The sequence below is a fragment of the Streptomyces sp. NPDC047117 genome (assembly GCF_040643545.1).
GTDB lineage: Bacteria > Actinomycetota > Actinomycetes > Streptomycetales > Streptomycetaceae > Streptomyces.
In genome coordinates, this window is the sequence record NZ_JBEYUN010000021.1 from 1 (window position 1) to 114,281 (window position 114,281).

Sequence of the window (114,281 nt, forward strand, 5' to 3'; positions counted from 1 at the left end):
AGGTCATCGACCCGATGACCTATGTCGCCAAGGGCGCCGGCGCGAGCCTGTCCAAGATCGGCGACATCGCCAAGAGCATCAAGGGCATCGGCAAGATCGACGTACCGGCCCTCCCCGCGGACGCCATCAAGCTCCCCGAGGGCTCGCTCAAGCTCCCCGACGGCACCGTGCGCCTCCCCGAGGGCGCGGCCGTACCCGAAGGCGCGACCAGGCTGCCCGACGGCAACGTCAGACTCCCCGACGACGTCCCGGCACTCCCCGAGAACGCCACCAAACTGCCCACCAACCCGGGCGAGCCGGCCCGGTACTTCGACGGCCAGGGCAACTACCTCGACGAACACGGCAACACGCTCACCGACGCGCCCGCCGACACCGTCGACAGGGCCGCCCACCCCACCACCGGCGCCGACACCCCCCGGGTGGATTCGCCGGCCCACGCCCAGCAGCCGTCGCTGGTCGGCGCGGGCGTGCACGCCGCCGACAACGCCGGCCACGTCCGGCTGGGCGACAGCCTGGACACCACCCTCGGCGACACCGGCCGCATCGGCGACGACGTGACCACGCCGGGCGCCCACACAGGCGACGGCGTGCCCGGCAACCATGCCCCCGGCGGCCTGGCCGACCACCTCCCCGGCGGCCACGCCGACGACCTCGGACGCGGCCCCTCCGCGAGCCACGAACGGCCCGCGGGAGGACACGGCGACGGCCCCACGGGCGGCGAGCACACTCCGGGCGGCGGGGACCACACACCGGGTGGCGGCGACCACACGCCCGGCGGTGGGGACCACACCCCGGGCGGCGTCGGCGACGACCTGCCCGGCGGTTCGGGGTCCGACCTGCCGCCCCCGCCGCACGGCGGTGACCTCGGCGGACTCGGCCCCGCCATGCCCGAGGGCCCTCGCGGCAACCTCCCCGACGGCTCCTGGGCCGGCGAGAACGGCCTGCGCCTGGACCGGGAGGCGAACGCCGCCGCCGACGACTTCATGCGCCGGTCCGCCGAGGCGGAGCCGCGGATCACCGACTCGATGCAGGGCATCGCGGGCAAGGTCGACGACGGCAAGCTGATCGGCCTGGAGTACCGCCTCAAAGGGGAGGACTCCCTCAAGCGCAAGCTCGCCACGGACATGCTCGAGGACATCGGCGTGGACCACGGCCGGGTGCTCGGCGACATCAAGGACTCCATCCGCTACACGATGGAGGTACCGGGCAACAACTACACCCACGGTGTGCAGCAGGCGATCCACGACCTCCAGGCGAAGGGGTTCGAGAACGTCACGTTCAAGAACACCTGGGACTCGGCCGGCTACAAGGGCATCAACTCGACCTGGCGCGACCCGGTCAGCGGCCAGGTATTCGAGCTGCAGTTCCACACGGCGGACAGCTTCGCGGCCAAGATGGACGGCCACGCGCTGTACGAGAAGGAGCGCCTGCCCGGCGTCACCCCGGAAGAGCTCGCACTGATCAAGGCCGAGCAGACCGACCTGTTCGGCAGGGTTCCCGTACCGCACGACGCCGGCGCCATCAGGCTCGGCAGCCACACGCCCGACGACCTGGCCACCACCCTCGGCAAGGACACCGACTCCCTCACCGACGACCTCGGAAGGACGAGCGACGACGCCGGAGGCTTGGCGGACGACGCGGGGGACCTGGGGGACGATGCGGCGGACGGTGCGGACGAAGCCCGCGGTGGCGACGGGCCGGACGCCGGCGATACGGACCTGCCTCGCGAGGGCGGTCCGGGCGGCCCCGGCGGTGCCTACTGGGTGACGGAGCCCTCGGAATTCGCGGGCCGCGTCTACGACGAGATTCGCGCGACACCGAACCGGGTGGACCTGCCCAGCATTTCGCGGCACACCGGCGTCGACGAGTCTGTGCTGCGGCAGGTGAAGACGCACCTGTTCCGGGCGCAGCACGATGTGACCGTCGGACCCAACGATGTCCGCCACGGCCTTTTCGAGCCGGCCGACGATATCGCCGAGCTCTGGCCCAAGGCGCAGCGAGGGGACCTTTCGGAAGCCGAAATGCTGCGCTTCCGTTCTCTGATGGCGCACGAGTACGTGGAAAGCCGGCTCATGCAGTCGGGAATGCCGTACACGCAGCCGCACCCGCACATGTGGGAAGTGGACCCGAACGACGGCAAGTACTATCGGAAGTGGCCCGAGACACCTCGGGACGCCGGGGCGCACGAGCTGGCACCGAATGAGCGGAAGGGCGGCTTCAAGCACTGGAGCTCGCTGGGGCTCAAGGAACCCGACGTCGTGCTCCGCGAAGACATGTCCAACATCGACGACGTAGTGAAGGCTGTCGCACAGGAGCTGCGTTCGAAGGGGCTGAACCTGAAGTGACCGCACAGGAACCACGCGTCGTCCTCGACCGGATTCGCGGCGTCACCTGGGACGACGACTTCAGCGTGTCGCTCGGGCACGCCCGTTCTCGGGCCCTGCTGATGCGCGAGTACCTGCGCCGCGCCGCGCTCTGGGCCCGGGCGTACGGCGCCGAGGACGCGTGGCCGTTCTTCGACGTCGCGGAGTACGTGGATCCGTCCGTCCAACTGGATGCCGATATCTCGGCCGAACTCGACGAATACATCCGGCTGCACGTCGGCACGCCCTCCATCCAGAAGACGTGCCGGGGTGCCGTGCACTGGGCGGCGGTGCGCGCGGAGACCAAGGCGGAGCTGCCGGACCTGCCCGACATGTACGAGCCGCTGCTGCTGATGTTCGAACGCGGCGGTGGTTACGCCATCGAGCAGTTCATCGATCTGCAAGGGGTGGCGATTCCGCGGGGGAGCCTGGAGAACAACATCTCCGCCACTCCGTTCCTCACCCTCGCGCCCGCCACGCTCGACGCTCTCGACGGCCGGGGACGGATCACGTACTACGCGAAGATCAGTGAGGGCTTTCCGCGGAGCAGTCCCCGGGGCATCGTCCGGCGCCGCGTCATCGGCAATGGGGACGAGACGCACGACGAGGCCTTCACCCGCAATCTCCGCTGGGAGCCGACGGAGTACCTGCGCCTTTACGAGCTGGGGCACAACGACATCGACCACGTGGAGATCTCCGAGGCCGAGGCCGCGGCGTTCATCGAGACGATGACGGAAAGGCTCACCGGAATCAGCTGATGAGTGGGCGTCTCCCGCGGGGTGTGCTGGAGCGGCTCCGGACCGTCGACTGGTACGGCGACTGGGACAAGGCCAACAGCCACCGGCGGTCGCGTGCGCTGCTCATGCGGGAGTACCTGCGCCGTGCCGCCCTCTGGGCGCGCGCGTACGGTGCCGAGACCGAGTGGCCGTTCTTCGACGTCACGGAGTACGCCGCCCCTGGCTTCGAGCCCGACCCCGGGCTCGCGGCCGAGTTGGAGGAGTACGTGTCGAAGCTCGGCGCCCCGTCCACCCGGCGGGTGTGCCGGGGCGCCGTGCGCTGGGCCGCTCTCCGTGAGGGAGCGGCAGAGCCGAGTGCGCCGGCTGACCCGTACGCGCCCCTGCTGCTGATGTTCGAGCGGGGTGGCGGGTATTCCATCGAGGAGTTCATCGACCTGTACGGCGTGATGATTCCGCACGGGAACCTCGAATCGAATCTGGACGCCGAGCCGTTTCTCTCGCTCGCCCCCAGTACGCTCGATGCTCTTGATTCCGGGTCAGAAGGCCGGATCTCGTATTACGCGAAGATCGGTGAGGGGTATCTGCGCAGCAGCCCGAAGGGGATTCTGCGGCGCCGGTTGGTCGGCAGGGAGTCCGAAACGTGCGACGAGGCGTTCACCCGCAATCTCCGCTGGGAACCGACCGAATACCTTAGGCCCTACAAGCTCTACGCATCGGGGCACAGCGACATCGGCCTCGTCCAGATCACCGAGGTCGAAGCCGCTGCTTTTATCGAATCGGTGATGGGGAAACCGGCAGGAATCCGGCCCCCGGGCTGACCAGGAAGGGCTGACCAGGAAGGCGTTCACGTGCCGCGTATCGACATCGACGACCCCGAGGTGGAAGCGGGCTATGTGCTCCTGTACCGGGGAGAGCCGTTCACCGGCGAGGTCGAGGAGTGGATGGGCGGGGTCGTCATCAGCCGCGATTCCTACGTGGACGGGGTGCTGCACGGGGACTGTCGTGAGTGGTACCAGGACGGCACGCTCCATTCCGAGGGCACTGCCCGTACGGGCAGTCCTGCCGGGGTGTCGAGGACGTGGCACCCGAACGGGCACGCTCGCCTCGGAGCACGTGTTCTCCGATGACGGGCTGACGTTGCTGGAAGAGCGTCGGTGGGATGCGCAGGGGCAGTCCGTGAAGGACTGGCGCGAGGGGCGCGGGGGTGGGTGCGTGGGCTAGGCGGTGGCCAGGGGCGGTGTTGGTGTGGTGGATTCCCGTACCAGGGCGTACAGGGCTGCGCTGGCGAGCATGAGGGCGCCGTCCAGGTAGATCGCCGGTACCCAGGTGCGGTACGCGTCGAAGAGGGCGCCGCCGAGTGCTGGGCTGACCACCGCGCCGATCTCGCTGACGAGGTTGAACAGGCCGAAGGCGGCGCCGCGTTCTGCCGGGTCGACCACGTCGTTGAGGAGCGCGTGGACCATCGGCTGGAGCGCGTTGAAGACCAGGCTGGTGACGAAGAGCAGTACGGACATCAGGACCAGGGACGGCTTGCCGGCCAGCTGCAGGTAGGCGCCGAAGACCACGACCAGCAGCCCCTGCACGACGACGGAGGCCACGATCATCGGGCGGCGGCCCCAGCCGCGGCGCTTGGCGATGTCCGAGAGCCAGCCGCCGGCCGGGAAGCCGAGGATGCCGGCGCCCGCGTTGAAGGTGGCCACCAGCGCCGCCTTGGCGAAGGAGCTCGTCGCCGCGTCGGCAACGATCGACACCGACCAGAAGCTGAAGAACCACAGATTCCACATCACCGCGATGAACGCGAAGCACAGGAGCAGCACATTGCGGTTGCGGGCGACGGAGCCCATGCGGGTGCCGCGGCGCGCGAAGACCGCGCCGATGAGGAGGAACGCGAGGGCGCACTCGGCGACCGCCACGCCCCAGGCGGGCAGGCCGATCCCGTCGGCGATCAGGTAGACCGCCACCACGGCGGCGCACAGCACCACGGAGATGCCGATGAGCCGCAGGGCCGGCCCGCCGGCCTTCAGCGGACCGCCGAGCCGCCGCAGGTAGCCGGTCATGGCCAGCCCGAAGACCAGCGTTGCCGCGCCCAGCACGATGAAGGGCATGCGCCACGCGCCCGCCGTCCCGAACGTGCCGGCACCCCAGTCGATCAGGTGGGGCGCGCCGATCGTGGCGACGGTCAGGCCGAGCGCCAGCCCCGTGATCGCCACTCCCATGCCGAGACCCGCCTTCTCGGGCGGCGAGTGCCGGGCGATCAGCGTCCGGTCGTTGGAGTAGAAGACGCCCTCGCCGAGCCCGGTCAGCACCCGCAGCACGACGAACGCCAGCAGCCCGCCGACGAAGCCGCTGGCGAGGGTGGTGACGCCCGCCCAGAGCAGGGAGATGGCGATCATCGACCGGTGTCCGAAGCGGTCGCCCAGGTAGCCGCCGGGGAACTGCGTGAGCATGTACCCGGCGAAGAAGAGGCTGCCGATCAGGCCGCCGAGCGCGTGCGGATGGGTGGCGGAGCCGAGCATCCCGTGGTCGTTCTCGATCAGCCAGGTCACGACGGGTCCGGTGATCGAGCGGTCGGCGTACGAGAAGAGCCAGCCGCCTAGCAGCATCGCCCACAGGGTGTGGTGCGGTTGCCATCGGCCGCGCCCGGTCGGCGGTGCGTCGGCGGACCGGGTGGCCGGAGCGGGGGAGAAGCGCGGCATCGGTGATCCCTTCACGGCCAGTACGTACGGCAGGAGCATCGGCAGAGGCGTCGGCAGGGGCATGACAGCTTGCACGGTGCGCGGGGTGCGCACCAGGGGCAGGACGGAACGGGCCCCGGTGGGGCGGCGGCCTGCTGCCCGGCGGCCGGGCCCGTTCCGGTGTCAGAGGGCGAGCCGCAGGCAGGGGGTGCGGGCGCGGGAGACGCAGATGAGCATGGTGTCGCCTGCCGATCGTTCCGCGTCCGTGAGGAGTTGGTCGCGGTGGTCGGGGGTGCCGGAGAGGACCTCGGTCTCGCAGGTGCCGCAGGTGCCGGCGCGGCAGGACGAGAGCACCTGTACACCGGCGTCCTCCAGCGCCTCCAGGACCGAGCGGCCGGGCGGTACGCGTACGGTGCGGCCCGAGTCGGCCAGTTCGACGTCGAAGGCCGTGTTGTCTCCGGCCGTGTCGTCTCCGGCCGCGTCGTCCCCGACGGAGCCGGCCGCGGCCGGTGGCGGGCGGAAGCGTTCCACGTGCAGTGCGCCGTCGGGCAGGCCCGCCGCGCGGCACTGCTCCTCGGCCGCGGCGAGCAGCGCTTCGGGGCCGCACGCGTACACCTGGGTGGCGGCCGCGTCGGCATCGCGGAGGAAGCCCGCCAGGTCCAGCAGCCCGAACTCGTCCTCGGGGCGCAGCGTGACGCGCTCCCCGTATGCGGCGAGTTGGTCGGCGTACGCCATGGAGGCGCGGGTGCGGCCCCCGTAGAGCAGCCGCCAGTCCGCCCCGGAGGCCCGCGCGTCGGCGACCATCGGGAGCAGCGGGGTGATGCCGATGCCGCCGGCCAGGAAGAGGCAGCGGGCGGCAGGGGCGGCCGGGGGCGCGAAGGGAAAGTGGTTGCGGGGCGCCGAGACCGTGACCTTGTCGCCGGCCGCGAGCCGGTCGTGCACGTACGACGAGCCGCCGGTGCCCGCGGTCTCGCGCAGCACCGCGACCCGCCACTCGGTCCGTTCGGCGGGATCGCCGCACAGCGAGTACGGGCGTACGAGGCCGGGCGCGAGGTGCAGGTCCAGGTGCGCGCCGGGGGACCAGGCGGGCAGCGAGCCGCCGTCCGGGAGGCGCAGCGACAGCTCGCACACGCCCTCGGCGACGGCCTGCTTGCGGACGACGAGCAGGTCGAGGGTGTCGAGCCTGCCGAGGGAGCTGAGGGGGGCGAGGAGGGCGTCACTCATCGGGCCGCCACCGCTTCCGGGGCGCCCGGCGTGCCGACCGCCGGAGTGCCCGGCGCCCCGGCCGGCGGCGCGGCCGCGTCCGGCCTCTCCGACCGGGCGATCATCCGCTCCAGGATGCGCCGCGCCGCCAGGCCACCCGTGTCGATGCCGACGCTCAGCTCCTGGACGCGGCGGCCCTCTTCCTCGGCCGTGACCCGCTCCAGGATGTCCAGCGCCGTCACGTCCTGAAGGACGACGGTGCGGTTGAACTCGTGCAGGAAGTCGCTGACCTTCTCGTCCTCGCGGGCGAAGTCCCGGGCCACCAGCCAGAAGTCGTACGTGGTGGTCTCGGTGGACGGCGTGATGGCGTACGCGATCTCGGTGTGGAACGCGTCCGGGTCGCTGCCGTCCGCGCCCGGTACCGAGCCGACCGGCGCGATCCGGCTGTGCAGCAGGTACAGGCAGGGCGCGTGGTACTCGATGTCCTGCCAGCGGCTGACCCGCCCTTGCAGGCCGGTGGAGTCGGCGTAGAAGGGCGGGCACTCGGCGTCGTCCATGTGCCGGCTGACCCGCACGATGCCGCGCTCCTCGTCGGCCTCGGTGATGATCGGGGTGGCGGCGACCTCCGGCGTGCCGATGTACCCGGCGTGCAGGAACGTCTCGTGCGAGAGGTCCAGCAGGTTGTCGACGAGCAGCCCGTATCGGGCCCGGAGCGGCTCCATGCCGCGGACGACCGTCCAGCCGGGATCGGCGAGCCAGGGGGCGCGGGGTACGGCGGACACGTCGGCGCGCGCCGGGTCGCCGATCCACACCCAGATGAATCCGTCCAGCTCGGCGAGCGGGTACGAGGCGACGCGCGCGGTGCGCGGCACTCGTGTCTGACCCGGTACGGAGACGCAGGTGCCGGCCCGGTCGTAGGTGAAGCCGTGGTAGCCGCAGACCAGCCGGCCGTCCTCCAGCGTGCCTTCGGAGAGCGGGTAGCGGCGGTGGACGCAGCGGTCGGCGAGCGCGGCGGCTTGCCCGTCCGGCGTGCGGTAGAGCGCCAGCGGCTCCCCGCAGACCGTACGGGCGAGCACCTCCTCGCCGCCGACCTCGCTGCCGTACGCGGCGACGTACCACTGGTCGCGGGCGAATGCGGTGGGAACGGGCATGGCGCGGCCTCCTCGACGCACAGGGGACCCGGGCGGCCCCCGGGGTCCACCAGACTCTGCGGCGTGCCTCAGGAGCGGACAAGGGCCCCTTCCAGCAGCTGGAAACATGCGTGCACGGGGGTTGCGCACCGCGCTTCGGTGCGCAAGGGGCCCCGAGTGCGCGGAGGTTCCCGGTGCGCAAGGGGGCCCAGGTACCCGGGCGCGAGGGGCGCCGAGCGTGCTGGGGCTCCCGGCCGCGAGAGGGGCAGTAGGCGGTCAGAGAGCCGGCGGCAGGCTGCGCGCGATGCCCTGCGCCGCGACGCGTACCGCCGGTGCCAGCAGTGCCGCGCGGCCCTCGCGTACCGGGACGACGACCGAGAGCGCGGCGACCGCCCGTCCGTCCGGGCCGCGGACGGGCGCCGCCACGGACACCGCGTCCATCGTGATCTGCCGCTCGCTGACCGCCACCCCGGAGGTGCGTACGTCGGCCAGTACCGACCGCAGCAGCGCCGGGTCGCCGATCGTGCGCTCGGTGAAGCGGCGCAGCGGGGCGGCGCACACCTGCGCGACCACGGAGGGCGGTGCGTACGCCAGCAGCGCGAGCCCCACGCCGGTGGCGTGCAGCGGCCAGCGCGCGCCGACCCGGGTGCGCACTCCGACCGCGGACCGCCCGGAGATCAGCTCGATGTACACGGTCTCCAGGCCGTCCCGCACGGCGAGCTGGACGTTCTCGTGCGTCGCCTCGTAGAGGTCCTCCATGAAGGGCAGCGCGGCCTGACGCAGTCCCACGCCGCGCCGCGCCAGTACGGCGATCTCCCACAGCCGCAGCCCGATCTCGTACCGGCCGTCCGCGCGGCGCTCCAGGGCGCCCCACTCCGTCAGCTTGCCGGCGAACCGGTGTGCGGTGGCGAGCGGCAGGCCGGCCCGCCGGGCCAGCGCGGTCAGGGTCAGGCTGCGGTGCGCGTCGTCGAAGGCGCCGAGCAGTGCGAGCACCCGGTCGGCCGCCGACCGCTCGGGGCCGCGGCGCGCGTCGGGTCCATCGGGCCCGTCGCGTCCGGCCTGCGGGTCGCGCAGGGCCATGGCGCCCCCACCTCCGGTCGGTCCGTCCGTGCCGCGGCGAGCCTAGTTGAGGGCCGGACCAGTGCCCAGGGCTCGCGTATCGGCCGGTCGGCCCGCCCCCTCAGCCGGATCCGCCCCCCCCGGGCACCGCCGGTGAGGTGGGCCGCTCACCCTCGGGGCCACCGGTGAGGTGCCGTCCGGGTGCCGGGCGGGCTCTGAGAGAGTGGGGGCATGAGCACTGCGCATACCGGTACGGGCCAGGCGCCCGGTCGTTCGGGCCACGCGCCCGGTCACGTCGTCGTGGTCGGCGGCGGCATCGCGGGCCTCGCGGCCGCGCACCGCGCGCTCGACGGCGGCGCGCGGGTGACCGTACTGGAGGCGTCCGGACGGCTCGGCGGCAAGCTGAAGGCCGGCGCGGTCGCGGGCGTACCGGTCGACCTCGGCGCCGAGTCGATGCTCGCCAGGCGCCCGGAGGCGGTCGAGCTCGCGCGCGCCGTCGGCCTCGGCGACCGGCTGCAGCCGCCGTCCACCGCCACCGCCTCCCTCTGGACCCGCGGCGCGCTGCGCCCGATGCCCAAGGGCCACGTCATGGGCGTCCCCGGAGGCCCGGCGCCGCTCGCCGCCTCCGGAGTGCTCTCCGAGGCCGGCCTCGCGCGCATCGAGGAGGACGCGGAACTGCCGCGCACCGAGGTCGGCGAGGACGTCGCGGTCGGCGCGTACGTCGCCGAGCGGCTGGGCCGCGAGGTCGTCGACCGGCTCATCGAACCGCTGCTCGGCGGGGTGTACGCGGGCGACGCGTACCGCATCTCCATGAAGGCCGCAGTCCCGCAGCTCTTCGAAGCCGCGCGGAAACACCGCTCCCTGACCGAGGGGGTACGGGCCATCCAGGCGCGCACGGCCGCCACCGTGCACCAGACCGGGCCCGCGGCGGCCGGGCCGGTCTTCATGGGCATCGACGGGGGCATCGGAACGCTGCCGGGCGCGGTCGCCGACGCGGTGCGCGCCAAGGGCGGCGAGATCGTCCTGAACGCGGCCGTGGACGAGGTACGGCGTGCGGGCGAGGCCGCGTGGGAGATCCGCACGGGCGGCCGGGTCCTGACGGCCGACGCCGTCGTGCTGGCCTGCCCCGCGCCCGCCGCGGCCCGCCTCCTCCGCCACGAGAGCCCCGTCGCCGCCACCGAGCTGGACGGCGTCGAGTACGCCTCCATGGCCCTGATGACCATGGCCTTCCGCCGTGCCGACGTCGAGGGCCGGCTCACCGGCAGCGGCTTCCTCGTGCCGCCGGTCGACGGGCACAAGATCAAGGCCGCCACCTTCGCGAGCAACAAGTGGGGCTGGGTCGACGCCGCCGATCCGGACCTCTTCGTGCTGCGTACCTCCATCGGGCGCTACGGGGACACCGCCGACCTGGCGCGCGAGGACGCCGAGCTGGTGGACCTCTCGCTGCGCGACCTGGGGGAGGCCGTGGGGCTGGCCGCCCGGCCCGTCGACACCACGGTCACCCGATGGGACGGCGGCCTGCCGCAGTACCCCGTGGGCCACCTGGAGCGGGTGGCGCGCATCGACGAGGCCGTGGAACGGCTCCCCGGCCTCCGGGTGTGCGGCGCGCTCTACGAGGGCGTGGGCATCCCGGCCTGCGTCGCGAGCGCCACGAAGGCCGCCGACGCCGTACTGGCCACCCTGGCGCCGGGCACCCCGGCGAGCGAGTGAGAATGGACGCATGACTGACGCCACCCCTGGGCCCGCGCCCGAGAAGACCCCGAACGCCGGCAAGAAGGCGAAGGACCTCAACGAGGTCATCCGCTACACGCTCTGGTCGGTGTTCAAGCTGCGTGCCGCCCTCCCCGAGGACCGCAGCGGCTACGCCGAGGAGGTCGACGAGCTGATCGAGCAGCTCGCCGCCAAGGACGTCGTGGTCCGCGGCACGTACGACGTGTCCGGCCTGCGCGCCGACGCCGACGTGATGATCTGGTGGCACTCGGAGAGCTCGGACGCGCTCCAGGAGGCGTACAACCTCTTCCGCCGCACGAAGCTCGGCCGCGCCCTGGAGCCGGTCTGGTCGAACATGGCGCTGCACCGCCCCGCCGAGTTCAACAAGTCGCACATCCCGGCCTTCCTGGCCGACGAGGAGGCGCGCAACTACGTCAGCGTGTACCCGTTCGTGCGCTCGTACGACTGGTACCTGCTGCCCGACGAGGACCGCCGCCGCATGCTCGCGGACCACGGCAAGATGGCCCGCGGCTTCCCGGACGTGCGCGCCAACACCGTGCCGTCCTTCTCGCTCGGCGACTACGAGTGGATCCTCGCCTTCGAGGCCGACGAGCTGTACCGCATCGTCGACCTCATGCGTCACCTGCGCGGCTCCGAGGCGCGGATGCACGTCCGCGAGGAGGTCCCGTTCTACACCGGCCGCCGCAAGCCGGTCGCGGAGCTGGTGGCCGGGCTGGCCTGACGGCCATCGGCCCCGCAGCCGGCTCAGCCCCTCAGTACGGCTGCCGGCCGGGGCCCTTCAGTAGAGCTGCCGGCCGGGCTCTCACTGCCCGCTCCTACTTCTCACCGGGCTCGGGCTCCGCGTGCGGCTTGCAGAACGCGTCGCGCGCCGGGACCCGCCCGGTGAGCAGGTAGTCCTCGGTGTACTTGTTCACGCAGTCGTTCTTGCTGAAGGCGATGCCGTGCTGACCGGCGTCGCGCTCGGTGACCAGCCGCGACCCGGCCAGCCGCCGCTTCAGCTCCAGCGCGCCCGAGTACGGCGTGGCACCGTCCCGCTCCGCCGCCAGCAGCAGTACGGGGGGCAGCGCCCCGGGGGCCGTACGGACGTCCAGCGGACGCTGCCCCATCTCGTGCGGGGACCGCGGCCAGAAGGCGCAGGGCAGGTTCATCCACGCGTTGTCCCAGGTCTCGAACGGCGCGACCTGGGCCACCATCGTGTTGTCGCGGTCCCATGTGGACCAGTTCCGCGGCCAGACCGCGTCGTTGCACTCCACGGCCGTGTAGACCGCGTCGCCGTTCTCGTCCGCCACCGCGTCCGCCGGGTCCGGCGCCGCCTGCGCGATCAGGGGCTTCGGGTCGCCCTTGAGGTAGCGGGACAGCGCGGCGGCCCGGATGGGCCAGTAGTGGTCGCTGTAGCCGGCCGTCAGGAACGCGGCCTGCAGTTCCGCCGGACCGACCTTGCCGCCCGCCGGCTTGCGCCGCAGCTGCGCGGCCGCGCGGTAGTACGACCGGCCGACCGCCTCCGCCGTCTTCCCCAGGCCGTAGGTCTTGTGGTGCTTGGCGACCCAGCCGCGCCAGTCCTTCCAGCGCCCCTCGAAGGCGATGTTCTGCTGGAGGTTGTTGCGGTACCAGACCTGGTCCGGGTCCGGGTTCACCACGCTGTCGAAGACCATGCGGCGCACGTGCCCCGGGAAGAGCGTCGCGTAGACGGCCCCGAGGTACGTGCCGTACGACGCACCCATGAAGGTGAGCTTCTTCTCGCCCAGCGCGGCCCGCAGCATCTCGAGGTCACGTGCGTTGTTCAGCGTGTTGTAGTGCTTCAGCGCCGCCCCGGACCGGCGTGCGCAGCCCTCGGCGTACGCCTGCGCCTCCTTGATCTTCTTCTGCTTGAAGCGCTCCGAGGGGCGCACGGGGCTGTCCGAAGGGGCCTTCCCGGCGGCCTTCTTCGGGTCCTCGCAGGACAGCGGTGCCGACCGGGCGACGCCGCGCGGCGCGTAGCCCACAAAGTCGTACGCACGTGCCGTACGGCGCCACTCGGGCAGCTCGGCGTACATGGGGAAGGGCATCGCATTGCCCCCGGGGCCGCCGGGGTTGTAGAGGAGGGCGCCCTGCCGCTCCTTCTTGGGGCCGGTGGCATGCCGCCTGCTGACGGTCAGGTCGATCTTCTTGCCCTCGGGGTGCGCGTAGTCCAGCGGCACGCGGACCTTGCCGCACTCCACGCCGGACGGCAGGTGCTCCGCGGCGGGGCAGCGCCCCCAGGAGATCTTCGCGGGCGCGGGCGCGGGGGCGGACGGGAGAGCGGACGTGGACGGGAACGCGGGTGAGGGGGCGGCTGCGGGTGCGGGGAGCCCGGCCGCCGGTGCGGCCGCCAGAGTGCCCAGAACCAGTGACCCGATGGTGCCGAACAACGCTACTGCCTTCACAAGCCGTCCCTTCGTGGGTCACCGTGCCGCCTCCGGCCGGGCGTCATCGGGTGTGACAAAAGGGATACTTGAGCGGCAATTTGATGATGTAAAGCACCGGGCGCCGGTGTCGGAAGGGATGCCCCGGAAGAGACCTTGAAGGGGCGCGCGGCGGATACCCGAAGACCCCCGCACGCCCCTGGACGGGACCGGCCGTCTCACCCATTCGCCGCCGAATGCGCCGCGCCGCTGTCGTCTTTAGGCCCGCCCCGGCCGCCCTGCCCCTCGCGGGCCTGCTCCTCTCGGGGCGGGCGCTCCTCCCGGCCTTCCTGGCCCCGCTGCCGGTTCTCCTGGCCTTGTCCTCGCCCCTCCTGGCCCTGCCCTCCGCCCTGGCCCTGTCCGCCGCGGCCGGGGGAGCCCGGCGCGGGTGTGGAGGCCGCCGGCGGCAGGGAGAAGGCCGCGGACGGGGTGGCGGGCTCGGGCGGCGCGGGTGCCGCGGGCGCGGCCGGGGACGGCGGTGCGGGCGGGGGCGTGGCCGGCGGCGTCGGCGAGCCGGTCGCCTGGGTGTCCCGGGCGATGCCGTCGAAATCCACGTCGCCGGTGCGTTCCAGCACGGTGATGTGGTCGAGCACGGTCGTATTGGCATCGTCCGCCAGCCCGCGTACCAGCGAATTGCGCGTCGTCGCGCGGACCTGCGCGACAACCGTGAAGACCCTGCCGTGTGCCAGCCGGAGGATGTTGGCGAACTTCCGGTCGTACTCGCTGCCGCGCGCCGCCTCCAGCTCCGAGAGCCAGCCCTGTTGCTGGGCGTTGGGCTGGTTGGGCAGGTCGACGCCGAGCTGTGACGCCACCCTCAGCACGTGGCGGTCGAGGGCCGCGTGGCCGCTCACGAGGTGATCGCCCGCGGTCCGTACGGCCTTCGTGGTGCCGCGTTCCCGCGCCTGCTGCCCGGCCGGCAGCTCCCAGAGTCCGGCCAGCCGGACCTTGTTGACGAAGTCGCGGTCGAGGGCGGAGAGCGGGCCGAAACGGGTGGCCACGGTGCCCGCGTTGATGTCGGTGCCGGCTGCCGAGAGCCCGGCGAAGGACAGGATGGGGAAGAGCAGTGCGGCTGCCGTCGCGACGAGTGCGGCGACGACGAGTCCGGTTCCGGTGACGGATCGCATGGTGCCTCCTGGTGCGCTCCCGCACGCTAATCCGCGCGCCCCGGCCCGCACCCTTGTTCCCCGAACCGCGACTCAACAGCCGCCCCTCGTTGGTACGTTGACGACTTTGCAAGCGGGTGGGCGACTCGCCTCCTGGGCCTTCTGGTCCTCCTGGGTCTTCTGGACCCCCCTGCGCTTCTGAGGCCGCGCTCTACGGGCCCCCTTCGGGGCGCTGCGGACGTCCCGCCCCGAAGGGTCAGTTGCTGGAGCCTCCGCAGGAGGAGTGGCCGCCGGAGCTGTGGCCGCCCGAGGAGTGGCCGCCCCCGCAGGAGGGGCCGCCGGTGCCTGAGGCGGAGCCGCCGCAGGAGGCGTTGCCGCAGCCCGTTCCGCCGCCGGAGGAGCCGCACCACAGGCCGCCGGTGTCACCGGCGCCGCTCCAGCCCGTTCCCGGCGACGACCCGTTGGCGGACATCGCGTTGGCCGCTGCGGGTCTGCGCGCCGCCCGCTGCGCCTCCAGCAGGTGCTCTCGCAGCGCCCGGTCGGTCAGCAGAGCCGCGCCCCCGACGGCCACGGCGAGCGCGGCGGGCAGGCCCGCCGGGCCGGCGGCGGCCGCCTTGTTGGCCGTACGGAAGCGCTTCAGGGCGCGCTTGCCGTCCTTCGTGATGCGACGGCGTACGGCATTCCGGCACAGCGTGCCGATGAAGATCCCCGCGAACACAGCGGGCGTCACCTTGAGTACGAACGGCATGTTCTGCGGGTACTGCGGAGCGCCGTCGTCCAGCGCACCCGTCACCGACTGGAAGATGCCGAGGAAGAAGACGCACATGCACGCGCCGATCTGCAGCCGGGCCAGCTGCCGCCACGGCCGGCCGGCCTCCGGGCGGCGCAGCAGGCCGCGGTCCGCCAGCCGGTCGCCGATCTGCTGGACGGCCCCGCTGCGCATGACTGTCGGGCGCAACCGCGCCAGGGCGCCGCCAGGCGTCCGCGCGAGCCCTTCCAGCACCGCGGACTCGACCGGGTCGTGGGAGACGGCGGGACGGCGCGCGGAGACCGTTCCCGGGCCGCCGATCGCCAGCCGGCCGTCGCTGTGCATCCCGGCGATCGCCGCGTCGGCGACCCGGCCGGGGCCGCCGGCGAGGAAAGCGTTCTCCCAGAGGTCGTGCGAGGGCACGTCGACGAGCACCGCCCGGGGGGACGGCGCGGCGCGGCGGGTGTGGACCGTACCGGCGATCAGCACCACCGAGGACGCGGCGACGGCCAGGTACACCAACTGCGCGAAGGACAACGTGATTACCTCCCACTCCGGGGTCTGTCGACATACTCCACCCGCGAGGCACCTTCCGGCACGTTCAGGGTCCCGCTCCGGCCGCCGCCCGCCGTGCCGTTCCCGCCTGCCGTGCCGTCCCCGGCCGGCCGCTCGTCCCCGAGTCGGGGCAGCAGGCCGGTCAGCGTGCGGGCCAGCCGGGTCAGCCGTGCCGCGGGACGGTCCGACGGCGGGGTGGGGCCCGCACGGTCGCGCCACCACTGTGTCAGCTGCCGCCGCGCCGTGGGATGCGCCGGGAGGCCGAGGGCGAGCAGATGGCCGGCGAAGTCCAGCGCGTCGCGCCGGTAGCCGCCGCGCATCGGCCGGCCCTGCGCGTAGTCCAGGAAGGCGGTGCGGTAGTCCGCTCCCAGTATGCCGGGCAGCTCCGGAGCGACCGCGGCGATCACGTCCGCCCGCTTGGCGGCCAGCGCGCGCCGCTGCACGGACAGCCGCTCGGCGTCGAACCCCGCCGGGTCGGCGCCGTCCGCCACCAGCGCGGCCAGCAGCTCCTCCTGTGCCGCGGCCAGCCGCCGCCGCGCCGCCTCGGTCCCTCGGGAGGCGAACGCGTCCCGGCCGGACGCCTTCCGGTCGGCCGCGTCCTGCTCGGACGCGCTTCGGGCGGCGGCGCCGTGGTCCGATGCGCTTCGGGTGGACGTGGTCCCCTCCGATACGCGCTGGTCGAGGGCGGAGTCGGGCGCGTTCTCCTCCCGTACGTGCCGGGCGCGAGTGTTCCGGCCGCCGGGCCGGCTGCCGGGCCGGGGGTCAGGCAGTCGCTCGGTCATGGGCACCGGCCTCCTTCACGACGCTTCGTACGGCAGCCAGCTCGGCGGCGAGTTCCGCCACGGGCGGGAAGTTCTCGTCGCGTTCGAGGAGCACGCCCTGTGGGGTGACGCGGGCGCACAGCTCGGCCAGCACGTCCAGGACGGGCTGCGTCACGGGGTGCGCGTGGCTGTCGTGCCACACCCCGTCCCGCTCGAAACCGCCCGCGACGTGGACGTACGCGATCGCCTCCACGGGCAGCGCGTCCAGGGCCGCCGCCGGGTCCTCGCCCCGGTTCACGTGGTTGGTGTGCAGGTTCGCCACGTCGATGAGGAGCCGCACACCGGTCCGCTCGACCAGTTCGGCGAGGAACTGCCCCTCGGTCAGCTCCTCGCCGGGCCAGTTGATCAGTGCCGCGATGTTCTCCACGGCGAGCGGGGCCGGCAGCGCCTCCTGTGCGATGCGTACGTTCTCGCACAGCACGTCGAGCGCGTCGTACGTACGGGGCACGGGCAGCAGGTGCCCCGCCTCCATGCGCGGCCCGCCGGTCAGCTCGCCGCCGGCCCGCACGAAGGCGATGTGCTCGGTGACGAGGGGCGCGGCGAGCGCTTCGGCGCGCTCGGCCAGCGCGGCCAGCCGGCCGGCGTCCGGCCGCTCGGCGCCGCCCAGCCCGAGGGAGACGCCGTGCGGGACCACGGTGGTGCCGCGGGCCCGCAGGGCTTCGAGGGCGGGCGGGAGGTGGCCCGGGCAGATGTTCTCCGCGACGACCTCGACCCAGTCGATCCCGGGCAGTGCGGCGATCCCGTCGGCGATCTCGGGCCGCCACCCGATGCCGGTGCCGAGCCGGTATCCGGGTTCCGGTCCGGTGCGCCGCTCCCGGCGGCTCTCCGCGTGCCCGGTTCGCCCTGGCTGCTCCATCGCTCCCCCTCCGCTCCGACTCCCGGGTGCTTCCGTACTCATCACCCCTCTGAGGAGGACGAACCGTCGGTCCGCCGAGTTCAGAGCCGGATCTGAGCTTTTCCCCGCCTTTGCACGCCGTACGAATACGCGCGTGGCGCGGCGTGTGTGTGCCCGCCTCTCGCGGCACACGTATACCTGCCTCCTGCGGCACACGAAGGCGCGTCGTCCGCGGGGCACGGAGGCTCGCTTTCCGCGGCGTCCGGAGACGTGTGCCTTGAGGCGCCCGGAGACGTGTGCCCTGTGGCGTCCGGAGACGTCTCGCTCACGGCGTACGGACGTACGGCTCGCCTCCCGTCAGCGGGTGGTCTCCACGGCCACCGCGGCGCCGAGTCCGAAGAGGACCGTCCCGGTGAGCTGTTCGAGGCGGCGGCGGACCCGCGGGCGGCGGAAGACGGCCCGCGCGCGGTGGACGGCGAGCGTGACCGCGCCGAGCCAGACCACGCCCAGGACGGCATGGACGGCGACCAGCAGCAGGGTGGTCGCCACGACCGGCGCTCCGTGCGGGATGAACTGCGGCAGCAGCGACATGTACACCACGCCGACCTTCGGGTTCAGCACGTTCGTCAGCAGGCCGGTGCGGAAAGCGCGCCACGGGGTCTGCGGCCCGGCGGCCTCGGTCCCGTCCTGCACGGTCCCCGCGGCGCCCTCCCCGGAGGACGTCCGGGCCGAGCGTCGCGCGCTGCGCAGCGCCTGGAAGCCGAGCCACATCAGGTACGCGGCCCCCGCGATCCGCAGCGCGTCGTACGCGACCCGGGACGCCGACAGCATCGCCGTGAGCCCGACCGCGCCCGCGAGTCCCCACACGAAGCAGCCGGCCGCTATGCCGAGGGCGCTGCACAGTGCGGCGCGCCGCCCCGAGCCGAGTGCCGTACGCAGCACGATCGCGAAGTCCGGGCCGGGGGAGACGGTCAGCAGCGCGGCGACGACCGTGAAGCCGAGGAGTGAGGTGAGCACGTAAGAGACGGTACGTGGCCCGTGGTGCCCGCCTGCCGCGGGGCGCCCGCCCCGAAGAGGCAGCGGTCGCCGCCCACCGCACGGCGGCTCACCGCCAGGTGAACTCCGGCTGGGCCACCGTGTCGACCCGCGTCGCGCGCCCGAGGAGGGCCACTTCGCGGAACTGCCACAGCAGTGCGCCGGTCGGCGCGTGGATCACCATCCCCGCACGCAACGGCATCTGCAGCAGCGGCCCGCCGTCCGGAGCCGTCGCCCACCGCGGCAGGTCCGGCTTCATCAGCCGCCGCAGCAGTACGTGGTGCAGCGACTGCACCTCCTTCAGGTCGGGGCGCGGCTGCACAGGGCCCCGGGGGACGACGACCAGCGGCGTGATCACGAAGCCGGACTCGGTACGGAAGTCGTCCAGCAGTCCGGCGACCTCCTCCGGGCCGGCCTCTACGCCGGTCTCCTCGGCCAGTTCCCGGAGCGCCGCCTCCTGTGCCGACTCGGCCTCGTCCAGGCGGCCGCCCGGGAGCGCCCACTGCCCGGCGTTGCGGCCGCGCGGCGCTCGCTTGATCACCAGGACGTGCGGCTCGTCGCGGAACGGGACCACGGTGAGGCATACGGCGGCGCTCCGCACGCCTTCCGGTACGGGTACCTCGCGTCGCTCGAACGCCGCCAGATTGGTGCGCAGCGCGGCTTCGAGCCGGGACGGATCCGCGAGGTCCGCTTCCTTCAACGTCGACATCGGCATCATCACGATGTACCACGCGCGGACGCCCGTTCCCACCCCTCTGCGGACGTTGCCGGCCCCCCTTCTGCGTAGCTTCACTCGCTCTTGCCCACGCCGTACGCGGCTGGTCCCATGGGTGAGGGGCGGGTCCCGCAGGGCGGCGGTCTCCCGCCGGAGGCGAGTCCCGCAAGGGGTGATGTCCGTGAAGCCGACACCGGACGACCCCGAACGGCACTTCCGGCCACGCGCCCCGGACCGGCTCTTCCTGCCGCGCGACCCCGACCGGCTGTTCCTCCCGCCGGACGACGACCTCGCGCCGAACCGCCCGGGGGAGACGCTGCGCACCTTCCTCGCCGAACACCCGCTCGACGGGCCTGCCCTCCTTGGGGCCAGGCTCCTCGGCCGCCGCCCCGTGCAGGACGACTGGCGGCGCCGGCTCGCCGCGGAGAGCGCCGTGGGTGCGGAGCTGGAGCGGCTGGGCCGCGGCGGCTGGCACGTACTGCACTCCCTGCCGCTGCCGCCCGGGAGCGAGATCAGCCACCTCCTCATCGGGCCGGGCGGCGTCTTCTGCCTCGCCACGGAGGCGGTGCGCGGCGCGCGGGTACGGGCCGACGCCACCGACGTGCGCCCGGGGTACGGGCGACGCCCGCAGCCGTACGTGCGCCGAACCCGGCAGCGTGCCGTGCGCGCGACGTACGCGCTGACCCGTGGCTGCGGCTTCCCCGTGCCCGTCCACCCCGTACTCGTGCTCGTCGGCCCTCGCTACATCGAACAGCTGCCGGAGGAGCGGGAGACGGGCGCGCACTGCGAGCCGGAGGTGCGCCTGGTGGCCGGCGCGCAGGCGGTCGTGGCCCTCGGCACGCTCGGCGGCGTACTGGCCCCGGCGGTCGTCGACCGCATCCACACCGTCGCCCGCAACCGCCGCACGTGGAACGGCCTCTGAGCGCCCAGCGGGCCACCTCTGGACGACCGCCGGACGCAGCGCTCGACGGTTCCGCGGCTGCCCACCTCGGTCCCGCCCCGGCGCCGGGTGCTACCGCAGCGCCGGCCGGCCGGCGATCATCCTGCTACCGAAGCGCCGGATGATCCGCGACCACCGTGCAGGAGCCCGGGGCGATCTCTGTGAAGCCCGCGTCGCGGACGACGGGAAGGTCGCTGCGGGTCAGCTCCGCCCAGTGGTCCGGGGCCGCCGTACGGACGGCCAGCGGGAAGCCGGCCGTGCGCCAGGCCGTCCGCTCGGCCTCGGGCAGCGCCCACCACGCGAGCTGCGCGCCGTGTCCCGCCTGGGCCATCGCCTTGCCCGCCGACATCTCCAGATCCGGGCTCAGCCACAGCACCGGGCCGTCCGGATCGGGCGCGGCCGGCGGCTCCGGATCGTCCAGCTCGGTCCCCGAGACCTGGAGCTTGGCCAGCTCCTTGGGCCAGCCGTCCAGCGGCACCGGCGGGAAGACCCGCACCTCGGCGGAGCCGCCGTCGACCGTGATGCCCGGCAGCGCCGCGGCGCGGCGCCACTCGGCGCCCCGTGCCCGCCGCACGACCTTGCGGATCCGCGCGTCCTGCCAGTCCCGCACGGCCGCGGCCCACTCGCCCTCGCCGAGCGAGCGCTCGTCCGAGAGCAGCACGAGAACCGCACGCGCGGCCGTCTCCAGCGCGTCCGTACGCGCCGGCGGTGCGGCCTTCTCCAGGCGGACGACCAGCGGCAGCACGAACTGCGGTGCCGCGTCGCGGTCGGTCTCCGCGCGGCGCGGAGCGGCGGACGGCGGCGGCCCGCTGTCCGCCGCGGCCGGTGTGCCCGGGGCGTCGGCGCTGCTCACGGTGGTGTCGGTGCTGCTCAGGGGAGTCTCGGTGTTGCTCACGGATTCAGTCTGCCAGCCGCCACCGACATTCCCCCGGCGAGGCGGCCGGAGCCCGCCGCCCGCCCGGCCGCTGTTGGCGGAGGGGAACGTTCCGGGCGATCATCCTCCTCATGCAGAGCGAACTCTTCTCGTCCGAGCATTTGGTCACGCAGGCCAGTGCCCCCGGTATGACGCTGCAGAACGCCAAGTCCATCAAGTACGCGGTGGACGGCGAGTGCTACGCGCGCCAGGGCTCCATGGTCGCCTTCCGCGGCAACCTCCAGTTCGAGAAGCAGGGCCAGGGGGTGGGCAAGTTCCTCAAGCGTGCGGTCACCGGCGAGGGGCTGGCCCTGATGGCCGTGCGCGGTCAGGGGGAGGTGTGGTTCGCGCACGAGGCGCAGAACTGCTTCATCGTGGACCTCGCCCCCGGCGACAGCATCACGCTCAACGGGCGCAACATCCTGTGCTTCGACTCCACGCTGTCCTACGAGATAAAGGTCGTGAAGGGCGCCGGCATGACCGGCGGCGGGCTCTTCAACTCCGTGTTCACCGGCCACGGCCAGCTCGGCGTGATGTGCGAGGGCAACCCGATCGTCATCCCCGTCAGCCCGCAGTTGCCGGTCCACGTCGACACGGACGCGGTGGTCGGCTGGAGCGCCGCCCTGACGACCTCGCTGCACCGCTCGCAGAGCGTCGGGTCGATGATCCGCGGCGGCTCGGGGGAGGCCGTACAGCTGCGTCTCGACGGCGAGGGCTTCGTGATCGTGCGCCCGAGCGAGGCCAAGCCCGCAGCGGCCTCGAACGGCTGAGGAACGAGCGCCGGCACGGAGGCGGATCCGCATGAAGCTGCACAAGGTGGGGCGGCGGTACGGGCTGCGCGGCCCCTGGGTGCTGCGCGACGTCGACCTCGAAGTGCCGCGCGCCGCGCTGCTGCGCTTCGAGGGCACGAACGGCAGCGGCAAGTCGACGCTGCTGCGCCTGTTCGCCGGCATCGACGTGCCCAGTACGGGCCGTGTCACGGGACGCCCGCGCACCGCGTACGTACCGGAGCGCTTCCCCGCCGCGCTGCCCTTCACCGCCCTCGGATACCTCAGCCACCTCGGGCGCGTCCACGGGCTGCACGGTGCCGAGCCGGCCCGCCGGGCCACGGAGTGGCTGGAGCGCTTCGGGGCGGCCGGCCACGCCCGTACGCCGCTCGCGGAGCTCTCCAAGGGCACCAGCCAGAAGGTCGCCGTGGCCCAGGCGCTGCTCGCCGAGCCCGAACTGCTCGTCCTGGACGAGGCGTGGACCGGCCTGGACCGCACGGCGCGCGGCATGCTCGACCGCGCGGTGGCCGAGCGCGTCGCGGCAGGTGGGACCGTCGTCTTCGTCGATCACGACCCGGCGCGCCTGGCCGGTGCAGCGGACGCGTCCTATCGGGTCGTGGACGCGCGCCTGCGGCCCCAGGAGACGGCCACGCGCACGGTGGGCGCCGCGCCGGGTCCGCGTGTGACCGTCGTGGCGCAGGGACCGCCCGGCGCCGTACCGCCCGAGAGCCTCCCGGGGACGCCCGTCACCGCACCCGGCCCGGACGGCACGACCCGGTTCACCGTGCATGCCGCGCACTCCGACACGCTGCTGCAGGCCCTGCTGACGGCCCGCCCGCCCTGGCACATCCACGCCGTGACCCCCGAAGAAGCCCGTACCGACCGGACCGCACCGAGGCCTGAATCCCCGTGATCCCGCTGCTCCGCTACCACTTCGCGCTGCTCATCGGTTCGCACCGCTGGCTGCCGCCCGCCGTCCTGTACGCCGCGTACGTGGCGATCGGCATCCGGGCCGGCGACCCGGTGCTCGACGGGTTCGGGTACGTCGCGGCACCTCTGCTGCCCGTGGCCGCGTGGCTGGTGCGGGCCGGCGTGACCGCCGAGCCGCCCGCCGCCCGGGCCTGTGCCGCGGCGGCCGTCGGCCCCGGCCGCGCGCACCTGGCGGCGGTGTCCGTCGCCGCGCTGGCCGCGGCGGCGCTCGGGGCGCTCGGTACGGCCTTCACCGCGCTGGTCTCCGATCCGCACAGCGCCGACCACCGCGTCGCCGTACCGATGGGTCCCGCGACCCTCGCCGGGGCGCTCACGGCCCTGTGCTGCGTCCTGTTGGGCACGGCCGTCGGGGCGCTGGCCAACCGGCCGGTGGTGCGCAGCCCCGGCTGGGCGATCCCCACGGGCGCGCTGGCCGCCCTGCTGTTGCTCGTCGCCGCGGGATCGCCCGCGAACGCCGCGGTCAGCGGCCTGGTGACCGGCTCGCCGCGCGGCACGGTCACGGTGCCCTGGCTGCCGCTGGGCATCGCCGCACTGATCGCGGCGGCGGCCGTGGCCGGGGCCTGCGCCCTCAGCTCCCGGCGCACCTGAGCCGCGCCTGAGCCGCGCCGGGAGGGCCGGGCACAGGGCTTAGGCTCGGGACCATGCCGACCGACAGCCAGCGCCCGGGCCCCGAAGACGCACCGTCCGCGGGCCCCGGCGAGGAGACCCCCGATGCGTCTCGGGCGGAGACGTCCGGTGCTTCCCGAAAGAAGGCACCCGCCGCGGCCCATGAGGAGGCACCCGCCGCCTCCCATGAAGAGGCACCTGCCGCGGCCCACGAGGAGCCGTTCGCTGAGTGCGTTCTGTGCCGGGCGCCCACCGAGTACCCGGAGTCCACGCGGGGCATCGTCCTGTGCCCGCGCTGCGAGTGGCAGGAGGCCCAGCGCACCGCCTGCTCGGGCTAGCGGACAGGCGGTACGCGGGTCACTCCGGGCGCACGGTGGCCGGGGCCGGAGCGGCCCCGTCAGCGCGTCAGAACGGCCCCGTCACCGCGAACGTCGTCCCCGGCGTGTAGCAGTTCACGTACATCGTGCGCCCGTCCGGCGCGAAGGTGACGCCGGCGAACTCGCCCCACTCCGGCTTCTCGGGCGTCCCGATGTTCTGCCGGCCGCGCGCCATCGGGTACACCGAGCCCTTCCTCGTCACGCCGAAGACGTGCTGGGCGCCCTCGCCGTCCTCGCACACCATCAGGCCGCCGCTGGGCGCGAGGCAGATGTTGTCCGGGGACTCGCCGGGCAGTTGAAGGTCCGCGTCGGGCCCGAAGACGACCACCAGCGTCAGCCGCCGCGCCTTCGGGTCGTACCGCCACACCTGCCCGTAGTGGTCGGCGGCCGAGCCCTCGTCGCGGTGCGCGAAGCTGGACACGAAGTACACGCTGGAGCCGCCCCAGTAACAGCCCTCCAGCTTCTGGGCGTGCGTGATGCCCTTGCGCCCGAAGTCCTGGAAGCGGATGGCGGTCTGCTTGGCCAGCGGGTCCGGGACGTCCACCCACTCGATGCGGTCGAACGTCGCGCCCGTCTCCTGGATGGCGGAGAGGTCCTTCACCCCCGGAACGCGCATGGCCTGCAGCCGGCCGCCCGCGCGCAGTGAACCGATGCCGCCCATCGGCTTGTTCGGGTGGAAGCGGTAGAAGAGCCCGAACGGCTTCTCGAAGGCGTCCTCGGTCTCGTAGACCGTGCCGTCCCGCGGATCGATGGCTATCGCCTCGTGCTGGAAGCGGCCCATGTCCTCAAGAGGCACGGCCCCGGTGCGGCGCGGGTCGTACGGGTCGACCTCGAAGATGAAGCCGTGGTCCTTGGTGTATCCCTCCTCGCCCGCCTTGTACTCGGTCTCCTCGCAGGTCAGCCAGGTCTTCCACGGGGTGGGCCCGCCCGCGCAGTTGGTGGAGGTGCCGGCGATGGCGACCCGTTCGGAGACCACCTCGTTGTGCGCGTCGACCTCGATGGCGGTGCAGCCGCCCTCGCCCATGGGGTCGTACGTGATGCCGTCCACGGTGGGCACGGCGGCACGCGACTTGCGGCGGTTCTCGTGGTTCCGCACGAGGTGCGTGTGGCCGCGGCGGCCGCGGAAGGCGGCCATGCCGTCGCAGTTGCTCGGCACCTTGCCCTCTCCGGAGAGCAGCGGGTCGCCCTCCCGTGAGAGCACCTTGTAGCGGAAGCCCTTGGGGAGGTCGAGCAGGCCGTTCGGGTCGGGTACCAGCGGTCCGTAACCGCCGCGGCCCATGCCCTGGGCGCTGGCGGTGCCGGCGAAGATCTCCGGGACGGCGCCGGAGAAGACGATCCCCGCTCCCACCGCGCCGGTTCTTGCGAGCATCTGACGTCGTGTTGCGGACATGAGGCAACTCCCTGCTGGCGGACAGGTGATGACCGCATGTGTGTACCACGCCACACGTCCGCCGGGAACCACGCGCGTAGAAGTGCCCTGGGGAGCCCTGACCGGGCCTCCGGCGCCCTCGCGGGGGCGCCGGGCCCTACTTCTCCGTCAGCTGCTTGGCGTCCCGCGCCAGCGCCGTCAGACGCGATATCGCGCGGAAGTACTTCTTGCGGTAGCCGCCCTTGAGCATCTCCTCGCTGAACAGCTCGTCGAACGGCTTGCCGGACGCCAGCACCGGGACCTCCCGGTCGTAGAGCCGGTCGGCCAGCACGACCAGCCGCAGCGCCGTGGACTGGTCCGGCACCGCCTGCACGTCCGTGAGGCAGACCGCCCGGATGCCGTCGCACATGGCGCCGTACCGGCTCGGATGCACCTTCGAGAGGTGGTCCAGCAGTGCGGGGAAGTCGTCGAGCGAGGCGCCGGGCGTCGCATACGCGACACGGGTGACGGTCTGGTCGTCGAACGGCGCGGGCGCCTCGGGTAGTCCGCGGTGACGGTAGTCCTGGCCATCGATGCGCAGCGGGCGGAAGTGCGCGCTCAGCCCCTGGATCTCGCGCAGGAAGTCGGCGGCGGCGAAGCGGCCCTCACCGAGCTTGCCGGGCAGGGTGTTCGAGGTGGCGGCCAGCGCCACGCCGTGCTCGACCAGCTTGGCGAGCAGGGAGGAGACCAGCACCGTGTCGCCCGGGTCGTCCAGTTCGAACTCGTCGATGCACAGCAGGCGGTGCCCGCTGAGGGTGCGGACCGTCTCCTGGAAGCCGAGCGCGCCGACCAGGTTGGTCAGCTCCACGAAGGTGCCGAACGCCTTGAGCTCCGGTGGGGCCGCCGTCGCGTGCCACAGGGAGGCCAGCAGGTGGGTCTTGCCGACGCCGTAGCCGCCGTCCAGGTAGACGCCGCGCGGCCCCTTGGGCGCCTCGGGCTTCTTCGAGAACCAGCGCCGCTTGCCCCCCGAAGGGCTCGCGGCGCCCCCGATGCTCGCCGCGAAGGAGCTGAGCACCTGTACCGCCTCGGCCTGGCTGGGCTGTGCCGGGTCCGGGATGTACGTCTCGAAGCGCGCGCTCTGGAAGCGCGGCGGCGGCACCATCTCCGCGACCAGCCGGTCGGCGGGGACGTGCGGGGCGCGCGCGGTGAGCGCGGCCGGAGCCGCGTCGTCCGAAGGGCCGGCGGCGGCCTGGCCGGTTATCGGAGCGGGCTGCGAGGGCGACGAGGGGTTCGAAGGTGACACAACGCTCCAGGGTAGTCGCTGCGGGGCAGCGACCGGGCCGCTGAGCGAGACATGTCACACGGCCTTCTCCGTGCCACACTGCGGCCTATGCGACGTCTGTTCCCTTCTTCAGCCCAGCCCGCGCCGTCCGGAAATGTTTCGCCCGAAGGAGCTGCCCGAGCGGTGGTGTCATCGCCGCCTGCGGGGTACCGGGAGTGGATGGACGACCGGGAATGGACGCTGGACGAGCTGGCGGAGGCCTACGCGTATCCGGAGGAGACGCGGGCGGGGGCGCAGGGCTCGGCGGCACACGGATGGCTGCGCGCCAACATGGTGTCCTCCGTGGACGGCGCCGCGCACCACGAAGGCCGCTCCCAGCCGCTCTCCAGCGACGCCGACATGCGCATCTTCGGAGTGCTGCGAGGACTGGCCGACGCGGTGGTGGTCGGCGCGGAGACGGTGCGCCAGGAGGGGTATCGGCCGGCGAAGGCGCGGGAGGCCTTCGCGGCGCGCCGGGCCGCGGCCGGACAGGGGCCGGCCCCGGCGATCGCCGTGGTGACCGCGAGCCTGGACCTGGACTTCTCGCTGCCGCTCTTCACGCAGTCGCTGGCGCCCACGGTGCTGCTGACCGGTGCCGGCGCCGACGCCGACCGGGTGCGGGAGGCGCGCGCCGCCGGCGCGGAGGTGATCTTCGTCGGGGAGGGCGCGGCGGTGGACCCCGCGCGGGTGACCGGCGCGCTCGCGGACCGGGGGCTCACCCGGCTGCTCACGGAGGGCGGGCCGCGGCTGCTCGGCCAGTTCGCCGCGGCGGGCGCGCTGGACGAGCTGTGTCTGTCGCTGGCGCCGCTGGTGGTGGCGGGGGACGCGCCGCGGATCATGAACGCGCCCGGCCTGGCGGTACCCGAACGGTTCCGGCTGGCTTCCGTGCTGGAGGAGGCCGGCTTCCTGTTCACTCGCTACCGCCGGCCGTGAACCGTTTCACCCGGCGTCCTCGGCGATCGGCGGAATTTCCCGTTCCGCTTAGCTTCCATTGGGCACACTAAAGGACAAAGGTCCCGCCCCGTGGCGGGGCAGGATGGTTTCTGTCGGGCCGTTCCCCGGGGCGGCCCATGAAGCGGAGAAGAAGGGCACGCGTCGTGTTCACGAGCGTATTGATGATCGAGAAGCCTCTGGCGCCCGCGGACGTGGAGTTCGTGACCACGCTGCACGGCGACGACGAGGTCTCCTTCGTCGTCCTCATGCAGCCGCGCGGCGAGCAGGACGTCTTGCTGCGGGCCATCGACGACGTCGCCCTCGGCGAGTTCGACGAGGCGGTGCGGGAGGGTGACGAGCCCGAGGGCGAGGAGGCGGAGCCGCCCGCTGAGCGGGCCTTGTCGTACACCCTGCAGCAGCTGCGGAACGCGGGCGCTGAGGCCATTGGGCAGGTGGTCGAGGACCACCCGCTGGACCTGCTGCGGTCGGTCGTCGACCAGACGGGGGCCGACGAGGTGATCGTGCTGACCGCGCCGCACTTCGTGGAGGAGTTCTTCCACCGTGACTGGGCCTCGCGGGCTCGGCACAAGGTCGGGGTGCCTGTGCTGAAGCTGTTTTCCCATGCGGGGGAGCCGGCGGGGGAGCGGGATTCGCCGGCCGGGGGCTGACGCCCTGTGACGCCGGTGGGCGCGTGGTGCCCGCCGTTGCCGGGCGCGGCGCCGTTTCGCCTGCGGCGGGCCGGGCCGCTGCGCGGGGCTTGACGCCACGGTGCCGCTGCGCGGGGCTTGACGCCACGGTGCCGCTGCGCGGGGCTTGACGTCACGGTGCCGCTGCGCGGGGCTTGACGTCACGGTGCCGCTGCGCGGCAGGGGGTCCGGACTGCTTCGCTTTACGTCCGGACCCCCTACCGCTCCGGCCCGTCCCCTCCCGTCGGTGGGGGTGGGAAGACAAGCGCCATCGGGGTGCTGTTCGTTGTCAGGTGTGCGTTGGTGCTTTGAGTCGGCCGTCCTGGACCGTCACTACCGTGTCCGCCGAATTCAGGTGTGTGGGGTCGTGGGTGACCAGGACCGTGGCTGTGGCGCGTTCGTGGGTGAGGGTGGTCAGCAGTTCCAGTACGGCTGCGCCGCGTTCCCGGTCCAGGGCGCTGGTGGGCTCGTCCACCAGGAGGACCGACGGGTCGTTCATGAGGGCCCTCGCGATGTTGACGCGTTGGCGTTGGCCGCCCGAGAGCTGGTGGGGGCGGCGGTCGGCGTGGTCCGCCAGGCCCACCGCGGCCAGCAGCTCACGCGCTCGTGACACCGCCCTGCGGGGTGACCGGCCGGCCACGTGGGCCATTGCCTGGAGCTGTTCGGCCGCGGTCAGTGAGGGCAGCAGGTTGGGCTGCTGGAAGACCGTGCCGATCTTGTCGCGGCGGAGTGCGGTCAGCCGGGCGCGGCTCATCCCGGTGGTGGCCACGCCGTCGATGGTGACGGTGCCGCGGTCCGGGGTGATCAGGGTGGCGGCCACCGCCAGCAGGCTGGACTTGCCGGACCCCGAAGGGCCGATGACGGCGGTCGTCGAGCCGGCCGGTACGTGGAGGGACACCGCGTCCAGTGCGGTCAGCCGGGCGTCGCCGTCGGGGTAGGTGAGGGTGACGTCGGTCAGGGTGAGGGTCATCGGGCGCTCCACGGGGTGTTCGGGGCGGTGCGGGGGCCGGAGTGAGGGTGGAGCGTCACCGGGCGCTCCCGAGGGCCGTCAGAGGGTCCACGGAGGTGATGCGGCGGACAGCCAGGGCCGCGCCGGCCGCGCCCAGCGTGATCATGACCAGTGCCGGTACGAGCACGGTGGCCGGTTCCAGGACGAAGGGCACGGTGCCGCCGACCGCCGCGCCCACTCCGGCGGCGAGTGCGGTGCCCAGCCCCGTACCGAGGGCCAGCAGGACGATTGCCTGTCCGAGCGCGTCCTTGAGGAGGTAACGGGTCGAGGCGCCGAGCGCCTTCAGTACGGCGACGTCGCCGCTGCGCTGGATCGTCCACACGGTGAAGAACGCGCCGATGACCAGCGCCGAGATGGCGAAGAGGAAGCCGCGCATCAGTTGGAGCGAGCCGTTCTCGGCGGTGTAGGAGCCGATGGCCCGGAGGGAGTCGGCGGTGCTCACCGTGCTGGTGCCGAGGTGCCGGTCGGCCGCCGTCAGGTCGGCGGCGTCCCGGGTGGTCAGGGCGAGGACGGTCGAGCCTCCTGCGTTGCCGCTCACCCGCTGCCAGTCGGTGAGGGAGAGCCATGCGACGGGGGTGTGGCTGTACATCGCTTCGCCCGCCACGGCGGCCACCTGCAGCCGCTGTCCGGCCAGGGTGAACCGGTCGCCCTTCTGTACGCCCAGTTCCTCCGCGGCCTGGTGGGAGAGCACTGCCTTGCCGGAGGCGACCTGCTGTGCCTCAGGGGTGGACCGGGGGTGGATTCCGAAGGCGGACAGTGCGGCGCTTCGTGTGCCGGACTCGGCCTTCGTGGTGGCGATGCCCAGCGGATCGGCCCGCTCCACCCCGGGTACGGCGGCCCAGCGCTCGGCGGTCTTCGTGCTGATGTGCGAGTCGGTGAACGACACGTCGTCGTCCCCGGCGGGGGCGGAGAAGACGAGATGGTCGGCGGGCAGGTGGGTGATGGCCGAGGTGTTCTCCCGGCCGAGGCCGGCCGTCAGGCCGGACAGCAGTCCCACCAGCACGGTGATCAGCACGATGACGGTCCCCATCAGGGCGAACCGGCCCTTGGCGAACCTCAGGTCTCTCCAGGCGACGAACACGGCCCTCGGACGTCCTTTGCGTACGGTGCCGGGCCCGGTGCCCGGCGGCTGCCCCCAATCTCGCCGGGGCGGGGTGCGCCGGGCATCGCGCCGCGGAGGGCTTCCCGCGGATCGAAAGAGAGCGGGATCGGTCAATCTTTCGGTTGATGCCGGAAGGGTGGGCTCCGCCTAGCCTTGAGGAGCGCCCTGCCTCGAGGAGGCGGACCGGCGCCCCGTAGGAGCGCGCCCGTACGAGTACGTGAAGACCGGAATGAGCACGTGAACCCGCACTCCCTCACCCCCGTCCTCCGTGTGCTGCGTCTCTGCCTGCACCTGATGGTCGCCGCGCTGCTGGCGCTCGCCGCGGGCCGCGCGGCCGCCGCGCACGCGCCCGACGCGGCGGCCGTCATCGGGGCGGCGGTCGTGCTGGCCCTCGTGTACGCGCTCGGGCCCGTCCTCCCGAAGGTCTCCGCCGCGCCCGCTGCCGCCGCCCTCTGGCTCGCCGCCGTACTGGCCGTCTGGGCGACCCTGGTCCTGCTCACCCCGGACGGCGTGTGGCTCGCCTTCCCGCTCTTCTTCGTGCAGCTCCACCTGCTGCCCCTGAAGTGGGCACTGCCGGTCGTCGCGGTCACCACCGCCGTGGCCGTCGGGGGCTTCGGGTGGCACGCCGGCACGCTCACCGTCGGCACGGTCATCGGGCCCGCCCTCGGCGCGGCCGTCGCGGTCGCCGTCGTCCTCGGCTACCAGGCGCTGTACCGGGAGAGCGAGCAGCGGCGCCGCCTCATCGAGGAGCTGACCGAGGCCCGCAACGACCTGGCCGCCGCCGAACGCACCGCGGGGGTCCTGGCCGAGCGCGAACGGCTCGCGCGCGAGATCCACGACACCCTCGCCCAGGGCCTGTCCAGCATCCAGCTGCTCCTGCGCGCCGCGGAACGCTCCCTGCCCGAACGCCCCGGGGACGCCCTCGGCCACGTACGGCACGCCCGCGAGGCCGCTGTCGACAACCTCGCGGAGGCCCGCCGCTTCGTCCGAGCCCTGAGCCCGCCCGGCCTGGAACACGGCTCGCTGCCCGCCGCCCTGGAGCGGCTGTGCGACACCACCGCACGCGCCTCCGGACTGGCCGTGCACTGCCATGTGTCCGGTACGCCCACGGGCCTGCCCACCGCCCAGGAGGTCGCCCTGCTCCGCATCGCCCAGTCGGCGCTGGCCAACACGGTGCGGCACGCCGCGGCACAACGGGCGGAGCTGACGCTCAGCTACATGGACACCGAGGTCGCCCTCGACGTTGTGGACGACGGCACCGGCTTCCTGCCCGATACGGTCCCGGCCCCCGGTACGGACACCGAGGGCGCCGGCTTCGGCCTCGCCGCGATGCGCGCCCGTGCGCGGGCCCTGCACGGCACCTTCGTGGTCGAATCGGCGCCGGGGGAGGGCACGGCCGTCGCGGTCACCCTGCCCCTCGCGCACCCGCCCGGCGCCGCCCCGCCGGAACCGCCCACTGCCCCGACCGACCCCTCCGAACAGGCCCGCACGTGACCGACACCCCGCGCACCGGCAGCCCCGCCGCCCCGGAAGGCGGCCGTATCCGCCTCCTCCTGGCCGACGACCACCCCGTGGTGCGCGCCGGGCTGCGGGCCGTACTGGAGACGGAACCGGACTTCGAGGTGGTCGCCGACGTTCCCACCGCCGAGGAGTCCGTGGCGCTCGCGGCCACGCTCGGCGTCGACGTGGTCCTCATGGACCTCCAGTTCGCGGGCGAGATGCGCGGCCCGCAGGCCACCGCTGAGATCACCGCCCAGGAGGGCGCGCCCCGGGTCCTGGTGCTCACCACGTACGACACGGACGCCGACATCCTCGCCGCCATCGAGGCGGGCGCCACCGGCTACCTCCTCAAGGACGCGCCGCCCGAGGAACTGGCCGCCGCGGTCCGTACGGCGGCGGCGGGGAAGTCCGCGCTCGCGCCGGCCGTCGCGCTGCGTCTCATGGACCGCATGCGCACCCCAGCGGCCGCGCTCTCGCGCCGCGAGACGGAGGTGCTGCAGCTGGTCGCCGACGGCCTGTCCAACGCGCGGATCAGCAAGCGGCTCTTTCTCAGCCAGGCGACCGTGAAGTCCCACCTCGTGCACATTTACACCAAGCTCGGGGTCGACTCCCGCACGTCCGCGGTGGCGGCGGCGACGGCGCAGGGGCTCATCCGGCGCTGATCCGCGCCGCGTGGCGGGGGCCGACCGGCCGTGGCCGGGTTTGTCGGTGCGGGGTGCGAGAATCGAGCCCGACCGACAAGCCGGCCGGCGACCGCCGGCCGACCACACCGACCAGGGAGACGTCACGATGGCACCCGGCATCCCCGCCGCGATGGACCGACCGCACTTCATCGGCATCGGCGGCGCCGGCATGTCCGGCATCGCGAAGATCCTGGCGCAGCGCGGCGCCGCCGTCGCGGGCAGCGACGCCCGGGAGTCGGCGACCGTCCTGGCCCTGCGCGAGGCCGGCGCCACGGTCCACATCGGCCACGCGGCCGAGCATCTCGCCGCGGACGCCACCAGCGTCGTCGTCTCCTCCGCCATCCGCGCGGACAACCCCGAGCTGGCCGCGGCGGCCGAGCGCGGCATCCCCGTCGTGCACCGCTCGGACGCCCTCGCGGCCCTGATGGACGGCGCCCGCCCCATCGCCGTCGCCGGCACGCACGGCAAGACGACCACCACCTCCATGCTGGCCGTCGCCCTCACCACCCTGGGCCTGTCCCCGTCGTACGCGATCGGCGGCGACCTGGACGCTCCCGGCTCCAACGCCGAGCACGGCAGTGGCGAGATCTTCGTGGCCGAGGCCGACGAGTCGGACCGCAGCTTCCACAAGTACGCCCCGGAAGTCGCGATCATCCTCAACGTGGAGTTGGACCACCACGCCAACTACGCCTCGATGGACGAGATCTACGAGTCCTTCGAGACCTTCGTCGGCAGGGTGCGCCCCGGCGGCACCCTCGTGATCTCCGCCGACCACCCCGGCGCCCGCGAGCTGACCTCCCGCATCCGCGACCGCGCCGATCTGACGGTCGTCACGTACGGCGAGGCCGAGGACGCCGACGTACGCGTCTTCAAGATCAACCAGCGTGGGCTGACCAGCGAGGTCTCCGTCACCCTCGCGAACGGCAAGGTCCTCACCTTCACCGTCTCGGTGCCCGGCCGGCACTACGCCCTCAACGCCGTCGCGGCCCTCGCCGCCGGCGCCGCGCTCGGCCTCCCGCCGCACAACCTGGCGTCCGCGCTCGGCAGCTACACCGGCGTCAAGCGCCGCCTCCAGCTCAAGGGCGAGGCCAAGGGCGTCCAGGTCATCGACTCGTACGCGCACCACCCCACCGAGATGACCGCCGACCTGGAGGCGATCCGGGGCGCCGCCGCCGGCTCCCGCGTCCTCGTCGTCTTCCAGCCGCATCTCTTCTCCCGCACCCAGGAGCTGGGCCGGGAGATGGGCCAGGCGCTGGCGCTGGCCGACGCCTCCGTGGTCCTGGACATCTACCCGGCCCGCGAGGACCCGATCCCCGGCGTGACCAGCGACATGATCGTCAAGGCCGCCGAGGCGGCCGGCGCGACGGTGGCCGCCGAGCACGACAAGGGCGCGATCCCCGAGGTCGTCGCCGGAATGGCGGGCCCCGGTGACCTTGTTCTGACCATGGGCGCGGGTGACGTGACGGAGCTGGGACCCGAGATCCTGGCCCGCCTCGACGCCTGAGGCGGCCCCACCGGACACCCACCGGCCCGAAGGAGCGAGAGCATGGCCTACGAGATCGACAAGCCCGACGAGCAGTGGCGCGCCGAGCTGAGCCCCGCGGAGTACCACGTGCTGCGCGAGGCCGGCACGGAGCCCGCCTTCGTCGGCGAGTACACCGACACCGAGACGTCCGGCGTCTACTCCTGCCGGGCCTGCGGCGCGGAGCTCTTCCGGTCGGACACGAAGTTCGCCAGCCACTGCGGCTGGCCGTCCTTCTACGACCCGAAGGACTCCGACGCCGTCGAGCTGCTGGAGGACCGCTCCCACGGCATGGTCCGTACGGAGGTCCGCTGCGCCCGCTGCGGCTCCCACCTCGGCCACGTCTTCGAGGGCGAGGGCTACGACACCCCCACGGACCAGCGCTACTGCATCAACTCCATCTCGCTGCGGCTGGCCGCCGACGAGGGCTGAGCCCGGCGGGCCGGCGAGCGCCACGGGCCCGGTACGTCACTGCAGTACGTAAGTGAGCGACGAGGCCCTGCCCAGGAGGCGGGGCCTCGCTCGCGTGCGCCGGGCGCGCGAGCGGACCGGTGAGCCGTACGGCGCGCCTCATCGCGCGGCGAAGCGGAAGCCGTTGCGGTACTCCGTCGGCGTGGTGGCCAACTGGCGGCGGAAGGCCCGGATGAGGGTGTCGACGGTGCCGAAGCCGCAGGTCCCGGCGATGCGTTCGAGGGTGTCGTCGGTCGACTCCAGCCGGTTGCGCGCGAGTTCGACGCGGGCGGACTCGATGTACGCGGCCGGTGTCATGCCGAGGTCGGCCTTGAAGATGCGCGACAGCTGGCGTTCGGAGACGTGCGCGTACGCGGCCAGGTCGGCGAGGCCGAGCGGCCCGGACAGGTTGCGGCTGATGTAGTGCCGCAGCTCCTCGATCCGGCGGGTGGGGGAGACGGGTTCGAGGGGTACGGAGAACTGGCTCTGTCCGCCGGGGCGCTTGAGGTACATCACGAGCTGGCGGGCCACGCGCAGCGCCGCGGCCTCGCCGAAGTCCTCGGCGACCAGGGCCAGGGACAGGTCGAGGCAGGAGCTGATGCCCGCGCCGGTCCACACGGCGCCGTCGCGGATGAAGATCGGGTCGGCGTCCACGGTGACGGCCGGATGGTCGGCGGCGAGCTGGCGGGCGGTCGACCAGTGCGTGGTCGCGCGCTTCCCGTCGAGCAGGCCGGCGGCGGCCAGGATGTGGGCGCCGACGCACACGGAGGCGACGCGGCGCGCGGTGCCGGCGAGCTGCTCGACGCGGGCGGTGACGGCCGGTTCCGCCAGGGCGGTCACGCGCCGGCCGGCGTCGACGCGTACGGAGCCGGGTACCAGGAGTGTGTCGATGCTCCGGCCGGTCACCTCGTCGAACGTGATGTCGGGCAGGACCCGCACCCCGGCGGCGGTGGTGACCGGCTCGGCGGTCTCGGCGGCCAGCAGCACCTCATAGCCGGTACCGGTGTCGGTGTCGGGATCCGTATCGGTGCCGATCTCGCGCCGCAGCAGGGCGAACACCTCCGGCGGCCCGGTGATGTCCAGCAGGTCGACGCCGTCGAAGACGACGATGACGACGAGTCGTTCAGGTGCGGGCACCCATCCCCCTCATGTGTGGGAACTGCTGCATGTCCGGATCTGCAAGTTGCATGACATTGCAGACATCGGCGAGCGGATCGTAGCGTCGAACACGTCGGCGCCGCCAGGCGACCGGCACCCCAACACCCCGCCTGAGAAGGGCTTTTCCCATGGCTACGACGACGCTGCGGCAGCTCAACGGATTCGACGAGGCCCCGGCCTCCCTCGCCGACGCCACGCTGATCATGGTCGACTTCCAGCGCACCTACACCCGGGGCGTGCTGGAGCTGTCCGGCTGGCGCGCGGCGCTGGACGCCGCCGCGGCGCTGCTGGCGCGGGCGCGCGAGGCGGGGACGCCGGTCGTCCACGTCGCCCACGACGGCGGCCCCGGCACCCCGTACGACATCCGCGCGGAGATCGGCTCCCTCCACCCCGCCGTGGCACCGGCCGACGGCGAGCCGGTCGTGGTGAAGCGCGCGCCGAACGCGTTCCACGACACCGACCTCCAGCAGAAGGTCGAGGCCACCGGCCGCAAGAACGTGATCATCGCGGGCTTCATGACGCACATGTGCGTCACCTTCACTGCCGAGGGCGCGTTCCTGCGCGGCTACGCGCCCACGGTCGTCGCCGACGCCTGTGCCACGCGGCCCCTGACGGGCGCCGGTAACGACCTGTCCGCCGAGCAGGTCCACCACAGCGCGCTCGCCACGATCGGAGGCCTCTACGGCGTCGTCGTCGCCAAGGGCGCCGACCTGGCGTAGCGCCCGGCGCGACGGCCGCGGGGCCTGCCGCGCGGCTCACTTCACCGTGCGGGTCAGCACCTTCCCCAGGTCGTACCGCACCGGCTCCTCCAGCTGTGCGTACGTGCAGCTCTCCGGCGTACGGTCCGGCCGCCAGCGGCGGAACTGGGCGGTGTGCCGGAAGCGCTGCCCGTTCTCCATGTGGTCGTACGCGACCTCCAGGACGCGCTCCGGGCGCAGCGGCACCCACGACAGGTCCTTCTTGCCGCTCCAGCGGCTGGGCGCGCCGGGCATCCGCGCGGACTCGTGCGCCTCCTCGTTCGCCCAGTCGGCCCAGGGGTGGCCCGCCGCCGACGTCATGCGCAGCGGCTCCAGCTCCGTCACCAGCTCCTCGCGCCGCTTCATGGAGAACGCGGCGCACACCCCTACGTGTTGCAGCGTCCCGGCCGCGTCGTGGAGGCCCAGCAGCAGTGAGCCGACGACCGGGCCGCTCTTGTGGTAGCGAAAGCCGGCCAGCACGCAGTCCGCCGTGCGTTCGTGCTTGACCTTGACCATGACCCGCTCGTCGGGCCGGTACGGCATGTCCAGCGGCTTGGCGATCACGCCGTCCAGCCCGGCGCCCTCGTACTGCGTGAACCACTCGGCGGCGACGTCGCGGTCCGTGGTGGCGGGCGCGAGGTGTACGGGGGCCTCGGCGCCCCGCAGCGCTTCGGTGAGCCGCGTTCGCCGCTCCTTCTGGGGCGTGCTCAGCAGCGCTTCGTTGTCCAGCGCCAGCAGGTCGAACGCCACGAAGCCGGCCGGGGTGCGCTCGGCGAGCAGGTCCACCCGGGACTTGGCGGGGTGGATGCGTTCGGTGAGCGCGTCGAAGTCCAGCCGGTCGCCGCGCGCGATCACGATCTCCCCGTCGAGGACGCAGCGCGCGGGGAGATTGGCGCGCAGCGCCTCGACCAGTTCGGGGAAGTAACGGGTGAGGGTCTTGCCGGTACGGCTGCCGAGCTCGACCTCGTCGCCGTCCCGGTAGACGATGGCCCGGAACCCGTCCCATTTGGCCTCGTACTGCATGCCGGGCGGGATCTTCGCCGCCGGCTTCGCCAGCATCGGCTTCACGGGCGGCATCACCGGGAGATCCATGTCTCGATTGTGCGTGTACGTCCCTTGTGCCGCCCGGCGAGCGCCCCCGGCCGCGCGCCCTTACCGTGGCGGTCATGGGCGGTGCAGGCGGTACCGGAGGCGCGCAGGGCGCCGGAGCTGTGCGCGGGGCCACGGGTGCGGGCGGCGCCAAGAGTGCGGGCGGTGCTGCGGGCGGCGCCAAGAGCGCGGCGACGGAGATCGAGGCCGGCGGCCGTACCGTACGGCTGTCGCACCCGGACAAGGTGTACTTCCCGGAGCGCGGCTTCACGAAGCTGGACGTGGCGCAGTACTACCTGGCCGTCGGCGACGGCATCATCCGTGCGCTGCGCGACCGGCCGACGACCCTGGAGCGGTACCCGGACGGGGTCACCGGTGAATCGTTCTTCCAGAAGCGTGCCCCGAAGAACAAGCCCGACTGGCTCCCGACCGCCCACATCACCTTCCCCAGCGGCCGGTCCGCCGACGAGATCTGCCCCACCGAGGTCGCCGCCGTGCTCTGGGCGGCCAACCTCGGCTGCCTGACCTTCCACCCCTGGCCGGTCCGCCGCGACCGGCCCGACCACCCCGACGAGCTGCGCATCGACCTCGACCCGCAGCCCGGCACCGACTACCAGGACGCCGTACGGGCCGCCCACGAGCTGCACGCGCTCCTGGACGAACTGGGGCTGCGCGGCTGGCCGAAGACCTCCGGGGGCCGCGGCATGCACGTCTACGTACCGATCGAGCCGCGCTGGACCTTCACCGAGGTGCGGCGCGCGGCCATCACCCTAGGCCGCGAGCTGTCCCGCCGGATGCCGGACCGGGTCACCACGGCCTGGTGGAAGGAGGAGCGCGGCACCCGCGTCTTCGTCGACTACAACCAGATGGCACGGGACCGCACCATCGCCTCCGCCTACTCGGTCCGCCCGCGGCCGCGGGCCACCGTGTCCGCGCCGCTGACCTGGGACGAGCTGGACGACGCCGAGCCGTTCGACTTCGACCTGGGCACGATGCCGGCGCGGTACGCGGAACGGGGCGACGTGCACGCCGACATGGCCGACCACGCCTTCGGGCTGGAGCGCGTCTTCGAACTCGCCGAGCGCGACGCCGACCTCGGCGACCTGCCCTATCCGCCCGACCACCCGAAGATGCCGGGCGAGCCCACCCGCGTCCAGCCGAGCCGCGCCCGGCACTGACGGGGGCGCCGGCGTGCGTCCCGGCGCTACACCCGTCCCCCGCGCCGGATACGCGTCGCCAGCCACAGGTCGAAGCGGTCGTCGGCGTCGTCCAGGCGGCGGCCGGTGAGGGACATGGCCTTGTCGAGGCGGTTGCGGACGGTGTGCCGGTGGACGCCCAGCCGACGGCTGGTGGTGTCCCAGGAGCCGCCGGACTCCAGCCAGGCGGCCAGCGTCGCGATCAGCTCCTCGCCGCTGTCCGTGAGGTCGAGGGGGCCGAGGACGGCGTCCGCGTAGCCGAGGAGGGTGCGCCGGTCGCCCAGCTCCAGGAGCAGCCGGCTGGCCTGGCTCTCCCTGGCCTCGACAGGCTCGCCCGCGGCCCGGCTCAGGCCCAGCAGCCCGGCGGCCTGCCGCAGGGACGTCCGGACGGCCTCCGGGGCCGTCAGCGGGCCGAGGCCGGCCGGGCAGCCCGGGGCGAAGCGGCCGAGGACGTCCCGTACGTCCAGCTCCGCGCCGACCACCGCCTCGACGAGGCCGTCCTCCGTGACCCGCACCAGCCCGCCCGGTACGGCGAGGGCGAGATCGGCGGCCGACTCCTGGGCGGTCTCTCGTGAGGCCTCGAACACCACGCCACGTACGCGGTCGGCGGCGAGCCCCACGGAGGCGAGGATGTCCCGCGCACGGCCCGCGGCCCGCTCCTGGCCGGCCTCCGGCTCGGCGAGCAGTTCGGCGAGGAGCGCGGAGCGACGGCGCCGCTCGGGCTCGTCCATGAGGTGGCGGCGCTCCAGCTCCAGGGAGAGGAGCGAGACCAGGCCGGGCACGACGGCGCGGGCGGCGGCGTCGGGGCCGCCGCTGAGGAGGAGCAGGCCGCGCAGCCGGCGGGCGCCCAGCGGCTGCACCTCCAGTTGCAGCCCGCCGGCCGTACTGGCGGCGCTGCCGCGCAGCCCCCGGGAGGCCACCCGGTCGATGAGGTCGCGGGCGTCGTCCACCACGGGGGCGGCGTCCGGCCCGCCCGAGGCGAGCAGCCGGCCCATGGGGTCGAGGACCGCGGCGCCGACCCCGGTGGCGGCCGTCCACTCCTCCAGCATCGGGCGCAGCCCGTTGTCGGTGGCCGCCGCGGTCAGCCGTCGCTGGGTGGCGAAGGCCCGCTGGAGAACCTGCCGCTCCTCGTGGGCGCGCGCCTCGAAGACCGCCTTCGTGACGGCGATGAACGGCACCTCGTCCGGAACGGTGAGCAGCGGCAGCCCGGCCTCCTGCGCCGCGTCCACCAGGGGCTGCGGCGCCGCCTGGTACGGCAGGCCGTGCCCGAGTCCGAGCGCCAGGGCCGCGGCCCCGCCGGCCGCCGCGTCGGCGACGTACGCCCGGCAGTCGGCGGGCTCCATCGGGAGCAGCAGGCCGATGGTCATCAGCAGCTCGCCGCCCTGCAGCCACTCCCCGGGATGCAGCAGGTCGGAGACGGTGGCGGCCTCGATCGTGCGGTCCAGCAGCCCGGGGGCCGGGTCGCCCGTGACCGAGAGGTTCAGGTCGGCACGGGCCAGGAGGTCGGTGAGGTACAGCGGCATAGACATAGTGTCCATCACATATCTATCGGATGGACGATCGGGCGATCGAAGCGGCTCCGAACGGGCCCGTAGGTTCACACCACCGTGCTCGGACCCGGGCCGCATCACCCCGTAGGCACGCACCGTCCCCGTACGGCCCCCCAAGCCGATCACCGCACCACCCGAGGAGGACCCATGGCTGCCCCCAGGGTCATCGAACAACGATCGATCGACTATGTGCCCGTGCGCGAGCGCCACGGCAAGGTCTGGCACCAGGGGCCGTTCTGGTTCACCGGGAACTTCGTGCTCACCACGATGGTCACCGGCTTCCTCGGTCCCGAGCTGGGGCTGGGCCTGGGCATGTCCGTCCTGGCCGTGGTCCTCGGCGCCTGTTTCGGCACCTTCTTCATGGCGTTCCACGCCAACCAGGGCCCCCGGATGGGCCTGCCGCAGATGATCCAGTCGCGGGCCCAGTTCGGCACCCGTGGGGTGATCGTCCCCTTCGCCGCCGTGGTCTTCGTGTACATCGGCTTCAACGTCTTCAACGTCGTGCTGGCCACCGAGGGCCTGCAGACGGTGCTCCCCGGAGGCACCACCCTCTGGTATGCGCTGATCATCGCCGTCGCGATCGTCCTCGCGGTCGTCGGCCATGATCTGCTGCACCTCGTGCAGCGCTGGCTGACCTACGTACTGATCGCCGTGTTCGGCGTCCTCACCATCGGCGCGATCGTCCAGCTGGACCCGGGTACCGCGCACGCCGCGGCATCCGGAGGCGGCTCGACCTGGACCTCCTTCCTGGTCGTCTTCTCCGCGGCGGCCGGCTACCAGATCAGCTACGCCATCTACGTCTCCGACTACTCCCGCTACCTGCCGCGCGACGTCTCGGCCCGCAAGGTCATCTGGTGGACCTACGCCGGCGCGGCCGGTTCCGCCGTCTGGCTGATGTCGCTCGGCGCGCTGCTGTCCTCCGCGCTGCCCGAGCCGGGCGCGATCACCGGTATCCGCCAGGTCGGCAACGCCATCCTGCCCGGCTTCGGCACCTTCGCCGTGGTGGTCTCCTCCGTCGCTCTGATCGGCATCACGGCGGTCAACGCGTACGGCGCGATGCTCACCACCACCAGCGCCGTGGACGCCTTCCGGACGGTCAAGCCGACCGTCCGGCTGCGGGTCGCCGGTATCGCGGCGGTGGGCGTCGTCATCTTCATCGTCGCCATGTCGCTCCCGGAGAACTACCTGGAGAGCTTCAACACGTTCGTGCTGATGATGCTGTACTTCCTGGTGCCGTGGACCGCGGTCAACCTGGTGGACTTCTACTGCGTGCGGCGCGGCCACTACGCGGTCACCGCGATCTTCGACTCGAAGGGCGGCATCTACGGCCGCTGGTCCTGGCGCGGCATCGTCTCCTACGCCGTCGGCTTCGTCACGATGATCCCGTTCTTCGCCACCCATGCCTACGAGGGCCCGGCCGCCAAGGCCCTGGGCGGCGCCGACCTGTCCTTCGTGCCCGGCCTGCTCATCGGCGGCGGCCTGTACTACCTGCTCACCCGCAACCTGGACCTGAAGGCGGAGCTGGCGGCCGTGGCGGCCAGCGAGCGGGAGCTGGACGGCGACCCGGAGGCGGCGGACGGCGAGCCGGCCGCCGCACCCGAGGCGGAGCGCGCCACCTCCTGAAGCCCTGCCTGCCCCCGGAGCCGCGTCACGTCCCGAGGACCGTGACCGACTCCGGGGGCAGCTGCATGACGCCGTCCGCGCCGGGCTCCTGCTGCGCGGGCCATCCCGCCAGCGGCCGCGCCTCCTCGTAAGGCACCGGCACGGCCGCCGTACGGGAGGGGTGCAGGTTCACGGCCAGCAGGACCCCGCCCGGGCCGTGGCCGGCCGTACGGTCCAGCCGCAGCCACCGCCCGTCCTCGTCGTACGCCACCCGTGTGCGCGTCAGGTCCGGGTCGGTGAGCGCGGCACGGTCGCGGCGGAGCGCGAGCAGCGTGCGGTACCAGCCGAGCAGATCGGTGTGCGGGGCGCGCTCCGGCTCCTTCCAGTCCAGGCAGGAACGCTCCCGCGTGGCCGGGTCCTGCGGGTCGGGGATGTCCTCGGCCTGCCAGCCGTGCGAGGCGAACTCCCGGCGCCGCCCGTCGCGCACCGCCGCCGCCAGTTCAGGGTCGGTGTGGTCGGTGAAGAACTGCCAGGGCGTGCCCGCGCCCCACTCCTCACCCATGAAGAGCATCGGCGTGTACGGAGCGCACAGCACGAGGGCCGCGGCACACGCCTGAAGGGCGGGCGAGAGCTGCTCCGAGAGGCGGTCGCCGAGCGCGCGGTTCCCGATCTGGTCGTGCGTCTGGGAGTAACCGAGCAGGCGGTGCGCGGGGACGGTGTGCGTGTCCAGCGGCGCGCCGTGCGTGCGCCCCCGGAAGCTGGAGTACGTGCCGGCGTGGAAGAAGCCGCTGCTCAGAGTGGTGGCCAGGGCCGCCATCGGGGCCTGCGCGAAGTCCGCGTAGTAGCCCTGCGACTCACCGGTCAGTGCGGTGTGCAGGGCGTGGTGGAAGTCGTCGTTCCACTGGGCGTGCAGACCGTTCCCCCCGTAGGGGCGGGGCGCGATGGTGCGCGGATCGTTGAGGTCGGACTCGGCGATCAGGAACAGCGGCCGGCGCAGCTGCGCGCCGAGCGCGTCGACCGCCTCCGAGAGCTCGGCGAGGAAGTGCCGGGCCCGGCCGTCGTGCAGCGCGTGCACGGCGTCCAGGCGCAGCCCGTCGATCCGGTAGTCGCGCAGCCAGGACAGGGCACTGCCGAGGAAGTAGGCGCGTACCTCGTCGGACCCGGGGGCGTCGAGGTTGACGGCGGCGCCCCAGGGGGTGTGGTGGGTGTCGGTGAAGTACGGCCCGAAGGCGGGCAGGTGGTTGCCGTCGGGGCCGAGGTGGTTGTGCACGACGTCCAGTACGACGCCGAGCCCGAGGCCGTGCGCGGCGTCCACGAAGCGCTTCAGCCCGTCCGGGCCGCCGTACGGTTCGTGCACCGCCCAGGGGGCTATGCCCTCGTATCCCCAGCCGTGGGTGCCCGGGAAGGGGCAGACCGGCATCACTTCGATGTGCGTGATGCCGAGGTCCTTCAGGTGCGGCAGCCGTTCGATGGCGGTGTCGAACGTGCCGCCGGGCGTGAACGTGCCGATGTGCAGCTCGTAGAGGACGGCGCCGGGCAGTCCGCGGCCCGGCCAGTCGTGCTGCCAGGCGTACCGGGCGTGGTCCACGACCGCCGCCGGGCCGCCGGGCCCGTACGGCAGCCGGGCGGCGCGCGGGTCGGGCAGCGGCTCGCCGCCGTCCAGCCGGAAGGCGTACCGGTCCCCGTGGCGGGCCGGGGCCTCCGCCCGCCACCAGCCCGTACGGGAGGGGCAGCGCGTCAGGGGGACGGTCACGGGGGCCGCGTCCCGGCCCCCGTCGCCGTCCCACCGTTCGAGCGCGACCCGCTCGGCTTCCGGAGCCCACACCTCGAAGAGCACGACGGCCTCTCCCTCCTCGCCACGGCACGGCGACGCGCCCCCGCGGACACCGATGCGCCTGCGCGCGTCTACCTGTCGAAGAAAGCACGCTCCTGGGTGACGGGGTACCCCGCCTTGGCGAATGCCGCCGCCATTGGGGTGTTGTGCTGGTCCGTATCGGCGACGATCCGGTCCACGCCGAGCGAGGCCAGCCGGCGTGTGCAGTCGACCAGCAGGTCGTAGGCGTAGCCGTGGCCACGTTGGCCGGGAACCACCCCGATGAAGGCCACGATCGGGGCGGCGTGGTTACGGGCCGGGACGTGCAGCCCCACCAGGGCGCCCGCGGGCGTGTACGCCACCCGCCACCACTCGCGCGGCGACGGGCACCAGTGGAAGAACTCCAGCTCCTCGCGGGCGGCCTGCTCGATGCCGCCCTCGGTGACGGCCCGCCGGGCGTGTGCGTCCAGCGAGCCCCGCTCGATCTGCCGCAGCACGTCCAGGATCACCTCGTCGTCCGGCTCGGGCCGGAAGACCAGCCGCCCGGGATCCGCGGGCACGCCGCACTCCGGGGTCCAGTCGTACCGGAAGCGCTCGACCACGGGGCGCAGCCCGGCGGCCCGTACGACGGCGATCCGGGCCTCCGCCGCGGCCCGTACGTCGGGCCGGTCCCGCCAGTCGGGCGGCAGCATCAGCACGTACTCGGCGGACAGCGGCGCGGTACGCAGCAGCTCCGTCGCGGCGGCCGCCTCGCCGGGCGCGAAGTCCAGCCGGTCCAGCGAGAGCGGGCGGGAGTCGTCCGGGCCCGCCCACCACGCGGCGCGTGCCACGACGACGCCGTCGCGCAGCGCGACCCAGGTCCAGTCGGGGCGGTACTCGCCGCCGGCCGTGCGTGTGACGTAGGGGCGGCCGAAGAGTTCGTGGCCCAGGAGCGGGGCCGTCGGGTCGTTCAGGGTGTGGAAGAGATGCGCGTCGTCTTCGGTGAGCGCGCGGATGACCGGATCGGTCATGGGGTGGGGTCCTCTCGGGAGGCGCGCTCCCGACGGCCCGTCAGCGTATGGAGCGGGCGGCGCGGGAGTGCGCGAACAGGTCATGGGCCGTGCCGTACATGCCGTTCCGCCTCCTTCCGCTCATGCGTTCCAGGCTGTGGCGGGACCATATCCTGGGCCACGTGCGGGGCGCCAGGGAATTTCCGCCGGAACTGATCGGGCCCCGGTACCGTCCTCCGAGATGGAGGCCGGGTGACGGCCGGGCCTCGTCTGGACAGGAACGCGGGCCCGCCGGAGAATCATGGACATGTCATCGCTCGAATTCCCGGCTCGGCCGGCCCGGTTGTCGGATGCAGAGCGGGACCGCGCGCTGGAGCTGCTGCGCGAGGGCGCGGCCGACGGGCGGCTGTCCCAGGACACCTTCCTGCGCCGCCTGGAGCTGGTGCTCTCCGCCCGCCAGCGCAGCGAACTGGAGCGGGCGACCGGCGACTTGGCGACCCGCGGCCGCTTCCAGGCCGCCGTGCTGCGCGCGGTCGGCAAGGCGTCCTCCTTCCACCTCACGGTCCGCAGGGCGTGGCGCACGGAGCGGCTCCCCAAGCTCCTGCTGCCCGACCCCGGACCGTTCCCCCTCCTGATCGGCCGCGCCCCGGGGGCCGGGCTGCGCCTCCACCACGACACGGTCTCCCGTTCCCACGCCCAGCTCCGCACCTCGGGGGAGACCTGGCTGCTGCGCGACCTCGGCTCCATGAACGGCACGTACGTCAACGGCCGCCGGGTCGTCGGCGAGGTCGCCGTGGCCCCCGGCGACCACGTCAGCTTCGGCAGCGTCGCCTACGTGCTCACGGGGCGCTGAGCACGAGGAGCGCGACCGGCAGCCGGTCCAGGAGCGCGGACAGCGGCACGGACGGGCCCTCGAAGTCGCAGCCCGTGAGCAGGTCGTGCCAGACCCCGGACGGCGCGTCCGGCAGCCGCAGGGCGGCCGAATGCCAGCCCCCGGACTCCGCGAGGCGCAGCGAGAGCCGCGTGGCCACGGTCACGGCACGGTCCGCGCGGGCGAACGCCACGCAGTGCCGGTACGGGTCGCCGTCGGCGTGCAGCGGCCGGTAGGTGCCCTCCGGGCCGAACCAGTCCGGGTGCGCCCGGCGCAGCCGCAGCGCGGCCGCGGTCAGCCGCAGCTTCTCGGCGGAGAGGTCCGGGAAGCCCTGCGGGTCGCCGCCCGGCGCGCCGCCGTCCGTACCGCCGTCCACGTCGGCCAGGAACTCCGGGGAGTAGCGCGCGGGCGCACGGTTGTCGGGGTCGACGAGCGCGGTGAACTCCCGCTCGGTGCCCTGGTAGAGGTCCGGTACGCCCGGCATGGTGAGGTGCAGCAGCGCCGCGCCGAGCACGTTGGCGCGGACGAAGGGGGACAGCTCGTCGGCGAACGCGGCCAGTTCGGCGGCGGCGGTGGGGCTGCACGGGCCCGCCTCCAGGAAGTCCGTGACGGACTCCTCGTAGGTGGCGTCCTGCTCGGTCCATGTGGTGTGCAGCGCGGCCTCTCGCACGGCCTTCAGGACCGCCGGCTCCAGCCTCTCGAAGGAGACGCCGTCGTGCCCGTACGAGGCGGTGCCGTCCTGCCGGTACGAGGCGGCGCCGTCCTGCAGGCAAGCGGCGGCGACGGCGCTCGCACTCGGAGCGGTCACCGCGTCCGTCCCCGGACCCGGGCGCGCCATCCCGAAGGCGGCCTGCCAGGCGGTCCACGCCATCTGCGGGTCGGGCTCCGGGCTGTCCAGGGTGAGGGCGGCACGGGTGTTCAGGCGGGTCAGCACCTCGCGCCAGCCTTCGGGGCACTCGCTCAGCGCGGCGATCCGGGCCCGGACATCGGCGCTGCGCTTCGTGTCGTGGGTGGACAGGACGGTCCCGGACGTCGGCCAGTTCTCCTGGAGATGGCCGCAGAAGGCGTGGAAGGCGTCCACGGTGACCGCCGGGCACCCCGGGTCGCCGCCGACCTCGCAGGCCGACAGCAGCGGCGTGTAGCGGTAGAACGCGCGGTCCTCGACCGACTTGGCGTGCAGGGCCGAGGCGGTCTGCGCGAAGCGGGCGGCGAAGTCGGCGTGGTCCGCGCCGTCGTCGTCCTCGGCGCCGTCGGCCAGGCGGCCCAGGGCCAGGTCGCGCACCAGCTCCACGGAGCGGGCCTCCTCGCGCACCTCGAAGGCGCCGACCGCCCCCTCGGCGGCGGCCTCCAGCATCGCCGCGTCCCGTTCGGCGCACCACGGGTCCTGTGCGTAGGGGCGGTACACGGGCAGCCGGACGAGCAGTTCGTGCAGGGCGCGGCGCAGGGCCCAGGGGGCGTGGTCGCCGTGGTGCGGGGTGCGCTCACTGATGCGCGTCGCCGTCCGCACCAGACGGTCGATCTCGGCCGCCAGTTCGTGGGTGACGACTTCGCAGGCGGCCTGCCGTACCGTTTCCTCCCAGTCGCCGCCACGGTCCGCCAGCGGCGCCACCGTGTCCCGGTAGACCCCGAACAGCAGGTCGGCGCCCTCCGGGCACACGAAGAGCCCGTCGATGTGGCGCAGCGCGTCGTATCCCGTGGTGCCCGCGCACGCCCAGCTCCGCGGCAGCCGTTCGTCGCCGGTCAGGATCTTCTCCACGACCGTCCAGCGCCCGCCCGTGGCCCGTGCCAGCCGCGCCAGGTAGCCCGCGGGGTCCGCGAGTCCGTCCGGGTGGTCGATGCGCAGCCCGTCGATCACGCCGTCCTCGACGAGCCGCAGCACCGTCGCGTGCGTCGCCCGGAAGACCTCGGGGTCCTCGACGCGGACCGCGATCAGCTCGGAGATGGTGAAGAAACGCCGGTAGTTCAGCTCCGTGCGGGCCAGCCGCCACCAGGAGAGCCGGTACCACTGCGCATCGAGGAGCCGCGGGAGCGGCAGCCGCTCCGTACCGGGGCGGATGGGGAACGCGTGTTCGTGATAGCGCAGCACGTCCCCTTCGATGCGCATCATGGGCAGCTCATCGGCCAGCCGGCCGCCCAGTACGGGCATGAGCAGCCGCCCGCCGTGTCCGCCGTCCCAGTCGATGTCGAACCAGCGGGCGTACGGCGAGGCGGGGCCGTCCCGCAGAACGGACCACAGCGGCCCGTTCAAGGAGGCGGGGGCCGGCCGGGCCATGTGGTTGGGCACCAGGTCCACCACGAGCCGCAGACCGTGTGCGGCGGCGGTTCGTGCCAGCGCGCGCAGCCCTTCCTCGCCGCCCAGTTCGGCGCGCACCACGGAGTGGTCCACCACGTCGTACCCGTGGGTGGACCCGGGGACGGCGCCGAGCACGGGCGACAGGTGCAGATGCGAGACACCCAGGTCGGCCAGGTACGGCACGGCCTTCTCGGCGGCCGCGAACGGGAAGCCGGGCTGGAGCTGCAACCGGTAGGTGGCGGTGGGCGGCGCGCTGGATTCGGGCGTCATGGGGACACACGTACCCGCGCGGTGCCTTGTTGCTTCATCCGATCGGGCGGGGTGTGCCCCGTTTTTCCTTCGTACGTCCTGCCCATACGGGCACCGGCCCCGCTCCCGATAGCGTCGTGCGATGACCGCTGCCCTGGCCACCTACCGCACCGTGCTCGCCACCAGTGGCCCGGTGCTGCCCGCCGTCTCCTTCCTCGGCCGGCTGCCCACCGCCATGTGCCAGCTCGGCAGCGTCCTGCTGGTCGCCGAGACCAGCGGCAGTCTGGCGACCGCGGGCGTGGCCGGCGGCGCGCTGGCCGCCGGGCAGACGGTGGCCGGGCCGCTCATCGGCCGGCTCGCCGACCGGCACGGCCAGCGCCCGGTGGTCCTGGCGGCCTGCTGGGCCAACGCCCTCGCCGTCGCCGCCCTCGTGCTCGCCGCGTTGTCCCACCTGGCCATGCTTCCGCTGGCCTTCCTGGGGCTGCTCGCCGGACTGACCGTCCCCCAGGTGGGGCCGCTCGCCCGGACCCGGATGGTCGCGCTCGTACGGCGGAGCGGCGCCGACGAGCGCACGGTGAACGCCGCGCTTTCCTGGGAGGGCACGCTGGACGAAGTGTCCTTCGTGCTGGGCCCCGCCCTCGTGGGCGTCGCCGCGTCGGCCGCCCACCCCGCCGCCGCGCTGGGGCTGGCGGCGCTGCTCCTGGCCGGCTGCGGCTCGGCGTTCGCGCTGCACCCGACGGCGCGGCTGACGGCCCCCGGGGCCCGGGCGGTGGACGCGCCCACGGCGTACGGCCGTACCGCGCACCCCGGCCGGCCGCTCTCCCGGCGGCAGCGACACGCCGAGGCCCGAGAACGCCGCAGGGCGGCCCGGCGGGACCGGCCCGGCATCCCGCGGGCCGCGCACGTCCTGCGCGTCTCCATGGCCCTGCAGGGCGCCATGTTCGGCGCCTCGCAGGCCGGCATCACCGCGCTCACCGAGCGGCTCGGCGCTCCCGGCCACGCGGGCCTGGTCTACGCCGCCATGGGCGTCATGAGCGCCGTGGCCGGCCTGTCGCTGGTCCTCGTCCCGGCCCGCGTCGGCCTGCCGGCCCGCTGGCGGGCCGCCGCCGTGGGCCTGACCGTGCTCTCCGTACCGCTGCTCTTCGTCGGCTCCCTCGGAGCGCTGTACGCGGTGGTCGTGGTGCTCGGGGTGGCCTTCGCGCCGCACCTCATCACGATCTTCGCGCTCACCGAACGGCTGGTCCCCGCCCGCCGGATGGCCGAGTCGATGGCCTTCCTGACCAGCTCGGTCGTCGGCGGACAGGCCCTCGCACTGGCCCTGTCCGGGCGGCTGGCGGAGTCCTACGGCCCGGCCGCCGCCTTCGCCGTGGCGGTCGCCGCCGCCGTCCTCGTGCTGTGCCTCGCGCTGACCGTCCGCTTCCGCACCCGGCCCGCCGCGCCCCCGTACGGAGGCGCCGGGCGGGGCACCGGAGCGGACGCGGCCCCCGTCAGGCGGGCCGCTGGAGCACCATCAGACTCCGTCCCACCAGCGTGAGCGTGTCCCCGGCGCGCACCTTCGGGCCGCCCTCGGCGACCGCCTTCGGGGTCGCGGTGTCGACCACGGCCTGCCACTGCCGCCCGTGGTCGATCGGCACGGTGAACTCCTTCTCCTCGCCGTGCGCGTTGAAGAGCAGCAGGAAGGAGTCGTCGGAGATCCGTTCCCCGCGCTTGCCCGGCTCGGAGATCGCGCTGCCGTTGAGGAAGACCATCAGCGACTTGGCGTGCGCCGCCTGCCAGTCGCGCTGCTTCATCTCCTCGCCCTCGGCCGTGAACCACGCGATGTCCGACAGCTCGTCGTGCGTGCCCTCCATGGGCCGCCCGTGGAAGAAGCGGCGGCGCCGGAACACCGGGTGGTCGCGCCGCAGCCACACCATCTGGCGCACGAACTCCAGCAGTTCCAGGGGCTCCTTGCCCCCGCCGTCCTCGCCCGCCTCGGGCCAGTGCACCCACGCCAGCTCGTTGTCCTGGCAGTAGGCGTTGTTGTTGCCCTGCTGGGTGCGGCCGAACTCGTCCCCGTGACTGAGCATCGGCACGCCCTGCGAGAACATCAGGGTGGCGATGAAGTTGCGGATCTGCCGGGCCCGCAGTTCGAGCACCTCGGGGTCGTCCGTCTCGCCCTCGGCGCCGCAGTTCCAGGACCGGTTGAAGCTCTCGCCGTCCCGGTTGTCCTCGCCGTTGGCCTCGTTGTGCTTGTCGTTGTACGACACGAGGTCGTGCAGGGTGAAGCCGTCGTGGCAGGTCACGAAGTTGACGGAGGCCAGCGGCCGGCGCCCGTCGCCCTGATACAGGTCGGAGGAGCCCGTCAGGCGGGACCCGAACTCCGCGAGCGCGCGGGGCTCGCCGCGCCAGAGGTCGCGCACGGTGTCGCGGTACTTGCCGTTCCACTCCGTCCACAGCGGCGGGAAGTTGCCCACCTGATAGCCGCCCTCGCCGACGTCCCAGGGCTCCGCGATCAGCTTCACCTGGCTGACCACCGGGTCCTGCTGCACCAGGTCGAAGAAGGACGACAGCCGGTCGACCTCGTGGAACTGCCGGGCCAGCGTCGCCGCGAGATCGAAGCGGAAGCCGTCCACCCGCATCTCGGTCACCCAGTAGCGCAGCGAGTCCATGATCAGCTGGAGTACGTGCGGGCTGCGCATCAAGAGGCTGTTGCCGGTGCCCGTGGTGTCCATGTAGTACCGCGGGTCGTCCGTGAGGCGGTAGTACGACGGGTTGTCCAGCCCCCTGAAGGACAGTGTCGGCCCCATGTGGTTGCCCTCGGCGGTGTGGTTGTAGACCACGTCGAGGATGACCTCGATGCCCGCCTGGTGCAGCGCGCGCACCGCCGACTTGAACTCCAGCACCTGCTGGCCGCGGTCGCCCCACGAGGCGTACGCGTTGTGCGGCGCGAAGAAGCCGATGGTGTTGTAACCCCAGTAGTTCGCCAGCCCCTCGTCCACCAGGCGGTGGTCATTGACGAACTGGTGTACGGGCATCAGCTCCAGGGCCGTGACGCCCAGCTCGCGCAGGTGATCGATGATCACGGGATGCGCCAGCGCCGCGTACGTACCGCGCAGCTCCTGGGGGAGCTCGGGGTGCAGCATCGTGAGGCCCTTGACGTGCGCCTCGTACATCACGGTCTCGTGGTAGTCCGTACGCGGCGGGCGGTCGTCACCCCAGTCGAAGTACGGATTGACGACGACCGACGCCATCGTGTGCGGCGCCGAGTCCAGGTCGTTCCGGCTGTCCGGCTTCCCGAAGTGGTAGCCGTAGACCGCCTCGTCCCAGTCGATGCTGCCGCTGACCGCCCTGGCGTAGGGGTCCAGCAGCAGTTTCGCGGAATTGCAGCGGAGACCCTGTGCCGGCTCGTACGGGCCGTGCGCCCGGAAGCCGTACCGCTGCCCCGGCATGATGCCGGGCAGATAAGCGTGACGGACGAAGGCATCGGACTCGCGGAGCTCGACGGCCGTCTCCGAACCGTCGTCGTGCAGCAGACACAGCTCGATACGTTGTGCCGCCTCGGAGAACACCGCGAAATTGGTGCCCGCACCGTCGTACGTGGCACCTAGCGGATACGCCTGTCCCGGCCAGACCTGCATGCGTCGACTCTTCCACTTCCTAGAGGGGCGCCGCGACGGACTGACGACCGCGGACCGAACCGGAATTCTTCCCCGATGAGCGCCAAACAGTGGGACGTTCGCGAGATCTTCGCCGAAAGTCAGGCAACCTGCCGCGAATGAGGGTCCTCCGACCGGGGGAACGATCAGGTGTCCGACCGTAATCACGATGTATAGCGACATAATGCGCTGGAAGGTGCTTCCTGGGCGTGTCGCGACTCCTGAGCAATCATTTTCGGCCTCGTTCCCGGCGGTCTCCGGAACCCCTCCGTACCCCCGACGAGGTGCGTGACGAGGGGAGAGTCCGCCGGGACTCCCGTGCGGCTCCCCGCCGCACGACTATGACTCCGCTCACGCCCGCTTCCCTTTCCGGACACAACGGGCACGGCGAATAAGGGGAGTTGGTGGAAGAGTCGGCGCATCCGGCTGCACCCTCTCCCGGACCCGCAGTAGGGTGCCTTGATCGTTGGCACGGAGGTTCGGAAGGCGGTGTACAGGTGAGCTCGGGCGGGTTGGAGTTGCCTCCTGGTGACGATGGTCATGAGGGCGGCTCCATCGACGCACCGCCCGGCGCGGTGTCCCTCGCACGCCCCCTGGAGATCGGGGCGGAGCTGGAATGGGACGCCGAGGCCTGGAGCGAGGTACGCACCCGCGCCAGACGCGCCGGGCGTGCCTACATCTGGCTGAATCTGGTCGAACAGCGGCTCCGTGCCGTGGTCGCGGCGGTGCTGCGCCCCATCTACGAGCCGGTGCACGGCGACGAATGGGTGGTCGCGGCGGCCGGGCCCGCCGGCCAGGAGTGGGTGCAGCGCGCCGTCGCCGTACGCGAGGTCAGCCGCCGCAAGGGCTACCTCCTCGACCCGGCCGACGACAACATCATCAGCTTCCTCACCCTTCCGCAGCTGCGCGAGCTGATGGTCCAGCACTGGCCCTGCTTCGAGCCGTACTTCGACGACCGGCGCGACGTCGAGCTGGGGCTGGACGAGCTGGAGGTGGCCCGCAACATCGTCTCCCGCAACCGCGCGCTCTCCGAGACGGTGCTCGCCCAGGCCGAACGCGCCTCCGCGCGCCTCCTGGAGATACTGGGCTCCGGCATCGGCACCCGTACGGCCGGGCGGCTGCCCATCGACGCGGTCGAGGACCTCGTGGGCGACCGCTACGCCGACGTCGTGGGCGTCCACTCCGACCGGGTACGCCTCCAGCGCCAGCTGCCCGCCGAGGACCTTTTCGGCGGGGCGCGCCGCCTCGACGCCGTCGGCATCGGCCTGAACCTGCTCGTCCAGAACTACTCCGGCCGCCGGCTGGTCCGGCTCGCCGAGTCCGGCTGCCGCGTACGGCTGCTCTTCCTCAACCCGGCCAGCAGCGCGGTCCGCCGCCGCGAGCGGGAGCTGGGCCTGAAGAAGGGCGAGATGAGCCGGTCGATCGAGATGAACATCATGCACATGCGGCGGGTACGGGCCCGGCTGCGCGACCCCGGCGCGTTCGAGATCCAGGTCTTCGACGAGACCCCGCGCTTCACGGCGTACCTCGTCGACGGCGACGGGCCGGGCGGCATCGCCGTCGTGCAGTCCTACCTCCGCAAGAGCCGCGGCATGGAGGTGCCGGTCCTGGTGCTGCGCGGCGGCGGCCGGGAGGTCGTGCGCCACGAGGACGGCCGGGAGAGCGACCACGGGCTCTTCGAGGTGTACCGCGAGGAGTTCGAGAGCGTATGGGCGGACGCGCGGCCGGTGTCCTGACCCGGGGCGGGGCGGGGCCCCTCCGGGGGCCGGGCTCCCGCTCAGGGCGTGCCCGTGATGCCGCCGTCCACCCGCAGCTCGATGCCGTTGACGTAGTCGGCCAGGGGGCTCGCGAGGTACAGCACCGCGCCCGCGATGTCCTCGGCGCGCCCCAGCCGCCCCACGGGATTGGGCGCGTACCTGGCCGCCGCGTCCGCTGCGGTCTCGTCGCGCTCCTCGAACATCCGGCGCATCGAGGGCGTTTCGATGACGCCGGGGCTGACGCAGTTCGCCGTGACCCCCGTGCCGGCCAGGTGCCCGGCCAGGCTGGTCGTCATGTTCACCACGGCGGCCTTGGCGGCGGAGTACTCGACCATGTTGGGCAGCGGGGTCCGCACCGCCCGGGTGCCGATGTTGATCACTCGGCCCCAGCCGTGCGCGCGCAGCGAGGGCAGCAGCGTCTGGGTGAGCCGGGCAGCGGAGAACACGTTCCCCTCGAACGCCGTCCGCCAGTCTTCGGGCCGTACGGAGTCCCAGTCGTGCTCCACGAACGGCCCGGCGTTGTTGACCAGGACGTGCGCCCCGAAGTCGCGCGCCGCGGTGGCCACCCGCTCCACGCCGCCCGGCTCACCGAGGTCGCCGAGCACCACGTCGGCGCGGACGCCGTGGTCCGTCACCCGGCGCGCGACCTCGGCGGCGGCGTCGGCGTTCCGCCCGTGCACCAGCACGTCGCAGCCCTCCGCCGCCAGCATCCCGGCGACCGCCGCCCCGATGCCGCCGCTGCTCCCCGTCACCACCGCGCGCCGTCCGGCCAGTTGAAGATCCATGCCGGAGACCCTACGGGCCGGGGGCGGGGAGCGCCGGGCGGTTGTGGGATGCGGTGACGGCGGCGGGAGGCGCGTGCCGGCGAGGCGGGGCGGGACCCGGCGAGGGGATCCGGCGGCGTTGTCAGTGGTGCGTGGGAGAGTGAGGGAACACGGGATCGCAGCCGTACGACACGGGCGGACGATCGCGTGCGACACGGGGGACGCACCACCGAAGGAGGCCGCATGAGCTGGCACAAGGAACCACTGGTCGGCTTCGACCTGGAGACCACGGGCACCGACGTCGAGACCGACCGGGTCGTCACCGCCGCCGTCATCCGGCTCGACGGGGCGGGAGCGGCGGCACCGGCACTGAGCTGGGTCCTCGACCCGGGCGTGCCGATACCGTCCGAGGCCTCGGCCATCCACGGCTTCTCCACCGACTACGTGCGGCACCACGGCCGTCCGGCCGCCGCGGGCCTGGCGGAGATCACCGATGCGCTCGCCGCCGCACTGGGCGCGGGCCTCCCGCTCGTGGTGATGAACGCCCGGTACGACCTCTCGCTGCTGGACCGCGAGTGCCGGCGGCACGGCGTGGAGCCGCTGTCCGACCGGCTCGGCACGGACCCGGCGCCGGTCGTCGACCCGCTCGTCCTCGACAAGCACCTCGACACCTACCGGAAGGGGAAGCGCACCCTCCAGGCGCTGTGTGCGCATTATGGCGTGGCGCTGGAAGCGGCGCACGAAGCGGGGGCGGACGCCGTGGCCGCGGTCGGCGTGGCGCGCCGAATAGGCGCCAAGCACCCGGAGGTCGCCGGGCTCACACTGCCCGCGCTGCATGCCCTCCAGCGCAAGGCGGCGGCGGACCAGGCCGCCTCCTTCCAGCGCTACTTGCGCCGTACGAGCAACCCCGCGGCCCACGTGGAGCCGGCCTGGCCGCTGATACCGCGGGGGTGAGGCGCGGCGCGCGTGGGGGCGGGCGTCAGTGGCGGTGGCTCAGCACGTTGACCACCTTGCCGTTGGGGTCGCGGACGAAGAAGCGCCGTACGCCCCACTCCTCGTCCTGCAACGGGTGGACGATCTCCGCGCCCCGCTCCCGCATCGCCGCGTAGGCCGCGTCCACGTCCTCCACCTCCACGCTCATGTCGGGGACGACCGGCGCCGTCCGGTCGGCCGTCATGAAGCTGACCTGTGCGGCCGGCTGGGAAGGGGAGGCGAGCGTCGTGATCCACCCCAGGTTCATGACCTCCTCGAAGCCCAGCAGCCCGTAGAAATCCCGGCTCTCCTCCATCGCCTCGGAGGGGACATTGGGCACGACTCGGCGAACGGCCATCGATGACTCCAGAGGAGAGGACGAGAGGACGGGAGGAACGAGAGGACGAGCGGGGGTGAGGCGGAGGTGGTGGAGGGGAGGGCGGGCGAGGGGGAGGGGAAAGGAGAGATGCGTTACGGGTGGGGTGAGGGCTCGGTCGGGACCAGGGTCAGGTAGGCGATGCCGAGGAGGTCACGGTAGCCGCTGAGCCAGGATTCACGGTGCGTGTCGGCGCGTTCGCGGGTCTCGGGGGCCAGCGGGTGGTCGGGATGAGTGGCCAGCCATTCCTCCACGTCGCTGCGGTAGCCCGACTCGAACGTCTCCCACTCGTCGCTGTTCGCCGTCTCCACCCAGGCCGGGCGGAAACCGGCGTCGACGGCGAGGTCGACCAGTTCCGCCAGGCTCACGTGCTCCTCGGCGGTGGCGCCCGGCCACATCCGCGCCAGTTCCGCCGTGGCCGGCGGGCGCTGCCAGAAGCCTTCGCCGTACAGGACCCGACCGCCGGGAGCGACGAGGCGGCGCAGTTCGCGCAGTACGGTGCGGAAGTTGTGCGGTGACTCGGGGCCGCTCACGGCGTGGCCGGCGCCGAGGCACAGGACGAGGTCGGCGGGGCCCCTGGCCGTACCGTGCCCGGACTCCTCGGCGAACTCCACGCGGTCGGCGAGTCCGCGGGCCGCGGCGTTGGCCCGGCCCCTGGCGAGGTCGTCAGCGGCGAGGTCGATGCCGAGTCCGGTGGCGCCGGGCGTGGCGTCGAGCACCCGCAGCATGAACTCGCCCCAGCCGCAGCCGATGTCCAGCACGGTGGCCGGCCGGGCGGCGGCGAGCCGCTGGACCATCCGCCCGGCGCGTTCCTCGGACAGTGGCCCGTGGAAGTCGAGCCGGGTGAGCCGCGGCGGCCCGTCGTCGGCCCCGGACGTCGGCTGTGCCGCGTTCGCGGGTGCCGGCTGTGCCGCGTTCGCGGGCGGTGTGGGACGCACGGGAGGCGTGGTGTCGGGCATGGGGCGGGACGTTAGTCCGTGGGAGGGCGCGGGCGGTACCGAATAAATCCCGGTACGGCGCCGCTCCGCCCGGGCAGCGGTACGGCGCCGCTCCGCCCGGGCCGCGGCACCGCGCCGCTCCGCCCGGTTCGCGGCACCGGGTCGCCCCGCCCGGGCCGCGGTACCGCCCCGCTCCACCGGGGCCGGGATACCGCCTCGCTCCGGCGGGGTGTCAGAAGGGGTACCAGCGCACCGAGGCGTCGCCCTCGCGGAGGGAGGCGATGCGGCTGCGGAACTCCTTCAGGGCCGCGGGGTTGCCCGGGGCGTGCTGGGAGACCCAGGCGCAGCTCGCCGTCTCGCGGGAGCCGCGCAGTACGGCACAGCCCTCCCAGTCCCGTACGTCCCAGCCGTAGGCCCGTACGAAGGTGTCGTACGCCTCGGCACCCAGGCCGTACCGGTCGCGGCTGAGGGCCATGACCACGAGGTCGTGCTCGCGCAGGTCGCGGGAGAAGGTCTCCAGGTCGACCAGGACCGGGCCGTCGGGGCCGACATGGACGTTCCGCGGCAGCGCGTCCCCGTGGATGGGGCCGCGCGGCAGGTGCGGCTCCAGGGCCGTCGCCGCGGCGGCGAACGCGTCCCGGCGGCCGCGCAGGTACTCCGCGTCCTCCCGCGACACCGCGTCCCCCGCCAGCCGCAGCCAGCGCTCCACGCCGCCCAGCAGCTCCCGCCGGGGCAGCTCGAACGGCGGCTCGGGCAGGGCGTGCACCCGCCGCAGCAGCTCGGCGAGGTCGGCGGGTCCGGCGGGACGTATCGCCTCGGGCAGCCGCTCCCAGAAGGTGACGGGATGGCCTTCCACCAGCCTCGCCTCGGGCTCGGCGGCACGCACCGCCGGCACGTCCGACTCCGCCAGCCAGCGGGCCACCCGCAGCTCGCGCTCGGCGCGGGCGAGCAGTTCGGCGCTGCGGCCCACCCGGATCACGGGGCCGGTGTCGCCGAGAGCGAAGACGGCGTTCTCGCCGAGGGCGAGCAGCTTGGCGTCCGCCGCGGCGTCCGGTCGTCCGGCCGCGGCCAGCACGTCCCGTGCGCGCGCCTCCGTGAAGGGCGTGCCCGGTACGGAACCGGCTCCGCCGCTCGCCTCGGTCATGCTGCTGCCTCCTGCGCTCCGTGAGCACCCCGGTGCTCCGACCGCTCCGGTGTCTCGATCACCCCCAGTCTCTCAGGCGGGTCCGACAACCCACCCGCGACGGGCCACGCACCACCTGGGACGGCCTCCGACCCCGCCCGCTCCGGACGGCTCCGGTCCTCGCCCGCCCAGGACGACTCCGCCCCCCGGTTCCGACAACCCACCCCCGCCGGGCCACGCGCCCCCGCCCCAGGCGGCCTCGCCCCCCCCCGCTTCACACCGCTCCCCGCTCCTCGCCCGCCCCCGCGACGGGTTGACGGCGTCGCGGGGGGTTACGACTATGACGTCGGCTGTCCGCGTGTACGGGCGCGCGCGGCCGTTCCGTATCGGATGTACCGGACGTTTCGGACCGAGCCGCGCCAAGGAGCCCCCGCCGTGACCCTCGTGACCGCGCCACGGCGGTCCGCCCGCCGACCGGCCGGTGCGGGACCGCGCCGTGACCACGGCGTGTGGTTCCTCGTGCTGCCCGCGCTGATACCGATCCTCGTGCTGAGCGTCGGCCCGCTCCTGTACGGAGTGTCGCTGGCCTTCACGGACGCGCAGTCGGGGCGTACCGAACCCACCCGCTGGGTGGGGCTGCTGAACTTCAGCGACCTGCTGCAGGACACGCTGTTCTGGGAGTCCTTCCGGATCGGGCTGGTCTGGGCGGTGGGCGTCACCGTCCCGCAGTTCTTCCTCGCGCTGGGCCTCGCCCTGCTGCTCAACGAGAAGCTGCGGCTGCGCTGGCTGGCCCGGGCACTGGCCATCGTGCCGTGGGCGATGCCCGAGGTCGTGGTCGGCATCATGTGGCGGCTGGTGTACCACCCGGACGCGGGCGTGCTGAACGACACGCTGCGCACCTTCGGGTTCGGCAGCCACGACTGGCTGAGCGGCCTGGCGACCGCGCTGCCCGCCGTCATCGTCGTCGGCGTGTGGGCCGGTCTGCCGCAGACCACCGTGCCGCTGCTGGCCGGCCTGCAGAACGTGCCGCGTGAGCTGCACGAGGCGGCGGCCATGGACGGCGCGGGCGCCTGGCGGCGGTTCCGTACGGTCACCTGGCCCGCGCTGCGTCCGGTGGCGCTGGCCATCACCGCGCTGAACTTCATCTGGAACTTCAACTCGTTCGCGCTGGTCTTCGTGCTGACGGACGGCGGTCCCGGCGGACGCACCCGGCTGCCGATGCTGTTCGCGTACGAGGAGGCGTTCCGGTACGGGCAGTTCGGGTACGCGGCGGCGATGGGGCTCGCCATGGTCGCCGTCATCGCCGTCCTGCTGGCCGTCTACCTGGCGGGCCGGCTGCGGACCGAGGAGGACGGCCGATGACCGCCCGTCGCAGAGGACGGCCGATGAACGTCCGTCGCAGGCGTACCGCCGCGACCCGTACGGGGCAGTACCTCGCTCTGCTCGGCTATCTGATCTTCCTGCTGGTGCCCTTCCTGTGGCTGGTGTCGACGGCCTTCAAGCCGCCGCGCGAGCTGGGCAGCATCGACCCCAGCTGGATCCCGCACGACCCCACCCTCGGCAACTTCCGGGCCGCCTTCGCCGAGCAGCCGCTGCTGCGCTCCGCCGCCAACAGCCTGCTCGCGGCGGCCGGGGCCGCGGTGCTGTCCGTCGTGGTGGCCACGCCGATGGCGTACGTCCTCGCACGCTTCCGCACCCGCACGGCGCGGGCGGCGACCGGATGGGTGGTGGTCAGCCAGGCGTTCCCGCTGGTCCTGGTCATCATTCCGCTGTTCCTGCTGCTGAAGGCGGTGGGCCTGGTGGACTCGCTCGGCGGGCTCACCCTCGTGTACCTCGTGTGGTCGCTGCCGTTCGCGCTGTGGATGCTCACCGGCTACGTACGGGCCGTGCCGGCCGAACTGGAGGAGGCGGCGGCCGTGGACGGGGCGGGCCGGGTCCGCACCCTCGTGTCCGTGACCGCACCGCTCCTCGTGCCGGGGATCGTCGCCACCGGGCTGTTCGCCTTCATCACCGCGTGGAACGAGTTCTTCTTCGCGCTCGTGCTGCTCAAGTCGCCGGAGAAACAGACGATGCCGGTCGTGCTCACGCACTTCCTCGGCGCCGAGGGCGTCGCCGACCTCGGCCCGCTCGCGGCCGCCGCGCTCCTCGCCACCCTGCCCGGGCTGGTCCTCTTCGCGGTGATTCAGCGCCGCATCACGGGCGGCATGCTCGCCGGGGCGGTGAAGCACTGATGCCCGCGCCCACGACGGCCGCTGCCGTGCCCACGACGGTCGCCGTCGCGCCCGCCCGCGCCCCGATGCGCCGGCGTACCTTCCTGAGCGCCGCCGCCTCCGTGGGGGCCGCCTCCCTGGGGAGCGTCGGCGCGGGGGCCCTGCTCGCCGGGTGTTCCGGTGGGGGAGACGCGGCGGCGCGGCGGCCGCTGCGGTTCCAGTCGCTGGCCTGGCAGGCGGAGTCCGTGGCGGCCAACAAGGCGCTGGTCGAGGAGTGGAACCGGCGGCACCCGCGTACCCGCGTCGAGTACGTGCAGGGCGCCTGGCCCACCGTGCACGACCAGCTGCTGACCGCCTTCGAGGGCGGTGAGGCGCCCGACATCATCCACGACGCCGCCGACGACCTCGCGGACTTCGCGTACGGCGGCAACCTCGCCGACCTCACCGGCCTGCTGCCCGACCGGCTCGCCGCCGACATCCCGCGGCACAGCTGGCGGACCGGCACGTTCGACGGGCGGGTGTACGGCGTGCCGTTCCTCCAGGAGCCGCGTGTCCTGATCGCCAACCGGGAGCTGCTGCGCGCCGCTCCCGGGGTGCGCGTCCCCACGCCGGAGGAGCCCTGGAGCTGGGCGGAGTTCCGGGCGGCGGCCGAGAAGCTGAGCCGCACCGGGGGCCGGGCCGAAAGCCGTGCCGGGGGCCGCACCGGAGGACGGGACGGGGGCCGCACCAAGGACCGCCGCTACGGAGTGGCCTGGCCGCTGAAGGAACCGGTGTCGGCCACCCTCAACCTCGCGCTCTCCACCGGCGGCCGGCTCTTCCACCGCCGGGCCGACGGCCGGGCCGAGGTCCGGTTCGACGCCGCCGACCAGGTCGTCCCGCGGACCATTCACGACCAGGTGAACGTCGACGGCAGCGCGGCACGCACCACGCTGGGCATGGGCGGCTCGGACACGCTCCCCGGCTTCTTCGCGGGGCGGTACGCGATGGTGCCGCTCGGGTTCTCGTACCGGCAGCAGATCGTGCAGCAGGCCCCCGAGGGGTTCGACTGGACGGTGCTCCCGGCGCCGGCGGACGGCGCGCCGGCCCAGGGCGTGAGCCCGCAGACGCTCTCGATCGCCGCGGACTGTCCGCGGAAGGAAGCGGCGATGGCCTTCATCGCCTTCCTGCTGGAGCCCGCCAACATGGCGCGCCTGGCGCTCGGCGACTGGATGCTGCCCACGGGCAGGACCGCGCTCCGGGACCCGCGGCTGCGGGTGCGGAAGTACGGCTGGGCCACCGGTACGGCGCTGGCCGGCTCGCTCCACGCGGCGCCGGCCCAGTCCGTGCGCGGCTACCCGGAGTGGAAGGACAAGATCGCCACGCCGGGGCTCCAGGAGTACTACAGCGGAGCGATCGGCATGACGGAGCTGGAGAACCGGCTCGTCGAGGACGGCAACCTCGTGCTCGCCCGCTATCAGCGCTGAGCCTTGTCCACTCCCAGAAGGTAACTATTTCCTCATGTTGCCGCAATGTGACGGGAGTTGAGGCAACCAGAGTCAAGTCGAGTGCTCAATTTGACCGAGTGTGACGGTATTTGCAATTTTGCAAGCTTGTTGCCTATGTCACACCGGCGGGGGGGCCTTGAATTGGACGCGTCAATCAGTCAGGGTTTCGAGCCAGCCCGGCGGAGGAGATCTTCTCGTTTCACCGGGCGATCACGCAACGCTTTCCCCCCACACCACGAACGAGGAGAACCCTCGCCATGGCTCACAAGCGTTCCAGCAAGAAGCGGCTGATCACCGGCATAACCGCCGTAGTCGCCGCCACCGGCATCGCGGCCGTCACCGCGGTCACCGCCGACGCCTCCCCCGCAGAGGGGAAGATCTACGGAGCGAGTGCCAAGTCCGCCGTCAGCGGCAGCTACATCGTCATGCTCAAGGACCAGGCCCGTACGGCGGAGAGCAAGGACCTCGCCGCGGAGTACGGCGGCAAGGTCAAGCGCACCTACAGCTCGGCCATCGACGGCTTCTCCGCCACCGGGCTGAACGAGACCGAGGCCAAGCGGCTCGCCGCCGACCCGGCCGTCGACAAGGTCGTCCAGAACAAGAAGTTCTCCATCGACGGTACCCAGGACAACCCGCCTTCGTGGGGCCTGGACCGCATCGACCAGGAGGACACCGCGGGCGACAAGAAGTACAACTACCCCGACAGCGCGGGTGAGGGCGTCACCGCGTACGTCATCGACACCGGCGTCCGCACCACGCACAAGGACTTCGAGGGCCGCGCGTCCTCCGGGTTCGACGCGGTCGACAACGACGACGACGCCGACGACGGCAACGGTCACGGCACGCACGTCGCCGGCACCATCGCCGGTGCCGCGCACGGCGTCGCCAAGAAGGCCAAGATCGTGGCCGTCCGCGTGCTGGACGACCAGGGTTCCGGCACCACCGAGCAGGTCGTGGCGGGCATCGACTGGGTGACCAAGAACCACAAGGGCCCCTCGGTCGCCAACATGTCCCTCGGCGGCGGCGCGGACGAGGCGCTCGACACGGCCGTCCAGAAGGCCGTCGAGGCCGGCGTCACCTTCGGTGTCGCGGCCGGCAACGAGTCGACCGACGCCGGCCAGGGCTCGCCGTCCCGCGTCAAGGAGGCCATCACGGTGGCCGCCAGCGACAAGGACGACAAGCAGGCGGAGTACTCGAACTACGGCAGCGTCGTCGACATCTACGCCCCCGGCACCGACATCACGTCGGACTGGAACGAGGGTGACGACGCCACCAACACCATCTCGGGCACCTCGATGGCCACCCCGCACGTCGTGGGTGCCGCCGCGGTCTACCTGGCCGGCCACCAGGACGCCAAGCCCGCCGACGTCGCCAAGGCGCTGACCGACGGCGCCACCCCGGACAAGATCTCCAACCCGGGTGAGGGCACGCCGAACAAGCTGCTGAAGATCGTCGAGTAGGTTCTCCCCGACGACGCCCGGCCGGGAGACCGGCCGGGCACCGCCGCCGGCCGCCGCGCTCGCCCCCACGGGGCGCGGCGGCCGTCGGCGTCGAGCGCCGGAAGCGGAGTGCGTAGCATGGCGCCTGTGGCGCACACGGTGGGTATCAAGGATGTGGCACGCCAGGCCGGCGTCTCCATCGGCACGGTCTCCAATGTGATCAACCGTCCCGACATGGTCGCGCGGGAGACCAGGGAGCGGGTCCAGGCGGCGATCACGGCGCTCGGCTACGTCCGCAGCGAGTCGGCGCGCCAACTGCGCGCGGGCCGCAGCCGCATCATCGCGCTCCTCGTGCTCGACATGGCCAACCCCTTCTTCGTCGACGTCGCGGCGGGCGCGGAGCGCGCCGCGCGCAAGGCGGGGCTCGGCGTGATGCTGTGCAACAGCGCCCAGAGCCCGGCCGAGGAGTCCGACTACCTCTCCCTCTTCGCCGAGCAGCAGGTACGCGGCGTGATGATCACCCCGGCCGACCTGACCGGCGGCACGCTCGCGCGGTTCCGGCCGCGCGGCATCCCGCTCGTCTTCGTCGACCGCGTCCTCGGCAGCGCCGAGGGCTGCTCGGTCTCCGTGGACGACGTGGCAGGCGGCGCGCTGGCGGCCCGGCACCTCGTCGAGCAGGGCCACGAAGGGCTGGTCTACATCAGCGGGCCGATGTTCCTGACCCAGTGCCAGGACCGGCATACGGGGGCACTCCAGGCGCTGCGCGAGGCGGGCCTGCCCGAGTCGGCGCTGCGGCACATCGAGACCGAGCGGATGGACGTGGCGGCGGGCCGGGACGCGGCCGCCCGGCTGCTGGGCATGTCGCCCCGGCCGACCGCCGTGTTCTGCGCCAACGACCTGCTCGCCCTCGGGGCCTTCCAGGCGCTCTACAACGCCGGGGTGGCGGTCCCCGACGACATCGCCCTGGTGGGGTACGACGACATCGAGTTCGCCGCGGCCGCCGCCGTGCCGCTCACCTCCGTACGGCAGCCCGCCCGGCAGATGGGCCGGACGGCGGCCGAGATGTTGATCGAGGAGACCGGCGACCAGGCGGAGGCCCACGAGCACCGCCAGGTCGTGCTCGCGCCGGAACTGGTGGTCCGCGCGTCCACCCTCCCGGGCCGCGGCTGAGCGTCCGCGCCGCGGTCCGCCGTACCGAAGTGCCAAGCTTGGAGGGCGTGGCATCGCGGTGGCGGACCGAGGAGGCGGGATGAGCACCGAAGCGTGGATCGTCGTGGTGGTCGCGGGGGTGCTCGCCCTGGCGACGCTCGTCCTCGCCGTACGCCTCCTGGTGCGGCTCGTCCGCGCCCGCGGGCTGCTGCGCGAGGCCGGTATCCCCGTGCAGAACAAGGCGGTGTTCTGGGGCGCCGTCCTCTACCTCGTCTCCCCGGTCGACCTGCTGCCGGACCCCGTGTACCTCGACGACATCGGCATCCTGCTGCTGGCGCTCCGCTCGCTGCACTCGGCGGCCGCGTCCGCGGGGCTGCGCACCCGCCGCGACTGACGCCCGGCCCGCACCCGGCCGCGGCAGGCACGCGCGGCCGCCGCGGCCGGGCCGGTCAGCGGGCCGTGTCCGGCACCGGCACGCCGAAGTCGGGCGTGCCGTCGGCGCGCCAGCCCAGGGTCTGGACGCGGGTGTGCCGGTTGGGGTCGTTCAGCGGGTCGCCGGTGATGTCCTTGTACTGCCGCGCGTGGTACACGAGGACGTCGGTGCGGCCGTCCTCGGCGACCGTGAAGCTGTTGTGCCCGGGCCCGTACTGGCCGGTGGTGTTGTTGCTGGTGAAGACCGGTATCGGCGACTTGGTCCAGGAGGCCGGGTCGAGCAGGTCGGCGCGCGCGTCGGCGGTCAGCAGCCCCATGCAGTAGTTGCTGTCGGTGGCGCTGGCGGAGTACGTCAGGAAGACCCTTCCGTTGCGTACGAGGACCGAGGGCCCTTCGTTGACCTTGAAGCCGATGGTCTCCCAGTCCAGCGTGGGGGAGGAGAGCCGTACCGGCGGGCTGCCGAGCGTCCAGGGGTTGTGCAGCCGGGCGATGTAGAGGTTGGAGTTGTTCACGATGCCCGGCTCCTGCTGGGCCCAGATCAGGTGGCGGACGCCGCGGTGGGTGAAGGTGGAGGCGTCGAGGGAGAAGGTGTCCCAGGCGGTGGTGAGCCGCCCCTTCTCCGTCCAGGTCCCCTTGAAGGGGTCCGGGTGGCTGTTCTCCAGGACGTACATCCGGATCTTCCAGATGTCCTCGGTGGAGCCCGCGGCGAAGTAGATGTACCAGCGGCCGTCGATGTGGTGGATCTCCGGGGCCCAGATGTGGGCGCCCATCTCGCCGGTGGTGTGCTTGCGCCACAGCACCGCCTCGGCGGCGTCCGTCAGTCCGCGCAGGGTGCGGGAGCGGCGCAGGACGATGCGGTCGTACTCCGGGACGGTCGCGGTGAAGTAGTAGAAGCCGTCGGTGTGGCGGTGGATGTGCGGGTCGGCGTGCTGCCGCACGAGGGGGTTGGGGTACGGGGCGGCGGGGCGGTGCCGGCCGGCGGCCGCGGCGTGCGCCGTGCCCGGCAGCGCGGCGGCGGCGCCCACGGCCAGCGTGCCCAGCAGGACGCCTCTTCGGGTGGGTGCGTGCATGGTGGCTCTCCTCCGGGGTCGGCGGGGCGGCCGCCGGTCGGGCGGCCGCCCCGGGAACGTCAGCCGCGGCTCTTGATCCGCAGGAAGGTGACCGAGTCGGCCGGGAAGGTGTACGTGAAGTGGCGGCCGACGCCGCGCAGGGTGGAGGTGCGGGGTGAGATCGGCTGCGCCTCGGCGGTGTTCTCCGCGTCCGGGGCGCCCTGGAGTGTGGTCAGGCGGGCGGTCGAGGACGCCGGCCGGGCGCCGAGGTCGATCCGGGTCCGGGCGGCCGTGTCCTGTGCGTTGACGACCTTGACGATCAGCTCGCCGGTCTTCTCGTCCTCGGTCACGACCTGGCGGAACGGCTCGGCCTCGGCGTCGTCGGTGAACTCGCCCCACTTCTTGCCGTCGAGGTACAGCGTCACCTGCCGGCCGCGCACCTTGACCTCGATGTCGTACGTCCGGCCGGTCTCGATCTTCGTGGCGTCCTCGGCCAGCGTCTGCTTGGCGCCGCCGGTGGTCTTCTCCACGGCGGAGCGGGTGTTGCCCCAGCCGCCGAGGTTCCACCAGTAGTGGTTGCCGGTGTCCTGGACGCCGAAGGCGACGAGGAAGCCCTCCTTGCCGGCCTTCTTGGTGGCCTTCACGTGCAGGTCGTAGTTCTGCCAGCCGGTGTCGCCGGCGGTGACGAGGGTGTTCTCGGCCGCGGCGTCGTTCTGGACGTACGCGCCGTCCTCGACCTGCCAGCTGCCGCGGCCGGCCGCCTCGGTCCACTTGCCGGGGCCGCCCGAGAAGTCGTCGCCGAACAGCGTCTTCCCGTCCGCGCCGGTGACCTTCACGTCGTCGTACGCGGCCGCGGTGGCCCAGGTGGACAGGCCGACGGCGCCGGTGATCGGCGCGGTGGTGGCCGGGGTGCCGGAGGCGGTGCTCGGCACGACCCGGTCGCCGGTGTTGTTCATGAACAGCTTCTGGACCTCGTAGCTCGTCGAGCCCCAGGACCGCTGCCCGTCGAACCAGATCATGTCGGGGCGCCACTGCACGGAGTCGGTGCGCGCGAGCAGCGGGGCATAGGAGGCGAGCTTGACGACATCGGCGTTGCGTTCCAGGCCCGTCATGAACGCGGCCTCGGACAGCGCGTTGCGGAACCGGTTGTCCTGGGAGGCGTACTCACCGAGGAAGACCTTGGGGCCCTTGCGGTCGTAGGAGTCGTAGCGTGCGTTGTTCTCCAGGAACCACTGCGGGCTGTTGTAGTAGTGCTCGTCGACCATGGCGACGCCGGCGTCGCGGTTGAGCCGCCAGGCGCGGTCGAAGGTGGTGCCGCTGTCGTCGGGCCCGGAGTTGCTGATGACGGTGATGTCCGGGTACTTCGCCTCGATGGCGGCGCGGAACTCCTTGAAGCGGGCGAAGAACTCGTCGGGGAGGTTCTCCTCGTTGCCCACTTCGAGGTGGGTGAGGCGGAAGGGCTTCGGGTGGCCCATCTCGGCGCGCTTCCTGCCCCACTCCGAGGTCACCGGGCCGTTGGCGAACTCGATCAGGTCCAGGGTGTCCTGGACGTGCCGCTTCAGCAGCGCCGGGTCGTCGGTGGCCTTGTTCTGGCCGCAGCCGGTGACCAGCGCCGGGACGACCGGCAGCGGCATGGCGCCGATGTCCTCGGCGAACTGGAAGTACTCGTAGTAGCCGAGGCCGTAGGACTGGTTGTAGCCCCAGAAGTTGGCGTTGGTGGCGCGCTGCTCGACCGGCCCGATGGTGTCCTTCCACTGGTACGAGCGCCTGCGCTGGTAACCGGACGCCTCGTCGTACCCCTCGTGGCTGCCGGTGTTGACCAGGCAGCCGCCGGGGAAGCGGACGAAGCCGGGGTCGAGCGCCGCGATCTTCTCGGCGAGGTCCTTGCGCAGCCCGTTCGGGCGGCCCTTGTAGGTGTCCTCAGGGAAGAGCGAGACCATGTCGAGCGCGACCGGCCCGTCGGCGGCGACGGCCAGCCGGCCGGTGGTGCTCGCCCGGGTCGCGGTGAACGCGGTTGTGTACTTGGTCCAGCCACCCCGGACGGCGACGCGGCGGGCCCGGGCGAGCTCGCCGTCGGCGTCCCGGAGGGTGACGGTGAGGGCGGTGGCGCGGTCGGCGCGGGCCCAGACGGAGAAGTCGTACCGCTCGCCCTTGCGCACGGTGATGCCGGTGCCGTAGCCGGAGTTGGTGACCGAGGAGCCGGCGCCCAGGGCGAGGTAGCTGCGGTTGCGCGCGTTCAGCCGGCCGCCGTCGTTCACGGCCTTCGCAGAGCCGGTGGTGTCCCACGAGGTCAGCGGCGTGTACGCGGCGTTGTCGGCGGTGGCGTACTCGAACGAGCGGTTCTGGAGGAGTTCGGCGTACAGACCGCCGTCGGCGGCCCGGTTGATGTCCTCGAAGAAGACGCCGTACATGGTGTCGTCGATCGCCGGGCCGCGGCTGCCCTGGTCGACGTCCAGGGTGTAGTCGGTGACGTCCGCCGCCGGGGGAGCGGCGAGGGCGGGCGCCGCGAGCGCGACGGCCAGCGCCCCGGTGAGGAGGGCGAGCCGGCCGCGTCTTCGCGGCCGGGGCCGGGCGGCGGCGGATGCGGGTGCCGTGGTGGGCATGTGCGCTCCTGACGGGCTGTTCGAAATACCGGACAGTGCTCGGGATATCGCCCGGTGAGAATGGCGCCGGCCCTGTCACGCCGTCAACACCCCTGCGTATCCGGGAAATCCGTGCCGCGACCGTTGACACCGCTCGCGTCGTGGCATTACCTGTCTCGCAGCATTTCGAACGTCTGACGAAATCTCGAACATGAAGCAGTCGGACACCGCGAGCCGTGAAGGGGCACTTCCCGTGCGCATCACCGGAATCACCACTCATGTCGTCGGAACGCCCTGGCGCAACCTGACGTACGTCCAGGTCCACACCGACGAGGGGCTCACCGGCGTCGGCGAGACCCGCATGCTCGGCCACACCGACGCGCTGCTGGGCTACCTCCGCGAGGCGGAGGCCAACCACATCGCGGGCTCCGACCCGTTCGCCGTGGAGGACCTGGTGCGCCGCATGAAGTACGGCGACTACGGGCGGGCCGGCGAGATCGTGATGTCCGGCATCGCCTGCGTGGAGATGGCCTGCTGGGACATCAAGGGCAAGGCGCTGGGCGTGCCCGTCTGGCAGCTGCTGGGCGGCAAGGTCACCGACAAGGTGAAGGCTTACGCCAACGGCTGGTACACCACCGAGCGCACCCCGGAGGCGTACCACAAGGCCGCGCAGGCGGTCGTCGAGCGCGGCTACCGGGCCCTGAAGATCGACCCGTTCGGCACCGGCCACTTCGAACTCGACCACGAGCAGACCGTGTACGCGGTCTCCCTGATCGAGGCGGTACGGGACGCCATCGGGCCCGAGCGCGAACTGATGCTGGAGATGCACGGCCGGTTCAGCCCGTCCACCGCCGTCCGGCTCGCGCACGAGATGGCCCCCTTCAAGCCCGCCTGGCTGGAGGAGCCGGTGCCGCCGGAGAACCTCAAGGCGCTGGAGAAGGTCGCCGCCAAGGTCGACATCCCCCTCGCCACCGGCGAGCGCATCCACGACCGCATCGAGTTCCGCGAGCTGTTCGAGTCGCAGGCCGCCGACATCATCCAGCCCGACGTCGGCCACCTCGGCGGCATCCTGGAGACCCGCAAGCTCGCCGCCACCGCCGAGACCCACTACACCCTGATCGCGCCGCACAACGTCGGCGGCCCGGTGCTCACCGCCGCCTCCCTCCAGGTCGCGGGCTGTACCCCCAACTTCAAGATCCTGGAGCACTTCAACGACTTCGCCGACGCGGAGATCAAGAAGGTGGTCAAGGGCGCCCCGCAGGTCGTCGACGGCTACTTCGCGCTGCCCCAGGCGCCCGGCCTCGGCGTCGAGCTGGACACCGAAGCGGCCGCCGAGTTCCCGCAGCAGCAGGCCCGCTTCGACCTCTGGGCGGAGGGCTGGGAGAAGCGCGACCCCGCCGGGACCGGCCGGTGACCGGCCGCGCGCTCGTCCTGGACGGGCCCGGCGCCTGCCGCCTCACCGATGCTCCGCCGGCCGCCCCCGGGCCCGGCGAGGTACGCGTCGCGGTGCACGCCTCCGGGATCTGCGGCAGCGACCGCGAACTGTGGGAGGGCCACCGGCCCGACGGCTATGCGCGGTACCCGGTCATCCCCGGCCACGAGTGGTCCGGCACCGTGGAGGCGGTGGGCGCCGGCGTACCGGAGGCCCTGCTCGGCCGGAAGACCGTCGGCGAGGGCTTCCGCAACTGCCAGGTGTGCGCCCGCTGCCACGCGGGTGAGACCACGCTGTGCACCGCCGGGTACGAGGAGACCGGGTTCACGTGGCCCGGCGCGATGGCCGACACGCTCGTGCTGCCCGCCCGGCTGCTGCACCCGCTCGCCGACGGGGCCGACCTCACAGCCGCCGCGCTGCTGGAGCCCGCCGCCTGCGTCGCGGCCGCCGCACTCAAGGCGGAGGCCCGGCCGGGGGACCGGGTCGCGGTGGTCGGCACGGGCACGCTCGGCATGATCGCCGTACAGTTCCTCGCCGCCACCTCGCCCGCCGAACTGCTGGCCGTCGGCAGGGGCCGGGAACGGGAGAAGCTCGCGCTCGACTTCGGGGCGACGTCCTTCCGTACGGCGGACGAGCCGCTGCCCGACGACTTCGACGTGGTGATCGAGGCCGCCGGGTCGGCCGACGCGGCCCGTACGTCGCTGGGGCTGCTGCGGCGCGGCGGCCGGCTGGTCCTCACCGGCCTTCCGGCCGCGGGCGCCGCCGGCCTGGACCCGACCGGCCTGGTGGTCCGCCAGGCCGAGGTGCGGACCGTCTTCGGCGCCCCGCCCGCCGCCTGGGCCCACGCCGTACGCGCCTTCGACGCCGGGCTGCTCGACCTGCTGCCCCTGGTCACCCACCGCCTGCCGCTGGACGCCTTCGCCGAGGCGATCGAGACCGCCGGCCGGCCGGGCGCGGGGAAGGTGCTGCTGCACCCGTAATCGCCGCCCGTCCGTCGGGCACCTCGACGCGCTCCGCTCCACCATCCGAAGGGAACCGACCATGCCCACCCGCAGACGAGCCGCCGCCCTGGCCGCCGTCCTCCTCATCGGCTCACTCACGGCCTGCGGCCAGGAGGCCCGCGGCGGCAGCCGCTACAAGCCCGAAGCGGGCAAGGGCGGCACCGTCGGCCTGGCGATGCCCACCAAGTCCTCCGAGCGGTGGATAGCCGACGGCAAGAACATGGCCGAGCAGTTCCGGAAGGCCGGGTACAAGACCGACCTCCAGTACGGCGACGACAAGGTCGAGAACCAGGTCGCGCAGCTCGAAAACATGATCACCAAGGGGCATCGGCTGCTGGTGGTCGCCGCCATCGACGGCTCGGCCCTCACCGACGTGATCCGCCGCGCGCAGGACGCCGGCATCCCCGTGATCTCCTACGACCGGCTGATCATGGGCACCTCCGGCGTCGACTACTACGCGTCCTTCGACAACGAGCGGGTCGGCGAGCTCCAGGGCCGCTACCTGGTCGACAAGCTCGGCCTGAAGAAGCCGGAGAAGGACTCCGGGGACTCGTACAACATCGAGCTGTTCGCCGGCTCGCCGGACGACAACAACACCAAGTACTTCTGGAACGGCGCCATGAAGGTCCTCACGCCGTACCTGAAGACCGGGCAGCTCGTCGTCGGCAGCAAGCAGACGAAGATGAGCCAGGCCACCACGCTGCGCTGGGACGGCGGCACCGCGCAGAAGCGGATGGACGACCTGATCAGCAAGAACTACGGCGACCGCAAGGTCGACGGGGTGCTGTCGCCGTACGACGGGATCTCCATCGGCGTCATCTCCGCGCTCAAGAGCGCCGGTTACCGGGGCAAGGAACTGCCGGTCGTCACCGGGCAGGACGCGGAGCTGGCCTCGGTGAAGTCGATCAACCGCGGCGAGCAGACCCAGACCGTCTTCAAGGACACCCGCAAGCTCGCCAAGCAGGCCGTGCAGATGGGCAACGCCCTGCTCACCGGCAAGAAGCCGAAGGTCAACAACACCACGGACTACGACAACGGCAAGAAGGTCGTCCCCGCCTACCTCCTCGAACCGGTCTCCGTCGACAAGTCCAACACCCAGCTCCTCGTGGACGAGGGCTACTTCACCGCGGGACAGCTCAAGTGAGGGGCCACGAGGACCGCCCCGTACTGGAGATGCGCGGTATCACCAAGACCTTCCCCGGGGTCACGGCCCTGTCCGAGGTGAACCTGACCGTGCGGGCCGGGGAGATTCATGCGATCTGCGGCGAGAACGGCGCGGGCAAGTCCACGCTGATGAAGGTCCTCAGCGGGGTCCACCCGCACGGCAGTTACGAGGGCGAGATCCGCTTCGCGGGCGAGCCGGTGGCCTTCAAGGACATCAACGCCAGCGAGCGGCGCGGCATCGTGATCATCCACCAGGAGCTGGCGCTCGTCCCCTTCCTGTCCATCGCCGAGAACATCTTCCTCGGCAACGAGCAGGCCCGGCGCGGCGTCATCGACTGGCCCACCACGCTCAGCGGCGCCGCGAAACTGCTCCGGCGGGTCGGGCTGCGCGAGAATCCGCAGACCCCCGTCGCCGACATCGGCGTCGGCAAGCAGCAGCTCGTGGAGATCGCCAAGGCGCTGTCCAAGGAGGTCCGGCTGCTCATTCTCGACGAGCCCACCGCGGCCCTGAACGACGAGGACAGCGCCACCCTGCTCAGCCTCATCCGGGAGCTGCGGGACCAGGGCATCGCCTGCATCATCATCTCCCACAAGCTCAACGAGATCCGGGAGATCGCCGACGCGGTGACGATCCTGCGCGACGGCCGCACCATCGAGACGCTGCCCGTCCGCACGACCCCGGAGGCCGCGCCGGAGCTGTCCGAGGACCGCATCATTCGCGGCATGGTCGGGCGCGACCTGGACCACCGCTTCCCCGACCGCACCGCGTACGAGGGCGAGGACGCCGGGCAGGTCGCGCTGACCGTACGGGACTGGACCGTGCGGCACCCGGTCGACCGGACCCGCAAGGTCGTCGACGGCGCGTCCCTGTCCGTCCGGCGCGGCGAGATCGTCGGCATCGCGGGCCTGATGGGCGCGGGCCGTACCGAACTGGCGATGTCCGTCTTCGGCCGCTCGTACGGGGTCCACGAGGGCGGCACGGTGACGGTCGGCGGCCGCGAGGTGAACACCGCCACGGTGCCCGCCGCCATCGCCGCGGGCATCGCGTACGTCACCGAGGACCGCAAACAGTACGGCCTGAACCTCATCGACACCATCCACCGCAACGTCTCGCTGGCCTCGCTGCGCGGCATGACGCGCCGGGGCGCCGTCGACGAGCATCACGAGCGGTCCGTCGCCGAGCGGTACCGCACGTCGATGAACATCAAGGCGCCCACCGTCTTCGAGCAGGTGGGGCGGCTCTCCGGCGGCAACCAGCAGAAGGTCGTACTGAGCAAGTGGATCCACGCCGACCCCGAGGTGCTGATCCTCGACGAACCGACCCGCGGCATCGACGTCGGCGCCAAGTACGAGATCTACACCGTCATCGACCGGCTCGCTGCACAGGGCAAGGCGGTGCTCTTCATCTCCTCCGAACTGCCCGAACTGCTCGGCATGTGCGACCGGATCTACACGATGGCCGAGGGCCGGCTGACCGGTGAGGTCGCACGCGCCGAGGCCACGCAGGAAGTCCTGATGCGCCAGATGACCATGAACAGAAGCTGAGGCCCGCGATGACGACCACGACCACCCCACCCAAGGACCCCGAGGCGCCGGTACCGGCCGCCGTCCGCTCGGCCGGTGCGCTGCTGGTGCAGAGCGTGCGGAACAACATGCGCCAGTACGGCATGCTCACCGCGCTGGCCTTCATCGTCGTGCTGTTCCAGATATGGACCGACGGCACGCTGCTGCTGCCGAACAACGTCTCCAATCTGGTCCAGCAGAACAGCTACATCCTGATCCTGGCCATGGGCATGATGATCGTCATCATCGCGGGCCACATCGACCTGTCCGTCGGCTCGCTGGTCGCCTTCGTCGGCGCCATGTCGGCGGTGATGATGGTGAAACAGGACGTGCCCTGGGTCCTGGCACTGGTGCTGTCGCTGGTGATCGGCGCGGTCGCGGGTGCCTGGCAGGGCTTCTTCATCGCCTACGTCGGCATCCCGTCCTTCATCGTCACCCTCGCCGGCATGCTGCTCTTCCGCGGCCTGACGCAGATCGTGCTCGCCGGCCAGTCCATCGCCCCCTTCCCCGAGGGCTTCCAGAACCTCGCCAAGGGGTTCATCCCGGAAATGGGCCCGTACACCCAGTACCACAACCCCACCCTGCTCCTCGGGCTCGCCGCCGTCGTCCTCCTGCTGCTGCGCGAGTGGCGCGACCGGCGCCGCCAGCTCGCCCTGGCGCTGGACGTGCTGCCCACCGGGCTGTGGGTCACCAAGTGCGTCGCGCTCACCGCCGCCGTCGTCGCCTTCACCCTGACCCTGGCCAGCTTCCACGGCGTGCCGGTCGTGATGCTGGTGATGTGCGCGCTGCTGCTCGGCCTCGGGTACGTCATGCGCAACGCGGTGATCGGCCGCCATGTGTACGCGCTGGGCGGCAACAAGGCCGCGGCGAAGCTCTCCGGCGTCAAGGACAAGCGCGTCACCTTCCTCGTCTTCGTCAACATGGGCGTCCTGGCGGCGCTCGCGGGCTGTGTGTACGCGGCGCGGCTGAACGCGGGCACCCCGCAGGCGGGCCTGAACTTCGAACTGGAGGCGATCGCCGCGTCGTTCATCGGCGGCGCCTCGATGAGCGGCGGCGTGGGGACCGTGATGGGTGCCGTGATCGGCGGCCTGGTCCTCGGCGTCCTCAACAACGGCATGTCGCTGGTCGGCATCGGCACCGACTACCAGCAGGTCATCAAGGGCCTGGTGCTGCTCGCCGCGGTCGGCTTCGACATCTACAACAAGCGCAAGGCCGGTTCCTGATCAGCAGGTGCTTGACCACGTGAGGAGAGACTGCGCCATGACGACCAGCAGACGTACCGTGATGGCCGCGGCGGCGGCCGGGCTCGCGGCGACCGCCGTCGGCGCCGCACCGGCCTTCGCCTCGGCACCCGCCGCCGGCGGCGGCCGGCCGCGCAAGGAGCACTTCGGCACCCTCCCCGACGGCACCCGCGTCGACCGCTGGACGGTGCGGAGCGGCGGCACCCGGCTCGGCGTGCTGTCCTACGGCGGCATCGTCCAGACCCTGGAGATTCCCGACCGGCACGGCCGCCCGGCCAACGTGTCGCTCGGCTTCGACAATCTCGGTGACTACCTGACCGCCGGCACCTACTTCGGTGCCCTCATCGGCCGCTACGGCAACCGCATCGCCCGCGGCACGTTCACCCTGGACGGCCGGACGTACCGGTTGCCCGTCAACGACGGCCCCAACAGCCTGCACGGCGGGGACAAGGGCTTCGACACGCGGGTGTGGGACGTCGAGCCGTACGCGGGGAACTCCGGCACCGGTCTCACACTGCGGCGGGTCAGTCCGGACGGTGAGATGGGCTACCCGGGGACCCTGACCGTCCGCGTCGACTACGTCCTCGACCGGCGCGGCGACCTCCGCATCTCGTACGAGGCGACGACGGACCGGGCGACCGTCGTCAACCTCACCAACCACACCTACTTCAACCTCGCGGGCGAGGGGACCGGCGACGTCCTCGGCCACACCCTGCGGATCGCCGCGTCCCGCTACACCCCCGTCGACGAGACCCTCATCCCGACCGGCGAGCTGCCGAAGGTCGCGGGCACCCCCTTCGACTTCCGGCGGGCCAAGCCGATCGGCCAGGACATCCGCAAGGGCGACGAACAGCTCGTCTTCGGCGGCGGCTACGACCACAACTTCGCGCTGGACAAGGGCGTCACCGCACGCGCCGAGCACGCCGTGACCCTCGCCGACCCGGTGTCCGGCCGCACCATGGACATCGCCACCACCGAGCCGGGCGTGCAGTTCTACAGCGGCAACGGCCTGGACGGCACCCTGCGCGGCACCTCGGGCGCGCTCTACCGGCAGGCCGACGGCCTCTGCCTGGAGACCCAGCACTTCCCCGACTCGCCGAACCGCCCGGCCTTCCCCTCGACCGTGCTGCGTCCGGGGCGGACCTACCGGACGACGACGGTGCACTCCTTCGGGGTGCGCTGAACCGGACGCGGTGGGGGACAATGGACGTTCGACCGGGCGCGGCAGGGGGCCGTGCCCGCCGGTAGCAGGAGAACGAACCATCATGTCCCCAGCCGCCCTCCAGGCGGACTGCACGCAGTGCTTCGGCCTGTGCTGCGTCGCCCTGCCCTTCGCGGCCTCGAACGACTTCGCGGCGGACAAGGAGGCCGGGACGCCCTGCGCCAACCTGCGGGCGGACTTCCGCTGCGGCATCCACGACCGGCTGCGCGACAAGGGCTTCCGCGGCTGCACGGTCTTCGACTGCTTCGGCGCGGGGCAGCAGGTCTCCCAGGTCACCTTCGGCGGCCGGGACTGGCGGCAGCACCCGGACACCGCCCGGCAGATGTTCGCGGTCTTCCCCGTCATGCGGCAGCTGCACGAACTGCTGGCGTACGTGACCCAGGCGCTGGACCGGCCCGAGTGCCGGCCGGTGCACGTCGCACTCCGTACGGCGCTGGCGGAGCTGGAACGGCTCACCCTCAGCCCCGCCGACATCCTCGCGGAGCTGGACACGGAAGCGGTCCGCCAGGAGGTCAACGCCTCGCTGCTGCGCGCCGGGGACCTGGTACGGGCGGCCGTTCCCGGCAAGAAGAAGAACCACCGCGGAGCCGACCTCTTCGGTGCCCGGCTGCGGGGCGCGAATCTCCGGGGCGCGAGCCTGCGCGGCGCCTGCCTCGTCGCCGCCGATCTGAGCGGTGCCGACCTGCGGTCCGCCGACCTGATCGGCGCGGACTTCCGGGACGCGGACCTGAGCGGCGCCGACCTGACCGGCAGCGTCTTCCTCACGCAGATCCAGCTGAACGCCGCCAGGGGAGACGCGCGGACGCATCTGCCCGAGCAGCTGGTCCGGCCGGCGCACTGGCAGGAGTAACGGCCCTACGGGCTCAGGCGGGTGGCAGATGGAGCTCCGGGCTCAGGCGGTCAGCGCCGGTGCCGGGCGCCGCAGCGCCTCGGCGTACCGCAGGGCCAGCAGGTGGGCCAGCTCCGGCGCCGGGCCCAGCACGTCGGCGAGCACGTCGGCGCCCGCCTCCCGGGCCCCGGCCACGATGCGGTCCGGCAGCCGGCCCGGCGCGATGACGTACGGCGCCACGGCGATCCGCTCGACGCCCTCGGCCCGCAGTTCCCGCACGGCGTCCGCCGTGCGGGGAAGGGATGCGGAGGCGAACGCAGGCCGCACGGCACACCAACCAGTGGTGCGCCGCCACTCCCGCGCGATTTCAGCGATCACTGCGATCGCCTCCGGGTCTGAGGAGCCCGCCGAGGCCAGCACGACCCCGGTCGAGGCACGGTCGGCGGGATCGAGCCCCGCCTCGGTGAGCCGCCGCTCCAGCGCGCCCACGAGCAGGGGCGCCGGGCCGAGGACGTCGGCCTGCTGGACGGTCAGGCGGGGCAGCCGTGCGCACGTCTCGCGGAGCACGGCCGGGATGTCGGTCTTGGCGTGGAAGGCGCGGGTGAGCAGCAGCGGCAGCGCCACCACGTCCCGTACGCCGTCCGCGTGCAGCCGCTCCAGCACCTGCGGCACGCTCGGCGCGTTGAAGTCCAGGTAGCCGACCTCGACGCGCAGTTCCGGGTGGAGGGCGCGGACCCGTGCGCACAGCGCGCCGACGGTCGCCGCGTGCCGCGGGTCCCGGCTGCCGTGCGCGATCACCAGCAGCGCGGGCCGCGCGCGCGGCCCGCACCGGCCGGCGGCCGAGGCGGTGCCGGGGGTGGGGGCGAGCAGGTGGGGTCGCATGGTGGTTCCGTTCGGAGGGGTCAGCGGGAGTTGGCGAGCAGGCCGCGGCTGCGCAGCACGCGCCGCTCGATCGGGGCGAAGATCAGCAGCTCGATGCCGATGCCGACGATCAGGATGAGCAGGATCGCGCCGAGCACGAGGGACATGTCGGAGCCGACCCGGCCCTGGTCCAGCAGCTGGCCGAGGCCCGCGCCCAGGTCGGGCGAGGTGGCGATCAGCTCGGCGGCCATCAGGGAGCGCCAGGAGAACGCCCAGCCCTGCTTGAGCCCCGAGATGTAGCCGGGCAGCGCGGCGGGCAGCAGGACGTGCCGTACGCCCTTCATGCCGGTCGCGCCGATGGTCCGGCCCGCGCGCAGGAACAGCGGCGGGATGCGGTCCACGCCGGAGACCAGGCCGTTGGCGATCGACGGCACCGCGCCCAGCAGGACCACCGCGTAGATCGTGGCGTCGGTGATGCCGAACCAGATGATCGCGGCGGGCACCCACGCCACCGACGGCAGCGACTGGAGGCCGGAGAGGATCGGGCCGATCGCCGCGCGCACCGGGCGGACCCGGGCGACCAGCAGGCCCAGCGGTGTACCGATGATGACCGAGGCGACGAAGCCGAGCGCGCCGCGCGAGACGGACTCCCACACGTAGCTGAGGAGCGTGCCCTCCAGCCACTTCTCGCGGAGCGAGCCCCATACGTCCACCGGGCTGGGCAGCTGGTAGTGCGGCTTGACCTCGAAGTGGTACGCGAGCTGCCAGAGCGCCAGCACGATGACGACGGCGACGACCGGCGGCAGGACCTTGGAGACCAGCGTGCGCAGCACGGGCTGCCGGCTGACGACCTTGGTCTCCAGCGCGTCCAGCCCGGCCTCCAGCCCGGCGGTCTCGCTGCCCCGCGCGTCGGCCGCCTTGGCGTCGGCCGCGTTGGGGGTCTCGGTGGTGGTGTCAGTGCTGGCCATGGCGGCGGATCTCCCCACGGAGCTGTTCGGTGATCTCTACGGAGAGTTCGGCGACGGCGGCGTCCTCGATGCGGCGCGGCTGCGGGATGTCGACCTCCCACTGCCGGGCGATGCGCCCGGGCCGGGAGGACAGCAGCACGACCCGCTCCGCCAGCCGGACGGCCTCACGGACGTTGTGCGTGACGAAGAGGACCGAGAGGTTGGTCTCCTCCCAGATGCGGGTCAGCTCGTCGTGCAGCACGTCGCGGGTGATCGCGTCCAGCGCCGCGAACGGCTCGTCCATCAGCAGCAGCCCGCTGTCCTGGGCGAGCGCGCGGGCCATCGCGACCCGCTGCCGCATGCCGCCGGACAGCTCGTGCACCCGCTTGCCGTACGCGCCCTTCAGGCGGACGAGCTCCAGCAGCCGCTCGGCCTCGGTACGGCGCTCGGCGCGCGGCATACCGCGCAGCTTCAGGGCCAGTTCGATGTTCTTGCCGGCGGTGAGCCAGGGGAAGAGCGCGTGCTCCTGGAACATCAGGGCCGGCCGGCTGCCGGGCACGTCGATGGACCCGGCGGACGGCTTGTCCAGCCCGGCCACGAGGTTGAGCAGCGTGGACTTGCCGCAGCCCGACGCGCCCAGGAGGCACACGAACTCGCCCGGCGCGACATCGACCGTGATGTCGTCCAGTACGTGCTGCTGCGCGCCGGGGCGGCCGAAGGACTTCGAGACGTGGTCGATACGCGCCGCGTAGCCCGCCGTCTCCGTCGTGCCGGCCGTGGCGGCCTGCTGGGTGAGGGTAGGGGTCGTCATCGGTGTCACCTCCTGGGAACGTACGGATCGATCGGTTACTGTGCGCCGAGCCCGGCGGCGCCGACCGGTGGCCTGCCCTCGGCCTTGAGGACCTTGTTCAGCAGCCGGAGGTCGTAGATGCCGTTCAGGTCGGGCTTCTTCAGCAGCCCGGCCTTGACCGCGTGCTGCGCCTCGTCCTTGAGGGTGGAGGCCAGCGGGTCGTCGGTGACCTGCACGTTCCGGAAGGCGTTGTGGAGGACCTGGTCCGGCAGCCGGGTGCCGGACACCTTCGGGTCGCCGAGCGAGGTGTTGACCGCTCGGGCCGCCTCGCCCGGGTGGCCCTTGATCCAGTCGTTGGTCCTGACCGAGCCGCGCAGTACGGCCTCGACGGCCTTGGGGTGCTCCTTGAGGAACTGCTTGCGGACGATGATGTTCGTGATGACGAACTTCCCGTCCTTCCACAGCTGCTTCTCGTCCAGCAGCGTCCGGCCGCCCTGGGCGACCAGCTTGGCGGCGGTCGGTTCCGGCACCCACGCGCCGTCGACGCCGCCCTGCCGGAAGGTGTTGGGGATCTCCTTGTTGTCCTGCCGGAAGACCCCGACCTCGCCCTTCCCGGTGTCCGGGTCGACCCGGTAGCCCTTCTCCCGCAGGTAGTTCAGGAGCGCCACGTCCTGGGTGTTGCCGAGCTGCGGGGAGGCGATCCGCTTGCCCTTGAGGTCCTTGAGCGACTTGATCTTCTTGGGGTTCACCACGAGCGACACGCCGCCCGAGGCGGAGCCGCCGATGATCTTCAGGTTGTTGCCGTGCGACTGCACGTAACCGTTGATCGCCGGCGACGGACCGATCCAGCCGATGTCGATCGTGCCCGAGTTCAGTGCCTCGATCTCCGAGGGACCGGCGTTGAAGATGTACGGCTTGACCTGCGTGCCGCCCAGCTCCTGCTGGATGAAGCCCTTCTGCCGGTCCACCATGGGCGTCGCGTGCGTGACGTTCCCGAAGTAGCCGATCTTGACCGCGTCCAGGCCGTCGGTCTTCGGCCCCTTCGCCGCCACCGCCTCGGTGCTCTTCGGCGCCTTGGACCCGTAGCCGCACGCCCCCAGCGCCCCGATCAGCAGCGGGACGGCGGCGGCCGCCGCGAGGACGCGGCGAGCGGTCGTACGGGGGCGAGCGGAGGGCAGCACGGGAGGGTTTCCTCTCGGTGGTCCGGGGCGGTGTGCGCCCCTAGGGCGCGCCCGGCGGGGCAGCTGGTCTTCGGAAGGGTCCGGCGGGCAGGGCGGACCGGAGCGGGGTCAGCGCACACATCGGCCGACTCCGCCCTGCCCTCCCCCAAACTCCGTTCGGGGGGACCCCCACCCAAGGGCACCGCTGCCTACGCGGCCGCCCTCCTTCGCGAACGTCGAGAACGCCTCGCCCGCCATGCTCAGAAGTCCCAGCCGTCGTCGTCGGCCTCGGTCTTCACCGGCTCCGGCGCGGCGAAGGACTCGCCGACCATGCCGGCGGTGAGCGTGGTGCCGTCGTTCGGGTCGATCAGGATGAACGAACCGGTACGCCGCGAGTCGGCGTAGGAGTCGACCGGCAGCGGCTCGGCAGTACGGATCTTGACGCGGCCGATGTCGTTGGCGACGAGCTCACCCGGGTGCGGGTGCAGCGACAGGTCGTCGAGGGTCAGCCGGGACGGGATGTCCTTGACGATCGCCTTGACCGTCCGGGTGCCGTGCTTGAGCAGGACCCGGTGACCGACGGACAGCGGGTGGTCGGCCACGTGGCAGACGGTCGCCTCGATGTCCTGCGTGGTCGCGGGCGCGTCCGGGGTCGGCACGATCAGGTCGCCGCGCGAGATGTCGATGTCGTCCTCCAGCAGGAGGGTGACCGACTGCGGGGTCCAGGCGGCGTCGACCGGCTTGCCGAGCAGGTCGATCCCGTTGATCCTCGACTTCTTGCCGGACGGCAGCACGGTGACGTCGTCGCCGACGCGGAACGTACCGGCCGCGATCTGGCCCGCGTAACCGCGGTAGTCGGGGAGCTCGGCGGACTGCGGGCGGATGACGACCTGCACGGGCAGCCGGGCGTGGCAGTGCGCCATGTCGTGGCTGACCGCGACGGTCTCCAGGTGCTCCAGGACCGTCGGGCCGCCGTACCAGTCCATGTTCGAGGACGGATCCACGACGTTGTCACCGGCGAGCGCGGAGATCGGGATCGCGGTGATCTCGGGAACGCCCAGCTCACCGGCGTACGCGGTGAACTCCTCGGCGATGTTCGCGAAGACGGACTCCTCGTACCCGACGAGGTCCATCTTGTTGACCGCGAGGACGACGTGCGGGACGCGGAGCAGCGCGGCGATCGCGGCGTGCCGGCGGGTCTGCTCGACGACACCGTTACGGGCGTCGACGAGGATCACCGTCAGTTCGGCGGTGGACGCGCCGGTGACCATGTTGCGGGTGTACTGCACATGGCCCGGGGTGTCGGCCAGGATGAACCGGCGCCGGGGCGTGGCGAAGTAGCGGTAGGCGACATCGATGGTGATGCCCTGCTCGCGCTCGGCCCGCAGCCCGTCGGTCAGCAGCGCCAGGTCCGGCGCCTCCTGGCCGCGGCTGGCCGAGGCCCGCTCGACCGCCTCCAGCTGGTCGGTGAGGACCGACTTGGAGTCGTGCAGCAGCCGGCCCACCAGGGTCGACTTGCCGTCGTCGACGGAACCGGCGGTGGCGAACCGCAGCAGGGTGGTCTCCGCGAGATCCTCGATCGTGATCGTGCTCATGGTTAGAAGTACCCCTCGCGCTTGCGGTCTTCCATCGCGGCCTCGGACATCTTGTCGTCGGCCCGGGTCGCGCCCCGCTCGGTGAGGCGGGAGGCGGCGATCTCGGTGATCACCGCGTCCAGCGTCGTCGCCTCGGAGTCGACGGCGCCGGTGCAGGACATGTCGCCGACGGTGCGGTAGCGGACCAGCCGGGTCTCGACGGTCTCGTCGCCCTTGGGGCCGCCCCACTCGCCGGCCGTCAGCCACATGCCGCTGCGCCGGAAGACGGGCCGCTTGTGGGCGAAGTAGATGCCCGGCAGTTCGATGCCCTCGCGGGCGATGTACTGCCACACGTCCAGCTCGGTCCAGTTGGACAGCGGGAAGACGCGGACGTGCTCGCCGGGCGCGTGCCGGCCGTTGTAGAGCTGCCACAGCTCGGGGCGCTGGCGGCGCGGGTCCCACTGCGAGAACTCGTCCCGCAGCGAGAAGACGCGCTCCTTGGCCCTGGCCTTCTCCTCGTCGCGCCGCCCGCCGCCGAACACGGCGTCGAAGCGGTGCTGCTGGATGGCCTCGGTCAGCGGCACGGTCTGCAGCGGGTTGCGGGTGCCGTCGGGGCGCTCCTTGAGGGCGCCGCGGTCGATGTAGTCCTGCACGGACGCGACGTGCAGCCGCAGGCCGTGCTGCTCGACGGTGCGGTCGCGGTACTCCAGGACCTCCGGGAAGTTGTGCCCGGTGTCCACGTGCAGCAGGGAGAACGGCACCGACGCCGGCGCGAACGCCTTCAGCGCCAGGTGCAGCATGACGATGGAGTCCTTGCCGCCGGAGAAGAGGATCACCGGCCGCTCGAACTCGCCCGCCACCTCGCGGAAGATGTGGACCGCCTCGGACTCCAGCGCGTCCAGGTGGGACAGCGCGTACGGAGAGTCGTCGCCCTCCGGGGCCGGACCGGTACCGGTGCGGGTCGTTGCTGCCGTCGTCATGCCAGTCCCCTCTCGGTGAGCAGCGCGTGCAGCGCCGCCGCGGACTCCTGCACGGTCTGGGTGTGCGACTCGATCCGCAGATCGGGCGACTCGGGAGCCTCGTACGGGTCGTCCACGCCGGTGAGCCCGGAAATCTCGCCCGCCGCCTGCTTGGCGTACAGGCCCTTCACGTCCCGCTCCGAGCAGACCTCGACGGGCGTGGCGACGTGCACCTCCAGGTAGGGCGTGCCCTCCTGCTGGTGGCGCTTGCGCACCGCCTCCCGGCTGTCCGCGAACGGCGCGATCACCGGGACCAGCGCCTTGACGCCGTTGCTCGCCAGCAGCTCGGCGACGAAGCCGATGCGCTGGACGTTGGTGTGCCGGTCCTCCCGGCTGAAGCCGAGACCCGCGGAGAGGAACTCCCGGATCTCGTCGCCGTCGAGCACCTCGACGCGGTGGCCCTCGCCGCGCAGCGTCGCGGCCAGCTCGCGCGCGATGGTCGTCTTGCCCGCGCTCGGCAGACCGGTCAGCCAGATCGTGGCGCCCGTCATTCGTATCTCCTGAGTGTCCGTCATCGTGCGGTCAGCGGCCTTATCCGTGCAGTCCGCACTCGGTCTTGTTGCTCCCGGCCCAGCGGCCGGCCCTGACGTCCTCGCCCTCCAGCACGCGCCGCGTGCAGGGGGCGCAGCCGACGGAGGCGTAGCCGTCCTGGAGCAGCGGGTTGGTGAGCACGCCGTGCTCGTTGACGTAGGCGTCCACATCGGCCTGCGTCCACTTGGCGATCGGCGAGACCTTCACCTTCCGCCGCTTGGGGTCCCAGCCGACGACGGGGGTGTTCGCCCGGGTGGGCGACTCGTCCCGGCGCAGGCCCGTCGCCCACGCGTCGTACGCGGCCAGGCCCTCTTCGAGGGGCTTGACCTTGCGCAGCGCGCAGCACAGGTCGGGGTTGCGGTCGTGCAGCTTCGGGCCGTGCTCGGCGTCCTGCTCGGCCACCGACTGACGCGGCGTCAGGGTGATGACGTTGACGTCCATCACCTCCGCGACCGCGTCCCGGGTGCCGAGGGTCTCCGGGAAGTGGTAGCCGGTGTCCAGGAAGACCACGTCCACGCCGGGGAAGGCGCGCGAGGCCAGGTGCGCGACGACCGCGTCCTCCATCGAGGAGGTGACGCAGAAGCGCGGACCGAAGGTCTCGGCGGCCCACTTGAGGATCTCCAGCGCGGGAGCGTCCTCCAGGTCGCGGCCCGCCTGCTCGGCGAGCTGCTCCAGGTCGGCTGCGGTGGTTGCGGTGGTCACGACTCACCTCCGTCGGAAGGGGACTTGCCGGACGCGCCCGGGGCCAGCAGGCCCAGGAACTTGAGCCGGAACGCACGGCTGCAGGACCGGCACTCCCAGGCCCCGTGGCCCTCCTCGGAGGGCCGCAGGTCCTCGTCGCCGCAGTACGGGCAGCAGAACGGCGCGGCGCGCTCACTCATTTGAGAGCACCCTCTTCGGCGCGGGCCGCCCACTGGGCGAACCGCTCACCCTCGGTGCGCTCCGCCTCGAAGTTGCGCAGCACCCGCTCGACGTAGTCGGGGAGTTCGTCCGCGGTGACCTTCAGGCCGCGGACCTTGCGGCCGAAGCCGGCCTCCAGCGCCAGCGCGCCGCCCAGGTGCACCTGGTAGCCCTCGACCTGGTTGCCCTCGTCGTCCAGGACCAGCTGGCCCTTGAGGCCGATGTCGGCGGTCTGAATACGGGCGCAGGCGTTCGGGCAGCCGTTGAGGTTGATGGTGAGCGGCTCCTGGAACTCCGGCATCCGGCGCTCCAGCTCGTCGATGAGGGCGGCGCCGCGGCCCTTGGTCTCGACGATGGCCAGCTTGCAGAACTCGATGCCGGTGCAGGCCATGGTGCCGCGCCGGAACGGCGAGGGCTTGACCTGGAAGTCCAGCGCCTCCAGCCCGGCGACGAGCGAGTCGACCCGGTCACCGGCCACGTCGAGGATGATCATCTTCTGCTCGACGGTGGTGTTCAGCCGGTCCGAACCGTGCTCGGCGGCCAGCTCGGCGATCTTCGTGAGCGTCTTGCCGTCGACGCGGCCGACGCGCGGCGCGAAGCCCACGTAGAAGCGGCCGTCCTGCTGCTCGTGCACGCCGATGTGGTCGCGCCACTTCGAGGAGGGCTCCTCGGGCGCCGGGCCGTCGACCAGCTTGCGCTGGAGGTACTCGTCCTCCAGCACCTGGCGGAACTTCTCCACGCCCCAGTCGGCGACCAGGAACTTCAGGCGGGCGCGGTTGCGCAGCCGGCGGTAGCCGTAGTCGCGGAAGATGCCGACCACGCCGGCCCAGACGTCCGCGACCTCGTCCAGCGGCACCCAGGTGCCCAGGCGCTGGGCGAGCTTGGGGTTGGTGGACAGGCCGCCGCCGACCCAGAGATCGAAGCCGGGGCCGTGCTCGGGGTGGTTCACGCCGACGAACGCCACGTCGTTGATCTCGTGGACCACATCCTGGACAGGGGAGCCCGAGACCGCGGTCTTGAACTTGCGCGGCAGGTTGGAGAACTCCTTGCTGCCGATGTAGCGCTCGTGGATCTCGTCCACGGCCGGGGTGCCGTCGATGATCTCGTCGGCGGCGATGCCGGCCACCGGGGAGCCGATGATCACACGCGGGCAGTCGCCGCAGGCCTCGGTCGTGGACAGCCCGACGGACTCCAGCTTGTCCCAGATGGCGGGCACGTCCTCGATGCGTACCCAGTGCAGCTGGATGTTCTGCCGGTCGGTGATGTCAGCGGTGCCGCGGGCGTACTGCTCGGAGACCTCGCCGATGGCGCGCAGCTGGGCGACGGTCAGCCGGCCGCCGTCCACGCGCACCCGCATCATGAAGTACTTGTCCTCCAGCTCCTCCGGCTCCAGGACCGCGGTCTTGCCGCCGTCGATGCCGGGCTTGCGCTGGGTGTACAGGCCCCACCAGCGCATCCGGCCGCGCAGATCGTTGGGGTCGATCGCGTCGAAGCCGCGCTTGGAGTAGATCGTCTCAATGCGTGTCCGCACATTGAGACCGTCGTCGTCCTTCTTGAACTGCTCGTTGCCGTTGAGCGGAGTGTGGTGACCAACGGCCCACTGTCCCTCACCGCGGTGGCGGCCGGCCTTGCGGCGGGTCGTGGCGGGGCGTTCCGGAGTGGCGGCCATGGTGAATACGTCCTTCTCGGCGGCTGCAGGGGATGCGGTTTCAGACAAGATGCACCCACTGTGACCTGCGAAGACGTGCCGGTTCGCGACGCGTCGGAGCGCGCCTTGGCATGACTTGCCGGATCAGGGGTGGTCGCACGTCCGCGACGATGGGGACGGCGAGGAAAAGTCGGTGGAGCTGGGTGCTGTCAGGAGCGATGAGCCCCTGTGGGGTACAGCGTCAGCGCGCCTGACAGATGGCGCTGGACACGCGCGCAAGGTCGACGTGGCGCCGACTCACCAAGGCAATTCCAGCTCGAGACATGACGGAAGCGTGTCACGACGCTCTTGGGCCAGTCCACCGTTGTCCAGAATACGGACGCAGATGTCTTGCAGAGTGGGACGTTGTGGCGCCGGTCACGTTCCGTTTTACGTGACCGGCGGACGGCGGGAGGTTCAGGCGCCCGGCCACGGCCCCGGCGAGGCGACCTCGGGCTCCTCCTCCACGGTGGTGTCGTACAGCCGGAAACCGCGACGCCGGTAGTTGTCCATCGCGTACTCCCCGTCCTTGCTGCACGTGTGCACCCACACCCGCTTCGTCGGCGCGCACTCCGGCCACCGCTCGGCCAGGTCCCAGGCGCGCGCGAGGCCGTACGAGAGCAGGTGGCCGCCGATCCGCCGGCCGCGGAACGCCGGTATCAGGCCGAAGTAGACGATCTCCACCGAACCCTCGGCATCCGCCTGCAGCTCGATGAAGCCGGCCGGCGTCCCCCGCTCGTACGCCACCCACGTCTCCGTACCGGGCCGCCCGAGGTGCGCCGCCCACTCCGCGTACGTCCACGGCAGCCGGTCGGTCCAGGTGACGTCCTGGCCCACCGCCGTGTACAGGAACCGGCTGAACTCCGGCAGCGGCGTCCCGGACCGGACGACCCGCACCTCCTGCTCGGCGGGCGGCCCGGCGGCGGGCACCAGGTCGGAGGGGGCGGTCTGCTCCAGGTACCAGGTGGTGACAGTGACGCTCATGGCCGTCAGCCAATCATGGCGGGGACCGGCACGGGCCGCCGGTCCCCGCGTCACGCCGGGCCGTCGCCTCAGGTGAGGCGGACCGGCACCGCCGCCGGGCCGCGGGAGACCACCGACTCGTGCCACTGGATCCGTTCCGGTTCCGTGCCGAGCCGCAGCCCAGGAAAGCGCGCGAAGAGGGCCGGCAGCGCGACCGCGGCCTCCAGGCGGGCCAGCGGGGCGCCGAGGCAGTGGTGGATGCCGTGCCCGAAGGCGAGGTGACCGTGGTCCTCGCGCGCGACGTCGAAGGCGTCGGGGTCCGCGTGCCGCCGCGGGTCGCGCCCCGCGCCCGGCAGCGAGATCATCACCGGCTCGCCCGCAGGTATCCGCACCCCGCCGATCTCCACGTCCTCGACCGGGAAGCGGTAGATGGCCATGACCACGCTGCCGTTCCAGCGCAGCGTCTCCTCCACGGCCCGCGGCCACAGCTCCGGCCGCTCCGCCAGCAGCGTCCGCTGCGCGGGATGGGTGAGCACGGCCAGTACCGCGTTGCCGATCAGGTTGACCGTCGTCTCGTGCCCGGCCATCAGCAGCAGCGCGAGCGTGCCCACCAGCTCCCCGGGCGACAGCCGGTCGCCGGCCTCCTGGGCCCGCACGAGCGCGGAGGTCAGGTCGTCCCCGGGTGCGGCCGCCCTCGCCTCGGCCAGCCGCCCGAGCGCCGCGTACACCTCCGTCCGGGCCGCGGCCGCCGCCTCCGGCCCCGCCGTCGCCGAGAACAGCGTCTCGGTCGACCGCCGCAGCACGGCCCGGTCCGGGCCGTCCGTCAGCCCGAACAGCTCGCAGATCACCTCCATCGGCAACGGGGCCGCCAGCTCCCGCACCACGTCGACGGGCCCGCCGTCGGCCGCCGCCCGCTCCATGCCGTCCAGCAGCCCCGCCGTCAGCCCGGCGATCCGCGGCCGCAACGCCTCCACCCGGCGCGCGGTGAACGCCTTGGAGATCAGGCCGCGGAGTCTGGTGTGGTCCGGAGGATCGGCGGTCAGCATGGTCGCGCCGGTGGTGAGCACCACTTCGGCCGTGGTCGGTATGCGCCCTTCCCGGTACGCGGTCCAGTGCCGGTCCGCGTCCTTGCTCAGCCGCGGGTCGGTGAGCGCCGCCTTCGCGTCCGCGTACCGGCTCACCGCCCACGCCCGGTACCCGCCGGGCATGGCCACCGGCACGACGGGCCGCTCGCCCTCCCGCAGCCCGGCGAGCGCCGGGTGCGGGTCGGCGAAGTAGGAGGAGGTGAACAGCTGCACGGAATCGCTGAGTTGATCGGTCATGACGCAACGGAAGCACGCCGAACGGCAGCTGTCAGCCGGTCCCGTCCACGGCGAACACCATGTCCGCCAACCGAGCTTTTCGGGGTGCCGGAGTTCAGCCGTGGGGTACGTGGCCGCGGGCCGTCAGGACGGCGGGGGCCGTGGAGTGGGGGAGGAGGGCGGTGGGGTGGGGCGGGCGGAGGAGTTCCACCTGGATGCCGTCGGCGAAGCGGTACGGGCGGTGGGTGAGGACGCAGCCGAGGGTGCGGCGGAGCCGGGAGAGTTCGGCGCGGACCGTCGTCGTGCGGCGGTCCGTGCCGAACAGGTCGAGGGAGAGCTGCGCCGCGGTGCGCCCGTCGGGGTGCGCGGCCAGGGTGAAGAGCAGCTCGGCGTGGCGCGGGCTCAGCTCGTGCGACCAGCTGCCGGCCGGCCCGGCGACCGTCACCGTCCAGCGGTCCCGGCCGCTGAGGTCGAGCACCACCCGGCTCGGCCCCGGGTCCAGCGGCCCGTCGTCCCCGATCCGTACCAGCCAGCCGCCCGGCAGCGGCTCCAGCACGCAGCTGCCGTACCGGGGCAGCCACACCGGCCCGGCCTGCGGGGACCTGGGCAGCGCCACCCGCTCCGGCGGTGCCGTGCCGACGGCCGCCGCCGTCCAGCCGTCCCGGTCCACCGCCAGCGCCCGGCCGCCGAGCCGGGCCAGCAGCGGCGTCGCGCTCGCCCGCAGCCGGTCCAGCGTCTTCAGGTGGCGGGTGCGCTGCTCGGACTCGGCGAGCCGGGCGACCGCGGAGACCAGCGGGAGGGTGGTCGGGTGGAAGGAGTGGGCGGGGCCGCTGAGGTCGACCACGCCGAGCAGCCGCCCGTCACGCGGGTCGTGCAGCGGGGCCCCGGCGCAGGTCCACTGGTGGTGGGTGCGGACGTAGTGCTCGGCGGAGTGCACGAGCACCGGCTGCCGGGTGACCAGCGCGGTACCGATCCCGTTGGTGCCGACCACGTCCTCCGTCCAGGCGGCGCCCGGCTCGAACCCGTGCCGGTCGGCCATCCGCCGCACCGCCGCCGAGCCCTCGCGCCACAGCACGCGGCCCTCGGGGTCGGTCACCACCAGGATCTGCCGGGCCGCCTCGGCGGACGGGAGGAGGTGGGAGTGCAGCACCGGCAGCAACTGCGCGAGCCCGGAGCGGTGCCGGCGCTCCTCCAGCTCGGTGCGGGACAGCGGCCGTTCGCGGCGGTCCCGGTCCGGGTCCAGCCCCGTACCGAGCATCCGCCGCCAGGATTCCCCGATCACCGTGCGGGGGGCGTCGGGCGGCTCGTCCCCCGCGAGGGTGGCCTCTCGTACGGAAGCCAGCCGGCGGGCCGCTTCCCGGGAGTCCAGCGCCGTTGCCAGGACGGGGGTCCGGGTCCTGTCGTGGTGCCGTGTGCTCAACATCGCTCCGCTTGTGCAGTTCTCGTGATCGCCGCGGCCCATCGTGCCGGGGCACGGCCCTCGCCGAGTGCCGAATCGGCAGATCCGTTGCAACGTCGTGCAACGGTTGTCCTCCCCCGTTACGGGCGGAAAGGGTGGGTGCGAGCCGTCCCCGTGAACCGGTGGCCGGGCCCGTTCACCGGGTCCGCCCGTGCCACGCCCGGCTGTCCCGTCGGAAGCGGTGCCGAGTCGGCGCGGCACCGCTTCCGTGCCGGGGCGTGGCGGCCGGACGCCGCGTCTCTCCCCCGAGCAGAGGCGTGGCCCGGCCACCGCGCCCCCTCCGGCCGTCGCGCGCCCCGGTCCGTGAACGGGCCCCGACCGGGCCGGACAGGTTGCGAGTCGTACCTTTCGTGCCGGATACGGTGAGGAGGTGCAGCAAGCGAATGAACCAGCCGACCATCCCCGGGGCCGTCTGCACAGGGCTCGCGTCCTGTACCGCCACGTGTCCAAACGCCGCCTCGGCTGGCTGCTGCTCAAGGACACCGTCAACTCCTGCATGGAGTACCGCGTCACCGGACTCGCCGCGGAAGCCGCCTTCTTCTGCCTGCTCTCGCTGCCCCCGCTGCTCCTCGGCCTGATCGGACTGCTGGGCTACATGGAGCCGTGGATCGGCCACGACACCATCGAGACCATCCGGCAGAACATTCTCCAGGCGTCCGCCGCCGTCCTCTCCGACAAGGGCGTCGACCAGATCGCCCGGCCGCTGCTGGCGGACGTCTTCCGCGGCGGCCGCCCCGACGTCATCTCGATCGGCTTCGCCATCGCCCTGTGGTCGGGTTCGCGGGCCCTGAACGTCTTCGTCGACACCATCACGATCATGTACGGCCTGGAGGGCAAGCGCGGCATCGTCGCCACCCGCCTGCTGGCGTTCTTCCTGTACCTCATCGCGCTGGTCCTCGGCGCCATCGCGCTGCCCCTGATGGTCGCGGGCCCGGACACGGTCGTGCATTTGCTGCCCGCCAGCGAGAACGCCGTCCGGGTGCTGTACTGGCCGGTCGTCCTGCTGCTCTCGGTCGTCTTCCTCACCACGCTGTACCACGTGTCCGTGCCGGTCCGTTCCCCGTGGCAGGAGGACATCCCCGGCGCGGTGGTCGCGCTCGCGATGTGGGTACTGGGCAGCCTGCTGCTCCGCGTCTACCTCGCCTCCACGGTCGAGGGGCCGACCATCTACGGCTCGCTCGCCGCCCCCGTCGCGGTCCTGCTGTGGATCGGCGTCTCGGCCTTCGCGGTGCTGGTCGGCGCGGCGGTCAACGCGGCCCTGGACCGGGTCTGGCCCTCGCTCGCCACCGCGGCGGGCCGCGCCGAACGCGAGGAGCGCCGCAAGGAGGAGGCCGAAGTCATGCGCCGGGCCCGGGAGGAGGCCGAGGAGGCGCACGAACTGGACGACGGCGAGGCCGAGGAGGGCGAGGAGGGCGGCGCGGGCGGCGGCCCGGACGGCGAGCCGGGGCCCGAGCCGCCGTCGGAGTTCCCCGAGCGGTGGTCGAAGTTCCACCCCGTGCACCACGTACGCGCCCGCCTCCGTCACTTCAAGAAGGACGCCCCGCAGCAGGACCCGCGCGACCGCGACGACCAGGGGTGAGGCGGCGCGGCGCCCGGGCGCGGCTCCCTGCCGCGCGCCGAACACCCGCCGGTACGCGCCCGGCGTCGTCCCCACGGCAGCCCGGAAGCGGCGCCGCAGACGGCGGAGGAGAGCCCGACCCGGCCGGCGAGCGCGTCCACGGCGAGATCATCGAGGGCGACGAACGCCATCCGGCCGGCACCTACGTGGTGTTCGCGCCGGGCAGCAGGCACCAGCCGCGCACGGATGTCGGCGCGCAGATCATCGGGTACACCGTCCTCAACGGCTGAGCGGACGGACGTGCCCCGCTCCGTGGTGGCGGAGCGGGGCACGGCGGTGCGCGCGAAGGGCGTCGCTCAGATCAGGTCCATCGCGGCGACCTCGTCGGGACGGCCGTAGCTGACCGGGCCCTGGAAGCGGTGCCGGGCGGTGGCGAACCACCACACCGTGGCGATGATCAGCACCACGGCCAGCGCGATCGGCGCGTAGTTGAACGAGCCGGGCGTGATGGGGGAGGCCTGCGGCAGCATGAACAGCACGTTGCTCAGCACGATCCAGACCACCGCGACGGCCGCGACGGGCTTGCCCCAGCGGCCCAGGTTCCACGGCCCCGGCTCGAAGGTGTCGAGCCGCAGCCGCAGGAAGATCGGCACGCCGTACGCCAGGAAGAGGCCGACGACGTTGACGCTGACGATGGCGGTGAAGGCGGTGTGCGACCACCAGCCGGGGATCACCAGCACCAGCGAGCAGGCGGCGGCGAGCCAGACGGCCTTGACGGGCGTACGGGTGCGCGGGGAGACCGAGTGCCACCAGCGCGAGCCGGGCATCGCGCCGTCCCGCGAAAAGGCGAAGATCTGCCGTGTGTTGCTCGTCATATTGGCCAGGCCGCAGAAGAGCATCGCGCCGATCACGATCAGCAGCAGGAACTTGGCGGTGCCGGTGCCGAGCGCGTCGATGAGAATTTGTACGGGCGGCGCGTCAGCGCGTGCTTCCGCTGCGTAGTCGCGGATCGCGTAGACCAGCGCGAGCATGAGGATCAGGCCCGTGATCGCGGAGTAGCCGATCGCCCGCATGATTCCCTTGGGCGCGTTGACGGTGGCGCCCACGGTTTCTTCCGACATGTGGAAGCTGCCGTCGAAACCGGTGAACGTCCAGCTGGTGACGAGCAGCCCCAGCAGCGCGCCGTAAAGGCCGTTCGTGAAGCCGGTGTTGTTGGCGAAATGCGTCACGAACGACGCGGACTGGTGCTGCTCGGGCAGTACGGTCAGAGCCGCCACGATCACCACCATGCCGATCAGCAGCCACCACACCGAGATCCGGTTCAGGATCGCGACCAGGTGCACGGTGTAGGTGTTGGCCAGCGCCTGGACCAGCAGGATCGCCGCCGTGATGAGAACCGTGCGCTGCTCGGACACCTGGTAGGACGGCCACTGCATCGCGAGGAACGCCTGGATGAAAGTGGCCGCCGCGTAGCCGGTGGCGGCCGTCCCGCCGACCTGGCCCACGAAATTCAGCCAGCCCGTGTACCAGGACCAGGCGCCGCGGTGCCGCTTGGCGAGTTTGCCCGCCGAGAAATACAGCGCGCCACTCGTGGGGTAGGCGGAGGTGATTTCCGCCATCGAGGCGCCGATGAACAGTACGAGGATCGACACCGCGATCCAGCCGAATACCAGGATGCGCGGTCCGCCGGCATTCATGCCGAAACCGAAGGACGAAAAGATCCCGGATATGATGTTGATGATCGTGAACGAGATCGCGAAATTGTCGAACGCCCGGAATCTGCGGGTGAGTTTCCGCGGATATCCCATGGCGTGCAGTGTGGCGTCGTCGTCCAGAGCGGCCGGCGGCGCCGCCGGCTTCGGTGAACGCACCCGCGAGAGGAATGCGGAATCGGATGCGGAGTCGGACACGGACGTACCTTTCTGGGGGGACGGGCGGTGCGCGCCGGCAGCACAGTGGGGGGAGCCGGCGGGTCGGAACCGGTTCAGGAGGAGTCCGGCGCGTGCGGGACCGGTAGCCCGCACCGGCGCCGTGCCCTGCTCAACTGCTCGGCCGGGTCGCCGAACACGCTCCAGGGCATCCGCGAGGCGTACGGGCCCATGGCCGTGAAGACCGCCCGCGCCTCGAACTCGTGCCGCGCCATGCACAGCGCGTGTGCCAGATACGCCAGGTCCAGCACCGGCGTGAAGCGGTAGCCGGCCACCTCCGGCAGCCAGTGCTGGTAGATCCGCAGCGCCGTCGTACGCCACTGCGGCTGTTCCCACGTGTGGTCGGCCAGCGGCGCCGCGGGGTCGTACGCGTCGACCGCGGCCACCAACGGCAGCACCCGCAGCGCCGAGTTCGCGGGCGCGCGCTGGGCGAGGAACGCGGCGACGTCCCAGGCGGCGCCCGCCGAACCGCCGTGCCGGGCGAAGAAGCAGCCCAGGAAGCGGTGGTGGGCCTCGCGGTGCCAGGGGTCCAGCCGCAGGATGTGCGAGAACAGCGACCACGGGCCGGGCGGCGCGGTGATCAACCCCTCCGGCGCCGGGTCCAGATGGCGCTGGAAGCGGGCCAGCGAGAGCTTGGCGGCCCACGGGGTCGGGTCCAGCGGGGCCAGCTCCGCCGCCCGGTCACAGGCGGACAGCGCTATCCGGCTCAGCGTGGTGGCGTGCCGGTCGCCGGTCTCGGCGGCGCGGGTGGCGCGGAGCACCGCGACCCGGGCCCACAACAGGGCCGCCTCCGTGCCCGGTTCCTCGGCGAGCCAGCGCTCGGTCAGATCCGAATCGGCCGCTTCGGACGCGAGAACCAGCGAACGGTGGGCGCGTACCCCGTAATCGCGCCGGGTCTCCTGCAACACCTCCCGGGCGCTGAAGTAGCGTCCGGCGCGCACATCCACACAGGCGCTCGCCAGCCGGCGATCGTCGGCCGCCGGATGCCATACGTACTGCCCTTCGAACAGGCCAGCGGCCATGCTGCGTGCCGTTCCTTTCCCCGTCGTCCGGCGATGTGGAATTACGGAGCCCGCGGCGTGGTCGAATTTGCTCCGAGGGCCCAGCTGACGCCACACCTTACTCAGGTGTCACACAGACCGAAAAGAGGCACTGGAGCAACTAAATTTTCCTGGCAATACGTCAGACGCTGTCGTGTCCCCATGGAGCCGGCCGTTCGAGAACCACATCTCCCCCAGGAGATAAGTGACCTGCTGGACCTGGAATACCGAGCAAGTGCGGTGCCGGCGATGTGGTCCAGGGGCTCCTACGCCACCAGGTACAGGGCTCCCGTGCAGGCCACCACGCCCGCACTCGCCAGCACCAGCCCGGCCCCGGCGAACGGCAGCTTCGCGATCCGGATGCCGTGCGCCCGGCACCTCTCGAACCAGATCAGCGTGGCCAGCGACGCGAACGGCGTCACCAGCGGACCGACGTTGACGCCGATCAGGAGCGCGAGCAACTGCGTGTGCGCGTCGGCCGGAATCACCGACTCCGTCGACAGGTAGGCAGGCAGGTTGTTCAGCACGTTCGAGAGGCCCGCACCGACCGCGGCCGTACGCAGCAGGCCGGCGAAGCCGCCGTCACTGCCGACAGCGGACATCAGCAGGTCCCGCAGCCCCAGCGAACTGATCCAGTCGACGACGAGGAACATCCCCGGGACGAGGGCCAGCAGCCGCCACGGCACCAGCGACCAGCGCAGCTCGCCCCGGCGCCGCACGAAGAACGCGGCAGCGGCGAGGAAGGCGGCTCCCGCGGAAGCGGCCGGAAGCGCGACGTCGAAGCCGATGATGGCCAGCAGGAACAGTCCGCACGCCGCTGCGCACACGCCGAACAGCCACGGGTCGGCGGCCTCCGGGCGCTCCGGCGGCACGTACACCTCGTCGCCGCGCGCCGACCGCCGCCAGTAGAAGCCCCACAGGCACACCATCGTCACGGCGATGGCCGCGAGTTGCGGGGCCCACATCACGGCCGCCATCTCCGTGGGCACCAGCACCACTCGCTGAGCCGCCAGCAGGTTCGTCAGGTTGGACACCGGCAGCAGCAGGCTCGCGGTGTTGGCGAGCCACACGGTGGTCATGGCCAGCGGCACCGGACGGATGCCCACGCGGGAGGCCAGGGCCAGCATGACGGGGGTCAGCAGCACCGCCGTCGTATCGAGGTTCAGGGCGATGGTGGTGGCCGAGGCGAGGGCGACGCACCACAGGAACAGCAGGGGATAGCTGCCGCGCGCCAGGCGCGCGACCCACGTGGCGGCGACGTCGAACACCTGGGCGCGGCCGGCCAGTTCGGCCAGCACCACGGCGGTGAGGAGAAAGGCGAGCAGCGGGGCGATGCGCTCGCCCACTTCGAACGCCCGCTCCGAGGGCAGGGCGCCGGTGCCCCACAGCAGAAGGCCGGCCGCGAGCAGTGCCACGGCCAGCCCGTCGAGATTGAGGACGCGTCTCCGCACAAAAGCGACGGCGGGTGAGGAGAACACTCTCGCCCACCTGCCACGGAGGCTCAGGTCTCCTACCATGGTGCGCATGTTATCCGAGGGGGGAACGCAGACCGGTCCCGGCGACCGCCCGCTCTTCTTCGTGAGCTATTCGCCCGCGGACGAGGCGTGGGCGACGTGGATCGCGTGGACGCTGGAGCGTGAGGGATACCGCACGGTCATCCAGGCGTGGGACTTCACCGCGGGCACGAACTTCATCGACTACATGGACCGCGGGGTGAGCGAGTCCGCCGCGGTGATCGCCGTGCTGTCGCAGAACTACGCGCGTTCGCGGTACGGGCGGATGGAGTGGCAGGCCGCCCTGCGGGCCTCCCCGGACAACCCGGAACAGCGTCTGATCACCGTACGGATCGACGAGGCGCCGATCGACGGGCTGCTCGCCACCATCACGTACATCGACCTGGTGGCCGCCCGGGGCGAGGCGGAGGCGCGGGAGATGCTGCTGGTCCGCGCGCGGGACGCGCTGAACGGGCGGGCGCAGGCGTCGGGGCGTCCGGGTTTCCCCGGCACGGCGGCGAGTTCCCCGCCGGTGCCGCCGCAGCGGACGGCGGCGACCCGCAACGGCGACCCGTGGTTCCCCGGGCGGCTCCGGCCGCGGACCGCACCGGTCTATCCGCTGAACGCCCCGGAGCGCGAGGGCGACCACATCAGCGTGCTGCACCTGCCGGGCCCGGACTTCGGGCGCGGCAACGAGCCGGACGCCACGCTCCACGAGCTGCGCGGCGATCTGCTGGAGCTGCAGGACGCCGACGCTCCCAGACCGGACCTCGTCGTGGTCACCGGCAATCTGACGGCCTCCGGCACTCCGCGCGAGTGCGGGCAGGCGCTCTCCTTTCTGACCTCCCTGCGCGCCCAGCTCGACCTCCGCCCCCACCAAGTCGTCCTCGTACCGGGTGCGGAGGACGTCAGCCTCAAGGCGTGCAGTTCCTACTTCTCCTCCTGCGAGGCCGACGAGGTCACGCCGCAGCCGCCGTACTGGGAGAAGTGGCGGCACTACGCGAAGCTGTTCCACGAGTTCTACGAGGGCATCGACCGGGTCTTCGCCGCCGACCAGCCCTGGACGCTGTTCCCCGTACCGGAGCTCAACACCGTCGTCGCCGGCTTCAACTCGACGATGGCGTACAGCCACCGCCCCGAGGACCAGTTCGGCTACGTGGGCCGGGACCAGATCACCTGGTTCGCCGAGGCCCTCCACCAGTACGAGCGGGACGGCTGGCTGCGCATCGGCGCGATACGGCACCCGCTGGAGACACCCGCGGCGACCGGCGGCCCGGGGGTCGGCGCGATCCGCGACGCCGAGGCGTTCCAGCGGCTGGCCGCACCGCGGCTCAACCTGCTGCTGCACGGCCCGGTCAACGACCCGCGTACCACTCGCCGAGACCCCGTCGACACCCGTCTCGGCACGCTCCCCGTCTTCGGCGCCGCGGCACCGGCCCGCTTCCAGCTGCTGAAGGTCTCCGCCTCCGGGGTCACCCGCTGGCACTCTCCCACCGCCCCCGCCGCCGAGTTCCGCGAGGAGTGGCGGCGCGTCCGCACCCCGCTGGGCCCCCAGGCATTCCCCTCGCAGGCGCCGAGGCAGGAGCCCGACCCGGTCAGCGACACGTTCACCGACCAGGTGAAGGAGATCTGCCGCGCCAAGTGGCAGGACGTCGGCATCCGCGATGTCACCGTGCGGCGCAGCGACGACCCCACCACCCAGTTCGTCGCCACCTGGAAGCGCGACGGCCTCGTGTTCCAGTCCCGTGTCGCCGCGCTGCCCGGTGACCCCCGCGAGGAGGACCTGGCGCGCTTCGCCGAGCAGGTCCGCGCGGCCGAGGGCACCACGGCGGAGAACGTGCTGGTGTACGGAGGCCAGGCGCCACCGCGGGACGTGGTGGAGCGCTTCGGCGACCGCATCCGGGTACGGAGCTTCCTGGAGTTCCAGGGCCTGATCGATCTGCGCGCGTACGTGGCCGACCAGAACGCGCGGCTGGGTGCCGACCGCGCCTACCGGCCGGAGCTGTACCTGCCGCAGCGGTACCGAGAGGTCACTCCCGGGGCCGAGGGCGGGGGGCACGGCCGCCTCGTGGACGAACTGCTGGACACCCTGGACACCGAGCACGGCCGGTTCGTGCTGCTCCTCGGCGACTTCGGCCACGGCAAGACCTTCTCCCTGCGGGAGCTGGCCCGGCGGCTGCCCGAGCAGTCCCCGCACCTGACGCCGGTGTTCATCCCCCTCAACACCTTCGACCGGGCGCACAGCCTCATGGGCCTGGTCACCACGCACCTCGCCAATCACGGCGTGAGCCGCATCGACACCAACGCCCTGCAGTACATGATCCGCCAGGGCCGTATCGTCCTGCTCTTCGACGGCTTCGACGAGCTGGTCAACCGCGTCAGCTACGACCGTGCCGCCGACCATCTGCAGGCACTCCTGGACGCCGCGGTCGACAACACCAAGATCGTGGTGACCAGCCGCACCCAGCACTTCAAATCCACCGAGCAGGTCTTCACCGCCCTCGGCGAGCGCGTCGGCGCCCTGCCGCAGCGCCGCGTGCTGACCGTGGAGAGCTTCCAGCCGCAGCAGATCAAGGAGTACCTGGAGCGCACGTACGACTCCAGGGAGAAGGCCGAGCAGCGGTACGACCTCCTCGCCGGCATCCCCAACCTGCTGGAGCTGTGCGGCAACCCGCGGCTGCTGTCCTTCGTCACCGCCCTCAGCCACGAACAGCTGCAGTCCGTGGCCGGCGCCGGGCGGACCCTGAGCGCCGCCGGACTGTACGAGGAAGTGCTCACCGCGTGGCTGGAGTTCGAGGTCGAACGGGGCAGCGGCGGGCCGGGAGCAGCACCGGGCCTGTCGCTGGAGGACCTGTGGAAGGCCGTGTCCTCGCTGGCCGTACGGCTGTGGGAGACGCGGCGCAGCGTGCTGCGGCTGGACGAACTGGCCGAGACCACCGGGCGGGCCCTGGACGGCCTCACCCGGTCGCACATGACGGCCGAGGAGCGGGCGCAGGCCGTCGGCGCCGGCAGCCTCCTGGTGCGGACCGAGGACAACCTGTTCCAGTTCATCCACTCCTCCGTCGTGGAGTGGCTGATCGCCCGCGAAGCCGCACGCCAACTGGCCGGACCGGAGGAGGGCACGCCGCCGCTGCTGGCGGCGCGGCCGCTCACCCAGCTGGCCGTGGAGTTCTTCTGCGACCTGGCCGACCGGGGCGACTGCCAGGAATGGGTGCGCCGGGTCCTCGGCGACGGCACTGCCCCGGACAGCCCTGCCCGGCAGAACGCGGTACGCGTCAACCACCGGCTGCGCATCCCGACCGACGTGGCCCTGCGCGGCGTCGTGCTGCGCGGGGAGAACCTCTCCCACCGCGACTTCTCCGGCGTCGACTTCACCGGCGCCGACCTCGGCGAAACCGTACTGACCGGGGTGAAGCTCGCCGGAGCCGACCTCACCGGCGTCAACCTGTCGGCCGCCAACCTCGACGACGCCGACCTGTCCGGCGCCTGCCTGGAGGGCGCGGACCTCTCCCGTGCCCGCCTGATCCGCGCCGACCTGCGCGGCGCGCGCCTGACCGGCAGCCGCTGGAGCAGAGCCGCCCTGGTCAGCACCCGCATGGACCCCGAGCAGCCGGCCGCGCCCGAGCTGCGTTCCGCCGCGATCGCCCCGGGCATGCCCGTCGACGTGGGCCTGCGGCCCGCGGCCGTCGGCGTCCCCTACGGCTTCGACCTCCACCACGTCCGGCTGCCCGAGCCCATGGCGTACGCGCGCGACGGCGAGCTGCTGGCCGTGGGCACCGAGGACGGCGGTGTCCTCATCTGCGACCCGGACGACGGGCGGCCGCTGCGTACCCTGCGCGGGCACCACGGGCGTGTGTATGCCGTGAAGTTCGCGCACGACCTGCTGGTGACGGGCGGCGCCGACGGCCACGTGGTCACCTGGGACCCGGCCACCGGCAGGGAGCGGCACCGCTTCGAAGTGCACCCCGACGGCGTCTGGCCCGTCGTCGTCGAGCCGAGCGGCAAGCTGCTCGTGACCGGCGACAAGGAGGGCCTGGTCACCGTGTGGGACCCGGCCGACGGCCGCCCGGTCCACCACCTGGCCGGGCACGCGGCTCCGGTCTACACCGCCGGTTTCAGCCCGGACGGCACGCTGCTGCTCACCGGCGACGCCTCCAGCCGGGTCCGGATGTGGGACCTGGCCACAGGGCAGTGCGTCCGCGAGATCGACGGGCACCGCGGCTCGGTGTACCGGGCCGCGTTCGCCCCGGACGGCCGGCGCTTCGTCACCGCGGACAACGGCGACGGCGAGGGCGGACACGTCCGGGTGTGGGAGACGGGGACCGGGCGGCTGCTGTACGACTTCGCCGGCCACCCGGAGCGCGTGTACACCCTCTCCTTCCACCCCAACGGCAAGTGGCTGGCCAGCGGTGACACCTCCGGCCAGGTGCGGCTGTGGGACGTCTCGGTCGGTGCCTCCCTGGGCTGTCTGGAGACGCTGGGAGGCGGCGTGTACCAGGTCCGCTTCGACCCGGCGGGCAACCACCTGGCGGCCTGCGGCAGCAACGGCTCCGTACGGCTGTGGACGGTGGCCGGCACGTCGACCCCGGACCTGCGGCAGCACCCGAAGCAGCCCGAGGTGCACCGCGGGTCCGCCTGGTGCGTCGCCTTCCGGTCCTCCCGCGCCGGCGACGCCACGCAGGGCAGGTCCCAGCTGGTCACGGTCGGCAACGACGGCGGGGCCCACATCTGGGAGATCGCCGCCGGGCGCGGCAAGCGGCTGGTGAACGGGCACAACCGCCGGGTCGTCGCCGTCAGCTTCAGCGCGGACGGCGAGCGGATCAGCGTGGGCGGCAGCGACGGTGCGGTGCGCGTGTGGGCGGCTCGTACCGGCAAGTGCCTGTCCACCTTGCAGGGGCGTGGCGACCGGCTGGTGTCGGCCCTGTTCAGTCCCGCGCCGGAGGGGCAGGTGGCGGCCGCCAGCAACGACGGTGACGTGTACCTGTTCAGCTCGTCCGACGGCGAGTACCAGCGGCAGTTCGACGCCAACACCGAGCACGTGTGGGCACTGGCCTTCAGCCGCGACGGCGAACTCCTGGCCACCGCCAACGACGACGACACCGTCGGAGTATGGAACCTCCGCAGCTCCGGAGGGCACGTCACCACCCTCGCCGAGCACGCGGGACGGGTCCGCTCGATCGCCTTCCGCCACGACTCCGAGCGCCTCGCCACGGGCTGCGACGACAGCGTGGTGCGCATCTGGGACGTGCGGAGCGGCTCCATCCGGCACACGCTGCGCGGCCACCAGGACCGGGTGTACGGGGTCGCGTTCGGCCATGACGACTCCTGGGTGGCGAGCGCCGGCTGGGACGGCGACGTCATCGTCTGGCGCGGCGGCGCCGAGGCCCTGCGGATGCGCGGCTCCGGCGAGCGTCTCTGGGCGCTGGCCGCCCACCCGTCCCGGCCCCTGCTGGCCACGGCGGGCGACGACCGCATCATCCGCATCCGGGACGCGGAGACCGGCGCCGAGGTACACGCGCTGACCGGGCACACCGGCCGCGTCCTGTCCCTCGCGTTCTCCCCGGACGGCTCACTCCTGGTCAGCGGGGGAGAGGACGGCGTGGCCCGGCTGTGGACCCTGGACGGGGAGCCCGCCCTGCGCGGCACCTTCCTCGGTCTCTCCGAGGGCTGGGCCGCCCTCTCGCCCACCGGCCGCTACAAGTCCCACGGCACGGTCAGCGACGAGTTCTGGCACGTCATCGGCATGACGCGCTTCGAACCCGGTGACCTGGAGGACCATCTGCCCGCGGTCCGCCGCATGGCCATGGGCGAGGTACTGCCCGGCCTCGACACCACCAGGGGTGACGCGTGACCACCGCGGACCAGCGGCGCTCGCGCCGTCTGCAGCGCGCGCTGCGCTGGATGTACGACTACCTCGACGTCCTGCTGCCCATCGTGCTGGCCTTCAGCGTCGGTCTCATCGACTTCACGAGCGACCTGGTTCCCGAGGACGCGCGCTTCGGCTTCACCATGGCCGTCCTCGGCATCATGGCCATCGCCAGCTTCAAGGACCGTTCCGCGCACGGCAAGACCGTGGAGGAGTCGGTCACCCGGTCCGTGAGCCCGCTGGAGGAGCAGGTCGAGCGGACCGCCCGCAGTCTTGAGGACAACGCGCTGATCCGGACCGTTCGCCCCGACGAGATGTACGACGTCCACCGCCGTGCCCGGCAGGACACCACGCAGTGGCAGTTCAAGGGCGGCACGGGCTCCCACATCCGCCCGGTCACCCTGCCCGAGCTGGTCCAGGCCGCCCGCGAACGCCGCTCACGGCTCACCGTCCACATCGAGATCATCGACCCGGGCTCGACGGAATCCTGTCAGGAGTACTCCCGCTTCCGGCAGAGCTTCAGCCCGCCGGGCAGCGCCGGCCTCTGGACGCTCGACCGCACCCGCAAGGGCTCGTACGCCACGGTCCTGGCGGCGTTCTGGCACCTGAACCGGCTGCCCACGCTCGACATCAGCGTGCACACCACCACTCGTGTCAGCGCCCTGCGCTACGACCTCTCCGACAGGTACCTGATCCTCACGCAGGACGACCCGACGAGGGAGAACTTCCTCATCGAGCGGGAGTCCCTCCTTTACAAGTACTTCGAGATCGAGCTCCACCAGAGCCGGAACCACGCACCGCGCATCGACTTCTCGGGGGTGACGGAGCTGTCGGACTACCCGACCGCCGACGAGGCCCGGACGTTCTTCGACGCCGTGGGCAAGCCGTTGCCGTCGTACTCCGACTCCGAGGTGAGCGAGATCATCGAACTGGCCCTTAACGGCGTGGACCCGTACCGGAGGTGACATGCACTTCCACGAGCTCGAACAGCAGCTGGACGGCCCCATGGCCGCCGCCGCTGCCACCGCGTACTCCGCCCGCCTGCTGGAGCAGGTGTCGGCCGGGACCCTTGACGTACCCGTCGTCCACCACCCGCTGGGCTTCGTGTGCCTGCCCGTCGTCCGCGACGGCGAACTCGGCGTCTGCCTGCACTTCTTCGGGCACGGCACCGACACCGAGCCGGGTGTGGAACCGCACCACGCCCACAGCTGGGACCTGACCAGCCACGTCCTGTACGGGCGCGTCGCGCACGAGCCCATGGACGTGGTGGAGTCCGGGGAGCCGACGCACCGGATATACGAGGTGCTCAGCGAGGCCGACGGCAGGGACGAAGTGCACCCCACCGACACCCTGGTGCACGGCGAGCCGTGCCCGCCCCATGTGTGCACAGCAGGCGAAACGTATCGCCTTCCCGCGGGCCTCTTCCACGCCTCCCGCGCGGACGGGCCTGCCGCCACCCTCGTCCTGGGCCGCTCCCGCCCCGGCGGCCGGGACCTGTCGCTCGGCCCGGTCGACGCCCGGGGCCGGGGCCGCACCACCACCCGGCGGCGCTGCGCCGGAGCCGACACCTCGCGACTGCTGCGCACCGCCCTGAGGAGGCTGCATGCCGGGTGACCTGGACCGCGAACGCCGCACCGCCATGGCCGCCGCCGAGGAGGCCGGCGCCCTGCTCGCCGCCTCCTTCCACTCCGCGCACACCGTGCACGCCAAAGGCGGCCGGGACGTGGTGCTGAACCTCGACCTCGCCGCTGAGAAGATCATCGTGACGCGGCTGCGGGAGGCGTTCCCGGACGACCGGATCGTCTCCGAGGAGGCCGGGGACCATGGGCCTCAGGGCGGTCGCACCTGGCTGGTGGACCCGCTCGACGGGACCAACAACGTGGCCATCGGGCTGCCCGCGTACGCCGTCGGCATCGGTCTGATGGACGGCGGGAGGCCGGTCCTCGGCGTCGTCCACGAGCCCGTGACCGGCGCCACCTTCCACGCCGTCGCGGGCCGGGGCGCATACGGCCCCGCCGGCCGGCTCACCGGGCCTGCCTCGGTCCTCCCCGAGTCCGGGCCCGTCGTCGCCTGGACGCAGGGGTACGGGGTGGGCCGTGACCCGGCCGCCGCCCGGATACGTACCGAGCTGGAGCGCGAGTCCTGGCGGGTGCTGCAGTTGTGGGCGCCGCTGCTGGGGTGGGTGCTGCTGGCGCGGGGGACGATCGACGCGTTCGTGGGGTACCGCGCCGAGGGGGTCGATCTGCCGGCCGGGGCGTTGCTGGCCGCCGAGGCCGGGGCCGAACTGCGCACGCTGGACGGCGAGGTGTTCACGCCGGACCACACCGGACCGCCGGAGGGACGGAGTTTCGTGGCAGCGCGAGGGGAGAACCTGGCGTGGGGGCGTCTCAGGTGCTCCGTGTGAGAAGCCGTTGGCCTAACCGGGCTTGAGCTCCGGCGCAGCGGGCTGAGGTCCGGTCGCGGAAATTGCGTGGCGTGCCGGCCGGGCGCACGGCTACGGTGGGATCACGCGTCACGGCGACCGGCCGATTGCCGTTCGCCGGCGCGTGTTTCGGCTGTGGATGACGAAGGAGGTGTGACCGATGGCTGTCGTTGCGATCGGTGCTGCCCGCACTCGGACGATCATCAGTTCCGCTTCCGCGATCTCCGGCTGACCCTTTCGACTTCTCTTCCCGCGCCCTCCGCGGCGCGCGGTGCCGGGGTCGCCCTTGTGAAGGGTTTCCCTTGTCTTTCTCCTCCTCCGATTCATCTGCTGCGTCCTCGTCGAACCCGCTGTCGTCGTACGGCTGGGACGACGGGTTCGCGGAGAGCTTTGCCCCCTTCGCCGGGCAGGGCCTGCTGCCCGGCCGTCTGGTGCGCATCGACCGCGGCCGGGTGGACGCCGTCGTGCCCGACGCCGACGGCGTCCGCACCGTCCTCGCCTCCACCGCGCTCGTGGCCACCGGCGACCCGCTGAAGGTCCCGTGCACCGGCGACTGGGCCGTCATCGATCCCGGCAGCGGGACGGACGCCGTCGTCCGCGCGCTACTCCCGCGGCGCACCGCCCTGGTGCGCTCCGCCTCCTCCAAGCGGTCCGAGGGCCAGATCCTGGCCGCCAACCTCGACACCGCGGTCATCGCCGTCTCGCTCGCCGAACCCCTCGACCTCGGACGCGTCGAACGCTTCGTGTCCCTGGCCTGGGAGAGCGGCGCCACCCCGCTCGTCGCCCTGACCAAGGCCGACCTGGTGCCGGACGGGGCGGGCCTGGCCCATCTCGTCGCCGACACCGAGGGCGCGGCGCCCGGCGTGCAGGTAGTGGGCGTCAGCGCCGCCACCGGGGCGGGCCTGGACGTCCTCGCCGCGGCGCTGGCCGGCGGCACCGCCGTCCTGCTCGGCCGGTCCGGCGCCGGCAAATCCACCCTCGCCAACGCCCTGATCGGCACCGACGTGCAGCACGTGCACGCGGTACGCGACCGGGACGGCAAGGGCCGGCACACCACGACCACCCGCGACCTGCTGGTACTGCCCGCCGGCGGGGTGCTGATCGACACCCCGGGGCTGCGCGGCGTCGGCATGTGGGACGCCGAGGACGGCCTCGCCCGTACCTTCACCGACGTCGAGGAGCTGGCCGCCGAGTGCCGGTTCCACGACTGCGCGCACACGTCCGAGCCCGGGTGCGCGGTGCTGGCGGCGGTGGACACGGGCGAGCTGGCGGAGCGCCGCCTGGACAGCTACCGCAAGCTGCTCCGGGAGAACCAGCGCCTCGTCGCCAAGACCGACGCCCGGCTCCGCGCCGAGCTGCGCCGGGACTGGAAGCAGAAGCAGGCGCTCGGCCGGCACATGGGCGAGCGGAAGCGGGGGATGCGGGGGTAGCCGGGCGGTCCGGGCCGCCCGTACGCGGGCGGCCCGGACGCCATGTCCGATTTCCGCCGGAAGCCGTCGCCGGGATCCCGCACACTGGACGGTGTGATGGACGAAAGCAGCAGGTACGAGGCGGTGGCCAGCCGGGACGCGCGCTTCGACGGAGAGTTCTTCTTCGCCGTGGTGACGACCGGCATCTACTGCCGTCCGAGCTGCCCGGCGGTCACCCCGAAGCGCGTCAACGTGCGGTTCTTCCCGTCCGCGGCGGCCGCCCAGGGCGCCGGCTTCCGGGCCTGCCGCCGCTGCCGCCCGGACGCCGTCCCCGGCTCGGCCGACTGGAACGTCCGGGCCGACCTCGTGGGCCGCGCCATGCGCTTCATCGACGACGGCGTCGTCGACCGCGAGGGCGTCGCGGGCCTGGCCGACCGGCTCGGCTACAGCGCCCGCCAGGTGCAGCGCCAGCTCACCACCGAGCTGGGCGCGGGGCCGGTCGCCCTGGCCCGCGCCCGCCGCGCGCACACCGCGCGGATCCTCCTCCAGACCACCCCGCTGCCGGTCACCGAGCTGGCCTTCGCAGCCGGGTTCGCCAGCGTCCGGCAGTTCAACGCCACCATGCGGGAGATCTACGGCTCCACCCCCAGCGAGCTGCGCGCCCGCGCCCGCGGCCACGCGGCGCCGGGGAACGGCGGCACGCCCGGCGGCGTCCCGCTCCGGCTCGCCTTCCGCGGCCCGTACGCCGCCCGCGAGATCTTCGACGACCTGGCGGCCGCGGCCGTGCCCGGCATCGAGGAGATCGTCGGCAGGCCCGGCACCCGTACGTACCGCCGCACCCTCCGCCTCACGTACGGCACCGCCGTCGCCGAGGTCGACGAGCGGCCCGGCAGGCCCGGCGGCCCGGCCGGCTCCGGCTGGCTCGACAGCCGGCTGCACCTCACCGACCTGCGCGATCTGCCGACCGCGAGCCAGCGGCTGCGCCGCCTCTTCGACCTGGACGCCGACCCGTACGCGGTCGCCGCCCGGCTGGCGGCCGACCCGCTGCTCCGGCCGCTGGTCGCCGCCCGCCCCGGGCTGCGCTCGCCGGGCGCTGCCGACCCGGCCGAGCTGGCCGTACGGATCGTGCTCGGCGGGTCCCCGGAGCGCGCCGCGGCCCTCGTGCGGGCGTACGGGAAGCCCCTGGACGCCCCCGACGGCACGCTCACCCACCTCTTTCCGGCCCCGGACGAGCTGGTGGCGGCCGACGCGGGGGAGGGGGTGCGGGCCCTGTGCGCCGCGCTCGCCGACGGCGCCGTCGACCTCGAAGCGGGCGCGGACCGGGACGCCGCCGAACGCGCCCTCGCCGCGCTCCCGGGCGTCGGCCCGGCAGCGGCGGCGGTCATCAGGCGGCGCGCGCTGGGCGACCCCGACGTGGGCCCGCCCGGCCTCGCCCCCGCCGGCGCCGACCACCGGCCGTGGCGCTCGTACGCCCTCCAGTACCTCCGGCACGCCGGCCTCCGTACCGGTGCCGCCCTCGGATCCGAAGACCACGACCAGAAGGACGTCTGCGACCATGCCGCTCTACACGCAGCTTGACAGCCCCCTCGGCCGGCTGACCCTGGTGGGCGAGGCGTCGGCCGACGCCCCCGGCGGCACGGTGCTGACCGCCCTCTCCGTCCCGGAGCAGAAGGGCGGCGTCGTGCCCGCGCCGGACTGGGCCCGCGAACCGGCCGCCTTCGCCGAGGCGGAGCGGCAGCTGAAGGAGTACTTCGCGGGCGAGCGCCGGGAGTTCGGCCTGACGCTGGTCGCGCGCGGCACGGCCTTCCGCGAGCGCGTCTGGGCGGCGCTGGACGGCGTGCCGTACGGCGAGACCGTCAGTTACGGCGAGATCGGCCGGCGCATCGGGGCCTCCCGGCCCGCCGTACGGGCCATCGGCACCGCGATCGGCGCCAACCCGCTGCTGGTCCTGCGCCCCTGTCACCGCGTCATCGGCGCCGACGGCTCGCTCACCGGATACGCGGGCGGCCTGGACCGCAAGCGCGCGCTGCTCACGCTGGAGGGCGTCGCCGCGGTCCGCTGATGCGTTCGCGGAGCACCCGTTCGTGCACTGTTTCCCGGCCCACCCGCGATGGACAATACGGGGCATGAGCCAGCAGGGGGACACACGCGGACACGAGGACGACTGGTGGCACGAACTGTACGAAGCGGGTGACGGCAAGCCCGGTGACGCGGGCCCCTCCGCCGCGCCCGACTCGCTCGACGACCGCGTGGACTCCGCCCTGCGCGCGGTCGGTGCCACCGGCACCGAGCCGGTCACGGAGCCGCCGGAAGTGGCCGGGCGGGTGCCGGGGCCGCCGGAAGAAGTGGCCGGGCCGGTGCCGGGGCCGCCGTCCGCCGCCGAGGAGGATCCGGAGCCGGTGGCCGTCCCTCCGGAGCCGGTGATAGGCGCTCCGGAGGCCGCCCGTCCGGCGCCCGTCGCCGGGGCCGCCTCCCTCGCGCCGCCCGTGCCGCCGCCCGCCGTGGAGTTCGTCGGGGACCGGCCGCCCACGTACGCGGCAGAGCCGGTCGCGCTGCCCGCCGCCGACCCGGCCGACCTCGCCGGGCTGGTCCCGGACACCGAGCTGGACGGCGCGCAGTACGGCACGCTCACGCTGCGCGCCGCCTCCGTACGGGGCGACTCCGCGCGCTACCGCGGCGACCCGCGCCGCGACGCCCTGCTCACCGCCCGCTTCGGCGCCGGGCGGCAGACCCTGATCCTGGTCGCGGTCGCCTCCGGTGCGCACGCCTCGCCCGAGGGCCACCGCGCCGCCCGCGACGCCTGCCGGTGGATCGGTGCCGCCGTCGGCCGCTCCGGTGCCCGGCTGGCCGACGACATCCGCACCGGCCGCCGGGAAGCCCTCAAGTCCGGGCTGCAGCGGCTCGCCGACCGCGGCTACGGCCGGCTGCGGGCCCGCGCCGCCGAGCTGGGCCTGGAGCCGCACGCGTACACCGCGTCGCTGCGCTGCCTGCTGCTGCCCGCCGACCCGGCCTGCCGCACCCGGGTCTTCTTCGGCGTCGGCGGGGGCGGCCTCTTCCGGCTCCGGGACGGCGTCTGGCAGGACCTGGAGCCGCCGCTGCCGGCGGAGGGGGCGACCGGCGGGCCGGTCGTCGGGTACGGCACGCGGCCGCCCGGCATCCCGGCGCAGCGCGGCCTGGCCGACCCGGAGCCGACGATGAACCTCGGCGTCACCGGGGCGCCGGGCGCCCACGAGAGTGCCGGGGAGGCGGCCGGAGGGGCCGGTGCGTTGGCCGACGGGACCGGTACGGCGGTCGGCGGGCCTTCCGGCGCGGCAGGTGAACCGTTCCGCTTCCGTGCCTCGGTGGCCCGCCCCGGCGACACCCTGCTGCTGTGCAGCGCGGGCCTCGCCGAGCCGCTGCGAGAAGCGCCCGACTTCGCCGCGCGGCTGGCGGGGCGGTGGGCCGAGACCGAACCGCCGGGGCTGACCGCCTTCCTGGCCGACGCCCAGCTGCGCCTCAAGGGGCACGCGAAGGACCGTACGGCCGCCGCGGTCTGGGACGGCTGAAAGGGCAGCCGGGGGACGCGGGGGCCGGGCCCCGCAGCACGCCGTACGCCTTCCGGGGCCGTCCCGGGGATGAGTGGTAGAACCGACCCGATGCCGCAAAGGCGGGCAAACCCCCGCCGGCGGCGCGAGCCACTGATCCCCACCCGAAGGGCGTGCGCGCGATGGCGAAGCAGACCGTGGCCGAGCAGTTCGTCGACATCCTGGCGCGGGCCGGGGTCCAGCGGCTCTACGGAGTCGTCGGCGACAGCCTGAACCCCGTCGTCGACGCCATCCGCCGCACCTCGGCCGTCGAGTGGGTGCAGGTCCGGCACGAGGAGGTCGCGGCGTTCGCGGCCGGGGCCGAGGCCCAGATCACCGGCCGGCTCGCCGCCTGCGCCGGGTCCTGCGGGCCGGGCAACCTCCACCTCATCAACGGCCTCTTCGACGCGCACCGTTCGATGGCCCCCGTACTGGCCCTGGCCTCGCACATCCCCTCCAGCGAGATCGGCACCGGCTTCTTCCAGGAGACCCACCCCGACCAGCTCTTCCAGGAGTGCAGCCATTACTGCGAGCTGATCTCCAGCACCAAGCAGATGCCGCGCGTCCTGCAGACCGCGATCCAGCACGCGGTGGGCCGCAGCGGCGTCTCGGTGGTCGCGCTGCCCGGCGACATCGCGGGCGAGCCGGCGCCCGAGCGTGCCGAGGAACACGCGCTGGTCACCTCGCGGCCCTCCGTCCGCCCCGGCGACGCGGAGATCGCGCAGCTCGCCCGCATGATCGACGGGGCCGGCAAGGTCACGCTGTTCTGCGGCAGCGGTACGGCGGGCGCCCATGCCGAGGTCATGGAACTGGCCGAGAAGATCAAGTCACCGGTAGGCCACGCGCTGCGCGGCAAGGAGTGGATTCAGTACGACAATCCCTTCGACGTGGGGATGAGCGGTCTGCTCGGGTACGGCGCCGCCTACGAAGCCACCCACGAGTGCGATCTGCTGATCCTGCTCGGCACGGACTTCCCGTACAACGCCTTCCTGCCGAAGGACGTGCCGATCGTCCAGGTGGACGTGCGTCCCGAGCACCTCGGCCGCCGCTCCACGCTGGACCTCGCCGTCTGGGGCGACGTACGCGAGACCCTGCGCTGCCTGACGCCGCTGGTCGAGGAGAAGAAGAACCGCCGGTTCCTCGACCGGATGCTGAAGAAACACGCCGACGCGCTGGAGGGCGTGGTCAAGGCGTACACCCGCAAGGTCGACAAGCACGTGCCGATCCACCCGGAATTCGTCGTCTCCGTGCTCGACGAGGAGGCAGCCGACGACGCGGTCTTCACGGTCGACACGGGCATGTGCAACGTCTGGGCGGCGCGGTACCTCACCCCCAACGGGCGCCGCCGCGTCATCGGTTCGTTCACCCACGGCTCGATGGCCAACGCGCTGCCACAGGCGATCGGCGCGCAGCTGACGGACCGTCGGCGGCAGGTCGTCTCGATGTCGGGCGACGGCGGATTCTCCATGCTCATGGGCGACTTCCTCACCCTGGTGCAGCACAACCTGCCGGTGAAGGTCGTGCTGTTCAACAACTCCTCGCTCGGCATGGTCGAGCTGGAGATGCTGGTCGCCGGGCTGCCCTCCTACGGCACCGACAACCACAACCCCGACTTCGCCGCCATCGCCAGGGCGGCCGGCGCGTACGGCGTCCGGGTGGAGAAGCCCAAGCAGCTCCGCGGGGCGCTGCGGGACGCCTTCAAGCACAATGGTCCCGCGCTCGTCGACGTCGTCACCGACCCGAACGCGCTGTCCATCCCGCCGAAGATCAGCGCGGACATGGTGACCGGGTTCGCGCTCTCGGCGGGCAAGATCGTGCTGGACGGCGGAGTGGGCCGGATGGTGCAGATGGCCCGGTCCAATCTCCGTAACATCCCGCGCATGTGAGCCGTCACCGCCCAGCGGGGCACATGCCCCGCACCTGTGCCCGGCGGTGGCAGAAGACGTCAGGGGCTTCCGGGGTGCGACGGCCCGCCGTAGCCGCGCGGACGCGGACGTAGACGCACCGGGCCGGTCGGCGGACCCGCTCCCTCGACGGCCCACCGGGAGGCGGAGCACCGGCTGCGGCAGCGGACCGGTCGGCAGCGGGGGCGAATTGGTCCTACGGACGGCCGCGCCGCCACCGGGCTGCCGCCCTTGTCATGACCGCCGGACCGGACGTTGGTCGGTACCAAACGGGCATCCCATGGCATATGCACAAGCACGGGATGAAGCTTGGCATGTCTCCCGGTGGGCATGGTTCGCCGTGAGGTTGTCCGGAAGACCGGCGACACGGGAACGCTCGGGGCGGGGAGGATGAATCGTCAGCCTGTACGGGGCGAGCAGGTGCACGGACGGGGCGGCGGGCCGATCATCGGGTCCGCCGACACCTGCATCGACACATGGACCGAGGGACAGCGGCCGAGGGCCATCCGGCGCCGGCTGCGCCGCGCCGACCTCACGGCGGTGGCGGACGTCCGCAAGGACCTGCGTCACCTGCTGCTCCACTGGGGGGAGACCGGCAGGTCGGACATCGCGGAGCTGCTCATCAGCGAGCTGGTGACCAACGCTCTGGTGCACACCGACCGGGGGGCCGTGGTGACCGCCACGGTGACCGACCGTCTGCGGGTGGAGGTGCGGGACTTCGTGTCCCGGCGGCCGCGGTCCCGCAGACCGACCACCGAAGGCACTTCGGGGAGAGGACTGATGCTGGTGCGCTCGCTCGCCGACGCCTGGGGCATACGGATGCACGGAGTCGGCAAGTGCGTGTGGTTCGAACTGGGCGGCACGGGGACCTGAAGGCCGTTCTCCGTACCTCCCGTACGCGCGGGCCGCGCACCGGCACACGGCGGCGGGCCGGGACTCCGGGTCCCGGCCCGCCGCTCCGCCGTGACCCGGGGCCACGGTCCGCTCAGCCGAACTGCCGCTCGATCTCGGCGAGCTTCTCCTCCAGGGAGTCCAGCCGCGGGAGCGTCTGCGTGTCGTCCTCGGCGGTGAGGTCCACGGTCCGCCCGCCGGACCGCTCGGCACCGCCGCCGGTACGGCCGGTCACGGCCTTCAGAGCGGGACGGGACCGGAGTGCGTCACCGGCGGCCGTCCCGTCATCGGCCGCCGGGCCGTCGAGTGCGGGGTTCTCGGCGGCCCGGCCCCCCGCTGCCGGTACTCCGACCTGGCCCTCGATGGCCGGGGCCTCGGACTGCTGCGCGGCGGGCCGCCCGGCGTCCACGGCCGGCAGCTGACGGGCGCCGCGGCCCCACCGGTGCTGCCGGTTCAGCGCCCGTACCCGGGCCCGGTCCAGCTTCCGGTGCTCACGGCGGCGGCGCCGGGTGCGCTCCCGCTCGCGCCGGTCCTCGCGCACCTCCTCGACCGCCTCGTCCAGGCTCCGTACGCCCTCCAGCAGCATCAGCGACCAGGCCGCGAAGGTCTCGCGCGGCGCGCGGAGCCAGCGCACCATGCGGATCTGCGGCAGCGGCCGAGGCACCAGGCCCTGTTCGCGCAGCGCCGCCCGGCGGGTCTGCTTCAGCGCGCGGTCGAAGAGGACGGCGGCCGACAGGGACATGCCCGCGAAGAACTGCGGGGCGCCCGCGTGGTCCAGGCCGCGCGGCGCGTGCACCCAGTTGAACCACGCGGCCGCGCCCGCGAACGTCCACACCAGTATCCGGGAGCCGAGCGCCGCGTCACCGTGACTGGCCTCGCGCACCGCCAGTACGGAGCAGAACATCGCCGCGCCGTCCAGGCCGAACGGCACCAGGTACTCCCAGCCCCCGGAGAGGCTGAGGTTCTGCCGGCCGAAGCCGACCAGGCCGTGGAAGGAGAGCGCGGCGGCCACCGCGGCACAGCAGAAGAGCAGCAGGTAGGCCGCCGAGCCGTAGACGGCCTCCTTGCGGCGCCGGCGTTCCTCGCTGCGCTCCCAGGAGTCGTCGGCCGTCGTCTTCGCCGGGCCGCGCTTGCCGCGCAGGACCACGGCGACGGCTGCCGAGACACCGATGAGCAGCAGGGCTCCCGGGACGAGCCAGTCCAGCGATATGTCCGTCATTGCCATCTGGGACCCCTTGCATCGCGGTACGCGTTTTCGCGCGACATCCTGGCGGAGTCGGCCGGTTCCGCAGGGGTTTTCGGGGCAAGAGAACGCCAAGGAGGCGTCAGGGCCCGCCGGGAGGGGTGAACTGTTCGTACACCCTTGAGAAGGACGGCAGTTGAGTTCGATTACCGCCACTCGATCGGGTGGCGATGACGGAGTGGCTCGGGGTCAGGCGCTCGCGGTCAGCCGCGCGACCCGGTCCGCGTCACATGTACGCGGACAGGTGACGCAGGTGTCCTCCGGACGCACCGTGTAGAACATGCAGCAGCTCGCGCGGTCCCGCGTCGGAAGCTTCTCGCCGGCCGGCCCCGTCAGCTCGCGGAAGCCCGCGCCGCCCACGTACGGCGCCGTCGCGCCCGGCAGCAGCCGCTCGACTTCGGCCACCGCGCGCGGCTCCTCGCCGAGCAGATGGCCGAGGTACCACATGCCCTCGACGATCTCGTCCGTCGCCATGCCCCACAGGGCGCGCGGCCCGCGCCGCACGCGGGGGCGGAAGCCGTCCAGTACGGGCGCGAGGTGTTCGGCGACGGCGGACCGCACCTCGGCGCGCAGCGCCTCCTCGTCGGCGACGACCACGGCGCCCGGCAGCTCGGCCGCCGGGTCGCCGGGCAGGCACGCGAAGGAGGTGATGCGGACCGCCGCGTGGCCCATCTCGCGCGGGAAGAAGACGGCGCCGGCGGGCAGCCGCGGCACCCGGCGGTGCAGGAACCACGGCATGGTGATCAGCAGGCAGGCGGGCCAGGCGTAACGGTGCAGCCCGAAGCTCGCGACCACGTCGGGCCGCGCCTGTGTGCCGTAGTTCTCGACCACCTGCGCGGCGTCCCAGGCCAGGAAGGCGTCCAGGGCCGCGCCGCCGGCCGCCAGCTCCTCGGCGCCGGTCCAGCCCTCGCCCGTCGGGGCCGGGTCCTCCGGGCCGAGCTCGGTGATCCGCAGATGGGGGAAGACCTCGGTGAGCCGGGCATACGCGCCGGTCACGGGGGAAGGGGACGGCGGGGCGGCGAGCGCGGAAGAAGCCATGCGGGGGACCACCGAATCGCTGTCGTTGGCAGGTAAGGCTTACCTTAGCGGATGACTCCGAGGTTTGACCTGCGACGGGGGCCGCCTATGGTGCACAAGGACATCAGGAGGTACCCCATGGAGCAGCGCGCGGCGGAGCAGCCCCCGCGGATACGCGCCCGCGTGCCCGCTCAGGGGCGCGCGGAGCCGGTGCGCGGGCGGCATCCCGCCGATGCGGACGGCGCGCAGCGGGTACCGGCCACATCGGCACCGGGCGGCCCCCGCGCGGACGCCGAGCCCGCGGCCCGTACCCACACCGCGACCGCGCCGCCCCCCGCAGCGACCGTGCGCAAGCCCCAGCGGCACTCCGTACGCGCGCAGGTCCTGGCGGCGCTGCGCGACTCCCTGCTCTCGGGCGAGCTGGCGCCCGGCGCCGTCTACTCGGCGCCCGCGCTGGCCGAGAGCTTCGGCGTGTCTCCCACCCCGGTCCGCGAGGCGATGCAGCAGCTCGCGGTCGAGGGCGCGGTCGAGGTGGTGCCGAACCGCGGCTTCCGGGTCGCCGAGCGCAC

General features: G+C 72.8%; 94 protein-coding genes and 3 pseudogenes (1 of these 97 running past the window's edge). 50 read left to right on the top strand and 47 right to left on the bottom strand.

The annotated features are described in order from the left end of the window. The 4 genes and pseudogenes from ABZ840_RS31245 to ABZ840_RS31260 all read left to right on the top strand — a co-directional run. Window positions 1-2,345, top strand: a pseudogene (locus ABZ840_RS31245) (hypothetical protein); the annotation flags it as partial. Then, window positions 2,342-3,121, top strand: coding sequence for a hypothetical protein (locus ABZ840_RS31250; protein WP_361565238.1), 780 nt, complete (start codon window positions 2,342-2,344; stop codon window positions 3,119-3,121). The pseudogene ABZ840_RS31245 and the gene ABZ840_RS31250, both read left to right, overlap by 4 nt. A gap of 23 nt (window positions 3,122-3,144) precedes the next feature. Beyond that, entirely contained in the window at window positions 3,145-3,918 is a 774-nt protein-coding gene (locus ABZ840_RS31255; RefSeq protein ID WP_361565241.1) for a hypothetical protein, read from the top strand. A 30-nt stretch (window positions 3,919-3,948) separates the two neighbouring features. Continuing rightward, entirely contained in the window at window positions 3,949-4,227 is a 279-nt protein-coding gene (locus ABZ840_RS31260) for a hypothetical protein (protein WP_361565243.1), read from the top strand. Between the two features lie 90 nt (window positions 4,228-4,317). Here the strand turns inward: ABZ840_RS31260 and ABZ840_RS31265 are convergent, their stop codons facing one another. The 4 genes from ABZ840_RS31265 to ABZ840_RS31280 all read right to left on the bottom strand — a co-directional run bounded on the left by ABZ840_RS31265 (window position 4,318) and on the right by ABZ840_RS31280 (window position 9,188). Further along, window positions 4,318-5,859, bottom strand: coding sequence for an MFS transporter (locus ABZ840_RS31265; RefSeq protein WP_361565246.1), 1,542 nt, complete (start codon window positions 5,857-5,859; stop codon window positions 4,318-4,320). Between the two features lie 99 nt (window positions 5,860-5,958). Then, window positions 5,959-6,999, bottom strand: coding sequence for a PDR/VanB family oxidoreductase (locus ABZ840_RS31270; RefSeq protein WP_361565249.1), 1,041 nt, complete (start codon window positions 6,997-6,999; stop codon window positions 5,959-5,961). Beyond that, the gene (locus ABZ840_RS31275; RefSeq protein ID WP_361565252.1) at window positions 6,996-8,129 is read right to left on the bottom strand and encodes an aromatic ring-hydroxylating dioxygenase subunit alpha; all 1,134 of its coding nucleotides are present in this window, start codon (window positions 8,127-8,129) and stop codon (window positions 6,996-6,998) included. The genes ABZ840_RS31270 and ABZ840_RS31275 overlap by 4 nt, the downstream gene beginning before the upstream one ends. A 255-nt stretch (window positions 8,130-8,384) precedes the next feature. Further along, entirely contained in the window at window positions 8,385-9,188 is an 804-nt protein-coding gene (locus ABZ840_RS31280) for an IclR family transcriptional regulator (RefSeq protein ID WP_361565255.1), read from the bottom strand. A 210-nt stretch (window positions 9,189-9,398) separates the two neighbouring features. Between ABZ840_RS31280 and hemG the strand changes: the two genes are divergently transcribed. Continuing rightward, window positions 9,399-10,877, top strand: a complete 1,479-nt coding sequence (gene hemG, locus ABZ840_RS31285) for a protoporphyrinogen oxidase (protein ID WP_361565258.1) — start codon at window positions 9,399-9,401, stop codon at window positions 10,875-10,877. 10 nt (window positions 10,878-10,887) lie between these two features. Further along, window positions 10,888-11,619: a hydrogen peroxide-dependent heme synthase gene (gene hemQ / locus ABZ840_RS31290; protein ID WP_361565261.1), complete on the top strand. Its 732-nt coding sequence runs from the start codon at window positions 10,888-10,890 to the stop codon at window positions 11,617-11,619. Between the two features lie 94 nt (window positions 11,620-11,713). Here hemQ and ABZ840_RS31295 read toward each other — a convergent pair whose 3' ends face one another. The 6 genes and pseudogenes from ABZ840_RS31295 to ABZ840_RS31320 all read right to left on the bottom strand — a co-directional run bounded on the left by ABZ840_RS31295 (window position 11,714) and on the right by ABZ840_RS31320 (window position 19,124). Continuing rightward, complete coding sequence (locus ABZ840_RS31295; protein ID WP_361565264.1) at window positions 11,714-13,300, bottom strand: alpha/beta hydrolase; 1,587 nt, start codon at window positions 13,298-13,300, stop codon at window positions 11,714-11,716. Window positions 13,301-13,698: 398 nt separating this feature from the next. Further along, window positions 13,699-14,442: pseudogene (locus ABZ840_RS31300) on the bottom strand (DUF4142 domain-containing protein); the annotation flags it as partial. Between the two features lie 235 nt (window positions 14,443-14,677). Further along, window positions 14,678-15,706 carry a TIGR04222 domain-containing membrane protein gene (locus ABZ840_RS31305; RefSeq protein WP_361565267.1) on the bottom strand — a complete coding sequence of 343 codons (1,029 nt, stop codon included), beginning with the start codon at window positions 15,704-15,706 and terminating at the stop codon, window positions 14,678-14,680. Window positions 15,707-16,140: 434 nt separating this feature from the next. After that, window positions 16,141-17,401: pseudogene (locus ABZ840_RS31310) on the bottom strand (DUF692 domain-containing protein); the annotation flags it as partial. A gap of 336 nt (window positions 17,402-17,737) precedes the next feature. Then, window positions 17,738-18,397 carry a LysE family translocator gene (locus ABZ840_RS31315; RefSeq protein WP_361565270.1) on the bottom strand — a complete coding sequence of 220 codons (660 nt, stop codon included), beginning with the start codon at window positions 18,395-18,397 and terminating at the stop codon, window positions 17,738-17,740. Window positions 18,398-18,485: 88 nt separating this feature from the next. Further along, the gene (locus ABZ840_RS31320; RefSeq protein ID WP_361565273.1) at window positions 18,486-19,124 is read right to left on the bottom strand and encodes a CoA pyrophosphatase; all 639 of its coding nucleotides are present in this window, start codon (window positions 19,122-19,124) and stop codon (window positions 18,486-18,488) included. Window positions 19,125-19,311: 187 nt separating this feature from the next. On the opposite strand from ABZ840_RS31320, the gene ABZ840_RS31325 reads away from it, so the two are divergent. Beyond that, window positions 19,312-20,052 (top strand): nuclease-related domain-containing protein, encoded by a 741-nt coding sequence (locus tag ABZ840_RS31325; protein ID WP_361565276.1) that lies wholly within the window; start codon window positions 19,312-19,314, stop codon window positions 20,050-20,052. Between the two features lie 124 nt (window positions 20,053-20,176). On the opposite strand, the gene ABZ840_RS31330 is transcribed toward ABZ840_RS31325, so the two are convergent. Further along, the gene (locus ABZ840_RS31330) at window positions 20,177-20,923 is read right to left on the bottom strand and encodes a peptidyl-tRNA hydrolase (protein ID WP_361565531.1); all 747 of its coding nucleotides are present in this window, start codon (window positions 20,921-20,923) and stop codon (window positions 20,177-20,179) included. Between the two features lie 152 nt (window positions 20,924-21,075). On the opposite strand from ABZ840_RS31330, the gene ABZ840_RS31335 reads away from it, so the two are divergent. Genes ABZ840_RS31335 through ABZ840_RS31350 form a run of 4 tightly spaced genes read left to right on the top strand, consistent with a single transcriptional unit; the run spans window position 21,076 to window position 23,684 of the window. Next, window positions 21,076-21,753, top strand: a complete 678-nt coding sequence (locus tag ABZ840_RS31335) for an AIM24 family protein (protein ID WP_361565279.1) — start codon at window positions 21,076-21,078, stop codon at window positions 21,751-21,753. Between the two features lie 31 nt (window positions 21,754-21,784). Continuing rightward, a complete protein-coding gene (locus ABZ840_RS31340; RefSeq protein WP_361565281.1) occupies window positions 21,785-22,663 on the top strand; it encodes an ATP-binding cassette domain-containing protein in 879 nt (292 codons plus the stop codon). After that, window positions 22,660-23,328 (top strand): ABC transporter, encoded by a 669-nt coding sequence (locus tag ABZ840_RS31345; RefSeq protein ID WP_361565284.1) that lies wholly within the window; start codon window positions 22,660-22,662, stop codon window positions 23,326-23,328. The genes ABZ840_RS31340 and ABZ840_RS31345 overlap by 4 nt, the downstream gene beginning before the upstream one ends. A gap of 53 nt (window positions 23,329-23,381) precedes the next feature. Continuing rightward, on the top strand, window positions 23,382-23,684 hold the full coding sequence (locus ABZ840_RS31350; protein WP_361565560.1) for a hypothetical protein: 303 nt from the start codon (window positions 23,382-23,384) through the stop codon (window positions 23,682-23,684). Window positions 23,685-23,751: 67 nt separating this feature from the next. Here ABZ840_RS31350 and ABZ840_RS31355 read toward each other — a convergent pair whose 3' ends face one another. Both ABZ840_RS31355 and zapE read right to left on the bottom strand, forming a co-directional pair. Then, window positions 23,752-25,113: an alkaline phosphatase PhoX gene (locus ABZ840_RS31355; RefSeq protein WP_361565287.1), complete on the bottom strand. Its 1,362-nt coding sequence runs from the start codon at window positions 25,111-25,113 to the stop codon at window positions 23,752-23,754. A gap of 136 nt (window positions 25,114-25,249) precedes the next feature. Then, window positions 25,250-26,332: a cell division protein ZapE gene (zapE, locus tag ABZ840_RS31360; protein WP_361565534.1), complete on the bottom strand. Its 1,083-nt coding sequence runs from the start codon at window positions 26,330-26,332 to the stop codon at window positions 25,250-25,252. 240 nt (window positions 26,333-26,572) lie between these two features. On the opposite strand from zapE, the gene ABZ840_RS31365 reads away from it, so the two are divergent. Both ABZ840_RS31365 and ABZ840_RS31370 read left to right on the top strand, forming a co-directional pair. Beyond that, window positions 26,573-27,325 carry a pyrimidine reductase family protein gene (locus ABZ840_RS31365; RefSeq protein ID WP_361565289.1) on the top strand — a complete coding sequence of 251 codons (753 nt, stop codon included), beginning with the start codon at window positions 26,573-26,575 and terminating at the stop codon, window positions 27,323-27,325. 164 nt (window positions 27,326-27,489) lie between these two features. Beyond that, window positions 27,490-27,993, top strand: coding sequence for an indole-3-glycerol phosphate synthase (locus ABZ840_RS31370; protein WP_361565292.1), 504 nt, complete (start codon window positions 27,490-27,492; stop codon window positions 27,991-27,993). Between the two features lie 307 nt (window positions 27,994-28,300). On the opposite strand, the gene ABZ840_RS31375 is transcribed toward ABZ840_RS31370, so the two are convergent. Continuing rightward, the gene (locus ABZ840_RS31375; RefSeq protein ID WP_361565295.1) at window positions 28,301-28,981 is read right to left on the bottom strand and encodes an ABC transporter ATP-binding protein; all 681 of its coding nucleotides are present in this window, start codon (window positions 28,979-28,981) and stop codon (window positions 28,301-28,303) included. A 55-nt stretch (window positions 28,982-29,036) separates the two neighbouring features. Further along, the gene (locus tag ABZ840_RS31380; RefSeq protein ID WP_361565298.1) at window positions 29,037-30,101 is read right to left on the bottom strand and encodes an FtsX-like permease family protein; all 1,065 of its coding nucleotides are present in this window, start codon (window positions 30,099-30,101) and stop codon (window positions 29,037-29,039) included. A 315-nt stretch (window positions 30,102-30,416) separates the two neighbouring features. On the opposite strand from ABZ840_RS31380, the gene ABZ840_RS31385 reads away from it, so the two are divergent. From ABZ840_RS31385 to msrB, 4 genes are all read left to right on the top strand, one after another. Further along, entirely contained in the window at window positions 30,417-31,616 is a 1,200-nt protein-coding gene (locus ABZ840_RS31385) for a sensor histidine kinase (protein ID WP_361565537.1), read from the top strand. Then, window positions 31,613-32,284, top strand: coding sequence for a response regulator transcription factor (locus tag ABZ840_RS31390; protein WP_361565301.1), 672 nt, complete (start codon window positions 31,613-31,615; stop codon window positions 32,282-32,284). The genes ABZ840_RS31385 and ABZ840_RS31390 overlap by 4 nt, the downstream gene beginning before the upstream one ends. 127 nt (window positions 32,285-32,411) lie before the next feature. Next, window positions 32,412-33,809: a UDP-N-acetylmuramate--L-alanine ligase gene (gene murC, locus ABZ840_RS31395; protein WP_361565303.1), complete on the top strand. Its 1,398-nt coding sequence runs from the start codon at window positions 32,412-32,414 to the stop codon at window positions 33,807-33,809. A 42-nt stretch (window positions 33,810-33,851) separates the two neighbouring features. Next, window positions 33,852-34,259 (top strand): peptide-methionine (R)-S-oxide reductase MsrB, encoded by a 408-nt coding sequence (msrB, locus tag ABZ840_RS31400; protein WP_361565306.1) that lies wholly within the window; start codon window positions 33,852-33,854, stop codon window positions 34,257-34,259. A 138-nt stretch (window positions 34,260-34,397) separates the two neighbouring features. On the opposite strand, the gene ABZ840_RS31405 is transcribed toward msrB, so the two are convergent. Next, complete coding sequence (locus ABZ840_RS31405) at window positions 34,398-35,414, bottom strand: helix-turn-helix domain-containing protein (RefSeq protein WP_361565310.1); 1,017 nt, start codon at window positions 35,412-35,414, stop codon at window positions 34,398-34,400. A gap of 149 nt (window positions 35,415-35,563) precedes the next feature. Between ABZ840_RS31405 and ABZ840_RS31410 the strand changes: the two genes are divergently transcribed. Then, complete coding sequence (locus ABZ840_RS31410) at window positions 35,564-36,154, top strand: cysteine hydrolase family protein (RefSeq protein ID WP_361565313.1); 591 nt, start codon at window positions 35,564-35,566, stop codon at window positions 36,152-36,154. A 36-nt stretch (window positions 36,155-36,190) separates the two neighbouring features. Here the strand turns inward: ABZ840_RS31410 and ABZ840_RS31415 are convergent, their stop codons facing one another. Further along, a complete protein-coding gene (locus ABZ840_RS31415) occupies window positions 36,191-37,264 on the bottom strand; it encodes an ATP-dependent DNA ligase (RefSeq protein ID WP_361565315.1) in 1,074 nt (357 codons plus the stop codon). Between the two features lie 74 nt (window positions 37,265-37,338). Between ABZ840_RS31415 and ligD the strand changes: the two genes are divergently transcribed. Further along, window positions 37,339-38,439: a non-homologous end-joining DNA ligase gene (ligD, locus tag ABZ840_RS31420; protein ID WP_361565318.1), complete on the top strand. Its 1,101-nt coding sequence runs from the start codon at window positions 37,339-37,341 to the stop codon at window positions 38,437-38,439. A 26-nt stretch (window positions 38,440-38,465) separates the two neighbouring features. Here the strand turns inward: ligD and ABZ840_RS31425 are convergent, their stop codons facing one another. Beyond that, window positions 38,466-40,085: a PucR family transcriptional regulator ligand-binding domain-containing protein gene (locus ABZ840_RS31425; RefSeq protein WP_361565540.1), complete on the bottom strand. Its 1,620-nt coding sequence runs from the start codon at window positions 40,083-40,085 to the stop codon at window positions 38,466-38,468. Window positions 40,086-40,154: 69 nt separating this feature from the next. Here ABZ840_RS31425 and ABZ840_RS31430 point away from each other — a divergent pair, with 69 nt between their 5' ends. Further along, window positions 40,155-41,630, top strand: a complete 1,476-nt coding sequence (locus ABZ840_RS31430) for a cytosine permease (RefSeq protein WP_361565320.1) — start codon at window positions 40,155-40,157, stop codon at window positions 41,628-41,630. Window positions 41,631-41,655: 25 nt separating this feature from the next. On the opposite strand, the gene treZ is transcribed toward ABZ840_RS31430, so the two are convergent. Continuing rightward, window positions 41,656-43,446 (bottom strand): malto-oligosyltrehalose trehalohydrolase, encoded by a 1,791-nt coding sequence (gene treZ / locus ABZ840_RS31435; protein WP_361565323.1) that lies wholly within the window; start codon window positions 43,444-43,446, stop codon window positions 41,656-41,658. 68 nt (window positions 43,447-43,514) lie between these two features. Beyond that, a complete protein-coding gene (locus tag ABZ840_RS31440; protein WP_361565326.1) occupies window positions 43,515-44,432 on the bottom strand; it encodes a GNAT family N-acetyltransferase in 918 nt (305 codons plus the stop codon). 286 nt (window positions 44,433-44,718) lie between these two features. Between ABZ840_RS31440 and ABZ840_RS31445 the strand changes: the two genes are divergently transcribed. Beyond that, a complete protein-coding gene (locus ABZ840_RS31445) occupies window positions 44,719-45,264 on the top strand; it encodes a DUF1707 and FHA domain-containing protein (RefSeq protein WP_361565329.1) in 546 nt (181 codons plus the stop codon). On the opposite strand, the gene treY is transcribed toward ABZ840_RS31445, so the two are convergent. After that, window positions 45,251-47,845 carry a malto-oligosyltrehalose synthase gene (gene treY, locus ABZ840_RS31450; RefSeq protein WP_361565332.1) on the bottom strand — a complete coding sequence of 865 codons (2,595 nt, stop codon included), beginning with the start codon at window positions 47,843-47,845 and terminating at the stop codon, window positions 45,251-45,253. The two genes, ABZ840_RS31445 and treY, sit on opposite strands and share 14 nt — an antisense overlap. 121 nt (window positions 47,846-47,966) lie before the next feature. Here treY and ABZ840_RS31455 point away from each other — a divergent pair, with 121 nt between their 5' ends. Beyond that, window positions 47,967-49,358, top strand: a complete 1,392-nt coding sequence (locus ABZ840_RS31455) for an MFS transporter (protein ID WP_361565334.1) — start codon at window positions 47,967-47,969, stop codon at window positions 49,356-49,358. Here the strand turns inward: ABZ840_RS31455 and glgX are convergent. Further along, window positions 49,312-51,441 carry a glycogen debranching protein GlgX gene (glgX, locus tag ABZ840_RS31460; protein WP_361565337.1) on the bottom strand — a complete coding sequence of 710 codons (2,130 nt, stop codon included), beginning with the start codon at window positions 51,439-51,441 and terminating at the stop codon, window positions 49,312-49,314. The two genes, ABZ840_RS31455 and glgX, sit on opposite strands and share 47 nt — an antisense overlap. Before the next feature lie 515 nt (window positions 51,442-51,956). Here glgX and ABZ840_RS31465 point away from each other — a divergent pair. Then, window positions 51,957-53,195 (top strand): SAV2148 family HEPN domain-containing protein, encoded by a 1,239-nt coding sequence (locus tag ABZ840_RS31465; protein ID WP_361565340.1) that lies wholly within the window; start codon window positions 51,957-51,959, stop codon window positions 53,193-53,195. 41 nt (window positions 53,196-53,236) lie between these two features. Here the strand turns inward: ABZ840_RS31465 and ABZ840_RS31470 are convergent, their stop codons facing one another. After that, window positions 53,237-54,001, bottom strand: a complete 765-nt coding sequence (locus ABZ840_RS31470; RefSeq protein ID WP_361565342.1) for an SDR family NAD(P)-dependent oxidoreductase — start codon at window positions 53,999-54,001, stop codon at window positions 53,237-53,239. A 222-nt stretch (window positions 54,002-54,223) separates the two neighbouring features. On the opposite strand from ABZ840_RS31470, the gene ABZ840_RS31475 reads away from it, so the two are divergent. Beyond that, on the top strand, window positions 54,224-54,934 hold the full coding sequence (locus tag ABZ840_RS31475; RefSeq protein WP_361565345.1) for an exonuclease domain-containing protein: 711 nt from the start codon (window positions 54,224-54,226) through the stop codon (window positions 54,932-54,934). A gap of 25 nt (window positions 54,935-54,959) precedes the next feature. Here the strand turns inward: ABZ840_RS31475 and ABZ840_RS31480 are convergent, their stop codons facing one another. The 3 genes from ABZ840_RS31480 to ABZ840_RS31490 form a co-directional block, all read right to left on the bottom strand. Next, the gene (locus ABZ840_RS31480) at window positions 54,960-55,310 is read right to left on the bottom strand and encodes a VOC family protein (RefSeq protein WP_361565348.1); all 351 of its coding nucleotides are present in this window, start codon (window positions 55,308-55,310) and stop codon (window positions 54,960-54,962) included. A gap of 113 nt (window positions 55,311-55,423) precedes the next feature. Continuing rightward, on the bottom strand, window positions 55,424-56,287 hold the full coding sequence (locus tag ABZ840_RS31485; RefSeq protein WP_361565351.1) for a class I SAM-dependent methyltransferase: 864 nt from the start codon (window positions 56,285-56,287) through the stop codon (window positions 55,424-55,426). A 211-nt stretch (window positions 56,288-56,498) separates the two neighbouring features. Beyond that, complete coding sequence (locus ABZ840_RS31490; RefSeq protein WP_361565354.1) at window positions 56,499-57,410, bottom strand: aminoglycoside phosphotransferase family protein; 912 nt, start codon at window positions 57,408-57,410, stop codon at window positions 56,499-56,501. A 414-nt stretch (window positions 57,411-57,824) separates the two neighbouring features. Here ABZ840_RS31490 and ABZ840_RS31495 point away from each other — a divergent pair, with 414 nt between their 5' ends. From ABZ840_RS31495 to ABZ840_RS31520, 6 genes are all read left to right on the top strand, one after another. Further along, a complete protein-coding gene (locus tag ABZ840_RS31495; protein WP_361565356.1) occupies window positions 57,825-58,751 on the top strand; it encodes a sugar ABC transporter permease in 927 nt (308 codons plus the stop codon). 23 nt (window positions 58,752-58,774) lie between these two features. Next, the gene (locus tag ABZ840_RS31500) at window positions 58,775-59,620 is read left to right on the top strand and encodes a carbohydrate ABC transporter permease (protein WP_361565358.1); all 846 of its coding nucleotides are present in this window, start codon (window positions 58,775-58,777) and stop codon (window positions 59,618-59,620) included. A gap of 65 nt (window positions 59,621-59,685) precedes the next feature. Continuing rightward, window positions 59,686-61,062 carry an extracellular solute-binding protein gene (locus ABZ840_RS31505; protein ID WP_361565543.1) on the top strand — a complete coding sequence of 459 codons (1,377 nt, stop codon included), beginning with the start codon at window positions 59,686-59,688 and terminating at the stop codon, window positions 61,060-61,062. 278 nt (window positions 61,063-61,340) lie between these two features. Next, a complete protein-coding gene (locus ABZ840_RS31510; RefSeq protein WP_361565361.1) occupies window positions 61,341-62,543 on the top strand; it encodes a S8 family serine peptidase in 1,203 nt (400 codons plus the stop codon). A gap of 117 nt (window positions 62,544-62,660) precedes the next feature. Then, on the top strand, window positions 62,661-63,692 hold the full coding sequence (locus ABZ840_RS31515; protein WP_361565363.1) for a LacI family DNA-binding transcriptional regulator: 1,032 nt from the start codon (window positions 62,661-62,663) through the stop codon (window positions 63,690-63,692). 79 nt (window positions 63,693-63,771) lie between these two features. Next, on the top strand, window positions 63,772-64,065 hold the full coding sequence (locus ABZ840_RS31520; protein ID WP_361565365.1) for a YkvA family protein: 294 nt from the start codon (window positions 63,772-63,774) through the stop codon (window positions 64,063-64,065). 55 nt (window positions 64,066-64,120) lie between these two features. Here the strand turns inward: ABZ840_RS31520 and ABZ840_RS31525 are convergent, their stop codons facing one another. Beyond that, a complete protein-coding gene (locus tag ABZ840_RS31525; protein WP_361565368.1) occupies window positions 64,121-65,173 on the bottom strand; it encodes a glycoside hydrolase family 43 protein in 1,053 nt (350 codons plus the stop codon). Between the two features lie 59 nt (window positions 65,174-65,232). Beyond that, complete coding sequence (locus ABZ840_RS31530) at window positions 65,233-67,755, bottom strand: alpha-L-arabinofuranosidase C-terminal domain-containing protein (RefSeq protein ID WP_361565371.1); 2,523 nt, start codon at window positions 67,753-67,755, stop codon at window positions 65,233-65,235. A 232-nt stretch (window positions 67,756-67,987) separates the two neighbouring features. On the opposite strand from ABZ840_RS31530, the gene ABZ840_RS31535 reads away from it, so the two are divergent. The 7 genes from ABZ840_RS31535 to ABZ840_RS31565 all read left to right on the top strand — a co-directional run bounded on the left by ABZ840_RS31535 (window position 67,988) and on the right by ABZ840_RS31565 (window position 76,207). After that, window positions 67,988-69,148, top strand: coding sequence for a mandelate racemase/muconate lactonizing enzyme family protein (locus ABZ840_RS31535; protein WP_361565374.1), 1,161 nt, complete (start codon window positions 67,988-67,990; stop codon window positions 69,146-69,148). Continuing rightward, the gene (locus tag ABZ840_RS31540) at window positions 69,145-70,146 is read left to right on the top strand and encodes an alcohol dehydrogenase catalytic domain-containing protein (protein ID WP_361565376.1); all 1,002 of its coding nucleotides are present in this window, start codon (window positions 69,145-69,147) and stop codon (window positions 70,144-70,146) included. Before ABZ840_RS31535 ends, ABZ840_RS31540 begins: the two co-directional genes overlap by 4 nt. 61 nt (window positions 70,147-70,207) lie before the next feature. Beyond that, entirely contained in the window at window positions 70,208-71,311 is a 1,104-nt protein-coding gene (gene chvE, locus ABZ840_RS31545; RefSeq protein ID WP_361565379.1) for a multiple monosaccharide ABC transporter substrate-binding protein, read from the top strand. A 29-nt stretch (window positions 71,312-71,340) separates the two neighbouring features. Beyond that, window positions 71,341-72,876: a multiple monosaccharide ABC transporter ATP-binding protein gene (gene mmsA, locus ABZ840_RS31550; protein WP_361565545.1), complete on the top strand. Its 1,536-nt coding sequence runs from the start codon at window positions 71,341-71,343 to the stop codon at window positions 72,874-72,876. Window positions 72,877-72,884: 8 nt separating this feature from the next. Continuing rightward, the gene (gene mmsB / locus ABZ840_RS31555) at window positions 72,885-74,117 is read left to right on the top strand and encodes a multiple monosaccharide ABC transporter permease (protein WP_361565382.1); all 1,233 of its coding nucleotides are present in this window, start codon (window positions 72,885-72,887) and stop codon (window positions 74,115-74,117) included. A gap of 37 nt (window positions 74,118-74,154) precedes the next feature. Beyond that, window positions 74,155-75,318, top strand: a complete 1,164-nt coding sequence (locus tag ABZ840_RS31560) for an aldose epimerase family protein (protein ID WP_361565385.1) — start codon at window positions 74,155-74,157, stop codon at window positions 75,316-75,318. Window positions 75,319-75,400: 82 nt separating this feature from the next. Then, window positions 75,401-76,207, top strand: coding sequence for a pentapeptide repeat-containing protein (locus ABZ840_RS31565; protein WP_361565388.1), 807 nt, complete (start codon window positions 75,401-75,403; stop codon window positions 76,205-76,207). Window positions 76,208-76,249: 42 nt separating this feature from the next. Here the strand turns inward: ABZ840_RS31565 and ABZ840_RS31570 are convergent, their stop codons facing one another. The 14 genes from ABZ840_RS31570 to ABZ840_RS31635 form a co-directional block, all read right to left on the bottom strand. Continuing rightward, window positions 76,250-77,068 carry a sirohydrochlorin chelatase gene (locus tag ABZ840_RS31570; protein ID WP_361565390.1) on the bottom strand — a complete coding sequence of 273 codons (819 nt, stop codon included), beginning with the start codon at window positions 77,066-77,068 and terminating at the stop codon, window positions 76,250-76,252. Window positions 77,069-77,088: 20 nt separating this feature from the next. Next, window positions 77,089-78,015 carry an ABC transporter permease gene (locus tag ABZ840_RS31575; protein ID WP_361565393.1) on the bottom strand — a complete coding sequence of 309 codons (927 nt, stop codon included), beginning with the start codon at window positions 78,013-78,015 and terminating at the stop codon, window positions 77,089-77,091. Then, window positions 78,002-78,805 carry an ABC transporter ATP-binding protein gene (locus tag ABZ840_RS31580; protein ID WP_361565396.1) on the bottom strand — a complete coding sequence of 268 codons (804 nt, stop codon included), beginning with the start codon at window positions 78,803-78,805 and terminating at the stop codon, window positions 78,002-78,004. Before ABZ840_RS31580 ends, ABZ840_RS31575 begins: the two co-directional genes overlap by 14 nt. 35 nt (window positions 78,806-78,840) lie before the next feature. Continuing rightward, window positions 78,841-79,965 carry an aliphatic sulfonate ABC transporter substrate-binding protein gene (locus ABZ840_RS31585; protein WP_361565399.1) on the bottom strand — a complete coding sequence of 375 codons (1,125 nt, stop codon included), beginning with the start codon at window positions 79,963-79,965 and terminating at the stop codon, window positions 78,841-78,843. Between the two features lie 239 nt (window positions 79,966-80,204). Further along, complete coding sequence (locus tag ABZ840_RS31590; protein ID WP_361565401.1) at window positions 80,205-81,539, bottom strand: GTP-binding protein; 1,335 nt, start codon at window positions 81,537-81,539, stop codon at window positions 80,205-80,207. A gap of 2 nt (window positions 81,540-81,541) precedes the next feature. Then, window positions 81,542-82,498 carry a sulfate adenylyltransferase subunit CysD gene (gene cysD, locus ABZ840_RS31595; RefSeq protein WP_361565404.1) on the bottom strand — a complete coding sequence of 319 codons (957 nt, stop codon included), beginning with the start codon at window positions 82,496-82,498 and terminating at the stop codon, window positions 81,542-81,544. Then, entirely contained in the window at window positions 82,495-83,028 is a 534-nt protein-coding gene (cysC, locus tag ABZ840_RS31600) for an adenylyl-sulfate kinase (RefSeq protein WP_361565407.1), read from the bottom strand. The genes cysD and cysC overlap by 4 nt, the downstream gene beginning before the upstream one ends. A 40-nt stretch (window positions 83,029-83,068) precedes the next feature. Next, complete coding sequence (locus ABZ840_RS31605; RefSeq protein ID WP_361565410.1) at window positions 83,069-83,770, bottom strand: phosphoadenylyl-sulfate reductase; 702 nt, start codon at window positions 83,768-83,770, stop codon at window positions 83,069-83,071. Then, a complete protein-coding gene (locus tag ABZ840_RS31610; RefSeq protein ID WP_361565413.1) occupies window positions 83,767-83,949 on the bottom strand; it encodes a hypothetical protein in 183 nt (60 codons plus the stop codon). The genes ABZ840_RS31605 and ABZ840_RS31610 overlap by 4 nt, the downstream gene beginning before the upstream one ends. Beyond that, window positions 83,946-85,637 carry a nitrite/sulfite reductase gene (locus tag ABZ840_RS31615; protein WP_361565416.1) on the bottom strand — a complete coding sequence of 564 codons (1,692 nt, stop codon included), beginning with the start codon at window positions 85,635-85,637 and terminating at the stop codon, window positions 83,946-83,948. The genes ABZ840_RS31610 and ABZ840_RS31615 overlap by 4 nt, the downstream gene beginning before the upstream one ends. Before the next feature lie 220 nt (window positions 85,638-85,857). After that, window positions 85,858-85,941 (bottom strand): putative leader peptide, encoded by an 84-nt coding sequence (locus ABZ840_RS31620; RefSeq protein WP_351598321.1) that lies wholly within the window; start codon window positions 85,939-85,941, stop codon window positions 85,858-85,860. 131 nt (window positions 85,942-86,072) lie between these two features. After that, window positions 86,073-86,639, bottom strand: a complete 567-nt coding sequence (locus tag ABZ840_RS31625; protein WP_361565422.1) for a GNAT family N-acetyltransferase — start codon at window positions 86,637-86,639, stop codon at window positions 86,073-86,075. Window positions 86,640-86,707: 68 nt separating this feature from the next. Further along, window positions 86,708-87,940: a cytochrome P450 gene (locus ABZ840_RS31630; RefSeq protein WP_361565425.1), complete on the bottom strand. Its 1,233-nt coding sequence runs from the start codon at window positions 87,938-87,940 to the stop codon at window positions 86,708-86,710. Window positions 87,941-88,034: 94 nt separating this feature from the next. After that, the gene (locus ABZ840_RS31635; RefSeq protein ID WP_361565428.1) at window positions 88,035-89,342 is read right to left on the bottom strand and encodes a GAF domain-containing protein; all 1,308 of its coding nucleotides are present in this window, start codon (window positions 89,340-89,342) and stop codon (window positions 88,035-88,037) included. 406 nt (window positions 89,343-89,748) lie between these two features. Between ABZ840_RS31635 and ABZ840_RS31640 the strand changes: the two genes are divergently transcribed. Then, window positions 89,749-90,957 (top strand): YihY/virulence factor BrkB family protein, encoded by a 1,209-nt coding sequence (locus ABZ840_RS31640; protein ID WP_361565431.1) that lies wholly within the window; start codon window positions 89,749-89,751, stop codon window positions 90,955-90,957. Next, window positions 90,954-91,226 (top strand): hypothetical protein, encoded by a 273-nt coding sequence (locus tag ABZ840_RS31645; protein WP_361565434.1) that lies wholly within the window; start codon window positions 90,954-90,956, stop codon window positions 91,224-91,226. The genes ABZ840_RS31640 and ABZ840_RS31645 overlap by 4 nt, the downstream gene beginning before the upstream one ends. A gap of 66 nt (window positions 91,227-91,292) precedes the next feature. Here the strand turns inward: ABZ840_RS31645 and ABZ840_RS31650 are convergent, their stop codons facing one another. From ABZ840_RS31650 to ABZ840_RS31660, 3 genes are all read right to left on the bottom strand, one after another. Further along, on the bottom strand, window positions 91,293-92,744 hold the full coding sequence (locus tag ABZ840_RS31650; protein WP_361565549.1) for an amino acid permease: 1,452 nt from the start codon (window positions 92,742-92,744) through the stop codon (window positions 91,293-91,295). Between the two features lie 176 nt (window positions 92,745-92,920). Then, window positions 92,921-93,886 (bottom strand): hypothetical protein, encoded by a 966-nt coding sequence (locus tag ABZ840_RS31655; protein WP_361565436.1) that lies wholly within the window; start codon window positions 93,884-93,886, stop codon window positions 92,921-92,923. Window positions 93,887-94,170: 284 nt separating this feature from the next. Then, window positions 94,171-95,382 (bottom strand): SLC13 family permease, encoded by a 1,212-nt coding sequence (locus tag ABZ840_RS31660; protein WP_361565439.1) that lies wholly within the window; start codon window positions 95,380-95,382, stop codon window positions 94,171-94,173. 46 nt (window positions 95,383-95,428) lie between these two features. On the opposite strand from ABZ840_RS31660, the gene ABZ840_RS31665 reads away from it, so the two are divergent. The 10 genes from ABZ840_RS31665 to ABZ840_RS31710 all read left to right on the top strand — a co-directional run bounded on the left by ABZ840_RS31665 (window position 95,429) and on the right by ABZ840_RS31710 (window position 111,434). Then, entirely contained in the window at window positions 95,429-101,248 is a 5,820-nt protein-coding gene (locus ABZ840_RS31665; RefSeq protein ID WP_361565442.1) for a TIR domain-containing protein, read from the top strand. Then, window positions 101,245-102,228 (top strand): hypothetical protein, encoded by a 984-nt coding sequence (locus ABZ840_RS31670; RefSeq protein ID WP_361565444.1) that lies wholly within the window; start codon window positions 101,245-101,247, stop codon window positions 102,226-102,228. The genes ABZ840_RS31665 and ABZ840_RS31670 overlap by 4 nt, the downstream gene beginning before the upstream one ends. A gap of 1 nt (window position 102,229) precedes the next feature. Further along, entirely contained in the window at window positions 102,230-102,877 is a 648-nt protein-coding gene (locus tag ABZ840_RS31675; protein ID WP_361565447.1) for a hypothetical protein, read from the top strand. Further along, complete coding sequence (locus ABZ840_RS31680) at window positions 102,867-103,667, top strand: inositol monophosphatase family protein (protein WP_361565449.1); 801 nt, start codon at window positions 102,867-102,869, stop codon at window positions 103,665-103,667. The genes ABZ840_RS31675 and ABZ840_RS31680 overlap by 11 nt, the downstream gene beginning before the upstream one ends. A 320-nt stretch (window positions 103,668-103,987) precedes the next feature. Next, window positions 103,988-105,115 (top strand): ribosome small subunit-dependent GTPase A, encoded by a 1,128-nt coding sequence (gene rsgA / locus ABZ840_RS31685; RefSeq protein ID WP_361565451.1) that lies wholly within the window; start codon window positions 103,988-103,990, stop codon window positions 105,113-105,115. A 96-nt stretch (window positions 105,116-105,211) separates the two neighbouring features. Continuing rightward, window positions 105,212-106,672, top strand: coding sequence for an AlkA N-terminal domain-containing protein (locus ABZ840_RS31690; protein WP_361565454.1), 1,461 nt, complete (start codon window positions 105,212-105,214; stop codon window positions 106,670-106,672). Beyond that, window positions 106,650-107,156, top strand: a complete 507-nt coding sequence (locus ABZ840_RS31695; RefSeq protein ID WP_361565456.1) for a methylated-DNA--[protein]-cysteine S-methyltransferase — start codon at window positions 106,650-106,652, stop codon at window positions 107,154-107,156. The genes ABZ840_RS31690 and ABZ840_RS31695 overlap by 23 nt, the downstream gene beginning before the upstream one ends. Before the next feature lie 64 nt (window positions 107,157-107,220). Continuing rightward, window positions 107,221-108,639 carry a protein phosphatase 2C domain-containing protein gene (locus tag ABZ840_RS31700; RefSeq protein ID WP_361565458.1) on the top strand — a complete coding sequence of 473 codons (1,419 nt, stop codon included), beginning with the start codon at window positions 107,221-107,223 and terminating at the stop codon, window positions 108,637-108,639. 161 nt (window positions 108,640-108,800) lie between these two features. After that, window positions 108,801-110,543, top strand: a complete 1,743-nt coding sequence (locus ABZ840_RS31705) for a pyruvate dehydrogenase (protein WP_361565460.1) — start codon at window positions 108,801-108,803, stop codon at window positions 110,541-110,543. Window positions 110,544-110,951: 408 nt separating this feature from the next. Continuing rightward, window positions 110,952-111,434 carry an ATP-binding protein gene (locus tag ABZ840_RS31710; protein ID WP_361565463.1) on the top strand — a complete coding sequence of 161 codons (483 nt, stop codon included), beginning with the start codon at window positions 110,952-110,954 and terminating at the stop codon, window positions 111,432-111,434. Window positions 111,435-111,546: 112 nt separating this feature from the next. Here the strand turns inward: ABZ840_RS31710 and ABZ840_RS31715 are convergent, their stop codons facing one another. Continuing rightward, window positions 111,547-112,677, bottom strand: coding sequence for a DUF2637 domain-containing protein (locus ABZ840_RS31715; protein ID WP_361565466.1), 1,131 nt, complete (start codon window positions 112,675-112,677; stop codon window positions 111,547-111,549). 207 nt (window positions 112,678-112,884) lie between these two features. Next, entirely contained in the window at window positions 112,885-113,733 is an 849-nt protein-coding gene (locus ABZ840_RS31720; RefSeq protein ID WP_361565468.1) for a (2Fe-2S)-binding protein, read from the bottom strand. 117 nt (window positions 113,734-113,850) lie between these two features. Between ABZ840_RS31720 and ABZ840_RS31725 the strand changes: the two genes are divergently transcribed. After that, window positions 113,851-114,281 carry the 5' portion of a GntR family transcriptional regulator gene (locus ABZ840_RS31725; RefSeq protein ID WP_361565471.1) on the top strand. Its footprint extends 409 nt past the window's final position, so 431 of the gene's 840 nt are visible here — the first part of the coding sequence; its start codon is at window positions 113,851-113,853; its stop codon lies beyond the right edge, outside the window.

What these genes read in the sequence shown, in the direction of transcription:
- ABZ840_RS31525 (WP_361565368.1), bottom strand. Translation starts at nt 65,173, where the DNA reads ATGCACGCACCCACCCGAAGAGGCGTCCTGCTGGGCACGCTGGCCGTG.
- ABZ840_RS31720 (WP_361565468.1), bottom strand. Translation starts at nt 113,733, where the DNA reads ATGGCTTCTTCCGCGCTCGCCGCCCCGCCGTCCCCTTCCCCCGTGACC.
- ABZ840_RS31275 (WP_361565252.1), bottom strand. Translation starts at nt 8,129, where the DNA reads ATGCCCGTTCCCACCGCATTCGCCCGCGACCAGTGGTACGTCGCCGCG.
- ABZ840_RS31565 (WP_361565388.1), top strand. Translation starts at nt 75,401, where the DNA reads ATGTCCCCAGCCGCCCTCCAGGCGGACTGCACGCAGTGCTTCGGCCTG.
- ABZ840_RS31455 (WP_361565334.1), top strand. Translation starts at nt 47,967, where the DNA reads ATGACCGCTGCCCTGGCCACCTACCGCACCGTGCTCGCCACCAGTGGC.
- ABZ840_RS31490 (WP_361565354.1), bottom strand. Translation starts at nt 57,410, where the DNA reads ATGACCGAGGCGAGCGGCGGAGCCGGTTCCGTACCGGGCACGCCCTTC.
- hemQ (WP_361565261.1), top strand. Translation starts at nt 10,888, where the DNA reads ATGACTGACGCCACCCCTGGGCCCGCGCCCGAGAAGACCCCGAACGCC.
- ABZ840_RS31575 (WP_361565393.1), bottom strand. Translation starts at nt 78,015, where the DNA reads ATGGCCAGCACTGACACCACCACCGAGACCCCCAACGCGGCCGACGCC.
- ABZ840_RS31655 (WP_361565436.1), bottom strand. Translation starts at nt 93,886, where the DNA reads ATGGCCGCTGGCCTGTTCGAAGGGCAGTACGTATGGCATCCGGCGGCC.
- ABZ840_RS31480 (WP_361565348.1), bottom strand. Translation starts at nt 55,310, where the DNA reads ATGGCCGTTCGCCGAGTCGTGCCCAATGTCCCCTCCGAGGCGATGGAG.
- ABZ840_RS31580 (WP_361565396.1), bottom strand. Translation starts at nt 78,805, where the DNA reads ATGACGACCCCTACCCTCACCCAGCAGGCCGCCACGGCCGGCACGACG.
- ABZ840_RS31475 (WP_361565345.1), top strand. Translation starts at nt 54,224, where the DNA reads ATGAGCTGGCACAAGGAACCACTGGTCGGCTTCGACCTGGAGACCACG.
- ABZ840_RS31365 (WP_361565289.1), top strand. Translation starts at nt 26,573, where the DNA reads ATGGACGACCGGGAATGGACGCTGGACGAGCTGGCGGAGGCCTACGCG.
- ABZ840_RS31500 (WP_361565358.1), top strand. Translation starts at nt 58,775, where the DNA reads ATGAACGTCCGTCGCAGGCGTACCGCCGCGACCCGTACGGGGCAGTAC.
- ABZ840_RS31695 (WP_361565456.1), top strand. Translation starts at nt 106,650, where the DNA reads ATGCCGCTCTACACGCAGCTTGACAGCCCCCTCGGCCGGCTGACCCTG.
- ABZ840_RS31425 (WP_361565540.1), bottom strand. Translation starts at nt 40,085, where the DNA reads ATGCGGCCCGGGTCCGAGCACGGTGGTGTGAACCTACGGGCCCGTTCG.
- cysC (WP_361565407.1), bottom strand. Translation starts at nt 83,028, where the DNA reads ATGACGGGCGCCACGATCTGGCTGACCGGTCTGCCGAGCGCGGGCAAG.
- ABZ840_RS31505 (WP_361565543.1), top strand. Translation starts at nt 59,686, where the DNA reads ATGCGCCGGCGTACCTTCCTGAGCGCCGCCGCCTCCGTGGGGGCCGCC.
- treY (WP_361565332.1), bottom strand. Translation starts at nt 47,845, where the DNA reads ATGACGCCCGAATCCAGCGCGCCGCCCACCGCCACCTACCGGTTGCAG.
- ABZ840_RS31340 (WP_361565281.1), top strand. Translation starts at nt 21,785, where the DNA reads ATGAAGCTGCACAAGGTGGGGCGGCGGTACGGGCTGCGCGGCCCCTGG.
- ABZ840_RS31675 (WP_361565447.1), top strand. Translation starts at nt 102,230, where the DNA reads ATGCACTTCCACGAGCTCGAACAGCAGCTGGACGGCCCCATGGCCGCC.
- ABZ840_RS31350 (WP_361565560.1), top strand. Translation starts at nt 23,382, where the DNA reads ATGCCGACCGACAGCCAGCGCCCGGGCCCCGAAGACGCACCGTCCGCG.
- ABZ840_RS31710 (WP_361565463.1), top strand. Translation starts at nt 110,952, where the DNA reads ATGAATCGTCAGCCTGTACGGGGCGAGCAGGTGCACGGACGGGGCGGC.
- ABZ840_RS31530 (WP_361565371.1), bottom strand. Translation starts at nt 67,755, where the DNA reads ATGCCCACCACGGCACCCGCATCCGCCGCCGCCCGGCCCCGGCCGCGA.
- ABZ840_RS31375 (WP_361565295.1), bottom strand. Translation starts at nt 28,981, where the DNA reads ATGACCCTCACCCTGACCGACGTCACCCTCACCTACCCCGACGGCGAC.
- ABZ840_RS31265 (WP_361565246.1), bottom strand. Translation starts at nt 5,859, where the DNA reads ATGCCCCTGCCGACGCCTCTGCCGATGCTCCTGCCGTACGTACTGGCC.
- ABZ840_RS31485 (WP_361565351.1), bottom strand. Translation starts at nt 56,287, where the DNA reads ATGCCCGACACCACGCCTCCCGTGCGTCCCACACCGCCCGCGAACGCG.
- chvE (WP_361565379.1), top strand. Translation starts at nt 70,208, where the DNA reads ATGCCCACCCGCAGACGAGCCGCCGCCCTGGCCGCCGTCCTCCTCATC.
- ABZ840_RS31625 (WP_361565422.1), bottom strand. Translation starts at nt 86,639, where the DNA reads ATGAGCGTCACTGTCACCACCTGGTACCTGGAGCAGACCGCCCCCTCC.
- cysD (WP_361565404.1), bottom strand. Translation starts at nt 82,498, where the DNA reads ATGACGACGGCAGCAACGACCCGCACCGGTACCGGTCCGGCCCCGGAG.
- ABZ840_RS31335 (WP_361565279.1), top strand. Translation starts at nt 21,076, where the DNA reads ATGCAGAGCGAACTCTTCTCGTCCGAGCATTTGGTCACGCAGGCCAGT.
- ABZ840_RS31440 (WP_361565326.1), bottom strand. Translation starts at nt 44,432, where the DNA reads ATGACCGATCCGGTCATCCGCGCGCTCACCGAAGACGACGCGCATCTC.
- ABZ840_RS31515 (WP_361565363.1), top strand. Translation starts at nt 62,661, where the DNA reads ATGGCGCCTGTGGCGCACACGGTGGGTATCAAGGATGTGGCACGCCAG.
- ABZ840_RS31470 (WP_361565342.1), bottom strand. Translation starts at nt 54,001, where the DNA reads ATGGATCTTCAACTGGCCGGACGGCGCGCGGTGGTGACGGGGAGCAGC.
- ABZ840_RS31520 (WP_361565365.1), top strand. Translation starts at nt 63,772, where the DNA reads ATGAGCACCGAAGCGTGGATCGTCGTGGTGGTCGCGGGGGTGCTCGCC.
- ABZ840_RS31635 (WP_361565428.1), bottom strand. Translation starts at nt 89,342, where the DNA reads ATGTTGAGCACACGGCACCACGACAGGACCCGGACCCCCGTCCTGGCA.
- ABZ840_RS31355 (WP_361565287.1), bottom strand. Translation starts at nt 25,113, where the DNA reads ATGTCCGCAACACGACGTCAGATGCTCGCAAGAACCGGCGCGGTGGGA.
- ABZ840_RS31705 (WP_361565460.1), top strand. Translation starts at nt 108,801, where the DNA reads ATGGCGAAGCAGACCGTGGCCGAGCAGTTCGTCGACATCCTGGCGCGG.
- ABZ840_RS31385 (WP_361565537.1), top strand. Translation starts at nt 30,417, where the DNA reads ATGGTCGCCGCGCTGCTGGCGCTCGCCGCGGGCCGCGCGGCCGCCGCG.
- ABZ840_RS31690 (WP_361565454.1), top strand. Translation starts at nt 105,212, where the DNA reads ATGGACGAAAGCAGCAGGTACGAGGCGGTGGCCAGCCGGGACGCGCGC.
- ABZ840_RS31430 (WP_361565320.1), top strand. Translation starts at nt 40,155, where the DNA reads ATGGCTGCCCCCAGGGTCATCGAACAACGATCGATCGACTATGTGCCC.
- ABZ840_RS31570 (WP_361565390.1), bottom strand. Translation starts at nt 77,068, where the DNA reads ATGCGACCCCACCTGCTCGCCCCCACCCCCGGCACCGCCTCGGCCGCC.
- ABZ840_RS31270 (WP_361565249.1), bottom strand. Translation starts at nt 6,999, where the DNA reads ATGAGTGACGCCCTCCTCGCCCCCCTCAGCTCCCTCGGCAGGCTCGAC.
- ligD (WP_361565318.1), top strand. Translation starts at nt 37,339, where the DNA reads ATGGGCGGTGCAGGCGGTACCGGAGGCGCGCAGGGCGCCGGAGCTGTG.
- ABZ840_RS31320 (WP_361565273.1), bottom strand. Translation starts at nt 19,124, where the DNA reads ATGTCGACGTTGAAGGAAGCGGACCTCGCGGATCCGTCCCGGCTCGAA.
- ABZ840_RS31680 (WP_361565449.1), top strand. Translation starts at nt 102,867, where the DNA reads ATGCCGGGTGACCTGGACCGCGAACGCCGCACCGCCATGGCCGCCGCC.
- ABZ840_RS31510 (WP_361565361.1), top strand. Translation starts at nt 61,341, where the DNA reads ATGGCTCACAAGCGTTCCAGCAAGAAGCGGCTGATCACCGGCATAACC.
- murC (WP_361565303.1), top strand. Translation starts at nt 32,412, where the DNA reads ATGGCACCCGGCATCCCCGCCGCGATGGACCGACCGCACTTCATCGGC.
- ABZ840_RS31610 (WP_361565413.1), bottom strand. Translation starts at nt 83,949, where the DNA reads ATGAGTGAGCGCGCCGCGCCGTTCTGCTGCCCGTACTGCGGCGACGAG.
- msrB (WP_361565306.1), top strand. Translation starts at nt 33,852, where the DNA reads ATGGCCTACGAGATCGACAAGCCCGACGAGCAGTGGCGCGCCGAGCTG.
- mmsB (WP_361565382.1), top strand. Translation starts at nt 72,885, where the DNA reads ATGACGACCACGACCACCCCACCCAAGGACCCCGAGGCGCCGGTACCG.
- mmsA (WP_361565545.1), top strand. Translation starts at nt 71,341, where the DNA reads ATGCGCGGTATCACCAAGACCTTCCCCGGGGTCACGGCCCTGTCCGAG.
- ABZ840_RS31620 (WP_351598321.1), bottom strand. Translation starts at nt 85,941, where the DNA reads ATGTCTCGAGCTGGAATTGCCTTGGTGAGTCGGCGCCACGTCGACCTT.
- ABZ840_RS31650 (WP_361565549.1), bottom strand. Translation starts at nt 92,744, where the DNA reads ATGGGATATCCGCGGAAACTCACCCGCAGATTCCGGGCGTTCGACAAT.
- ABZ840_RS31700 (WP_361565458.1), top strand. Translation starts at nt 107,221, where the DNA reads ATGAGCCAGCAGGGGGACACACGCGGACACGAGGACGACTGGTGGCAC.
- hemG (WP_361565258.1), top strand. Translation starts at nt 9,399, where the DNA reads ATGAGCACTGCGCATACCGGTACGGGCCAGGCGCCCGGTCGTTCGGGC.
- ABZ840_RS31560 (WP_361565385.1), top strand. Translation starts at nt 74,155, where the DNA reads ATGACGACCAGCAGACGTACCGTGATGGCCGCGGCGGCGGCCGGGCTC.
- glgX (WP_361565337.1), bottom strand. Translation starts at nt 51,441, where the DNA reads ATGCAGGTCTGGCCGGGACAGGCGTATCCGCTAGGTGCCACGTACGAC.
- ABZ840_RS31280 (WP_361565255.1), bottom strand. Translation starts at nt 9,188, where the DNA reads ATGGCCCTGCGCGACCCGCAGGCCGGACGCGACGGGCCCGATGGACCC.
- ABZ840_RS31410 (WP_361565313.1), top strand. Translation starts at nt 35,564, where the DNA reads ATGGCTACGACGACGCTGCGGCAGCTCAACGGATTCGACGAGGCCCCG.
- ABZ840_RS31665 (WP_361565442.1), top strand. Translation starts at nt 95,429, where the DNA reads ATGTTATCCGAGGGGGGAACGCAGACCGGTCCCGGCGACCGCCCGCTC.
- ABZ840_RS31615 (WP_361565416.1), bottom strand. Translation starts at nt 85,637, where the DNA reads ATGGCCGCCACTCCGGAACGCCCCGCCACGACCCGCCGCAAGGCCGGC.
- ABZ840_RS31715 (WP_361565466.1), bottom strand. Translation starts at nt 112,677, where the DNA reads ATGGCAATGACGGACATATCGCTGGACTGGCTCGTCCCGGGAGCCCTG.
- ABZ840_RS31630 (WP_361565425.1), bottom strand. Translation starts at nt 87,940, where the DNA reads ATGACCGATCAACTCAGCGATTCCGTGCAGCTGTTCACCTCCTCCTAC.
- ABZ840_RS31415 (WP_361565315.1), bottom strand. Translation starts at nt 37,264, where the DNA reads ATGGATCTCCCGGTGATGCCGCCCGTGAAGCCGATGCTGGCGAAGCCG.
- ABZ840_RS31590 (WP_361565401.1), bottom strand. Translation starts at nt 81,539, where the DNA reads ATGAGCACGATCACGATCGAGGATCTCGCGGAGACCACCCTGCTGCGG.
- ABZ840_RS31445 (WP_361565329.1), top strand. Translation starts at nt 44,719, where the DNA reads ATGTCATCGCTCGAATTCCCGGCTCGGCCGGCCCGGTTGTCGGATGCA.